We start from the raw sequence: 108,265 nt of genomic DNA, 5'->3' as shown, positions 1-108,265 counted from the left end.
TATAGGGTATGCCTTCATTCAATCATAATCACCCATACAGGTGTAGATGAAATCAAGTGGCTCAGAAAAGAGATAGATGATTTGATAGCTGGGGAGGGTGAAGATAGGAAGAAGAAGGATGTGTTGAGAGATTTTTACAACGTTCTTTTGTTTTCGGAAGAGGATTATATAGAGGACTTATTTTGCATATTGAAAAGAGATGACAAGGAATACGATGACCTCATAACTTTTCAGAATATAGATAAGGGTGATATCGGAGTTGCTCTCTTTCTATTGGAGAAGAAATTACGGGAAGCGGATGAAGAGCTGTATAACAGACTGAACGGCTTAGTGGAAACTGTGCTGGCGGAATTAAGAGTGGAAAAGGATGATGAGGTTTACGAGAGGTTAAAGTTTGTTTTGATGAGAGATGTGTATGAAGAGAAAGAACAAAGTAAGGAAGAATTGACATCTGATAGAAAAACAAAGGAAAGGTTAAAAACCAAAGGAAAAGAACTCTTAAAAAAAGGAAGAAGCTTAATATTTGAAGAGGCTGTAAGGCAAAGCGTTGGGTTCACGTTGGGAACGCTTTTTGGGAAAATGTTTTAACTCCTGCCACCTCAAAAAACTTCCTGATATACCTCTCATCCGCCTTGTCGTTTCCCCTGCAAAGAGAAAGAAGATAGGGGCTTGGCTCAAAGAGGTATCCGTAATCCCTGGCAAAACCGCAGGCGAGCCTTATCTGGTCTTCGGGAAATTTCCTTAGCTCTTCAAGGGTAAGCTCTTTATTGAAGAGATACCTTCAACCGCCGTGCACCTTTTTGAAGAGTATATTAATCTTCTATCAGAGGTAATGGAGCATGAAGGTTAAGGGCGATGTGGTCAAAGAGATATTGGAGGAGTTAAAATCCCTGCCGTTTGTGGAAGAGGTATATATAACCTCTCCGAGAGAAGGAGCTGATGTGGGACTTTTGATAAAAGGGAGGGGCAAGGCAAGTGAGCGTATTCACGATATAAACACAGCCGTAAACAGCGTAGCCACGTCAAGCGATAACCCCGAAGAGTGGGTTTTCGTATCGTGGGAGTGGGAAGAGGTTGAAGGACGATAATTAAGATATACCGTATCACTCTCACTATCTCCTTGAAAACCAATAAAGGTAATTCATATTAATTGATACGATGGCATATCAAAGAGAGCCTGTTGTCCTTGCCGAGGAGTTCCTCCCTTATCTGCTTGAAGAGGAGACCGAATGCTCCCTTGCCATAGAACAGGTGAGGGTGCAGATGGAGGAGCTCGGAGAGGAAGTGCCCAAAGACCCGGCACTCAGACAAGCGTGGAACTACTATCGGACAGCCAAAGAGGTCTATTCCCTCGCCCTGAAGGGGGCGGGGAAGGAGGAGGTGGTAACAGAGCCCCTCGTCCTCTGGGTTTACGAAAAGCTCTGGGAAGGCTTCAGCGTCCCGAAGGGATACAGGGATACGGACATGGTTATCTCCGGAGCGAGGTTTGAGCCTCCGAGACCGGAAGTCGTCCCGAAGGTAATGGAGAGAGTCCTTGAGTGGCTAAGGAACTCGGAGCTTGAGCCCGTAAGGAAGTCCGCAGTCTTCCACCTTCTCTTTGAGGTAATCCATCCCTTCACAGACGGCAACGGCAGGGTCGGGAGGATTTTGATGAATGCGGTCCTTATAGAAGGAGGGCTTATCAACGTCGCTTTTAGGGATAGGAAAAGATACATAGAGGCTCTCAGGGAAGCGGAGGAGGGGGCTGTCGTTGTGGTGGACAAGCTCTCAAGGGGAAGGAAGCTCACAGATGAGCAGATAACGGATACGGTCCTTGAATACGGAGAGGTTGAGGTCTTTGAGGGGCTGATAAGGGATGAGCTACTCCACAGCCTGAAGGTTTACGGAAGGGAAAAGGACGTGCTCCTGGCTCCCTCTCAGGTGGCGGAACTCCTTGGTTTCAAAAACAAGGACTATGTGAGGGTCTTGATAAACAGGGGAGTTCTGATTGGGAGGAAGATAGGCGGTATATGGATGGTTCCCCTGTCGGAGGTTATCAGCTACGTGGAGAGGAAGGGGAGTGCGTAGGCAACTCTTGTAAATAAAATTTCTTGACATAAATTTTCTTTATTATGAATAAAGAATTTTTCTTGAAAGTGGGAGTAATAGACGAGGAGTTTATAAACAGGAGGAGGGAGCTTGAAGAGGTTTCCGCTCTCGTGAGGATGGGACAGAGCTGTGTGTTTATAGCTCCGAGGAGGTATGGGAAGACCTCTCTCATGCTGAAGGTGGCGGAGAGGGTAAAGGAGGACTTCTTCGTAGCTTACGTGGATGTGAATGTATGCACGAGCGTGAGGGATTTGGGAGAACACATACTCAACGCAGTTTACTCTGCGGTCGGTATAAAGGGGTTCGTCCAGAAAGCTAAAGACAGGATAGGGGAGCTTCTGAGGTCTATAAGGGAGTTGAAGGTAAAGGTGGGGGAGCTTGAGCTTGAGGTCGGACTTGAGCTTTTGCAGGAGAAGGAGGATATTGCGTTTCTCAGAAAGGTTATAGACCTGCCCCAGGAGCTTGCCCAGAAGTCAGGAAAGAGGTTCCTCGTCATATACGATGAGTTCTCTGAGGTTTACACGCTGAACAAGAAGATACCGGACATCGTGCGGAGCTCCGTGCAGATGCATAAGGATTGCGTCTATATGTTTGCAGGTTCTCAGGAGAGCATGATGAGGAGGTTCTTCACATCTCCAAAGGGACCCTTCTACAGGTTTGCAAGGGTGTTTGTCCTTGACTTCCTTGATGAGGAAGACGTGAGGGAATATATAAGGGATAAGGTCAGGTCTGGGGGCATGAGTCCGGATAAAGACGCTGAGGGGGAAGTCCTGAAAATAACGAGAGGACATCCCTACTACCTCAAGAAGCTTCTTCAGGTAATCTTCCTGACCTGCGAGAAGTTTACTCCAGAATGCGTGCGGGAGAGTCTTGAAAGACTGCTTGAAGAGGAAAAGCACTACTTTGAGACACTCCTTTACCACATCAAGGAGAAGAAATACAGGGGTGAGGTGGTAAGGATAATAGCTATGGGCGAAAACCCTTATGAGGTTCTGAAGGGGACTCTCTCAAGTCAGCAGGTTCTTCAGGTTCTTAAAGACCTTGAGCTGGAGGGTATAGTCAGGAGGAGGAAGAGGGGGGTTTACGAACTCACCGACCCTCTCCTGGGTATATACCTTGGGAGGTGAATTGCATACACACTCACTCATGCGTATATTCAGACACATGAAGGTGAGGAAGAATATCACCCTCTCCGAGGAAGCAGATAAGTTTTTAAAAGAGCTCGCCAGGGAGATGGGAAAGTCCCAGAGTAAGGTCATAGAGGAGCTTATACTCAGAGAAGCTAAGGATAGAGAGAAAGAAAAGAGGCTCAGGGCTTTTGAAGAGTTTATGGCTGATATTGAGACATACAAGGGAAAGACAAAGCTTGTTTTTGGCGAGGATATAACCTTCCAGAAAGCAAAGGAGATGATGGGGGTTGAGAAGTATCTGTGACTTCCTTTCGTGAGGATATGGACGAGCAACAGTCCTCTTTTACACTACACTTGCCGAATGTGTGTTTGTAGTGGAAATTTTCCGGAGACTGTATAAAATAGGGAGCATGAGGTATGAAGCGGTTTACGATATGCTTAAAGAAGAGTATGAGAGACTCAGGAGCTACAAGTTTGAGCTTGAGAAAGAGATAAAGGATGTGGATGGGTTTGTCAGGAAGAAGAAGGTGAACGGGAAGGAATACTACTACCTTTGCAAGAGCAAGAGGGTGGGGGATAAGGTTGTGCAGGTTCACCTGCGACCTCTCAGCAAAGAGGAAGCTCGGGAGATAATGAAGGTCAAACAGCTGAAGAGACAGCTCAGGGAGGTTAATATAAGGTTGAAGTATATGGAAAGATTGCTCAGATATGCTTGAGAGGGTTCTTGAGCAGGATGGACATTTCACAAGATTTGGAGTATCGTGTAAATCAAGAGGAGGGTAAGGTATGCAAACCTTGACCGAGAAAGAGACATTTATCATCTCCCTGGCGTTGAAGCTGGTCAAGGTTGTGAAGGAAGAGGAAGAAAAGCTCAGGAGAGAGTTTCCAGGGGTGCAGATAGAGCTTGACACGGACTCCTTCCCCTTCAGGGTTGTGGTGGTTTACGACTTCCTGAAGCTTGACAAGGAAGATAGATACAGGTTTTTTGACTTTGAAAGGAGACTTCTGGACAGGATGGAAGAGGTGCTTTCTGGATTCTTTGGCGAAAAGGTCTCTCTTCCGGTTGAGGTTGAGTTCTTGAGGAAATCACCGGAGCATGGAAAGTGAAGAGTTCCATATAAGAGAAGATATAGGTGCAAGATGACCAAGGAAAAGGTCATAGTCATAACCGACCTCAAGAGCTCTTTTATTATGAGGAGATAGTGATAAGGTTTTGAAAATCGTAAATTATATCTATGCCCAAAGTGCACCCTGCAACCGCTACGGCTAATCAGAGCTATAAGGTGAAGATGACGGACGAGGTAGTGGTTAATGCCATAAAGAGCATGACCATGCTCCAGGAGTGGAAATTCCACATACACGATTTCTTTGCCGACAACCCTCCCCAGATAATCCTTGAGTTCTGCGAGGAATACGGTATCTCCCTTGAGGAGTTGAGGGGGTTCTATGAGAAGTATGTGAAGCCCTATGCGAGGAACGTGTATCTTGAAGAGGTGTGGAAGGTTTGAAGTGGGAGAGCGTTCTGAAGATAGCCCTGAAGGTTCTTGAGAGGCAGAGGGAGCACGTTCCTTTTACCGAGTGGACATGGGGAGGAGGAAGCGCTCTTGCCTACAGATATGGACACAGGGACAGCGAAGATGTGGACATATTCTTCTGGAACGCCCAGCTTCTTCCCTTCTTTTCTCCGAGAGTGAATAGCGACCTTGAAGAGATAGCCCTCAGATACAACGAGATGTCCCACTTTATCAAGGTCTGGATAGGAGAGGACTCCCAGATAGACTTTATCCTCGCCCCTTCTCTGACGAAAGAGCCTTTTACCATTGAAGAGGTCATGGGATACAGAATTCAGGTGGAGACTCCTTGGGAGATAGCAACGAAGAAGCTCCTCTACAGGTCTTATGACCTGAAGGTGAGAGATGTTGTGGACGTGGTGGCGGTTCTGAGACACAGGGAAGACAGGGAGAGGTTGTTGAAAAGCTCTGATGTTTTTGCCGGGAAGGTTGAGGAGATAGGCAAGAGGCTAACTTACCTTGAGAAGGAGTGGGACAGGGCTGTGGAGAGACTTACCATCTTTGACGAGTCCCTGAAGGGCGTCTCAATCTTGGGGGAGCTGAGGGACTTTCTGTTTGAAGTCGCAGGCAGGAGAAAGAGGCTTGACAGGAGAAAGAGGAGAGGTCCTTATCTGTAGGGTTTTCTGATTAGTTGGGAATAATTATTCCCAACCGACCGGGGATATGAACGATTTTTTTACCCCATCGTTATAATCCACAAAAAATGGAGAGGTGAGTGGTTGATATGGACAGGAGAGAGGCGTTTATTAGATGGGTTGCTGAAACTTTTAATGCAAATGCTTACTACACCGCCGGAGAAGAAACTCTGAAGCTTATAGAGAGGGACTTTGAAAGCTGGGAAGAGGCGCTATTTCAATGGGGTATATTAACCGGAGACGAAAGTGGAGAAGAACTGTATGAAAAACTCAAGTCCTTATCGCCCGATGAGGCACATCATATCGGAGACTCCTTGAAGGAAACCTATACGGAGGGTATAACTATGGAGAGCATAAGAGAGTTCAACGAAGTGAAGTGGATAGAAGCGGGCTGGGATATAGAGGAAGCCCAGGAATGGTATAAAGCAGGATGGGAAGACCCTAAAGAGGCTCGGAGGTGGTATAAAACTGGATGGCATTGGGATGGTCCTGATAGAGCCTATGAGTGGTATGTAGCAGGATGGGGAGACCCCGAGGGGGCTCACGACTGGATGGAGGACGGTTGGGATAACCCTGAAGAAGCCCTGCGGTGGTATGAAGTAGGTTGGGACACAGAAGAAGCCCTACGGTGCTATGAAGCTGGCTGGAGGGACCCAGAGGAAGCCAAGAGGTGGTATGATGCGGGGTGGGACAAGCCCTGGAGAGCTTATGAGTGGTATGAAAACGAGTGGGATGACCCGAAAGAAGCCTTAAGGTGGTATAAGGGAGGATGGCAATACCTTGACCCTTATGAGGCTCTCAAATGGCGTGAAGCAGGGTGGGAAAGTCCAGAAGAAGCCTTGAAGTGGAAGGAAGTGGGGTTCTCTCCTGAAATAGCCCTGGAATGGCATAAGACAGGCTTGTGGGAAGACGCCGAGAAAAATGCTCATATAGGGGGAATGGTTATAGTGGGTAAGATTCACCGTGAACTTGGTGTGGACGACCCATACAAAGCCAGGAAGATTTTGGATATTGTCTCCGACCAACAAGATGACCAACAGAAAAAGAAAGCACCGGGCAGACAAGCCCGAATGCCCGGGAGGTAAACACAGGGGGCTCCCGTGCCCCCTTTTTCTTTTTTTCTTCCTTTGGTTTGACCATGGCTTGTTCATATCACTTGACATTAACAAGACCACAGACGCATTATGTAAACTGAAATGGACATCAAAGCATACCACGGGGGCTCTTTGATAGGGACTCTATTTGAAAACTCGGAGAGGGAGTATGCCTTTGAGTATTCCGATAAAGCGGACACGCACCTGTGTCTTTCCATGCCTAATACCCGGCGTGTTTATATAAGCAGGTTCCGCCTCCATCCCTTCTTTGATACCTTCATTCCCGAAGGTTATCTCTTTGAGCTTCTCAGGAACTTGATAAACAAGGGGGAAGGCAGGGCTGACGACTTTACCATGCTCTACTACCTTGCGGGCGGGGTGGAGGGAAGGATAAGGCTGGAGGGCAAAGAGAGACCGGAAGAGGAGAAAGCTATATCCCTTGAGGAGGTTCTTGAGAACGACACGTGGGATACCTTCAGAGCTTTGCTAAACACCTTCCTTTACAAGAACGCTATAGGAGGGGTTCAACCGAAGACTTTGGCTCCTGTTGAGGGCAGAGAATACATAATCAAGACCTTCGGGGAGGAATACCCAGAGCTTGCAAGGAACGAATACTTTTGCATGAGGGCTGTGGAGAGGGTGGGGATAAGGATACCGAATATATACCTCTCTCGGAACGGCAGGTTTATTGTGGTGGAGAAGTTCACCAGGGGAGAATACCCCGGGTTTGAGGAGATGGGTTCTTTGCTCGGCAAGACAAGGGAGACCAAGTATGAGGGGAGCTATGAGCAGATAGCGAAGGTTGTAGAGCGGTTTTCTACCTGTCCGGAAGAGGATATGAAGACCTACTACAAGCTGACGGTGATGAACTTCCTTTTGCGGAACGGGGACGCTCACGTCAAGAACTTTGGTCTCATATACACGGACGACTTTTCGGAGATAAGGCTATCGCCTGCCTACGATGTGGTATGTACTACGGTTTACATTCCTGACGATAAGCCTGCCCTGTTCATGCACGGGACGAAGAGGTGGCACGGCAGGGACGGGCTGATGGAGTTCGGCATGAAACATTGCGGGCTTTCTAAGGAAGAGGCTAAGGAGTTATACGAGAAGTGCGAAAACGCTGTGAGAGAGGAGATGGAAGAGGTGAAGGAATACATGAAGGAAGAGATGGGCTTCAGAGGGGTTGGAGAGAGGATGGTAAGGGAGTGGGAGAAGGCAATCCTAAAGTGGTTGAAGCACGGGACAATATGCAGTTCTTGAGGGATATGGCTGACCTCCTGTTTGGATACGGACTGAAGCACAAAGCTAAGCTTGTTTCCATATCAAGATATATTTCTTAACCTTTCAGCTAAATCCACATATCTTATGAAGTCCGCATGCTCCTGAAGCTCGGGGCTTGCCTGCCGAAGCCCCTTGTAGGTTGGTATTATTACCTGGAGACCGTTTACTCGTGCAATTTTCAGAGCGGGAATAAGGTCCTTGTCTAAGGAAAACACCATAACTCTATCTACGAGTCTCAGGTAACTTAGATGTGCCATATCCAAACCTATTAGCATATCTACTTGTTTCTGTGTGAACAGAGGCTTGTTCTGACTATTGTATCCTCTGAATTCAAGTTTTCCTTTCCTTATAGACACTAAATCCTTGGTTTTTAAGCTTTCTAAAAAGGTTACAGCATTTTCGTAGATTTTTCTATACTTTTCATCCATGTCTATTGAATAAGTTGCGGAGCGCCAGCGGGCTTCTTTCGGTGGTTCGGAGACGTAAAAGAATATCCTGTACACTTCCTCATCCTCTTCTAACAGAGACATAATAAATAGAAGAAGCTTGTCCACGTCGTTATAAGAAAATTTGTCTGGCGAAATTCTAAACTTTTTGAAAGCTCTTTCTAAAGTTTTTCTGAGGTTTTCCCAGTCTACAAGAATAGCTACTTTCTTCATCCACTTTATTTTTGGCAACGGGGAGGGGCTTCGGATTGAGGGGTTACCCCTCCCCTTCGGATTTCCACTCCAAAGAGTGTGTATATTATTATAGCAAATATCTTGAAAGTTTCAAGTGTAGAGGTGAGAAGAACATAGACATATTGAGGGCTCTGGGCTACGACCTGTGTCTTACGCCCTTCAATCCTTTCAGGAAAGAGGAGCCGTTTGTGTGTGAGGGGGATTAGGAGCGGAGTCCGGGGGTCAGTCCTTTCCGGGGTGGTGAGCTTCTCAGTTCCTCTGCTACTTCTTCTTCTGTTAACTCTCCTTTGGCTACCTTCACCGCAAGAACGTATAACCTGTCGTTGGAAAGCGTGAGCTGGGCTCCGTTCTGTTCAAGGAACATCTCGGTAGCGACTACGGCTGTCCTTTTGTTCCCCTCTATGAAGGGGCGGTCTTTGATTATACGGAAGAAGAGGATGCCGGCTAAGGCATATATATATCTCCTTCTTTGTTTTGCATTTCCTTTACGAAAAAATACCAGAATGCACCCGTTTTAAAACGGGTGATGAATGGCAGAGGGTTTCGTTAGAAACTCTCAAAAATCCTTTAAATCGTTAATCTGCTATAATACTATAGAGGTTTTCAAGATGACTATAATAGCTTTAGATAAAAAACGGAAAATAAAAGAAAGTCTAAAAAAGACCAAAGAAAAACGCAAAAACCAAATCCCAAAAGTTTATAAACTTAAAATTTCATGTTCCAACCTAAACAAAGAGCAGAAGCATTGGTTAGAAAGAGTGTTCTTAGAAGCAAAATGGCTTTATAACTACACAGTAGCAGACATAGAAAACAGGCTAAATCCACAAACGGAAAAAATAAAACAAGTAGAAGTGAAAACACCACAAGGAATTGAAACAAGGGAATTAACCTGTCTATCGTCCCAAATGAAACAGGGAATAATGGATAGGATAAAGAAAAACCTAACAGACCTATCAAGAGCAAAACGAAAAGGGATAAAAGTAGGAAGGTTAAAATTCAAATCAGATTACAGAAACATTCCTCTAAAACAAAACGGAATAACATTCAAGGTTTTAAAAGATAAGAATAGAATAAAGCTACAAGGACTAAAAAAGCCTTTAAGAGTGTTAGGACTTCACCAACTACCAGAAAACTGCGACATAGCAAAAGCAGAGTTAATAAAGAGACCAGATGGATACTACATACACCTAACCTGCTATATAGACAAAGACCGGATAAAACACGAAAAAATAAACAAACCGATAGGAATAGATTTTGGGATAAAACATCAATTAACTCTATCAAACGGAGTAAAGATAAACTACCGTATAGGAGAGACACAAAGATTAAAGAGATTACAAAAGAAATTATCAAGGCAACAGAAGGGAAGCAAAAACTATCAAAAGACAAAACACAAGATACAAAGGGAGCATCAAAAAATCTACAACAGAAGGAAAGACATCAAGAACAAGATACTATCCCTGCTAAAGAGGTACGAATATGTATTAATCCAAGAAGAACAGATAAAGAACTGGCACAGTGGATTATTTGGAAAGCAGGTACAAAACACAGGTATAGGGGGAATAATTTCTATGTTAAAGCAAAACATAGAGACCCTTATACCTGTGGATAGATACAAAGCGACAACAAAGATGTGTAGCAGATGTGGAAGCAGGAAAGAAGATATAACCTTGTCAGACAGAACCTACAAATGTGAGAGCTGTGGATTAGTGATTGATAGGGACTTCAACAGTGCAGTGAACATACTGAAGATAGGATTATCAAAAGTGGAGACAACCACTGTAAAAAACCTACCTACGGACTGTGGGGAAGTAACGCCTGTGGAGAGGGAAGCCACTGCACGGATATTTAAGGGAAATCCCTATATCCGTGTAAGCTATACCTCTGTGAAGCAGGAAGCTCGGCTTCTTTAAAGCCGAGAGGATGTCACAGCCAAGAACAAAGGCTCATAGCCTCTGACGCCAAACTCTCCTTTGTGTTCCTGAAGGATGGCGTTGTTCACTTCCACAATCTCGTCAACGGTAGGCAAGATGACCTCTTTCTCGGAGAGTTTGAGGAGAAGCTCTTTTCTTCTCTCAAGTATCCTCTCAAGCCGTGAGTGGAAGATAGGGTCCATGTGAGAAATTTACGACCTATAGGGGGAGAACGCAACTTCGGAGAGAGTTGGGAATAATTATTCCCAAACCTTAAAAAGATTGATTTGTATATACAAAGGACTACATTAAAATATAAGGAGTGGGTATAGACTGGGATGAGGATAAGAACTTCAAGCTCAAGCTGGAGCGTGGCATTGGTTTTGAAGATGTGGTTATCGCAATCAACGAAGGCAAGATACTTGACATACTTGAGCACCCAAACAGAGATAGGTATCCCAGCCAGAAGTTGCTCATAGTAGAGATAGGCGGATATGCATACGTAGTTCCCTTTGAAGAGAGGGAAGGCGTTATAAGGTTTATCACCATCTTCCCCAGCAGGAAGATGACCAAGCAGTATTTAGGAGGTGATAGAAATGGCGAAACTTGACAAGTTTGAAAAGCAGATAGAGGAGGAACTTGAAAGGGGTGAGTGGAATAGGGCTAAAGACTACGACAGTCTGGAGGAAGCCCTGAAGGAAGGAGCGAAGTCTGTTTTGAAGAAAAGACCGATAAGCATACGCCTGAGCGAAAGGGACATAATGCTTCTCAAGAGAAAGAGCCTTGAGACGGGAATACCTTATCAGACCCTTATAGCTACTCTCGTAAGGCAGTATGTAGAGGGACGAATTAAATTGGAGCTGTGAGAGATGAACCTTTACGAGGTATTGGGCTCTTTAGGATTGCTCGTGGTTACGGCTCTTTTTATCTATATGGCATGGACTATGAAGAAGATGGCTGACGAGGCGGACGAGTGAACACGTCTCAATTTATTGAGGAGAAGAAGTCAAATGAATGAGTATGCCCCTGCCCTTATGGCTCTGGCTGTGGCTCTTGTGTTGTTCGCCATGCTTGCATACCAGATGTGGACGGAAAGGAAGGAGGCGTGAGCGAAGAGAACAGGTTTTCTCTTGAAGACAAGCTGAGGTTTTCAGAGCTATACCTGAAGAAGGCTGAGAGCATACTGCGTGAGTTTGATGACCTATACGAAAAGGGGTTTTTTCTTAACCTCTGCAACAGGGCTTACTATGTGGTTTTCAATATGAGCAAAAGCCTCTTGATACTCTCCGGCAGGGACCCGCAGACTGAGAGAGAAGTTAAATATCTACTGTATGTAGCCCTGCCCCATGAAAAAGAAATGCACAGGCTCCTCAGAGACCTTGAACACTACAGGTCAATTGCCGACTACGACCTTGTAATGGACGACGATATTTCGCCGGAAGAGGCTCTTGAGGTGAAGGAGAAAGCCAAAATGTATGTAGAGATAGCAAAGGGGATACGTGAGAGCCTGGTGCGGTCTCTTGCCGGGGAAGAGATAAACAAAAAGCCTCACCGTAGAAGCAATTACCCAAGACCGCCGGAGAGATAGCACTTTCCCATTACGGTAATTCCCCTCGGTGTTCTTTTTGTGTGGAATTCACAGCGTAGGGCGGTTGCCTCGCCGTTGTCTCTTCTTTCTACGGACATTCACGAGCCCCTTGAAAAACTCTTTGACCTCCTCCCAGCGTTCGTCTATGCCAGGGTAGCTTTCCTTCTCGGCGTTTTCAAAATAGGTCAGGCTACGCAGGAATATACCGAAGCTCCATGATGGAACTTTTCTTTTTAGAGCATTCTCAAGGTCGTTCAGAGTCCATCCGTGCTTCTGCATCAGATACCAGAGGTCGTAGAAGTCCTTTTTACTACCCCTCTGAGCTATCGCTATTGCCTTCATGCAGGTTGTGTCAATATCAGAAGCAATAAAGATTCTTAGCTCTTCATGGAACCCAGGCTTTTCCAAGAGTGGGTAGGGATATACGAAAAAAGAAGTCTTGACGTTCTCGGGAAGGTGAATAAAGATTGCAGTTTCTTCATCGGCAGTTATCCATCTGGCTTCGTTCCCCAATAGGGCGGTTATTTTATTGAGATTAATCTGTCTGTCGGGGAAAGCAAAGAAATCAAAATCTTCGGACCGCCTGTGCCCATACTTTATAGCCACAGCAGTTCCGCCTGCAAGGTAAAAGCCTTCAGTAATCCCAGACCTTGTTAGCTTCTCTAAAGTTCTCTCTAATCGCCCTATCATATTCCTCATCGCTCACTCCCAAGACGAGCTTCCAGAAGGACTTGTTCTTCTTGTCAAACCTGTGTATGTAGGTAAGGAATATCTCCTTCAGTTCCTCCTCTTCATGCTTTGCCAGGACGTCTCTCGGGTCGTCGTAGAGCATCTCCCTTATAGTGATTTCCGTGTCGCTTTTTACTCCGTCCCAGTTGAACTTGAGCATAACTTAAATATAAGCCAAGCCAGCTGATTGTCCCAGACCGCCGGGATGTGAACGAAATTTTTACCCTATCACTATAATCCCCAAAAAACGGAGAGGTAGGTGATATGGGGTTTAACGAGAGTGAATGGATAGAAGCAGGTTGGGAAGAGGACGAGATGGAGGAAGCCAAGAAATGGCATGAAAATGGGATAGACGATGCTTACGAAGCTCTGAGATGGTATAAGGAGGGCTGGGAGCCTGAAGAGGCTTATGAATGGTATGGAGCGGGTTGGGATGACCCTTATCATGCTCTCAAGTGGCGTGATGCCGGTTGGAGAGAAGCAACCCTGGCTCTTGAGTGGTATCAAGCAGGCTGGGATGACCCGGATGAGGCGTATAGGTGGTATCAAGCAGGATGGCATGGTTGGCTCTTCAATGAAGCTCGTGCATGGAAAGAAGCAGGTTGGGAAGACTCTTACGAAGCTATGGAATGGAGTAAGGCAGGATGGTCAAACCCGGTAGGGGCTATGGAATGGTATGATTACGGATATGCCTGGGACGACCCCGAGGAAGCTCTGGAGTGGTATCTGGCAGGTTGGAGAGACCCAAAGGAAGCTTACGAATGGTATGTAGCAGGGTGGAACGACCCTGTGAAAGCCTATGAGTTATATAGAAGTGGATTTGCAAGCCCTGAAGATTGGGAAGAGTGGAGGGACAAAGTAGAAGAGTGGCAAGAGCTTGGCTGGAAATGGAGCCCCGAAATGATTGATGAGGTGGAAGACCTTTTGATGACTGCTATCAACAGGGGAAAGATAAACGATACGGTTATCCGCAAGGCGGTTGAGGTTGTGGACAAGCTCTCAAAGGAGCTTTCACCACAGATGAGAGCAAGCAAAAAGCAACAGAGAGACAGAGGCTTAAAACCCTGAGCGGTCATTTTCCCTTTCCAATTTTTGAGACTTTTGAGACCCGCCGTTATATTGATACTAACATATCTTTACTCCTTATTCTCAGAAAGTAGGCGGGTATTACTCTCCGTCAAGCCTGTCGTCCATCTTGCCCACTCAAGTTTGTATGAAATCATACAAGCCACCACGGGTCATTTTCCCTTAACAAAATCCGAGGGGTCTCTTTATATTAGATAGGGAGAACGTTTATAAGGAGGGTGTTAGACATGGGTATAGGACTAACCGAGGTAAGACAAGCCATTGAGGGTGCCTTGGATAGGTTGTCTCGGAGATACTCCATACTTGAGGACCCTGTTAAGAGGGAGGAGTTTGCTAACGAGATACACACAGCGGTCGCTCAGGCTCTAAAGAGTGAGATGTCCAAGAAAGAGGTTGACCTTGCTGTGGTAGAGGAAGTCCTTGCTTCTATGCTGGAGAAGTTGCATGGGGAATTACACAATGAACATTCAGGGCTGGCTGAGGGAATTGGCTATGCTTCAGGGACTATAAAGAAAGAGATTAGGGAGCACGTGACAAGGATATTAGATGAAATTCTTGGTGTTAAGGTAGCAGTAAGAGATGTAGGTGACAAGGTGGAAGATGCCAAGAGGTCGGCTCAAGATATAGCCTACCTAAAGCAAAGGTTTGGGTATTAAGGAGGCTTTGGAGATGGAGGCTTTAGGCTATATAGCTTTTATGGTTGCGGTTGTATCTGTCCTGTATCTTGTTTTTTACATAGTTAAAACGGTTGATGAGGACACTAAGAGAATAACAGGAGAAAAGAGCTGAGAGAGTTTTGGCTATGGATATGGAAGGGATAAAAGAACGAGTTGGGTATTACAAAGAACTGCTAAGATTGTTTTGGCTAACCGTAGTTACTATTGGTGGAGGGTTGGCAGGAATAATAGCGAGCCCTTCCGCTCTTGACAAGGGTAATATTTTGTTCTTGGCTGTCGTTGGCGTTGTATTGATAATCACTTTTATAGTGGGAATTTCCAAATTGCACAGAGATATAACCGCCCTTATTAAAAAGTTAGAACAGGAGGGGTAAGAAATGGCTAAGAATAATAACTCTATGATGGAAAAAGTAGCTAAAACCGACCAATCCATCGCCCGCCCCACACCCTTACCATCGGAGGAGCTTGAGCCTGTTCAGGATAGTCCGGACAACATAATGAACCTTCTCGTCCAGAGCATAGGTAGTGCGGTCACCAACAGGTGGGGAGAGGTATCAATTCCCATGGACGACAAGGAATTTCAGGAGTTTGTAGATAACTTCCACAATCAGCCCTTTCTGGTTGATTTTCCCAGAATGCACAAGGGGGCGTATTCTACGGCGTCGTTGGAGGATTTGATATCGGAAAGTTTACATTAAGAAATAAAGGAAGGTGAGGTCTGCCGAAATATGGCAAGGGGTAGCATACAGAAGAAGGGCAGACGATACTACGTAGTCATCCCCATAGGACACAAGAGGAAGTGGTTTCCGGCAGGTACCACCAAGAGGGAAGCCGAGAAGGTCTTAGCCGAGAAGCTCGCCGAGCTGAACGCCGGAAGCTCCGTCCTGCCTCCGGAAGTGAGATTCTCCTTCTTCTGTGAAGAGTGGCTCAGCAAATACGCTAAGGGCAGCGTTAAGCCCTCAACCTTCCGGAGGTACGAGGGAATAATCAGGAACCACTTCATGCCGAGATTTGGAGATAAAAAACTCTCGAGGATAACAACAGGTATGCTCCAAGGATACGTTGCCGAGAGACTATCTCAGGTAAGCCCCACAACAGTCCTCCAAGAGGTGGTACTTCTCAAGGAGATGTTCAAGCACGCCCAGAGCTGGGGGTACATAAAGCACAACCCGGCACAGAACCTTCAGAGACCGAGGAGAGAGAAGAAAGAGATAGACATACTTACCCCCGAAGAGGTAGAGTTCCTTCTGGAGAATACCCACGAGCACTACAGAGTGGCCTTCCTAACAGCTGTGATGACAGGTCTCAGAGCGGGGGAGCTCTGGGGGCTCAAGTGGGACGATATAGACTGGCACTCTAAGCAGATATACGTAAGGAGAACCCTCTGGAACGGTGAGTTTCACACACCAAAGAGCCGGCACTCCATAGGGAAGGTGGATATGCCCGATGTCCTTGTGGAGGAGCTGAAGCTTTGGGAAATACGTTGTCCTCCTAACAAATACAACCTCGTCTTCCCCTCCCCTAAGGGGGAGCCCTCCGAGCATCAGAACGTGGTAAACCGGTACTTCAAGCCGGCGCTGAGGAGAGCTGGGCTGAGGGTTGTGTCCTTCCACAGCCTCAGGCACACGAATGCCAGCATAAGGATAAGGGCCGGGCAAAACATAAAATACATCCAGAGACAGCTCGGGCACGCCAGCATAAACACGACCCTTGACATATACGGCCATCTATTCGAGGACATGGACTTCAACAGGTCTCAAGCTCAACTACTTGACGGTGTTCTGAGAAATTCCGTTAGAAATTCGTTAGAAATCAGGAAATCTGGGGAAGTCTCATAATCGCTAAAACCTATGAAAATCAATGGCGGGCCCGGCAGGACTCGAACCTGCGACCTGGGGATTAGAAATCCCCTGCTCTATCCGGCTGAGCTACGGGCCCTCACGTGTACATCGGGGTGGCAGGACTTGAACCTGCGACCTTCGGCTCCCAAAGCCGACGCTCTGCCACCTGAGCTACACCCCGTTTAGGGCAGTATATTATTATCTACCCTATTCCTCTGGTTTTCAAGGATGATAGAGCTTCTAGTTATAGGAGGTGCGACCGCATCCGGTAAATCCGAGCTTGCCTGCAGGTTAGCCCAACAGCTCGGGGGTGAGATCGTAAGCGCAGACTCCATGTCTGTCTACAGGGGCATGGACATAGGTACGGCAAAGCCCTTAGACTGCATGGAAAAAGTTAAACACCACCTCGTAGATGTAGTTGAACCGGGGGAGTATTTTGACGCTAAACTCTTTGAAAAGCTCGCCCTTGAGGCTATAAGAGAGATAAGTTCCCGGGGGAGAGTCCCCATAGTTGCAGGGGGAACATACCTTTACCTGCAGGCTCTCCTCTACGGGATAGAGGAGACTCCCGAACCCAACTGGAAACTCAGAGAAAAGCTCTACGGCATAGCCAGCTTAAAGGGGAAGGAACGCCTGTATGAGCTCCTGAGAGTTATAGACCCCTCCTACGCAAAAAAAGTTCACCCAAACGATCTCAGGAGGATAGTCCGCGCCCTTGAGGTGTTCGTAGAAACGGGGAGACCCTTCTCCTCATTCCACAGGTGGGACAGCCCTCGCTTCAGGTTCCTGGGCGTTCACGTGAGTAGGAGTTGGAGCACCCTCTCCCTGAGAATAGAGGAGAGGGTTAGGAAGATGGTGGAAAGGGGGCTCCTTGAGGAGGTAAAGGAGTTACTCGGCAGAGGTTTTGAGAACTTTCTCACCTCCTCCCAGGCTATAGGTTACAAGGAGTTGATCCCCTACTTTAGGGGAGATGTAAGCCTTGAGGAAGCTATTGAGAACATAGTCAAAAACACGAAGAGCTACGCGAGGAGGCAGCTGAGGTGGTTCAGGAGGCAGCACTGGCTTGAGGTCAACCTTGACGAGGTAACGGAGGAAGAAGACTCAAGGCTCATACTTGAGAAACTCTCAGCTCTTTAGCCCCCTTCAAACTCCTTTATCTTTATCTCAACGCCCTGCTCTCCCCTTACAACTCTCTTCACCGTCCTTACCTCGTATATAAGGTTGTCGTTCTTCAGAACGCCAGCTTTCTCAAGGACGTCCCATAAACTCTTGAGCATATTGTCTATGTCCCTCTTCCTGTGATTCGGCAGGGTAAGGGTTATGTCAACGGAGACCCTGAAGTCTATAGGCTCTCCCGAATACTGCTGCCTGAGCTCCCAGAGGGCTTTAACCTCCCAGTTCTTAACCCGTGGAGGCTTAAAAACCTTGCCGCCCTTACGCCTTATGTAACGGTTTGTTTTGGGAACCGGAACCTGAGAGAGCCTAAGAACCAGCATCCTTAGTTCTTACTATCAGATAAACTATAGCTCCGAAGGTAAGGAACAGGGAAACGGTGCTCATTATAACTGAGATCAGGTGCAACTTCGTAAACTCGGGGGATGCGGCACCCTTAAGGGCATGAGCCTGTGGGAGAACGTAGAAATTAAGGGCAAGGAGTATGACCAAGTTCGCGAGCAGCAAAAAGAGCAGGAATCTGCTCATCTTAGAGGTAAAGCCTATGAGCAGGGAAATACCGACAGCCCCCAGCCCTATACCGAAGTAAAGGGGAAATATCTTACCCACTATACCTCCAGCGGTAGCTCTCTCCAGAGACTTGAAGAGTTGGGGAGCCACTATGTAGCTGAAAAAGGCACCGAGCCCGAAGTAAAAGGAGAGGAGGAATATCATTACCCTATTCACAGCTTACCTCCCGGGTCTTTCTCTTCTCCGCTATGAAGACGAGGAGCGTCAGGAACAGAAAGAGTCCTACAAGATAGAACCTCGTAACCCACACAGTCCAGTGAGTCTCTGAAAGCACCTTCGGTATGTACTCCTTGCCCCATGCCCCCAGCAGAACGAGCAGGAAAACAGGGGTTATATACCTCATGACGTAGTAGTAAAACCTCGGCACCCGTATTATACCTCCCCTGTTTATCTCCTCCCAGGCTCTGTTACCCCCAAATATCCACATAAATATCACCATCTCAAGGAGACCGAAAAAGACCACGCCTATCGTCCCAGCCCAGAAGTCCATCTCATCAAGGGAGCGGTTCAGGAATATGACGAGGTGAGCGCTGAAGAAGACTATGCCAGCAGTCATGTAAACCGCATTCTTCCTTGAAAGACCGAACTCGTCCTCAAAGAAGGCTATAAGCGGTTGCATCAAGGCAAGGGAAGAGGTCAGACCTGCAAAAAATAGTAGAAAGAACCATAGAAAGCCGAGAAAGGTTCCCGCAGGCATATTGGCGAATATCGCCGGCAGGCTTATAAAACCGAGGCTGAAGGCTCCAGACTGGGCTATGGCAACGGCGTTAGCCACGCCAAAGAAGGCAACGGCGGCAGGTATGGCGAGCGAACCTCCTAGAACCACCTCGGCGGTTTCGTTCAGCGAGGAGGCTGTCAGACCGCTGAGGGTTATGTCCTGGTCTTTCTTTATATAAGAAGCGTAAGTTATTATCGCTCCAAAACCGAGGCTCAGGGTAAAGAATATCTGTCCCGAGGCTGCTATCCACACACCGGGGTCTGTCAACTTAGAAAGGTCTGGTTTCCAAAGGAAATTCAACCCTTCCAGAGCACTTCCCGTGCCCGTATCAATAAGGAAAACCCTGACGACGAGAACCACGGCGAGCAGGAAGAGGGTGGGCATCGCCACCTTTGCAAAAGCTTCTATACCCCTGGACACGCCCCTGCTGAGTATGAACACATTGATGAGGACGGTAATTGTGAACACCACGTAGGCGAAGGGAGAAGGCGTAATAAGCTCATCACCCTTACCCACATAGCTTGTCAGGAACTCCTTGAAAGGTTGAAGGTAGGTGTTGGGGTCGGAGCCGTCCGCGGGTGTACCTGGAACTAATCCCAGCAGGAACTTCACGGCAAAGCCGAGAGTCCAGGACTCTATGTATATATAGTAGATTATCACCACGAGGGGTATCCATAGACCGAACACCCCTACTACCTTGGAGAGTCTGTTTCTCCACAGGAGGTTAAATATCGCTGGCGTTGTCCCGTGCCCGTGGGCTCCCCCGTATCTACCTATAGCCCACTCTATCCACATGAGGGGTATCCCAATTATCAGGAAGGCTATTATGTAAGGGATCATGAAGGCTCCGCCGCCGTTCTCCGCAGCCTGAACGGGGAATCGGAGGAAGTTACCCAAACCGACAGCATTACCCGCCATAGCGAGTATTAAACCTATGCGGGTCGCCCACCTCTCCCTTTCCATCCGGTTCACCATTTTGGGAAATATTATACTTTCATGCCTACGGCGAGCCCCACAGCAAAACTCCCCCCGAAGGAGACAGTCCTGACCGCCGTCCGGGCAAAGCTCTCAAAGGAGGAGAAGAAACTGCTCGCAAACTTACCGAGGGAGTCCCAGTTCACGGTTATGACCCCGTTATCGGCGAGCCACACGAGGCTGAGGATGTAAAGACCCACCACGAAGGCTAAGAGCTTGAACACCCTCTTCAGTGTAAACCCTACAAGGAAACCCATGGCTCCCCCGAAGCCGAGCTCCTTAACCACCTCTTGATTGAAAAGCTCTTCCACTATACCTCCGCTCCTTCAAGGACTCTATCGCAACCGCAGGTTTTCTCCGCCGGGAGTCTCCTTATGACCTCTCTGAGAACCTCCTTCACGTCCCTCTCCCGCTGGGACATAAGCTCCATGACCTCGTCGCTCGTTAGTCTGTGGGCTGATATGCCCGCCGCGGGGTTAGCCACTACGCACAGAGAAGCGTAACACATCGTTAGCTCCCTCGCCAGGACGACCTCCGGGTATCCCGTCATACCTACCACATCCGCCCCCAGCTTCTCAAGCATGCCTATCTCGGCGGCGGTCTCAAAACGAGGACCTTCGGTGCAGGCGTAAGTCCCAGCCGGATGGTATTTTAGACGCCTCTCTTCAAGGATGTCCATCAGGAGAGTCCTCATCTGAGGGCAGTAGGGTTCCGTCACGTCTATGTGAACCACCTTCTTCTCTCTCAAGAGCCTCGCGACTTCATCATTTCCCTCAACGTCCACGGAAAAGACTCCCTCGTAGTATGTGGACTCCCTCCCCTTGGTGAAGTCAAGGAAGTTGTCTATAATGACGAAGTCTCCAGCCCGGAAGAGCTTGTTGATACCGCCTACGGCCGATACAGCGAGAACTCTGTCCACACCGACCTCCCTCAGAGCCCACAGGTTCGCCCTGTAAGGAACCCTGTGAGGAGGATAGAGGTGTCCCTTTCCGTGTCTTGAGAGGAAGGCTACTCTCTTACCCTCAAGCTCACCTACGATGATGGGTGAAGAGGCACCCCCGAAGGGGGTCTTTACAGAGACCTCTTCAACGACCTTTAACTCCTCAAACTCGTACAGCCCGCTCCCGCCGATTATGCCGAGCATGGGTTCTCTATACGGTGGCGAGCTCTTCCGCCCTGACCACCTCTTCGGGATGGGCTATCCTTCCAAGGACGGCGCTTGCAGCCACCACGGCGGGGTTAGCGAGGTAGGACTCGGACTTGGGATGACCCATCCTGCCGGGGAAGTTCCTGTTGGAGGTGGATATGCACCTCTCTCCCTCCGCCAGGACACCCATGTGTCCGCCGAGACAGGGTCCACAGGTAGAGGTGGACACCGCACAGCCAGCCTCCATGAATATGTCTATCAAGCCTTCCTTCATGGCTTGCATGTAGACATTCTTTGAGGCGGGTATAACTATGCACCTCACGTAAGGATGGACTTTCTTACCCTGCTTGAGGGCAGACTCAAAGACCTTGGCAGCTATCCTCAGGTCTTCTATCCTCCCGTTGGTACAGGAGCCTATGAAAGCCTGGTCAACGTTTATGTGGGTGGACTCACTGACAGGGTGGACGTTGGAGGGAAGGTAAGGCCACGCCACAAGAGGTTCTATCTTGCTCGCGTCCCACTCGTAGACGGAGTGATACTCAGCGTCAGGGTCGCTCTCGTAAACCTTCCACTCCTTCTGAGCACGTTCCTTTACGTACTCAATAGTCTTGTCGTCGGGGGCTATTATCCCGCTCTTGCCTCCAGCCTCTATAGCCATGTTGGTTATAGTTAGCCTCTGCTCAACGGAGAGCTCCCTTATAGCCTCTCCCTCAAACTCCATAGCCCTGTAAAGGGCTCCATCCACGCCTATCTCACCTATGGTATGCAGTATCAAGTCCTTGCCCATCACGAAGGCACCGGGCTTCCCGTAGAAGATGAACTTCATGGACTCGGGAACTCTGAGCCATATCTCACCGGTAGCCATGGCGTAGGCTATGTCCGTTGAACCCACGCCCGTTGCAAAGGCTCCTATGCCTCCGTAGGTGCAGGTGTGGGAGTCAGCACCCACCACGAGGTCTCCAGGCACCACTATGCCCCTCTCGGGCAGTATCGTGTGTTCTATCCCTTCTCCCTCTTCAAAGAAGTACTTTATGCCGTGTTTTCTGACGAACTCCCTTACCAGCTTTGCCTGCTCTGCGGACTTTATGTCCTTAGCCGGGACGAAGTGGGAGAGCACGAGGGCTATCTTATTGGGGTCAAAGACCCTATCAATACCGTGCTTCTCCAGAATCTTGATGGCAAGAGGGGCGGTAACGTCGTTAGCCATCGCAAGGTCAATCTTCGCCGTTATAAGGTCTCCGGGCTTGACCTCCTTCCTGCCCGCATGGTCGGCGAGGATCTTCTCCGTAATGGTCATTCCCATCAGACAACCTCCTTCTCTTCCTCTTTGGTTTCCTTTTCAGTGCTGGTTTCAAAGGTTTTCTCTTCTTTCTTACATCCCGTCTTAACTTCAACGCCATAGAGCTTTAGAACCTCAACGAACTCCTCACAGGTTATTGACTCCTTCTCAAGGAGCTTCTTAACGACCGCTTTCAGCGGTTCTTTATGAGTCTCTATGGTAGACTTAGCGATCTCATAGGCCTCGGTCAGTATCTTCTTGACCTCCTCGTCTATCTCCCTGAGGAGCTCTGGGCTCGTGTCTATGCTGTTGGAGACACCACCCAGGAATGGGTTGCTAACCTTCTTTATGGCTATGGGACCGACCTTCTCACTCATACCCCACATGGAAACCATCTTGTAGGCGAGTTCGGTTGCCCTCTGGAGGTCGTTCTCCGCACCGGTTGTTATGCCGTCCTTGCCGTAGAATACCTCCTCCGCAGCCCTTCCGCCCATCATAACCAGTATCCTGTTGAAGAGGTTCTTCTTATCGTATATATGCTTATCGTCTATGGGAAGCTGCTGTGTAACTCCCAGAGCCATTCCTCTGGGTATGATGGAGACCTTGTGGACGGGATCGGAGTCCTCTGTCATAAAACCCATCAGGGCGTGTCCTGCCTCGTGATAAGCTATCTTCTCCTTTTCCTTAGGAGATATAACCATACCTTTTCTCTCAAGACCCATCGTTATCCTGTCTATAGCCTCTTCCACCTCTTCCATGGATATAAGATCCTTACCCTTCCTCGCAGCGAGCAGCGCCGCCTCGTTCAGGAGGTTTTCAAGGTCTGCTCCCGTGAAACCGGGTGTAGCTCTCGCCACGAGCTCAAGGTCAACGTCGGGTGCGAGCTTCTTGTTCTTGGCGTGAACCTTCAGTATCTCGTACCTTCCCTTTACGTCGGGCTTTGGTATGAATATCTGCCTGTCAAACCTGCCGGGTCTGAGCAGTGCAGGGTCAAGTATGTCCGGTCTGTTGGTAGCGGCTATCACGATTATTCCTTCAGAGGTATCAAAGCCGTCCATCTCAACGAGAAGCTGGTTGAGGGTCTGCTCCCTCTCATCGTGACCTCCGCCGAGGTTGAGGGCTCCTCTCGTCCTGCCAACCGCATCTATCTCGTCTATGAAGATTATGCAGGGTGCGTGCTTCTTGGCTGTTTCAAAGAGGTCTCTCACCCTCGCTGCACCGACACCCACAAACATCTCCACGAAGTCTGAACCCGATATGGATATGAAGGGAACGTGGGCTTCTCCGGCTATCGCTTTTGCAAGCAGCGTCTTACCGACACCGGGGTCTCCGTAGAGGAGGACTCCCTTTGGGGGTCTTCCACCGAGCTTCTGGAACTTTATAGGGTCTTTGAGGTACTCAATGATCTCCTTTACCTCGTCCTTCACCTCATCTATTCCCGCCACATCACCGAAGGTAACTTTGGGTTTCTCCTCTATGTATACCTTTGCCCTGCTCTTTCCGAAGGAGAAGGCTCTGCCGGGACCGTTGGCGCCACCTCCACCGCTCATCTGCCTCATCAGGGCTATCCAGATACCTATGAAGAGGAGTATTGGGAGCCAAGATATGAAGAGGTTTATGAGCCATCCGGAGCCAGCGTCTCCAGCGTCAACCTCAACTCTGACACCCTTCTTAACGAGCTCATCCACCACGGTTGAGCCCGGAGGGATCACAGTCTCTATCCTCTGTCCCTCCTTTGTGGTAGCCACTATAGTCCTTCCCTTCACCTGAACGTTCTCTATCTTGCCTTCATCAACGAGCTGAACAAAGCTGTTGAGGGGAACCTTAGTGGCGAGGTCGTGCCTCTGCTCAAAGATGTTGAAGGCTACTATGGTAGCTCCTATTATCAACACCCATACGAAAAAGCTCTTGAACATCTGCACTACTATTCCTCCTTACGTGCGTCCGTAGAAATAGAAGATAGGCTTTCAACCCTTCTTTTTCAAGCAAAGGAGTTTGCCCTTCCTGACCGCTCTAAGACCTTCCCCGAGGTCAACCTCTCCACCCCTCTTCAGGAGGTTTCTTAGCTGCTCTATCTTTGAAAAATTTCTAACACCGGTGAAAAGCCTGAGCACACGCCTCTGAACTGCCACATGAGAACCCTGAAGCTCTTTAACCCTGAGACAGTTCCCTTCTTTAGCGCCCTTAAGGGCATTCATGGAAAGTTCTTCAAGCAGCTCGTTTTCATCCTTGAGTATCCTCCTCGTCCTTAAAAAGGTCTCCTCAAGGTTCGGGTTCATAGACTTTAGAACGGGTATAACTTCCATTCTGACTCTGTTTCTGAAGAACCTCGGGTCTGTGTTACTCGTGTCCTCAACCCACCTAAGACCTCTTGCTTCAGCGTAGGAGAGTATCTCCTCTCTCTTCACCCCATAGAGGGGTCTGACCACATCTCCCTCTCTCGGCTCAAAGGCGAGGAACCCTTCAAGCCCCGCACCCCTGGACAGCCATATAAGTGCTGTCTCCACGAGATCGTTAAGGTGGTGGGCTGTAGCTATAAGGTCGTAGCCCCGCTCGTTCTTTACCTTTCGCAGGAAAGCGTACCTCAGCTCTCTCGCCACCTCCTCAAGATTTCTCCCCTCCCTGCGAGCTACTTCTCCAACATCTTCCGCACCAACGAATATATCAAGCTCTCTGCTCCGTGCAAACTCCCTGCAGAACTCTTCCTCCTCGTCAGCCTCCTTCCTGAGACGGTGGTTGAAGTGAGCGAGGGAGAGCTTTTTAAGATTAAGAAAGTCTCTGAGTTCAAGGAGGGCATCCACGAGAGACACGGAGTCTACCCCACCTGAGAAGGCCACGAGCAATGAGCTGCCGGGAGGTATGAGTTTTTCCTCCCTCTGGAGTCTAACAACCTTTCTTATAAGGACGCTAACCTCTTTCATCGGTGAGCTTTTCCGTAAGTCTTTTCTTCACTTCTTCGTAATAGGGATAGGTGATCCCTTCACTCCTTATCCTTTCCACAAGCTCAAGAGCCTCCTTAACCTTTCCTTCTCTCTCCAGAAGGTAAACGTAAACCTCAAAGGCGTTTATCTGAGGGAGTTGACCCCCGGAGCGCTTTTTTAACTCTTCCCTGTACTGGGGATAGAGCTCAATGTCCTCCTCGCAGTATTTCTTCATCCTTTCAAAGTCTTTCAACTTCTGGGAAAGGAGCACCAGGTCGTTCAGTATGAGGTGAGCCTCGTAAGGAGTCCCATCCATCTTTAGAGCCTCGTTGTATAGCCACTCGGCGGTTTCGTAGTCTCCTTCAAGCAGAGCGGTCTGGGCTATGGTGGCGAGAAAAGTCCTCTTTGTGTACAAAGGGTTCTCCACATTTCCGCTGTCAAAGTGTTTAGCCTTGTAAGGGAAACTCAGGTTCTTTATCACCTTTACGGAGTAGTACTTCTTTATCTTCTTCTGCTCTCTCGCATCAAGGTTCTCATACCATTCCCAGAGGTCAAGGGCTTTCAAAAGCCCGCCCTTCTCCCTGAATATCTGAAAGACCTTGCCTATCATAGGCGCTTAGTATAAGCCCATCGTGGGGATTTTCAATAATTCTTTATCAGGAGCTCTATCTTTCTCCTCCTTCTGCCGTCACCTTTGCAATTTATGGCTCTGCTCGCCTCAAGCTCCTGTATGTAATAACCCCTGTAGAGACTCTTTATAAATTCAGTGTTGGAGTTAGAGAGCATCACGTAACACCCTTTTCTGTCAAGCTCTCTGAACACCTCCGCGAGCCTCTCCTGATCTTCTTCACTGAAATCGTTCCTGCTGTACTTTGTGAAGGAGGCAGTCCTTGAAAGAGGGTGGTAGGGAGGGTCTAAGTAAACGAAGTCCCCTTCACCGGCAAGCTTGCAGGTCTCCCTGTAGTCCTGACAGAGTATCAGCACGTTAGAGGAGTTAAGGAACTCCGATACAGCCCTGAGGTTGTCCCTGTCAAGTATCTTAGGGTTCTTGTACCTTCCGAAGGGCACGTTGAACATACCTTTGGAGTTTTCCCTGTAGAGCCCGTTGTAGCAGGTCTTGTTCAGATATATGAACCTGCTCGCCCTCTCAACGGGAGAAAGGGTTGAGGGGTCTAAATTCCTGATTTCGTAGTAGTAGTCCTCATCGTTCCTATGCCTCTCAAGGCTGGTTATGAGCTCCTCTACGTTGTCCTTTATCACGCTGTAAGCGTTTATGAGCTCACAGTTCGCATCACCTATGATGGCTCTATCAGGTAAAAGCGCAAACAGGAGCGCTCCTCCCCCAACAAAGGGCTCTATGTAGGTGTTAAATCTGGCTGGGACGTTCTTGAGGAGCACCTCCAACAGCTGTCTCTTCCCGCCAGCCCACTTCACAAAGGGCTTCGGCTTTTGGGCTGCACCGGGCAAGCTCGTCACCCTCTAAAGCTATAACCGGCGGAGTGGAGACTCTCACCCCCGGTCTCATCCCTCTTACAATCCTTCAAGGACATAGCCTCAACCGTCCTCCAGCTCACCCCTGAGATACTTATCGTAGGCTGATAGGTCAAAGTAGCCGTGCCCGGAAAGGTTGAAGAGTATCACCTTCTCCTCTCCCGTCTCCTTACATTTGAGAGCCTCGTCTATCGCAGCCTTTATGGCGTGAGAGGACTCGGGGGCTGGAACTATACCCTCAGTCCTTGCGAAGGTGAGTGCGGCTTCAAAGACCTCCGTCTGCTTGTAGGCAACCGCCTCTATATATCCAAGGTCGTAGAGTTTACAGACGAGCGGAGCATCTCCGTGATACCTGAGACCTCCGGCGTGTATCGGTGGGGGAACGAAGTCGTGTCCAAGGGTGTGCATCTTTATCAGAGGTGTAAGACCCACCGTATCACCGAAGTCGTACCTGTACTCGCCCTTCGTCAGCGTGGGACAGGCTTCAGGTTCAACCGCTATCACCCTGAGGTTCTCCCTGTCTCCCCTTAACCTATCCGCTATGAAGGGGAAGGACAGCCCTGCAAAGTTGGAACCTCCTCCCACCGCGCCGATCACTATGTCCGGATAGACTCCAGCCTCCTCCATCTGCCTTTTGGTCTCCAGACCTATAACCGTCTGGTGCAGGAGTACGTGGTTCAGGACGCTTCCCAGAGAGTACTTGGTGTCCTCTCTCGTCGCCGCCTCCTCTATAGCCTCGCTTATGGCTATACCGAGACTCCCGGGGTGCTCGGGGTCTTTTTCGTTGAACTGCCTCCCGGCGTTGGTGTAGGGACTGGGTGAGGGTATAACCTCTCCCTTCCAAGTCTCCATGAGTATTCTCCTGTAAGGCTTCTGGTTGTAGCTAACCCTGACCATATAGACCCTGCACTCTATACCGAAGAACTGGGTTGCAAAGGACAGGGCACTACCCCATTGACCTGCTCCCGTCTCCGTTGTCAGCCTTTTAACACCAGAGATCTTGTTGTAGTAAGCCTGCGCGACAGCCGTGTTGGGCTTGTGAGAACCGGGAGGTGAAACGCTCTCGTTCTTGTAGAATATCTTGGCAGGCGTCCCGAGGAACTCCTCAAGGCTCTTTGCCCTGTGCAGTGGAGAAGGTCTCCAGAGAGCATAGATGTCCATAACCTCGTCGGGTATCTCTATCCACTCCTTGTCGGAAACCTCCTGCTCTATAAGAGGTTCCGGGAAAATAACCGATAACTTCTCAGGGCTCATGGGCTCCTTGGTCTCCGGGTCAAGGGGTGGCTCAAGGGGTTCCGGCAGAAGAGGTATGATGTTCAGCCAACGCTTCGGTATCTCTGCTTCTGGAAGCACATACTTTCTCACGCTCAGCCCTCCTTAACTTCGCTGTTATTAAAGGGAATTTTAACTTGAAAAAGACGCTTCGCGTGTTAATTTTCTTTCTCCATGAAGCTCTGGAACCTTTATAAAGGCAGAGACTACAAGATAGAGCCCACCCTTGAAAGGATAAGAGAGGCGTCGGATTACGTGGGAAACCCCCAGAGAAATTACCCAGCCCTTCTCGTGGGTGGCACTAACGGAAAGGGCTCTTCCTGCGCCTTCTTAGAGAGGATACTGAGGGAGCACGGTCTGAAGACGGGGTGGTTTGTATCACCACACCTCGTGGACGAACGGGAGAGATGGAGGATAAAGGGAAGGTGGATAGAAGAGGAGACCCTTGAGTGGTACGTCAAGGAGCTGAAGGGCATATTTGAGAGGTTTAACCTAACCTACTTTGAAGCGGCCACGCTGATAGCCCTACTGTACTTCAGAGATGAAGGGGTTGACGTTGCCGTCATGGAGGTAGGTATGGGGGGCAGGTGGGACGCCACCAAGGTCAGCTCCGCTCAGGTGGTTGGCATAACGAACGTAGAGAGGGATCATACGAAATGGCTCGGAAACAACGTGGAGGAGATAGCCGAAGACAAACTGCATCTCTACAGAGAAGGCACACCCCTCGTGCTGGGAAATGCCCGCTATCCCCTCTACCCGAAGGCTCTTGAGATGGGTCTTGGAAACCTGGTGGTTGCAGGTGAGGACTACACCTACAGGGGATACGTAAGGAAAGGCAGAACCTTTTTAGAGGAGTACAGCTTTATGGATACGAACCTCAGAGAAGCTCAGCTGGGACTCCTCGGCAAGTGGCAGATTGATAACGCCGCCTTCGCTCTCACCATGGCAGGTCTCTTCATGGGCATAAAGGAGGATAAGACCAGAGAAGCCCTCAGACTTACGAGGTGGGAGGGAAGGATGGAGGTGGTCAGAGAAGACCCCCTGCTTATACTTGACGGCTCCCACAACCCCTATGCGGTAAACAAGGTTGTCAAAGAGGTGCGGAGGCTATTTCCAGAGGTCAGGTTCCTCTTTACAGGGCTCCGCGAGAAGGAGTGGGAGCTCTCCATGAGCCTGATAAGGAAATACACCGACTCAATATTCTTAGTTCAGGTTAGCCACCACAGGGGCGAGCCAGTAACTAACCTTTACAGGAAAGCGGTTGACATGGGATTCAAGGAGATCGTAGTCTTTGAGACCCCTGCGGACGCATGGAAGTGCCCAGAAAACTTATGTGCCGTGGGTTCTCTGTATCTCATAGGTGAAATTAAAGAAGCTTTTGCAGATACCGTTATATAAAATAGGGTTTAGCATGTATGTACTTTTTAAGCAGCCCATCTTTGACAAGGAGGGGAACGTAGCCTTCTACGAGGTTATGCTCAAGGACATAAAGACCAAAGAGTTCCCAAAGAACCTTGACCCTCTTAAAGCCACCTCAATAACGATAAACATCGTCACCGATGTGGGTCCGGAGAAGATAGGCAACGGCAAGCCCGTCTTCATAAACGTTCCCTCTCTATTTCTTGAAGCTACGATGTTTGAGCTCCTGCCACCGGAGTTCGTCGGCATAGAGCTGGTGGACAACAAGGACATAACCAACGAGCTCCTTAAAGCGGTCAATGAGCTAGTGGACAGGGGGTTCGTTTTCTGTATTGACGACTTCGGCTTTGAGAAGGTGAACTACCTCCCTCTCCTGAATAAGTGTCACATGGTCAAGATAAACTGGAAGGAGCTCGTTTACAGCAAGGAAGAGCTAACGGAAGTTATGGGTATACTGAAGGAGCTGAAGAAGGGGATAATAGCGAAGCACATAGAAACGGAGGAGGAGTACGACAGGGCAAAGAATGCAGGCGTTGACTACTTCCAGGGATACTACCTCTCAAAACCCATACCCATAAGGGACATAAGGAGCCTCTACTTTATGAAAGGAACGGTAGTGAAGCTCTACGAGGCTCTAAAGAACAGAGACCTGAAGAAGGTCGCAGAGGTAATAGAGCAGGATGTTGGGGCAACATACAGACTTCTGAGGTTCGTAAAGTCCCTCTACAGGGAAAGGGCGCACGACATAAACTCCGTTGAAGATGCCATTTCCTTCCTCAGCCTGAACAACGTTGCCAACTTTACCCTCGCCCTCGCCATAACAGAGCTCTTCGCCGTTCACGAAGAGGAAGAGCTTATAAAGAGGTCTCTCCTAAGGGCGAGTCTCTCGGAGGAGCTCGCCAAACTTTACGCACCCGGACTTGAAGAGAAAGCCTACATAACGGGGTTGTTCTCCCTGACGGATGAGCTCATGGGTGAGCACCCTCAGGAGATAGCGAGGGAGCTTGAGCTTGACGAGGACATAGTGGAGGCTTACGAGAGCAGATACAACGAGCTCGGGTTGATACTCTCGCTCGTGGAACTCTTAGAGGAGGACATGAGCAACGACGAGATAGTGGAGAAGGTCGCCAACATACTTAAAGCTCCAAAGACAAAGGTTAAGAAGGCTATACAGAACGCAAAGAAGATAACGAAAGAGATAACCTCAACGGGAAAGTCCCCCAGAAAGAGGAAGAAGAAGACTACTCGGTAGCGTAGCTGTGCAGTCCCGGGAAGTATAGGTTTATCGCGAAGAAGCATATAAGCACGGTTATAAAGCCGAAGACCACCATCCAAGCGACACGCTTACCCTTCCAACCCATCAGTTGCCTCGCGTGCAGGTAAGCTCCGAAGAAGAGCCAGACTATCAGAGACCAGACCTCCTTTGGATCCCAGCTCCAGTATCCTCCCCACGCCTCGTTAGCCCAGGCGGCACCGAGTATTATGGAGGCAGTCCAAACGGGAAACACTATGGCTATGGACTTGTAGGTGATCTCGTCCAGAACCTCCTTAGAGGGAAGGAACTTCTGGGCGAACTTTCTGTCCTTGAACTGTTCCTTAAGTAGGTATGCGACGGCACCTCCGAAGGCAACAGTGAAACCTGCATAGCCTATGAAAGCCGTAACCACGTGTATGTAAAGCCAGTAACTTCTAAGGGCGGGCATCAGGGGTTGTATGTCGGAAGAAGCCTTGAATATGGCGTAAGCTGAGGTGAAGAATATGAGCGGTGTTACGAAGGCTCCTATAAGCTTAAAGCCGTACTTCCTCTCTATGACCAGGTATATGCTACCGGCGACGAAGCTCCAGAAGGTAAGGGCTTCAAAGAGGTTACTCCAGGGCGGGTGAAAGAGTCCCATCTGGTAGCTCTCTATGCCACGGCGTATCATGCCCGTAAGCGTAAGCACGAGACCGAGGAAAAGGGTTCCGCTGGCGATCCTTCCGAGTATGCTCTCCCTAACGAGAAGGTAGGCTATGTAAACTAGGGAAGCGAGCCCGTAAGCGAGCATAGCAGACTTGTACCAGAAGGTATTTTCGTAGGGAAGCAGGGAGAGAAAACCGGAGGTGAGAACACCCCCGACAACGAAGAGTATATCCAAGGGAAGGCTTAAACGCTTCTTCTCTACAGCAACCTCTTTCATGGTCTCAATAATTTATTCCTTTTCCTCGGGTTTGACATCAAGCTTTATCTCTACGGATACGTCCCTGTGGGGTCGTATTGTTATGGTGTAAAGACCCACCTGCTTTATGGCGTGGGGGAATACAACGCTCTTCCTGTCTATCTCTATACCCTGCTCCTTCAAGGCGCTTACCACGTCGGAAGCGGTAACGGAACCGAAGAGCTTTCCAGCCTCACCAACGGGCTTGGTGACCCGAACTACAACACCCTCCAGCTTCTTGGCGAGCTCTTCAGCCTTCTTCTTTTCCCTCTCTATCTTCCTTCTCTTCTGCCTGAGCACTTCTTGAACATGTTTCACATTACCTTCCGTGGCTGGAACGGCATAACCTCTGGGAATTAGGTAGTTATTGGCAAATCCCTTCTTGACCTCAATAACGTCTCCAAAGAAGCCGTAACCCTCAAGGTCTCTGGTCAGCACAACCTTCATCCTGAACCTCCTGAACTTTAGACTACAACGTAGGGCAGTAACGCCAACTGGCGAGCCCTCTTTATCTGAAGAGCGAGCCTCTTCTGATGCTTGTTGCAGAGCCCCGTCTGTCTCCTTGACTTTATCCTCGCCCTGTCGGTCATGAACTGCCTTAACTCTTCGTAATTCTTGTAATCGGGCTCTTTCTTGTTCTCGCAGTAATAACAGACCCTTCTCCTGGCAGGTCTCTTAATTGCCATTTCAAACCTCCTCAATAAGTTTGGTCAGGTAATCAAGGGATTCAACAGGATACCACCTGCTTATCCTGAGCTGTTCCATTATTTTAGCACCTTCCTCATCCTCAGGCATCTTCTCTAAAGCCCAAAGTATGGATTGCCTGTACTGTCCGAACTCGGGAGCAAGCATTATAAGGTGAGAGCTCAGCTTCTCGTCGCTCTCGTATATCGGAACAACGCCTCCTTTAGACACGTTAGAAACCTGCTCCCAGAAATCTTTGTATAGAAAGCCGTAAGGGGCGATCCCTCTCGCCACATCGCTGAGGACGTTCTGCCACGAGTCCCTGTATTCAAGCTCGTAGTTAACCCCTTCTCTCTTGAGGATCCTCATACCGAGATAGCTGGCGAACTGGTTTTCAACGCAGAGAACCTTCTTTCCCTTTATAGCTCCAAGGGAAGGTTCCGCATCCTTGTTCGCTATTATGACGACCTCGTCGTAGTTGTCGTTCCCCGCAACTGGGATAAAGTCCCTCTCCACATGTAGCCTGAGGGCATCAAGGGGGTTGGAGTAGCTCATATCTATGTAGGAAAAGCTGTCGTGGTAACACTTGAACTCAAAGCACTGCTCCATAGTGAGATCAAGCCCTATCTGTTTTGATAGATAGGTTATGAAGTAGAGCCAGTTGACCTTGTTCTTGGTAGAGTCATGGGGGCACACGGCGACCTTCAGATGCATAGAACTCCCTCCCTAAAAAGGTATCTCGTCGTCCTCGTCAAAGGGCTCTTCTCTGGTGGTCTCTTCAAGCTTCTTTAGCTCTTCCTCTATGCGCTCGGCGCTCTGGTCGGAGGAGGTTATATCCTCTTCCTCAACTTCCTCTATTTTAGGTTTTCTTATTATCCTCACGGACTCAGCCACTATCCTGACCCTGCTGTAGCTCTTGCCGTCCTGACCAGTCCACCTGTCCTGGGTGAGCCTGCCCTCCAGAACCACTTGGTAACCCTTGGAAAGTCTCTCGGCGAGGTCTTCAGCCAGCTTACCGAACGCTTTCACGTCAAAGAAGTGGCTTTCCTCTTTCCACTCCTCGCCCTGCTTGTATCTCCTGTTCCACACGAGCCCGAACTCGGTAACCGCCGTGCCCGAAGGGAGAAACTTTATGACAGGGTCTCCAGAAAGCCTACCTATGAGCAGAACCTTATTTAGCACCCTTAACTACCTCGCTCTCCTTGATCTGGAAGTTCAGCCACCTTATTATGTCCTCGTTTATCTTGAACTGGAAGTCAAGCTCGTTGGGCAGCTCGGGGTTTTCTGTCTTGTACTGAACGAGGAAGTACCTGCCGTGGTTGAAGTTCTCAATCCTGTAGGCGAGGGTTTTGGTACCCCAGTCCTGGAAGTGGAGTATCTCTCCTCCCTTGGACTCAATGAACTTCTTGATCTCCTCCGCCTTCTGCTTCACCTCCTCTTCTGTGAAGGTGGGCTTGAGAACGAAGACGGTCTCATAGAACCTTACGGTCTTGTAGTGCCTGTGTCTTGGCATCTCTTACCTCCTGGTCTTTTTGGTCCCCTCTCCATAAGGGAGGGAACGAGGCATACCCAAATATTATAATACACGAGCACATGGATATAAGGGGAGAAACTCTAAAGGAGACGGGAAAACTTTTCTACGACCTTGCCAAAATATCCTTCGGACTTGGGCTGCTTTTGCCTGTCTTTAGAGGTAAGGTTAGCTTATATGGAGCATTGTTCGCCCTCAGCTCGGCTCTTGTGTTCTTTGTTATAGGGCTCATATTGATCAATAGGGGTGTAGGAGATGGATAATGTACTGATTTACTATCTGATACTTGTGGGGGGCATGGCTGCGGCAGGTTTGTTCGTATACTTCCTCGCCGTCAAAGGAGAGAAGTCCGCACACACGTAGTATCTAATACCTAAACCCACCCTCCAAGATGCTCTTGTAAAAGCTCTCGGGCAGGAAGGCGTACCTATGCATGTCTGCAGAATATATCTTGGTTTGAACCTTTACCTCTCTGGAGGGTTCCCTTACGGGATGTTTCTTTGAGGCTATGGAATAAGTCCACCAGTAGCCTGCGTATATGGGCACCACGGAGGTGTACAGGTCAACTATCGGGAAGACCCTCTGGAGGTTCTTCTGGACTTTCACCACCATGTCAAGGTGGTAGTGTATGGACTCGGTCTGCCCGACGAATATTCCGTCATCTTTCAGCGCCCTGTGGACGAATCTGAAGAAGTCTTCCGTGGTGAGGACGTGGGCGAAACCCACCGGGTCTGTGGAGTCCACTATGACCACATCAAACTCACCTTCGTAGTCTTGAATGTACTTGTAGCCGTCCTCGTTAACCACTATAGATCTGGGATCATCAAAGCCCGATGATAGGGTGGGGAAGAACTTCTTTGATACTTCTATGACCTCTTTGTCTATATCAACCAAGACAGCACGTTTTACGCTCTCGTGCTTGAGAACCTCCCTTAGAGTTCCTCCGTCTCCACCGCCTATTATGAGGACGTCCTCGGGATTAGGGTGTGCGTGTAGAGGAACGTGGGCGAGGTATTCGTGATACATAAATTCATACTTCTCGTCCAACTGAACAACGCCGTCCAGAACCAGCAGTTTCCCGAACTCAGGAGACTCTAATACAAGGATCTCCTGATAATCGCTCTTGGACTCGTAGAGAACCTTGTTCACCGCATAGCAGTGCCTTATGGGAGCGTAGGGGTCTCTCTCTATGAAAAAGACATCTTTCATCATATCTCTTCCTCATACACATTATACAGTCTCAGAAAGTCCTCCACCGATAGCTCCTCTACCCTCGCCTTGGGGGATATGCCCGCCTTTGAGAGTGTATCCTCCGGTAGTTTTTTCCTGAGCATCTTCCTCCTGTCCGCAAAGAGTTTGGTGAGAAATCCCTTGTATCTCTTCATATCAAGCTCCGGAGGAGCTTCCTTCCTAACACACCTTATTACTCCTGAATCAACCTTCGGTGGGGGAACGAAGAACCTCGGGGGGACGCTCATCACGTACTCAGTTTCGTAAAAGGTATTTAGGAAAACGCTGAGCCAACTTGCGGAACCCTTACCGCTCAGCTTGAGGGCAACCTCCTTCTGGAGCATGAGAACCGCAACAGATACGCATCTGTGATGGAAGACCACGTTCTCCACTATCAGAGATCCCACATTGTAGGGCAGATTGCCTACCACCTTTAGGTCTTCTCCGAGCGAGCAGAAGTCAAATTTGCTTGCGTCCGCCCTTATTACCTCAAGGCGGGAGTCTTCTATGTGGCTGAGTTTTTCCACCATGTCGGGATCAAGCTCAAGGACGTAGAGCCTTTTAAGGGGATGCTCAAGCAAGACTCTCGTCAGGTTTCCCGTCCCGCCTCCTATCTCTACCACTATATCTTTGCCCTCTATCTCAAGGGCGGAGGCTATTCTCTCAAGGACTCCTTTGGATACCAAGAGATGTTGCCCGTAGGACTTTTTAAGCCTTCCCATCCCGTAACAAGATAGGCGTATAATTACTCAGATGTTCAAGAAGGTTCTGATAGCCAACAGAGGAGAGGTAGCCCTCAGGATAATCAGGGCTTGTAAGGAGCTGGGGATAAAGACGGTTGCTATATACTCGGAGGCGGACGTCCGATCCCTTTACGTTAAAAAGGCGGACGAGGCTTACCTTATACCCGGAGATCCGATAAGGGCGTACTTAGACTACGTGAGGATAGTTGATCTTGCCCGTCAGGTTGGTGCGGACGCAATACATCCCGGATACGGCTTCCTTGCAGAGAACGCAGACTTTGCGAGGTACTGTCAGAGGAGGGGTATAACCTTCATAGGTCCCACACCGGATCAGATAGAGACCTTCGGTGATAAGGTAAAGGCTAAGAAGGTCATGTCCGAGGCGGGTCTTCCCGTCGTCCCGGGTGTGCCCGAGCCCATAACCGATGTGGAAGAGGCTCTAAAGTTTGCGAGAGAGATAGGCTTTCCCGTGATCTTGAAGGCTGCCTACGGAGGCGGCGGTAGGGGTATGCGGGTGGTGTACTCGGAGGAAGACCTCAAGACAGCCTTTGAGTCCGCTTACAGGGAGGCGGAGACCTTCTTCGGTAAGGGAGACATATTCGTAGAGAAGTTCATAGACAATCCCAAGCATATAGAGGTTCAAGTCCTCGGAGATAAGTACGGAAACATAATACATCTCGGAGAAAGGGACTGCTCTATCCAGAGAAGGCACCAGAAACTCATAGAGATAGCACCGTCTCCAGCTCTCCCTCAAGACCTTAGGATGAAGATCCTCGGCAACGCCGTGAGATCCCTCATGAAGGTAGGCTACGAGAACGCCGGGACTCTGGAGTTCCTCGTGGATACCAGAACGGGTGAGTACTACTTCATAGAGATGAATACGCGCCTTCAGGTGGAGCACACCATAACCGAGACCATAACGGGTATAGACATTGTGGAGGCGATGATAAAGATAGCTGCTGGAGATCCTCTGCCCATACTCCAGAGCGATGTAACCTTCAGAGGGTACGCCATAGAGTTCAGGATAAACGCAGAAGACCCGAAGAAGAACTTCGCACCCTCGCCGGGAAAGATAACCGCTTACTACTCTCCCGGCGGACCCGGTGTCAGGATAGACGCAGGCGTTTACAAGGACTACATAATCCCTCCCTATTACGACTCCATGATAGCCAAGATGACCGTCTGGGCTCTGACGTGGGAGAAGACCGTGTCCCGTTCAAGAAGGGCTATTGATGAGTTCATAGTTAGGGGCGTTCCCACAAACATACCTCTATATAGGGAGATAATCAGGGATCCCGACTTCCTCAGAGGTGACTTCGGGGTTAAGTTCCTTGAGGAGAAGATACAGAACGGTGAATATGACTTTGAGATAGAGGGAGAGGTGGACAAGGAGGACATCGTCCTCGCTATCTCTGCGGCTATCGCAGCCCACTACGGCCTGTAAATTATCCGTGCTGGTTCGCTTTCAACACCGAACTCGTTAACCGAACGAACTTCGTAAACAGCCTCACCCTCCGGCACTCTGTCAACGAACACGTTATTCCTTAAAGGTCTCCGTGTAAGGAGTTTCCCGTTTCTGAAAACCAGGAAGCCAACCTTTTCCTCCTCCGTCCACCAGTAGAGGTAGAGTTTGTCGCCCTTGACAACGAGTCTAAGGTGTTCCGGTTTCGGAGGTTTAGGGGGCTTCCTTGGGGGAACTTCCACCACGACAGGCTCGCTCTCCACACCGCCAACCACCATGGTTATTGCAACTCTATAGGGGTTCAACCTCCTCTCAAGGGAAAGGCTGTCACCCTTGACCTCCTTGACGGGCTCGGGGAGGAGCTCTTCTTCATAGGGATAAACCCTGTAAGTTCCCCCCTCCTCAAAGAGGACTCGGACATACTCCTCACGGACTTCAAGCTTGAGCCTGGGTCTCTTATGAGGAGAACCTCCAACGCAGGCGAGCTCCTCCTTACCCTCCAGGTGTTTTACAGAGAAGCAGAAGCGTCCGGGTTCTTCCCTCACATAAAAACCTTTCCTTTTCAAAAATCCTTCGGGAACAATTTTCTCGTTCTTAGGAATCAGATAAACTTTATTTCCTATTCTTGACAGCTTATACTCGGGTTCTGGCAGAGGTTTGACGTCCCCTTTTATGCCACAGGATAGGAAGAAAAGTAAGTTTAAAAGGAGAAAACTTCTCTTAAAAATTACCCAATTCATGTTTAATTTAAATTATAAATCCCGATAAAGGGCAAGTAAAAACCAAAACTCCCGAGGACTTGACAAGAGACGAAAATTATCTAAAATAAACCCTGCTAAATTCAGGGCTGAAGGTTAGCCGTTTTTCGCTCTGTAACGTAAAGGAGGTGGGTAAGATGCAAAAAAAGGTTAAATATATCATCAAGTTGGACTTAATCCCCCAGTTAAAGGATAGAGAGAAGGAAGAGCTCAAGCAGGTGACGGATAAATTCGCCTTCAGAACCAACGATTACTACAACTCCCTTATAAACTGGGACGACCCCGAAGACCCGATAAGAAGGATAGTCATACCTACCACGGAAGAGCTGGACGTCTGGGGCAAGCTGCACGCCTCAAACGAGAGCAAGTACATGAAAGTCCACGGGCTTGAGCATAAATACCCGGACACAGCCCTGCTACTCGTGACGGACGTTTGCGGGATATACTGTAGGTTCTGTTTCAGGAAGAGACTCTTCATGAACGACAACGACGAGGTGGCAAGGGACGTCTCGGAGGGACTTGAGTACATAAGGAACCACCCCGAGATAAACAACGTCCTCCTCACGGGCGGAGACCCGTTGGTGCTCGCCACTTTCAAGTTAGAGAAGACCCTCAAGGCTCTTGCGGAGATACCCCACGTTAGGATCGTGAGGATAGGTTCAAAGATGCTGGCGGTGAACCCCTTCAGGGTGATTGACGACCCCTCCCTCCTTGAGCTCTTTGAGTGGTTCAACACCGAGACGGGCAAGAAGCTATACCTTATGAACCACTTCAACCACCCCAGGGAGCTGACCAAGGAAGCCCGCAAAGCTGTAGAGCTCGTCCAGAAGACGGGAACCACCCTAACCAACCAGACCCCCATACTCAAGGGAATAAACGACAACGAGGAGACCCTCAGGGAGCTACTTGAAGAGCTTTCCTTCATGGGAGTGCCACCCTACTACGTCTTCCAGTGCAGACCCACCGCAGGCAACAAGACCTACTCCACCAAGATAGAAGAGACCATAGACCTCGTTGAGTCCGTCAGATCAAAAGTTTCGGGACTCGCCGCAAGGGTCAGGTATGTGATGTCCCACGAAACGGGCAAGATAGAGATACTCGGAAAGGGCAGCGACCTTATATTCTTCAGATACCACAGAGCAGCTGATCCGGAGAACGCAGGCAAGTTCATGATCTACAAGAGAAACCCCGACGCCCACTGGTTTGACGATTACAAGGAACTGGTGGAGGAGTACAAGGTTGAAACCCAGGAGCAGTTCGTATAACTTTTCCTGATATGGAGGTATCCCCCTTTTACATACTTCTTGCCAAGCTGGAAGACGAGATATCCTTCCAGCGTAAGGTTATAAACACCTTCATGTTTGCCCAGCAGAAGTCCTCACCGGAGATAACCCTAAAGACCATAGACATACTGCGGAGGCTCACCCAGAGCTTCCGCCTCATCGCCCTCGTCATTGAAGAAGTGGAGTCCATGGCGGACAAGTACATGAAGGAGCAGGCTCTACTACTGAGCTCGGAATGTCTCTCCCTGTCCTCTCTGCTGCTGCCCGCCCTTGAGGGTATGTCCCCCATATTCCTTGACAGCCTGAGGGTTTACGAAGAGCCTATCCTTGAGAGGATAGAGTCCGTCGCCGAGTTCATAGAGAACTCCCTTCAAGACCAGGAGGAGCTTGCCACCGACGAGCTCGCCCAGACCATAGAGGACATAATGAGAACCCTTGAGTACCACATAAAACTTGGGGAGAGGGCTGTGGCAAAGATAATCTAATATACTCCTGATGGAACTCTTCATAGTTGAGTCCCCCACCAAAGCTAAGACAATACAGAGGTTTTTGGGTAAGGATTTCGTGGTGAGGGCTACCTTCGGACACGTTAAAGACCTCCCTCCCAAGGAGCTCGGTGTTGATGAAGAGACCCTTGAGGCTAAGTACGTATACCTTAAGGGCAAGAAGAAGGTGATGGACACCCTCAAGAAACTCGCCAAGACAGCCCATTCCGTTTACATAGGCACAGACCCGGACAGAGAGGGAGAAGCCATAGCTTACTTCGTCAAGGAAGAGGTAGTCAAAGTAAACGGGAACGTAAGGAGAGTTGTCTTCTACGAGATAACCCCCTCTGCCATAAAGGAGAGTCTCCAGAACGCTGGCGATGTGAACATGAACATGGTTCAATCCCAGTTTGCCCGGAGGATACTTGACAGACTTATAGGCTACAGGGTCTCTCCTCACCTGTGGAAAGCGCTGAGGAACTACAAATTATCCGCAGGCAGGGTTCAGTCCCCCGCACTGCGTCTGGTAGTTGAGAGGGAGAGGGAGATAGAGAACTTCAAGGTCAAGAAGTACTACTATGTGAAGGCTGTCCTTGAAAAGGACGGTAGAACCTTTGAGGCGGTTTACGACTACAGGTATGAAAACCCCTCCGATGCCAAGTTGATAGCTGAGCGCATAAAGGACGGCATTTATGCCGTAGTTAAAGTTGAGGATAAAGAGGAGAAGGTCGCCCCTCCGAAGCCCTTTATAACATCGTCCCTCCAGAGCGATGCCAACGCAAAGCTTGGGCTGCCGACGGAGAAGACCCAGAGTTTAGCCCAGAAGCTCTACGAGTGGGGTGTTATAACCTACCCGAGGACGGACAGCTACCGTATGAACCCAAAAAAGGCAAAGGAGTTTATGGCTTACATAGCGAATACCTTCGGTGAAAAGTATGTGGGGAGGCTCAGAAAGTTTAGAGAGAAGCCTACCTCTCAGGGAGCCCACGAGTGCATAAGACCAACGGGTTTAAAGGACAGAAAGTTAAGCGGATATATGGGAGCTCTCTTCAGGCTGATAGTGTCCAGGACTCTCGCCAGCTTGATGGCAGACATGCTACTCCTGAGACGCAGGGTTGATATTGAGGTCAGCTCCCCCCACCTGAAAACCCCGCTCACTCTCAAGGCTAAGGGTCTTGAGGTTAAGTTTGACGGCTGGAGCAGGGCTTATCCCGCTGAGATCAAGGAGGAGAAGCTACCTCAGCTGAAGGAAGGCGACATACTGAGGCTCGTTCGGGTTTACGTGGAGGAAAAGCAGACCCAACCCCCACCGAGGTACACCGAAGGTAGTTTGATAAAGACCCTTGAAAAGCTCGGCATAGGAAGACCCTCCACCTACGCCACGATAGTAAAGACCCTTAAACAGAGGGGTTACGTTAAGTCCTATCGGAGGAGCCTGAAGCCTACCGACATAGCTTTTTCCGTGGTGGACTACCTGATGGAACATTTCCCGGTTCTTATGGATTACGGCTTCACAGCCCACATGGAAAAAGCCCTTGACGAGGTTGAAGAGGGTAAAAGGTTCTGGAAGGACGTGGTCAGGGAGTTCTTCGGTAAGGTTATGGAGGCTGTTGTTTAAAGTGGCCCAGGGCGGAATCGAACCGCCGACACCCCGGTTTTCAGCCGGGTGCTCTACCAACTGAGCTACCGGGCCTCAAAGTTAGATATTATAGCCCTATAATAGTGCCATGGCAATAAGGATAACCCCCTGTGGCGCCGCCAGAACGGTTACGGGGAGCTGTCACCTCGTTGAGGTGGAAGGAACTAAGCTCCTGATTGACTGCGGCATGTTTCAGGGGGAGGAGGAGGAGAAGAACTACGAACCCTTTCCCTTTGAACCGGGAGAGATAGACTTTCTGATACTGACCCACGCCCACATAGACCACTGCGGGAGGATACCCCTTCTGGTCAAGGAGGGCTTCAAGGGAAAGATACTCTGCACGAGACCCACAGCCCAGATAGCGAAGATAATGCTCTTGGACGCCGCAAAGGTCATGCACGAAACTTACAGGAGCAGGCTAAAGAAGGCGGAGAGGCTGGGAGAGGTCGTCAATCCGCCCCTATACGAGGAGCTTGACGTCCTGGACAGCTTTGAGTTCTTCTCAACCCCCTACCTTGAGTACGAAAGGGAGTACCAGCTCGGAAAGGAGCTCAGAGTTACACTGTGGGACGCCGGACACATTCTCGGCTCATCCTTCGTTGAGCTTAAGGTAAAGGACAAGGTGTTCACCTTCTCGGGGGATCTCGGCAACAGGGGAAAGCCCATCGTAAGAGACCCTTCACAGCCACCACCATCGGATTACGTGTTCATAGAAACCACCTACGGTGACAGGAACCACAGGAGCTTTAAAGAGTCAAAGGAAGAGTTTGAAGACGCCGTCCTCAAAACGCTCTACAGGGGGGGTAACGTCCTCATACCCTCCTACGCCCTTGAGAGGGCTCAGGACGTACTCTTCGTCCTGAGGGAAATGTATGAAAGGGACATACTCCCCGAGTGTCAGGTCTTTCTTGATAGCCCCCTTGCCATAAACGCCACCAAGATATTTCTTCAGAACCCTGAGTTCTTTGACAGAGAGACTTACAGGATATTTAAGGAGAGAGACCCCTTTAGCTTCCCCTACCTGAAGTTTACGAGAGACGTGGAGGAGTCCAAAAAGATAAACGACATAAAGAGCGGGGCGGTGATAATAGCGGGGAGCGGTATGCTCACGGGAGGCAGGATACTCCACCACCTCAAGCACAACCTCTGGAGAGAAGAGTGCAGTTTAATATTTGTGGGCTACCAGCCCAAGGGAACGCTCGGCAGGAAGATAGTGGACGGAGCAGATAGGGTCAAGATACTCGGAGAGGAGATAGCCGTGAAGGCTGAGGTTTACACCATAAACGGCTTTTCCTCCCACGCCGACCAGAGAGAACTTACCCAGTGGTTGTCCCACGCAAAACCCCAGAAAGCCTTCCTGGTGCACGGGGAAGAGGACAAGATGGCTGTTTTCTCCGAACATATAAAGAAAGTTATCGGTCTGGACTCTCACGCTCCTGAATTTGGAGAAAGTCTGGAATTTTAGTGGCGTCCCCGGGAGGACTCGAACCTCCGACCTCGAGATTAGGAATCTCGCGCTCTATCCGCCTGAGCTACGGGGACAGCCAAGAGAAAAGTATAAGCCCTCAGGGGGTCTTTTTCAAGAAGAACTCCACGCTGCTGAGGTTACAAGTCCTTGACGCGACTTAGAAATAAGTTAAATTTAAGACTTGGCTCAGTTGAAGGGGGCGACTGGTTTCGACGGGGTCTGATGGTCCCCGGGGAGCAGGCAGGGTGGCAACCTTAACAGCCGTTAACAACACTTCCCGAAGCTGAAGTCGCTCTCGCTGCCTAATTAAAAGGCAGCGCGCCTCAGGGAGGTTCGCCTCTGGCTGACCTGAAGGCGTCAGAGAACAGAGGCTCTGGAGACCCCGACGCACGGTGAGGGGTTTCCGAGAAAGGCATCCGTGCTCCCCTCGGAGAGCCTGCCCGTGGGCAACCCGAGGGCAGAACTAAACACGGGCTAAGCCTGTAGAGCCCCGGACAGGACCATCGTCCTCGGACGCGGGTTCGATTCCCGCCGCCTCCACCAAACCTATGGCAAAATACCTCGTAGATGCACTTTTCAGACTTTTCCACACACAGGGATAGGTTTATCTACACGTTCACTTTTGTTGGAGTAAGTTCAACCTTGGTTTTCGGCGTGATGCAACATCTCAAAGTAGGAAATTATGCCTCAGCCCTGTTTGAGTTATTCCTATCCCTAATAGGGTTACTCAACGCTGTTTATTACAGCCGTAAAAGAAACTACGACTTAGCTTCTACAACGATCCTTGTCCTGATGGTCACAATGCTCTCTTTCCTGTCAATAACTGGAGGACTGAGAGGAACAGGGCTTTACTGGATATATACCTTCCCGCTGCTCGCCTTCTTTATGAAACCCATTAGGCAGGCTTTCGTGTGGAACGGAGTTCTTATCCTGTCCATACTTACCCTGTACTGGCTGGGACAGCAGGGAGTAATTAACTTCTTTTACAACTGGTTAGAGTTAAGGCAGGCTCTTGGAGCTTACATGGCGGTTCTCCTGCTCTCCCTATTCTATAGCCTGATACTTAACGGTCTTTTAAGAGACCTTAAAACCCGTGCGACAGTTGACATGCTGACAGGTCTTCACAACAGGGCATTTGTGTTTGATACCCTTGCAAAGCTCATAGATGTGGTGAAGAGAAAGAAGGATATTACCTACTGCCTTGCTTACCTTGACCTTGACAATTTCAAAAGGGTGAACGACTTATACGGGCACGGTGAGGGAGATAGCGTCTTGAGAGAGGTAGCTCAGATAATCCAGGAAAGTTTCAGGAGTGGAGATGTGGTGGGCAGGATAGGAGGGGACGAGTTTATAGTTATCGTCTACGACTGCAGAAAGGAAGCCCTATTAAAGAGACTTGACAGCATAAGAAAAAGGATAGAAGGCACTTTCAGCAAGTATGGACTCTCCATAAGTTACGGAGTTGTAACTGTGCCGGCGGAGGGCACGGACATAAACATGGTTCTCAAGCTCGCGGACAAGCGAATGTATGATATGAAACGGAGAAAAAAGGAACTAAATTATCCCCAGGAGGAAAAGGAATGAAACTGAGAAGCGACGTTGTAAAGAAAGGTATAGAAAGGGCACCTCACAGGGCGCTGTTGAGAGCTTGCGGGCTTTCGGAGGAGGACTTTGACAAGCCTCTGATAGGTATAGCCAACTCATACATAGACATAATTCCCGGGCATGTCCACCTGAGAGAGTTCGTGGAACCCATAAAGGAAGAGGTCAGAAAGGCGGGAGGAGTTCCCATAGAGTTCAACGTGATAGGCGTGGACGACGGGATAGCGATGGGACACTACGGGATGCACTACTCCCTGCCCTCAAGGGAGCTGATAGCGGACTCCATAGAGACGGTGGTAAACGCCCACCAGCTTGACGCCCTTATATGCATACCCAACTGCGACAAGATAGTTCCCGGAATGTTGATGGGAGCTATGAGAGTGAACGTCCCGACCATATTCATCAGCGGGGGACCTATGCTTGCAGGGGAGCACGAGGGTAAGAAGATAGACCTTATCTCCGTCTTTGAAGGTATAGGGCAATTGAAGAGCGGACAGATAACGGAGAAGGAACTTCAGGTCATAGAACAGAACGCCTGTCCCACCTGCGGAAGCTGTGCTGGTATGTTCACAGCCAACTCTATGAACTGCTTAACGGAGGTCTTGGGACTTGCCCTACCGGGTAATGGAACCATACTCGCCATAGACCCGAGGAGGGAGATTCTCGCAAGGACTGCTGCGAGGAAGATAATGGAACTCCTTGAGAAGGACATAAAGGCAAAGGATATACTCACCGAAGAGGCTATAGACGACGCCTTCACCGTGGACATAGCCATGGGCGGTTCCTCCAATACGATTCTTCACCTCCTTGCAATAGCCAGAGAGGCGGGTATTGAGTACGACCTCGCCAAGATAAACGAGATATCCAAGAGAACGCCTACTATATGCAAGATAGCGCCTGCTTCTCATTACCACATAGAGGACTTGGACAGGGTAGGAGGCATACCCACAATAATTAGGGAGCTATCTAAGAAAGAGGGACTACTGCATCTGGACAGACCCACCGTGAGCGGAAAGACCCTCGGTGAGATAGCTCAAGAGGCGAACGATGCGGACGGGGAGGTGGTAAAGAGTGTGGATAGCCCTTACTCGGAGGACGGAGGAATAGCCATACTCTTCGGAAACCTCGCACCCGAAGGCTCGGTGGTCAAGACCGCCGGTGTGGTGGAAAGCATGCTCAAGTTTAAGGGCAGGGCTATATGCTTTGACTCTGAGGAGGAGGCGATAGACGGGATATTGGGAGGCAAGGTGAAACCCGGACACGTGGTAGTGATAAGGTACGAGGGTCCCAAGGGGGGTCCCGGCATGAGGGAGATGCTCTCTCCCACCTCCGCCATAGTGGGTATGGGACTCGGAGACAAGGTCGCTCTTATAACGGACGGAAGATTCTCCGGAGGAACGAGGGGAGCCTGCATAGGTCACGTATCACCCGAAGCTGCGGCAGGGGGCGTAATAGGAGTCGTTCAGGACGGGGACGAGATACTCATAGATATACCCGAGAGAAGGCTGGAACTTCTGGTATCCGAGGAAGAGCTTCAGAAAAGGCTTGAGAACTTCAAACCCAAGCAGAAGGATATACCCAGCTCTTGGCTCAGGAGGTACTCCAAGCTCGTCACCGACGCCTCTAAGGGTGCCATACTGGAGGCTTGATGAGCCTCTTCGTCCCTCTCTTCCTTACCTTTTACTCCCTCGTTCATTACTACCTCTACCGGAAGGTCTCTCAGGCTTTTTCGCTCTCCGGGAAATGGAGGTTGGTTTTAGCTCTCTTCCTTTCCTCGGCGGTCATATCGCCCGTCCTCTGGAGGGTGCTTGATAGGAACGGCTTTGTGGAAATATCAAGACCTCTCGCCCTCGTGAGTCTCCTCTGGATGGGTTTTGTCATTTACTTCCTGCTGGTTGGTCTGATAATTGACCTCTACCGAAGGTTTCACTCTCCCACGCCCGAAAGGGCGTTCTTTATAACCCTCTTCCTCGCCTTAATCCTCAGTGCTTACAGCCATGCGGAGACCTACTACCTGCAGGTCTACAGGTTCACCATAGAGACTCCCAAGCTACCGGAGGGCAGGGAGATAAAGATATTGCATATATCCGATATGCACTTGGGTCCCGTGATGGGGGAGGAAAGGATAGCCATGGTGGATAGGGTTTACAGGGAGGAGAAGCCGGACATCATAGTTGCCACGGGGGACATGGTGGACGGGAACATGAGGGGGCTTGACCACCTCGCACGAAAGCTGGCGAATATAAACCCTCCCTTGGGTAAGTTTGCGGTCTTGGGAAATCACGAGTTCTACGTGGGGCATGATCAGGCTATTGACTTCTTGCAGAGGGCTGGGTTCAGGGTTTTGAGGGGTGAAATCACCGCCGTAGGCGGTCTTTTAAACATAGCAGGAGTTGACGACCCTGACGGCAAAAGGCTCGGATACGAGGCGTTCACCGACGAACTGGCGGTCTTGAGGAATGCGGATACCTCCAAATACACCCTTCTCATAAAGCACAGACCTGAGGTGAGGAGGGAGGCGCTACCTTACATTGACCTCGTCCTTGCGGGGCACACCCACGGGGGTGTTCTCTTCTTCGTGGGCTATACCGCTCTTAGGCTCCTCTTTGAAACGGACAGGGGCATAAAGGAACTCGCTCCAGGCAAGTTCATAGCGGTGAGCAAGGGCTTGGGAACCGGGGGACCTCCCATGAGGCTCTTCTCTCCTCCCGATGTGATGATAATAACCATCAGAGGTCAATCTCCACGACCTTCTCCCTTGAGGTCTCCCCTCTAAGTATCCTCACCGCACCCTTCCTTACACCGTAATGTTTGGCGAGGAGCTCTATGAGTCTCTCGTTAGCCTTTCCCCTCTCGGGCGGGGCGCTTACCCTGACCTCAAGCTCCCCCGGAGATACCTCCCTCACACCTTCCCTCTTTGAGGAGGGTTTTACCTTCACCTTCAGCTTCATGAGAGCGTCTTCATCCAAACGAGGAGTTCCTGGAGACGCATGGGTTTGGCGATATAGTAGCCCTGACAGTAATCTATACCCATTGAGCGGACTACCGTAAGCTCTTCCTGGCTCTCTATAAACTCGGCGACCGTCCTGGTCTCAAGTCGCTTGCTCAAGACCGATATTATGTCCACCACCTTCCATATGGCGTGGGAACTGAGCACCTCCCTCACAAGGGAGCCGTCTATTTTAAGTATCTTCAGGAGACCCCTGTCAACGAGGTCTGCGACCAGCTTCAGGGAGGAGTACCCCGTGCCGAAGTCGTCAACCGCAAGGGTAACGTGCCCGTTCTGGGCTACCCTGACAACGGCATCGGTGTTCTCAAGGAGTTGCTGTTCCGTCAGTTCAACCACTATGTTCATATCGCTCATGTCCCTTATGAAATTACAGAGCCTCTCAAGGTACCTGTCGGAGTTGAGGGAACGGGAGCTCACGTTTATGTAAAGAGTTCCAAGAACATCCAACTCCTCCCTCTGGTCAAGGAGTCTTTCAAGTATGAGGGTGTCAAGTTTCTCCACGAGCTCAAGCTCGTATATGAGGTCTATGAAGACGCCCGCGGGTATAAGCTTCTCCCCGTTCCTGAGCCTTGCGAGAACCTCCGCACCGACCACCCTGCTCGTGTTATTGACCTCAACTATGGGGTGGTACACGAGCTCAATCTCTCCCCTCTCAATCTTGTCCTTGACCTTCTCAACGTTCCTGTACTTCTCGTTTATCCAAGCTATTATCTCCTGGCGTCTCTCTTTACCCACGGACATGCTGGAGTGCTTCTCCTGCTTCTTTGCCTCGTCCTTCAGGAAGGAAAGTATGTCCCTGAGCTCACTCTCCACGAGCTCCACGAAGGGCTCAAGCTCAAGGGTGGCTATGGAAACAGAAACGGGTATCTTCTTGCCCTCTATCTCAAGCTCCGATGTGAGTTCCTCCCTCATTCGCTCAACCAGTTTTACTATCTCATCCTCCGAGTAGTCCTTGTTGAACATGAAGAAGTTGGAGGTGACCCCCTTTATGAGTAGAGTCCTGCCCGTGTCTCCCGAGGTGAGTTCCCTGAGCCTGTTGCCTATCTCCTTAAGGATTGCATCCCCCACCTTCTCGCCGTGGGTTCTGTTTATCTTCTTAAGTCCTATGACGTCTATTGCCGACACGTACTTGTAGCCCTCCTCCCTTGAGAGACCGTGGGCGAGCTTGAAAAAGTTACCCTCCGGGTCTGAGTAGGCGAGGAAGTAAAGTTCAGATATGGTCTTCAGCAGCTTGGCGACCAACTCCGTGAGGTCTTTAAAGACCCTGTAAGCCTGGTAGTAGGCGCCCTTGGTATAGAAGGCGTAAAAGCTGTTTGCTGTATCGTGGATGAGGGCGTGGAGGTTGTGGATGTAGGTGCACATGTTGGCGTCAAGGCACACGAACAGAGCTTCGGGAAAATCAAGAACCTCCGTAAACTCACACTCCTGGGCGGAGATCAGAGGGAAGTCCGTGAAGTCGTCCTTCTCAATACAGTCCGCTATCCTGAGAAACCAGCTCTTGTGCACGCTGTAGAGCAGTCTGTCCGCAAAGAGGGAGTTCTTGAAGTTCCTCAGAACCTTTACGTCCTTCCTGAGGTATATCTTGGCTATCTGATTTACGAGATCTTCCAGATACCTCTTGAACCTGAGGACGAACTCCTGAGAGTAGTCCTCCTCTATCAGCTTCTCCATGAGCTTGCTCTTCATCCTGTCTATGTTCCAGGCTACTACCGTGTAGGGGACGTCAATTGAGGTGTAGAGTTCTTCAAACCTTCTGGAGAAGTCGGCAGCCTCACCTTCCCAGTTCTCTATATACTCTGAGAGGAGCTCCCTCTGGCGGTCTATCAGCTGGGTCAGGTTCTCCTCCGAACCAACGAGGTTCCTTATGAACTCGTTATCGCCGAGTTCAGTTTTGATCTCCTCAAATATCTCCTTCAGGTAGTTCTGCACGCTCCTTATCTCCTCCAAGGGGAAACCTCCGGCAGTGGTGTTTTATGTTCATGGGTTTATTTACTCCTCCGGTATCTCTCTCTCACTCCTGTAAAGGACTGTGTAAACCACGGTGAAGCCGTCTATCCCGTGCTCCCTCGCGTGGGTGACCTTGACATCTATTACCTCTCCCCCCTCGTCATATATGGCGTCCAGAACTTCGTTGAGCTTGTCGGTTATCTCAGAGGTCGTTCCCTCAATGTCAACAACTATGGCGTTCACCCTCATCACTTTTACCTATTATAGTTAGTTGAGGTAGCCCATGCCCAGGTTCAGGATAAAGAGGAAGCTCAAGAGGAGGCTTAGGAGGAAGAGGGAACCCAAGCTCATAGAGATATACCAGAAGAGGTTTATAGAAGCCCTGAGGGAGCTGAGGATACCTCTATTCATGCTTCATACCGCCCTGTCCGTCGGCACGATAGGCTACATGCTCCTGTCGGGAGGGGACTTCATAAACTCCTTCTACATGACCGTGATAACGATAGGCACCATAGGTTACGGTGAGGTGGTAGCGGGAAGCGAGACGGTCTACGGTAGGGTCTTCACCTCCATATTAGCTTTAATGGGAATAGGCGTCTTCACCACATCGGTGACCGTGATCGTGAGGCTCTTCTTCAAGGAGGATATAATTAAGCTCTACAGGGCTATAAAGATGCTGAGGGACATAGAGGAGCTTGAGGGGCACTACATAATCTGTGGTTACGACAAAACCTCCGCCTGGCTCGCCCGAACCCTCAAGAAGAGGAAGATAGAGTTCGTGGTCATAGACAGCAGGGAAGAGGCTATGAAGTACCTGCAGGAGCACAACATAAAGCACTTCATAATAGAAGAGCCCTACAAGAGGTCTGTTCTGTTATCCGCAGGCATAAAGAGGGCGAGGGGGATGATAGTGAACCTCGGGGACGACGCTAAGAACATAGCGGTGATAGTCACAGCGAGGCTCATAAGACCTTCCAAGGAGGAGTTCTATATATACTCCTTCGCCTCAACGGACGGAACTTCGGAAAAGCTGGAGGAGCTCGGGGCAAATAGGGCTGTCGTTCCCAACAAGCTCCTCGCAACGAGGCTTGCCGCCTACATATTCCATTCGGGTTCAGCCTTCATTTCCGACCTCTTTGACAGGATAGCCTTCGGTGAAGAGACGGACATAGACATTCTTGAGCTCAAGGTAGAACCGGGCTCGCCTCTGATAGGGAGGAAACTGAAGGAGATAGACCTCAGGAGAGCTTTAAAGGTTACCGTTATAGCCATAAGGAAGCCGGATGGCTACCTGGACGTCACCGTGACCGGAGAGACGGAGGTGGAGGAGGGAGACACCCTGATACTCTTCGGACAGCCCAAGAACCTGAGAAAAGCCCAGAAGGTTCTCATGGAGGAAGCCTCAAGGGTTCTGGAGGGAGAGATATGAGGTACAAGAAGATAATCACAGACTTCTTCATCCTGATGGCGCTTACCACGAACATAAGCTTCATAACGAGCCCCAACTCCTACGAGCTCGTGGTGACCGTGGCGACCAACCTGGCGGCTACCATACTGAAGATAGGGGAGGGGAGAGTCCTCTCCACAGAGATGCTCGCCTCAAGCCTCGTGGCAGACCTGCACCTGATCCCAGCCCTCTTCCTCTACCACATGGGTGATCCCCAGGAGGCTATGGGTTTAGCCCAGGGGGCTCTCGCAGCCAACGTAATATCGGTGATAATCTCAATAATAGAGACCATACTGAGCGCCTTCACAGAGGAAGAGGAGTAGTTATATGTATCTAAGTATGGTCATATCCCTTGACTCAGTGACTATCCTCATCAGAGCCTCGTAAGCTGTCCTGTATCTCGTGTACTCCATTATGCTCTCGGAGAGCTCAACCTCCTCGGTGTCAGACTTCTGCTTCCTGAGAACGTCCATCCTGTTCTCCTGAACGGGCTGCTGGTCTTTAACCTGCGATAGTATGCTTCCGAACCTTGAACGCTCTGAAACTACCTTGTCGTAAGCCCTCTGGATGGCAAGGAGGTCGGAGTCGTCGGGGGCGAGTCCCCCAGAGAGTTTGTCCTTGACCTCGTTTATGAGCTGGAATATGTTAGGCGTTGAGAAGTTGCCGAGGGCTGTCCCGCTGAAGCTCACACTCAGAGTGGTTGATACATCCTCCGGCGCGAGCCTCAGGGTGTACTGACCGTTGGGAACCTGGTGGACAAAGGCGTTCACGTCACCCGGTGAAATCCCGTTGAATATCTTTACGAAGTTCTGGAGGTTGTTGCTCTCAAGAACGTTGCCGGAGGTATCCTCTATGAAGTTGTTAGCTGGTGAATCCCCATCGCTCACGCGGAGCGTGTAGGTGCCGTCCGGGTTTGTTACGATAGAGGCTGTTATGTTCTCACCGCCGAAGGCGGTATTTATCTGAGTCACGAGGTCGTTGAGGGAATACTGCCCGTAATTGGTTATCCTCGCCACCTCGTTCATGGAGTTGTCGTAGAGGACGAGGTCGCCGTCAAAGCCGTAGCTGGAAAGGGGGACATTCTGGTCGGAGACCTTGCCAGCCAGATACCAGATACCCCTCCCGTAGTCAAGGCTCACCGTTGTGGAGTTATAGTTCACGTTCATAATCCCCGAGACCGTAAAGGCAGTGTCCGGGGAGGAAAAGAGCGTATCCATCTGGTAAACGTTCGCGGAGAAAACGCTACTTCCCGCAGAGAACACCTCAACGAAGTTGGTCTCGTCTATCTGGACGTTGAAAGTCTCCTGAGAACCCTGATATACAAAGCTATTCGTAAAGGGCTTGGTGGTCAGGGCTGAGCCGGAGAATATGTAGTTTTCCCCCACCTTTTCGTTAGCCCTGTCAAGAAGGAAGCTGAGAGCCTCCCCGAACTCAACGCCGACAGCCCTCAGGGCATCGGTTGTGTTTAGCTCGTTCTTTGCCTGGACGGCTTTGGTGTACAGGTACTTTATCTTGGTGGACATCTTGTCCAGGGTGAAGTCTATGTAGGACAGGTTCACGTCGGAGAAGAGCCTGTTCTTTGAGAACTGGGATAGCTGGGCTATATCCTTCTTCAGGCTCAGGACGTTGAAGGTGGCAACCGGGTCGTCAGAGAGGTTGTGTATCCTCTTGCCGGTAGCTATCTCTATGGTCTTCCGTGCTATTTCCTTCCTTATCCTCTCGTCCTGCTGCTGAAATATCGTGAAGAGCAGGTTATCGGGCACCTTCATAGCTCACACCTCACATGTTAAGGGTAGTCTGCAGTAGCTCGTCTATCGTGGTCACCACCTTGGCGACAGCCTCGTAGGTTCTCTTAACCTTCATTATCTCCATAAACTCCCTGTCTATTGAAACGCTCTGCATCTCCTTTAGCTTCCTGTCCAGGGACTCAAGGAGGGCGGACTCTATCCTCAGCTTGTCCTTAACGTCCGCCTGAGTCGTGGATATATCGCCGATGAATGTGTTGACTTTACCCTTGCTGTTATCCCACCACAGGTTTGCGAAGTCGCTGAAGGTATCCGTGAGGGAGAATTCAACGTCGTCTATGTCGGAACGGAGTGTGCTCACAGGAGATATGTCGGAGGCGTCGTTGCCTGTAAAGACGGGGGAGCTTTCGTACACGTTGCCTCCGGTATCGTTTACCGAGTAGTTGGGGTTCGTGTTGTCTATCCTCAGAGTGTAGGTTCCGTCAGGATTGTTTACCACCGTAGCCGAGAAACCTGCACCGGTGAGGGTAGCGTCCGAGTTTATGGCAGTTGCAAGGGAGTTCAGGGACTGGGTACCGTAGTTGGGTATAGTCGCGAGGAGCGTGGGAGGTGTGGTGGAGTTGTCGTAGAAGCTGAGATTCCCGTCTATGCCGTAGGTAGAGAGGGGCTGGGTTGGATCACTCACGTTCCTGACCAGATACCAGGTTCCGCTGTTCGCCCTGGGAAGTTTCACCTCGGATATGAGCTGAGAGGCTATGCTGTTCAGCTCGTTTTTAAACCTTGCAAGGTCTGCCCTCGCATCAAGGAGAGCTTTCACCTTGCCGGACTCTATAACACCCGTTATGTCCACATCGTTCCCGTCCTTTGACTTCCAGTAAAGTTTTCCGCCGGTGTACTCAAGCTGCCAGTAGTTGTCCTGAAAGTCAACGAGGGCGAAACCCTTTGACGTTGTGACCTTCACCCTGCCTATCTCGTCCTGTTGAACGTCTATGTTTATAAGCTCGGAGAGCTCTCTCAGGTACTTATCCCTTATATCAAGGAAGTTCTTGTAATCCTTACCCCGTGCGTAGTTCTGGGCGTACATGACGGTTATCTCTCTGTTAACGTTAAAGAGCTTCCTGCTGAGCTCGTTTATTCTGGACACCACATCTCTCAGGTTGTAATCTATGCTGTTGTCAAGGGCGTCTATGTCGCTTGACTTGTTCCTCAGAAAGTCTGCGAGGCTCTTAGCGGAGTTGTAGAGCTCGTTCTTGGCGCCCTCGTTGGTGGGATCCTTCATGACGTCCAGGTAGGCTTCGTAGAAGCGGTTCGTGTAGTCATTTATCCCCGTCCCCTCAAAGAGCTCCTGAAAGATACCCTCAACGTTGGACAGGACGCCGCTCCTCTCCTCAAGGTATCTGACCAGTGAGAGCTTGGAGTTTCTCAGGTTCAGGTAGTATATGTTCTGGTCTCTCCTGACGTCCTGAAAGTTTATCCCTACGGGAGCGAAGCTCTCAACCACGGGGTCTTCCTGAACATAGTCGGGGTTGTTGGCGTTTATAACGTTCCTGTTGTGTATGTCCAGGGACTTCCTGTATATCTCAAGAGCCTGTGAGATTATCCCAAAGGAAGCACCGAACATCACACCCTCCGTGAGAAGAGACCACCCTTACCCCTCTCAAGCAGGGGCTTCAAGCCGCCGGATATTATCTCCAGATTCCTGAACAGTAGCTCTCTTATCTCTTCAAAGTCGTCCTTTATCTCTCTGATCTCGGAGGGATCTGAGCGCCTCATGAGTTCAAGAAGTTCCTCAAACTCCCTCTCAAGCTCGTTAACGTTGAAGGGGTCAAGCAACCTCTCCTTTAGGGAAGAGATCTTACTTTTAAGGTCGGACAAGCCACACCTCCTATAATATTTCTTCGTTACTTTCCGATTATTTTTAAAGTGAGGAGGACTGAGACATGACCATAAGAGGCAAGCTCCTTGCGGTAAACGCACTCCTGATAGTCGTGGGCATAGCGATAACTGCAGTCCTGTACACCATGCAGGCAAAGGTAGCAAGGTCTATAAATGACGTTCAGGACGCTCTGGAAGAGCTGGACATATACAAGGATATGAAGATCAGTATGCTCTTTACCGCGATAGCGGTGAGGAACCTGATATTCAACCCCCAGGACGAAGAGGCGAGAAAAGCCATAAAGGAGAACATAAAGAAGTTCATGGACGGGCTTGCCGTGCTCAATGAGAGAAAACACGAGCTTAGCAAGGAGGAGGCAGAGCTTACAACTAACCTCGGTTTCTTCACTTACCAGGGGGATATAGAGAACGTTATACAGCTACTTGAGCTTGAAGCCTACGATGAGGCTAAGGAAGCCCTAATTGAAGCCGAAAAGAAGGGATTTACGGACACGATAGACACGCTGAACGCGCTCATAGAGCTCAGGTTGAAGCAAATAAAGAGGGAGCAGGAAGAGCTCAAGGCTGACATAGCCTTCGCGAACAACGTCGTCGTGGGCATAACGATACCCTCCGTACTCGTGGTCTCAATAGCCCTCTGGTTCGTCTCAAGGGGTGTCCTTGGGAACATAAAGTCGCTCTCATCAAGGGTTGAAGAGCTCGCCAACAACATGAGGTTCAAAGACATACAGTTCAGCAAGTTCCGCAACGAGCTTGACAGGCTCGTGGACTCTCTGGAGCAGATGGTAAAGGATATAGGGAGCGCCGTAGTGTCCATAAAGGACGTGATGATGAGGGTGTCAAAGGGAAACCTAAAGGTCAGGGTTCAGGGAGAGTACAAGGGGGATATAAAAGAGCTTACAAACTACGTGAACTCCTCCCTATCAGACCTGCAGAACGCCCTCAGAGAAGCCAAGGAAGGGTTGGACAGCATAGCTAAGAGCATAAAAGTCCTTGACAAGAACTCGGAGAGGATAGAGAGGGAGAACGAGAACCTCAACAGCAGCATAGCGAGCATAATGACATCGGTGGACGAAACCTCAGAGGCTCTCAGGCAGGTGTCCGAGGAGACCCTCAGGGCGAGGAACGTATCCATGGACATGGAGGAGAGCATAAGGACGGGTAAGGACAAGGTTGACGTGATGCACTCAGCTATGGGAAGGATAGTTGACGTCAGCAAGGAGATAAGCTCTATAACGGAGACGATAATAACCATCGCTGAGCAGACGAACCTCCTCGCTCTGAACGCCGCCATAGAGGCTGCAAGGGCGGGAGAGATGGGAAGAGGTTTTGCGGTCGTCGCCGACGAGGTGAGGAGGCTCGCAGAGATCTCAGGTAACGCCGCAAAGGAGATAGCAGAACTCGTGGAAAAGGCTCTGAACACCGTTGAAGAGGGCAGGACAGCCTCTGAGGACGTGGTTGACAGTTACAGGAAGATAGAGGAGGTTACCAAAGAGATAGCGAGCGTGATAGACACGATAGCCACCGCTATGGAGGAGCAGAGCAGGGCTATAGACATAATAAGGGACAACATGACCGAGATTACGAGCATATCCGAGAAAAACACCTCAAGCGTGAAAGAGATAGTTAAGGAGATCAAGAACATCAGTCAGACCGCAGACCAGGTTGAGGAGAAGATGGGGAGGTTTGACGTCTGACCTCCCTCCTGAAGGCGAAGTAGAAGAGAAGAGCCCTGATGAACATCTCCACCGTCATGAAGACCCAGGGGACGAGGGGGGAATGCACAATTTTGAGCAGAAGGTAGGAGGGTATTATCCTGAAGAGCCAGAAGGAGGCAACGTTCACAACCATAGGCACGGTAGTCCTTCCCATACCCTTTAGAGCACCGGAGAATATCACCGCGTAGGCCATGGGAACCTGAGATATGCCCACTATCACGAGGTAGTAAACAGCCCAGCCTATCACCTCGGGGTCTCTGCTGAAGGGAAGGGTCAGGTACCTGGGAAAGAGTATGAGAACGAGACCCAGAACACCCATCAGGAAGGCGGTGAGGTTTGCGGTGAACTTGACCCCGTAAACGAGTCCCGGAAGGTTCTTCGCACCGTAGTTCTGACCCGCTATTACCGTGCTCGCCACCATGAAGCCGAAGCCTATCATGAAGGATACGCTCTCAACCCTCAGACCTATCTGGTGCGCCGCGAGAACTTTATCCCCAAAGTGGGCGAGGAAGCCAACGAAAACGTTGAAAGAGAGGCTCGTTATCGCCCTCTCTATGGCGGTAGGAGTCCCTATCCTGAGGAACTTCAGAAGGAGCTCCCTGTCCATGATAAACTCAAGCCTGAAGGGCTTAGCTTTAAAGCGTGTAAGGTAGAGATAAACGAAGAAGGCGAACAGTTCTGAGAGAACTATACCCCACCCGGCACCCTGGACCCCGAGCCTGGGAAGTCCAAGCTTTCCGTATATCAGGAGGTAGGCTGTGGATATGTTTATCACGTTCATGAAGATGGCTACCTTCATGGGAGTTCTCGTGTCCCCTGCACCGTTGAAGGCTCCGTAGAAGGTGTTCGTCATGAAACCTATCGTGATGAACCAGAAGATTGGAGTGAGGTAGTCGCTCGCCAGGGAAACTACCCTCTCAGAAGCTCCCAGGGTGGACATGAGGAAGAGAACGAGGTCTTTGCCGAGGAATGTCAGGGGCAGGGCTATGAGGAAGGATATAAGGAGCCCTGTAAAGAGGACTGGGGAGGGGTTCTCCCCGGCACCCACCCTCTGGGCGACTAAAACGCTCGTTCCGGTGTAGGAGAGAGCCATGAGGGAGTAGATGAACCACAGGAGTGATAGGCTAAAGCCCACGGCGGCGACCGCCGAAGCGGATATGCCAGAGACGAGGACGAGGGAGAACATGCTCTCAACCGTGTAGAGGAGGTTCACAACTATAATGGGGAGGGCGAGCTTTATTATCTTCCTGGCGTTTGTCAGCTTTGGCTCCGATGGGTCTATGAGGATGCGTTCCATGGAATTCCCTATTATACTTGCACCGCGAAGCGGTCCTTCCTATTATTAATGAATAGGCATTCACTATGAGGGTGCTATTCTACTGCTACCGCTTCAACTCCCTCTCCCAGAGGCTTTACTGCGAACTCACAGAGAGAGGGCACGAGGTCTCTGTGGAGCTGGACGTCCACCCCGAGCTCATGATAGAGGCGGCGGAGCTCTACAGACCCGACCTCATAATCGCTCCGTTCCTCAAGAGAAAGATTCCCTCCGAGGTCTGGAGACGCTACAAAACACTGATAGTCCATCCGGGGGTGAGGGAAGACAGGGGACCCTCTGCCCTTGACTGGGCGATAGTGAGGGGAGAAAGGGTGTGGGGGGTTAGCCTGATAGAAGCGGACGAGGAGTACGATGCGGGGGACATCTGGGCGTGGCGTGAGTTCCCCATGAGGTTCGCAAGGAAGTCCAGCATCTACAGGAACGAGGTAACTGAGGCTGCTGTTGAGTGTGTCCTTGAGGCTGTTGAGAAGTTTGAGAGTGGGAACTTCAAACCAGAACCCCAGAGGGAGGGTAGATGGAATCCGAGGATGGAGCAGTCCGTGAGGAGGATAGAGTGGGAAAAGGACTCAACGGAGGACGTTCTCAGAAAGATCTATGCGAGCGACAGCCAGCCGGGAGTTCTTGACGACAGAGTGTTCGGGGAGGAGGTCTTCCTCTACAACGCTTACCCCGAGGAGGAGCTGAAGGGAAGTCCCGGGGAGGTTCTGGCGAGGAGGGATGAGGCGGTTTGCGTGGGAACGAGGGACGGAGCTGTGTGGATAACCCACGTGAGGAGGAGAGGTAAGGAGTCCATAAAGCTTCCCGTTCTGAGGGTCTTTCCGGAGCTCGCGGAGAGCGTCCCAGAGGTTGAGATAAAACCTTGGGAAAGGGTTGATTTCAAAACCTACAGGGAGATTGAGTACGAGGAGAAGGGGGATGTGGGATACATACACTTTAGGTTCTACAACGGGGCGATGTCAACCGAGCAGTGTGAGAGGCTGAGGGATGTTGTGAGATACACAAAAAAGAGACCTGTCAAGGCGATAGTCCTGCTCGGTCAGGAGGACTTCTTCTCAAACGGGATGAACTTAAACACTATAGAGAACGCCGAGAGCCCGCCCGACGAGTCCTGGAGGAACATAAACGCCATGGACGACCTCTGCGAGGAGATACTGAGGACTCCCGACAAGCTAACGGTGGCCGGGATGCAGGGCAACGCTGGCGCCGGAGGAGTCTTCCTTGCCCTCACATGCGACCTTGTCTTTGCGAGGAGGGGAGTCGTCCTCAACCCCCACTACAAGAACATAGGGAACCTCTACGGCTCAGAGTTTTGGACCTACACGCTTCCCAAAAGGGTCGGCTGGGAGAGGGGAAGGGAGGTAATGGAGAGGAGGATGCCGATAAGCTCTGAAGAAGCCAAGAGGATAGGTCTCATAGAGGGTGTGTTCGGAAGGACTCCTTCGGAGTTCAGGAGGGAGTTAAAGAGGAGGGTTGAGGAGTTCGTGAGATCAAGAGATTTTATGAAGTTCATAAAGGAAAAGAGAAGGGAAAGAACTAGCCCCGAGTGGCTTGAGCTGATAGAGAGATGTAGGAAAGAAGAACTGGAACACATGAAGCTGAACTTCTACGGCTTTGATACGAGCTACCACATAGCGAGGTACTACTTCGTCCACAGGGTTCCCCACTTCAGGACGCCTCCATATTTAGCAATACACAGGAGGCTCGGCTTCACACAACCCTGACCTCTGTCTCCCCATCGCCGAAGAGGTGGACCGCACAGGCGAGGCACGGGTCAAAGGAGTGTATCGTTCTCAGTATCTCAAGGGGTTCCTTTGGGTTATTTAGCTCGTGTCCGACGAGGGAAGCCTCGTATGCGGAGGGCTGTCCCTTTGCGTCCCTGGGAGAGGCGTTCCAGGTGGTGGGAACGACAGCCTGGTAGTTCTCTATCTTTCCATCTTTGATGTGAACCCAGTGGGAGAGGGAGCCCCTCGGCGCCTCCATAAGACCCAGACCCTTAGCCTTACTCTCCCAGGTGGAGGGCTCCCACTTCTCGGGGTTGAAGACTTCGTAGTCTCCCTTCTTTACGTTCTCAAGGAGCTTCGCATACCATTCCCTCATCGCATTCGCATAGACCTTGGTCTCAAGCCCTCTCGCGAGGGTCCTTCCGAGGGTGGAAAAGAGCGCCTTTAAAGGAAGGTCAAGACCTTTTAGGACTATGCCTACCTCTTCCCTCACTCCGTAGATGTCTCTCGCGTACATGGCGAGAACCCTTGAGAGGGGTCCAACCTCCACGGGAAGTCCCTTGTATCTGGGAGCCTTGAGCCAGGAGTACTTCTCATCAACGTTGAGGTAATCGTAGGGAGGCTCTGGTCCGGTGTAGCTGAGCTCCGTCTCCCCTTCCCAGGGGTGGAGGGGCTTGTCGTCTCCGACGGAGTACTTATACCAGCTGTGGGTAACGTACTCCTTGACCTCCTTGTAATCAACGTCCTGAGGCTCTGCGATATTCCTTCCCTCAATGAAGGTGGGCGGTACGAACCACTTCCCTTCCTTGTAAGAGTCTCTCTCGGGCTCTCCGAGGACGAGGAAGTTCCCGAGCCCCTCTCCCCTGAAGAACCAATCACTGTAAAACTGCCCGAGGGCTATCAGATCTGGCAGATAGACCTTCTCTACGAAGTGGTTCATCTCCTCTATGAGCGTCCTCACCCTTCCAAGCCTCTCCATGTTTATAGCGGTATCGCTTGCGGGATTTATCGGGGAGGGCATCCCTCCGACAGCGAAGTTGGGGTGGGGGTTCTTCCCTCCGAAGATCGTGTGAACCTGAACTATCCTCGTCTGCCAGTCAAGGGCATCAAGGTAGTGGGCGAGGAGTATGAGGTTTAGCTCCGGAGGAAGTCTGTACTCGGGATGATCCCAGTAGCCCCTGTTGAATATACCGAGCTGTTTCCTCTCAACCTGCTGGAGAACCTTCCTCTGAACGTCCCTGAAGTAGCCGGGAGTTGACTTCTCGTAGTCGGAGTACCTCCTCGCGAGCTCGGAGGTCTTCTCGGGGTCTGCTTTGAGAGCCTGAACGGGGTTAACCCAGTCAAGGGCGTGGAGGTGGTAGAAGTGAACAACGTGGTCGTGGACGAAGAGGGTTCCTATCATCAGCTTCCTTATAAGGGATGCGTTCTCGGGAACGTTTATCCCGAGGGCATCCTCAACTGCCCTTATGGAGGCGAAGGCGTGAACGGTGGTGCAGACCCCGCATATCCTCTGGGCTAAAGCCCAGGCTTCCCTCGGATCTCTGCCCCTGAGGATTATCTCTATACCCCTTACCATGGTTCCAGAGCTGTAAGCTTTCTGGATCACTCCGTCTTTGACCTCAGCCTCTATCCTCAGATGCCCCTCTATCCTCGTTACGGGGTCAACGACAACCCTCTTCATCCTCCTTCCTCCTCTATGGCTTCGGCGACCAGGTCCACGAGGCTCAGAAACTTGTAATCCCTGTTCAGTTCCTGAGAGCTCTTACTCAAAGCGAGCATGCAGTTCGCACAGTAGCAGGCGACGTTTTTAACGCCAACCTTATCAAAGAGTTCAGCCTTTGCAAGGAACGCCTTCTGCCTGTGGTAGTCCGCCTCGTGCTCCACCACCACGCCGCCACCTCCACCGCAGCAGATGTTCTTCTCGGGAAACTCCACAGAGTCTTTGAACTCCTTAGCTATAAGCTTCAAGACCTCCCGAGGTTCCTTAAGGACGCCTCCCCTCCTTCCTATCTGGCACGAGTCGTGGAGGGTTATCTGGTCTATCACCTTTTTGCTCAGCTTGAGCCTCCCCTCCTCCAGCATCCCGTAGAGGAACTCAACCACGTTAAGGACTTCAAAGTCCCACTCCTTGGGAAAGACGTTGGGAGCGACGAACCTCATGGACTGGTAGGCGTGCCCGCACTCGGGAGCTATTATCGTCTTTATCCCGAGTTCCTTGGCTCCCTCCAGTATCCTTCTGAGGAGCTCCCTCGTTACCTCCTTGCTCTGGGTGAAGAGTCCGAAGTTGGTAGCCTCGTGGGCTTTGGTTGAGAGAGTCCAGCTCACACCAAGGCGGTTGAGAACCTTTGCGGTTGAGGCGACGGAGGAGGGATACTTCATGAGCTCTATGGAAGAAGGGATGTACAGGTATTCCGCCTTCTGGTCAACCGGGATCTCAACCTCCCACTCGTCGGAGATGAAGTCTATCCTGCTCAGAAACGTCGGGATGTCAACGCCGAGGGGACTTCCCTTCTCAACAGCCGTGTTCGTAGCCTCCGCGAGATCCTCTGGAACGAGTCCCGCAGAGGTTAGGGCGCTCCTGACTATCGCAACGAGGCGCGGGGTGTCTATCCCCATGGGGCACACCTTGGTGCACCTGTCGCACATGGTACAGGTGTAGAAGGCGAGTCTGACCTGTTCTTTCAGGTCTTCTGGTTCTATCTTAACCCCTAAACCGAGGGCTTTCTTCAGTCTTCCCCAGAGGGTGTAGTTCTCCTTGTATATCTCCCTGAGTAGGTCCGCCTTGTAGGCCGGAGTGAGTGTGGGGTCTATCTTCCCGGAAATGTTCTCTCCCATGTAGAAGAGGCAGGCTTCAGCGCAGAGACCGCAGCGCACGCACGCTTCTAAATATGATGCGACTTCCGCGTTTATAGAACTCCTGCAGACCTCGTAGAAGGTCTCTATCTCCTTCTCTGTAATCTGTTCTTTGTGCTCCACGCGAAGCGTCATCTCAGAACCTCCTCAATCATCATACTCCCTCTCATCTTCGTAGGGTGTTTTCTGGAGCTGTACCCCGTCCCTTATCTCGCTGTGCCTTATCTTCCCGCCGTAGTTCGCGGTCAGCACCATCACGCCTGAGGTTAGAAAAGCCAAGAGCAAAGCTATGCCGGTGAAAGCCCTTCGGAGAGGGCTATTTTTTAGAGACAGAAAGAGGGCTATCAGGGAAACGAGGGATGTAACAAGAGCCACAGCGACAGCCACGCTTGCAATCTCCTCATGCTTTTCTATGTACACCTCAGAGACACCTCTGAGCTTCTCCACTATGTCCTCCGCGGACTCACCGCTCAGGTAGGTCTGAACGGACACTATTCCCACAAATAGCAGGAAGAGGAGTCCTGCCCTCTCTAGGGAGGTGTTCTTCCTGAAGAACCCGTAAGCCAAGAGCGGAATTGCAAATATGGCACCGAGTATGGGAAAGTGGTTAAGGACGAGGTGAAGATGAGCTTCGTTCGCTATCATCTCGGAACCTCCATCAGAAGCTCACCCCTCTCCTTCCCACGTTCCAGCCGTAGAAGAAGACAGACAAGAAGTAATAGACGAAGTGGGAGAGCCTGCTGAGGGGTATGTAGATTATCAGGATAGCTCCCGAGAGCATGTGGAGGGTCACCATCCAGACGTAGAGCCCTCCTCCAGACCACCTTGAGGCTAGGAGCCCTGTGAAGATGATCGTTCCTATGAGAAAGTTTGCGAAGTACTCGTCCTTTCCGGTCAGGAGCTTGAGGACAGGGTTGAAGACCCTGTGGACGGTGAGGGCGAATAAGGATAGCAGGGCGGAGTAGGCGAGGATGTCCGCAATCAGCTGTGGCATGTAGGGGAGCTCAAAGCCGATTATCTCCTTCCATAGAAAGGAGTGCTGTGGGACGAAGAAGGTAAGCCCCAGAAAACCTAAATGAAAAAGGAAGCCCCCAACGTACTGGATGCCCCTGTGGGCGAATACCTCTATGAAGAATCTCCAGCCCTGTGTAGGCTTCAGGGCTATCTTCTCAAGAGCCTTCGCGAGAGGATTTCCCTTGGGCTTGGCGTAGTCCTTCGGAAGCCCGAGGAGGAGAACCCTGATGAACCTGTAGGCTATCCCCGCGAAGAAGAAATAGAGGGCGAACTCCAAGAGCGGACCCCTGACGAAGTCGTAGACCTTAACGTCTATCATCTCACTCCCCCGCAAAGAGGTTGTAAAGGAGGGCGAGCAGGAAGCCTCCTATGAAGCCGTCTATGAAGCCCCACACCCCTCCTATAATGGCTCCCACAATCCCCGGTGAATATCCCCAGTAGAAGTCTCCCATAACCTTGACGAACTCGTCTCCCCATCCGAAGATGGAAGTTATCCCTGCAAAGAGGCAACCGCCTCCCCAGAGGACTCCGACCGCAAGACCGAGGGGTTTGGGTTTAAGCATTACTTGCCTCCCCTCAGTTTTCTGTTCATCCAGGCTATACCCGCTCCGGCGGCGGCACCTATGGCAACCCCCGTGGCTATCTTCTTCAGTCCGAAGCCCATCTCCACAACGGATAGGGGCTGGTATATGAAGCCCCTGTCCCAGAAGTCGGGCTCCGCACAGCCGAAGCAGGGGTGCCCGGACTGTATAGGGAAGCTGAGTCCACCGTTCCACCTTATCGTGGCGCAGGCGTTCCTCGTTATAGGTCCCTTACAGCCGAGCTTGTAGAGACAGTATCCGTTCCTCGCCTTATCGTCGTCAAAGCTCCCTGCGAACTTCCCAGCGTTGTAGAAAGCTCTCCTGTAACACCTGTCGTGTATGGTCTGTCCGTAGAAGGTCTTGGGTCTTCCGAGGCTGTCTAGGGGAGGGAGCTTGCCGAGAGCTAAAAAGTGGACGAGGGTCGCTACCATGACGTCCCCTATGGGTGGACAGCCGGGGATGTTCACAACGGTCTTTCCCCTGAGGGCTTCGTATAGGGGAACCGCTCCCGTCGGGTTAGGCTCAGCCTTTGGCACCCCTCCCCAGCAGGCACAGCTTCCCACAGCCATAACAGCGGCAGCGTTCTCGGCTGACTCTTTCAATAGCTCGTAGCTGGAACGCCCTCCCACGGTGCAGTAAACCCCGTTGGGCGTAACCGAGCCTTCCACAACGAGGATGTACTTCCCCTTGTATCTCTCCATAGCCTCCCTCTTGGACTCCTCCGCGTACTCCCCCGCCGGAGCCATCAGGGTCTCATGGTACTCCAGAGAGATGAAGTCTAAGAGAACCTCCGTGGGCATTATGGTGGTTGACCTTATGAAGGACTCTGAACATCCCGCGCAGTCCTGAAATTCCAGCCATATAACGACCGGCTTGGGTTTCGTCTCAAGGGCGTGGACTACCTTTGGTAGCATGGAGGGAGGAAGTCCGAGGATCGCTGTCGTTAGGGTTGCGAACTTGAGGAAGTCCCTACGGGAGTAACCTTTGGCTTTAAAGACCTCCGGTAAAGTTTGCATTTACTTACCCCCCTCATCTTGAAATATATGATATGAATCACCCATGTAAAGGGCTTCACCGTGTTCACCTGTCATAGAATATTTTGATGAGGTTCAACTTAGCGACAATACAGCTTTCGCTTACTGACCACGTTGAGCTGAATTACAACAAGCTCGCCCGATTTCTTGATGAGCTTGAGGAGGGTTCTCTCGTTCTACTACCCGAGATGTTCTTCTGCGGTTTTGACTACGACAGGCTTGAAGAGTTCGCACTGCTCAGTGAGTACATAATAGAGAAACTCAAACTCACCTCAAGGCAGAAGAACCTCCTGATATGCGGGACAGTCCCCGAACACACGGAGGAGGGCATAAAGAACACCGCCTTCTTGATAGAGGACGGAAAGGTCATAGGCAGGAGGAGCAAGGTGAAGCTTTTCTACCCCTTTGAGGAGGACAGATACTTCGTGCCGGGAGAGGAAAACCCTGTCTTTAAAACAAAATTCGGAAGGGTAGGCATCCTCATTTGTTTTGAGCTCAGGTTCACAGACATGGTTCTTGACCTAAAGAAGAAGGGCATAGACATATTGCTCGTTCCCGCTCAATGGGGTTATGCGAGGAGGGAGCACCTGAGGGTTTTGTCCCAAGCGAGGGCGATAGAGCTTCAGAGCTACGTGGTTGTCTCGGACACATGGGGAGAGTTCAAGGGAACGAAGTTCGCAGGACAGAGCGGTATATATTCCCCCTGGGGAGAGGTTCTTGAGTTCTCAGAGACGGGAGACATATATCTTGAAGCCGAGGCAGACCTTTCCTACGTTGAGGAGGTGAGGAGTGCCATACCCGTGGACATAAAGTAAGATATTGAGCTATGTATCTGATAGAGAACTACACAAGACTACCCGTGAGCTTCGTAAGGGGTGAAGGTGTTTACCTTTACGACGAGTCCGGCAAGGAGTACCTTGACTTCCTCTCGGGTATAGCTGTCTGCTCTCTGGGACACTCCCACCCTAAGCTCTCTCGAGCCATCTGCGATCAGGTAAACAAACTTATACACGTGTCCAACTTATTTATTAACCCTTGGCAGGAGGAGTTAGCCGGTGAGCTGATGAAAGAGTTCTGGACTGAGGGGAAGGTCTTCTTCTGTAACTCCGGGGCGGAGGCGAACGAGGCAGGCATAAAGCTGGTCAGGAAGTTCTTCAGGGATAGGGGAGAGAACAGATACAGACTCATCACCTTCAGGAAGGGTTTTCACGGAAGGACTTACGGGAGTTTGTCCGCAACAGCACAGGGGAACCTGCACAAAGGATTTGAGCCTATGCTTGAGGGCTTTGATTATGCGGAACTGAACGATATAAACTCGGTCAAAGGTCTGATCAGCAAGGAAACCGCAGGTGTGATGCTTGAGGTCATTCAGGGAGAGGGAGGGGTGAACGAGTGCGATCCGGAATTTTTGAGGGAGGTTCAGGAGCTATGCAGGGGAGAGGGTCTCCTTCTCATAGTGGACGAGGTGCAGACGGGGATAGGCAGGACGGGAATGTTCTACGGATACCAGCACTACGGGATAGAGCCGGACATAATAACCCTCGCCAAGGGATTGGGTGGTGGTGTTCCCATAGGGGCTGTGATCGCAAGGGAGGAGGTGGCAGAGCATCTCACACCGGGGAGCCACGGGTCAACCTTCGGAGGGAACGCCTTAGCCTGCAGGTCTGGGCTGGTGGTGGTTGAAGAGGTCAAGAGACTCCTCCCTCATATTCAAGAGGTCGGTGAGTATTTCAAAGGCAGGCTGGAAGACCTAAAGGTGGGAATGGTAAAGGGTAAGGGGTTGATGCTGGGATTGGACATCGGAAGAGAGTGTAAAGAGATAGTTCTGAAGGCGTTAGAGAGAGGATTGGTTATAAACTGCACCGGTGGTAGCGTCCTCAGATTCCTGCCACCTTTGATAGTGGGAAAAGAACACATAGACGAGGCTATAGAAATATTGAGAGAGGTTATTCAATAACCTCCACCCTGTCCTTGCCCTTCCTCTTTGCCTGGTACATAGCCTTGTCCGCAAGCTCTATGGTTTTTAAAAGAGAACCCCTGTAAGGGGCTATACCGATGCTCACGGAAACCCTAACCTCAGGGTGCTCTTTGAACTTTATAGAGCGGACGTGATCCCTTATCCTATTGGCTATCTCCACAGCCTCCCTCTCATCAACCCTGTGGAGAACTACCACTATCTCCTCACCACCATACCTTATAACGTTGTCATAGGTTCTAACAGAGCTGAGAATCGCCTCCGCCACTTTTTTAAGCACCTTATCCCCGAAGACATGCCCATAGGTGTCGTTGATCTTCTTGAAATCGTCAATGTCTATGAAGAGAACAAATAGGTCTTTAGCCTTCTGACGACTCAGCTTCTGGTTCAGGTAGTCAAGGACACGCCTGTTCTCAAGCCCGGTGAGTGGGTCTATCAGTGCAAACCTTGGGAGGCCCTTGAGTATGTCGGTGCCGGTTATTATCCCTACGAGGATACCCTCTTTGTTGACCACCGGCAGGTGTTCTATTCCCTTCTCCTCAAATATCCTTATTGCTTCTATGACGGGCGCGTCTTCTCTTATGGTTATGAGCTCCATCTTCTCAAGGAGTTCTATCAGCTCACTCACGGGGCTGTCTAACTTGCTATGGTATATGGCTGAGATTATGTCCTTGTGGGTGATTATGTTTACGGGCTTGCGGGAGAAGTTGTCCACCACTATCACACTGCCTATGTGGTGGTTCTCCATTATGTCTATCGCCTCACGAACCTTGGTCTCGGGACTGCAGATTATCGGGTTGCAGACCATCAATTCTTTAACCAACGGCGAGGAGGTCAATTCAAAACTCCCTTGAGAGAATCAACGAGGTCGTCCATCTCCTTCTTGGTTCTCTTTTCAGTAACCGCTATCAGGAGTGTGTCCTTGAGATCGGGGTAAAAACGTGATACCGGAACACCTAACATGTAACCTCTATTCAATATATCCCTGTAGAGCTTCTCTGCACCCTCTACCTTTAGGGGAAACTCCCAGAGGTGACTGCCCTTGAATACCTCTTCAAAACCCAGCTTGAGGAGTTCTCCTTTAAGGTATAGAGCCTTTGATAGGCTCTGTCTTGCCACCTCTTTGAGACCTTCCTTACCCAGCAGGGGGACGTATATGAGGTTGGCGAGGGCTATCAGGTTCTGGTTGGTGCAGATGTTGGAGGTCGCCCGCTCTCTCCTTATGTGCTGTTCTCTGGTCTGGAGGACGAGGGTGAACGCCCTCTTCCCTTCTATGTCCTCCGCAAGACCCACGAGTCTGCCGGGCATCTTTCTCACATACCTCTCCCGGGTGGCGAAGAATCCTGCGTAGGGTCCTCCGAAGTTCATGGGTACTCCCAGCTGTTGTCCCTCTCCCACCACTATGTCCGCTCCGAAGTCTCCGGGGGGTTTGAGAAGGGAGAGGGCTATGGGGTCTGCCACCACTATGAAGGGCACTTCATACCTCTGGGCAAGTTCTCCCAGCTCCTTTAGAGGTTCTATGTATCCGAAGAAGTTGGGATACTGTACGGCGAAGGCGTGAGCCGAGCCGTCCTTCAAACTATCTTCCAGAAGGTCTAAGTCCGTGGTTCCCTCCTGCGTGTAGCTGACCTCCCTTATCTCGTCTCCGTAGCCCTGAAGGTAGGTCTTGACTACCTGCCTGTAGAAAGGGTTTATTCCTGCGGACAGAACGACACGGGTTCCTTTACCCTTTATAGCCCGTGCCATCAGAACCGCTTCCGCGAGGGCTGAGGCTCCGTCGTACATGGAGGCGTTGGCAACCTCCATGCCTGTGAGATCAGCGATTATGGTCTGGTATTCAAAAAGCGCCTGAAGGGTTCCCTGAGAGGCTTCCGCTTGGTAGGGAGTGTAGGCGGTTAAGAACTCACCTCTCTCCAGCAGAAACCATATAGCTGAGGGGATTATCCTGTCGTAGCTTCCCGCTCCAGCAAAGCAGACGAGGTTTTTATTTCTACCGGCAAGGTCTTTGAAGTAGCTTCTGAGTTCCTCCTCGGACTTGGGGTCGGGCAGGTCTTGGGGTGGGCTTAGGAGTGATGTGTCTATGTGGGAGAAGAGGTCTTCAAGGGTTTTTAGCCCGAGACGGGAAAGTATCTCCTTGGTCTCCTCCTCCGAGTGGGGTATGTACATTACCTTTCCTCTTCGTAGCCGAGTTCCTCCTCGGGGAGGCTGTCAAGGGACTCTTCAAGACCTTCAACGGGTATCTCTTCGGTGGCTTCTTCTCCCTGCTCCTCCTTTATTATCTCCCTGAGGAGCTCCGCGTAGTCCTCAGCGGGCATGAGGTCTTCCACCTCCGTGGGGTCTTTCATCTCAAGTATGGCTATCCAGCCCGCATCGTAAGGGTCTTCGTTAACTATAGACGGGTCATCCATGAGGTCTTCGTTCGCTTCAATCACAGTGCCCGTTATTGGGCTGTATATGGGCGCCACGTTCTTTACGGACTCTATGTTGGCGAGGGTCTCTCCTGCTTCAACCTCCTGCTCCTTGTCGGGCAGGTCAACGTAAACTATGTCTCCCAGCATCTTCTGGGCGTAGTCGGTTATGCCCACCTGTGCCTTGCCGTTCTTTATGAAAGCCCACTCGTGGTCTTTGGTGTAGTACCTGTCTCCCTTTACGAGGTATCCACCCACAACTATGTCGTCCATCTTCTCTCCTCCAAAGTATTTATTTTATAAGCCCTTGCTCTGAAATAAAACCTTGAACCTATCTCCCATGCTTATAAGCATGGTCTTTAGTCTTGAGAGCCTCTCTATGTTCTCGGGTGTCTCTTCAAAGCTGAGGAGTTCTAACTGGGATACGAAATGGGGTATGCTTGCCAAGAAGTTACGCTGGGAGTCGTAAAGTATGGTCTCAAGTCCGAAGTCCTTTCCGTACTCCATCAGTGCGGAGAAGTTAACCTGTGCACTTATGTCCATATCCTCCTTCTGGTATATATCGCCCTCAAGGGTGTGCTTTTTATATCCCACCACGGTGCCCTCGGGAAACTTCTGGATCTCCTGAGAGACGTAGCCGTAGTCTATGGCAAGGTGGTAACCCTTTAAAAGGGCGTTGGCAACTCTCTCAAGCATATCTATGCAGTCAAGACAGACCTCTACCCTCTGGTTCAAGTCCTCGTAGCCCATGCGCTTTAGGAACTCCTTTACCCTCCCGTTCTCAAGGCTGAGCCACACCTCCTCGCCCTCATCGTTTATGTAAAGTTCCTTTCCCTCCTTTACCACGTGGACGGGTAGGGCATCGTAGAACTCGTTGGAGAGGACGACTCCCTCCATCTGGGGCAGGTCTTCCACCCAAGAGACATTATCAAATTCCGAGAGTATCTTCTTCTGGGTCTCAATGAGCGGTGGACTCATCTCGTATATGAGGTAGTTGAGGCGCTGGTAAAGGTCTGGGTCTTTCTCTTTGTAGTAGCTTAGAATGTCTTTCGCCAGAAGTCCTCTGCCCGCACCAAGCTCTAAGATGGTGGGAGATTCAAACTCCCGTAGGCGGTGGTATAGGAAGTCCGCTATCGCCTCACCGAAGGTTCTGTCCAGCTCTGGGGCGGTGAAGAAGTCTCCCTGAGAGGAGAATTTCTCCTTGGGAGAGGTGTAATACTCCTTAACTTTCTCTTCCATAAAGTCTCTGAAGCTCTTCATGTAAGCCTCCCGTCTTTCATGTGGAGTATCCTCTGAGATCTCTCTGCCAAGTAGTCCTCGTGGGTTACCATCACTATTGTAGTTCCCTCGGCGTTGAGCCTCTGGAATATCTCCATGACCACCTCCGTGTTCTTGGAATCAAGGTTGCCCGTGGGTTCGTCCGCAAGTATGAGGAGTGGATCGTTGGCAAGGGCACGGGCTATGGCTACCCTCTGCTGTTCGCCTCCCGAGAGCTGGTGGGGTTTTCTGTTCTCCTTGCCAGCAAGTCCCACGCCACGCAAGAGCTCGTATGATCTATCCTTGGCTTCACTCTTATTGAGACCAGCCTTGACCATGGGAACCATCACGTTCTCAAGGGCGGTGAACTCGGGAAGGAGGTAGTGAAACTGGAACACGAATCCCAGCTTTCTATTCCTTATACTTGAGATCCTCTCCTCGTCGGTGAAGACCACCTCCTCACCCTCAAAGAAGACCTTGCCCTCGGTGGGGCTGTCTATGAGACCTAAGATGTATAAGAGGGAGCTCTTGCCAGAGCCAGAGGCACCCACCACGCTCACGAACTCACCTTTGAAGATATCAAGGGATATGTCCTTCAGTATCTCTTCACCCTCTATGGACTTTGAGACCTTCTTCAAGGAGACGAGGGGTGTTACCATCAAGCTCAAGTATAACCGCTATCTCGTCGCAGTTGGGGAACTTGACGCAGTTTATACAGTCGCTCCAGACCTTGTGGGGAAGAACGCTCTTATCAACGACCTTAAAGCCGAACCTCTCAAAGTAATCCTTGGCGTAGGTTAGGGAAAAGACCCTTGAGATGCCGAGTTCCTTAGCCTCCTTGAGGCAGGCGGATATTAGAGCCTGTCCTATTCCCTCTCCCTTCCTATCCTTTTTAACCGCAAAGCTCCTTACCTCCGCAAGGTCTTCCCAGACTATCTGGAGGGCACAGCAACCGAGTATCTCACCTTCCTCTTCATAGACCCAGAAGTCCCTTATGTGTTCGTATATGGAGTTCAGACTTCTGGGTAGGAGTATTCCCTCCTCCGCATAATCCCTTATAAGGGAGTGTATAAAGGGTGCGTCCTTGAGCCTTGCTTTTCTGATCATGGCGTTTTAATATATTTCAACTAATATGCGTAGCAAGTTGCTTCCCTTACTCTTGGCTCTGAGCGTGCTCCTGACCTTTTCCTCTAAAGGGTTTGCTCAGGACGTTCTCTGCGTTCACTTCCACGAGAAGGTAGTCCACGTAGAGAGCGAGGGCGACGACCTGCCCATGGCTAAGGACGAGCTACACGTAAAGCTGGTCTCGGATCTGACGGGTAAGTTCTTCAAGATCTCTTTAGACTCTGTGCCGAGCCTTGAGGAGAGGCTTCTACCTATCGTTACAACTCAAAGAAGTTACACAGAAATTACCTCCCACCGCCGACAGGCGGTCTTTTTAAACCCTATAAAGACGGTTCGTCTCCTTATCTGATCCGACCTCCCTCTGTTTGATGAGAGAAAAATCGGAGGTGAAAGTATGTTCATTCTGCTACTGCTTTTTGCGAGCTTGAGCTTTGGAATAGGGATAGAGGAAGCGATAAGGACAGCCCTTGAGAAGAGTCCGCAGATAAAGGCACTTGAGGAGGAGGTCAAGGTCTTTGAGGGAATGGAGAGGTCTGCCACAGCCTTCCCGAACCCTGAGACCCGTTTGGAAAGCGGTTTCGTGACCAACGATAAGGACGGCAAGCCCAGGGGCAGGGCGTTTTACCTCCTTGAGTTCAACCAGCCTTTGCCTCTGTGGGGCGTGCGTGGAAAGAGCAGAGATATGGTGCTAAAGGAGAAGGAAGCCTTTGAGAGTGCGGTGGAGTCCCGCAAGCGGGAGATACTGGGTGAGGTTTACAGGAGCTTTTACAGGTCGCTCACCTTCAAGGAGCTGGCGAGGATATGGAAGGAGAACTACGAGACCGCCAAGGAGGTGGAGGCGTTCGTCAAAAAGGCTTACGATCTGGGTGAGGTGACACCTCTTGAGCTGATGAGGGCTCAGAGGGAGAAAGACCTCGCAGAGGTGCGCTACAAGGTTGCCCTTGCCCGTTACAAGGCGAGCCTCAAGGAACTCTCCAGACTGGTGGGCGTTCAGATAGATGAGGTTGAGGGAGACCTGAGGGACTCCTCCCAGACTTGGGAGCTGGACGTGGAAAACCTGCCTGCGGTGGTCTCGGTTAAGAAGAGGATAGAGAGCATTGAGAGACAGATAGATCTTGAGAGGGCGTTGGCAAAGCCTCGTGTGAGTGCGGGTTTTGTGGTTGAGGATGCGGACGGAGAGTATTACGGGCTGAGAGGTGCTCTTACCCTTGAGGTGCCTGTTTTTTACAGAAGGCAGGGTGAGATACTCCAGAACATAGCCCTGAAGAAGGCGCTCAAGAAGAGACTGGAAGGAGAGCTTTTGAGGGTAAAGAGCAGGCTTGAATCGGTGAGCATACGCCTTGAGACTTTGAAGGAAGAGTTTGAGAGACTTGAGAAAGATGTGATCCCGAGGGCACAGGAGGAGCTTGCCCTTGCTATAAAGAGCTACAGGCTCAGGACAATAACCCTCCTTGAGCTTTCGGACGTGAGGAGGAGGTATTACGAGCTCTTAGTTAGCAGAGCCGAGCTTCTTTTGAGCATGCATGAGACCTATTCGGAGTTCATAGAGATAGGAGGTTGGAAGAGATGAGGAAGTTAGCTCTCTTGCTTGCCTTGGCAGGCTTCGTATATGCGGGAGAAGGTCATAAACACGAGGAGGAGGGTCACGGACACGAGGAAGGACACAAGGAAGAGATACACATGACCCAAGACCACATGAGAGAACTGGGCATAAAGCTTTACACGGTCAAAAAAGAACCCTCCGGAAAGGCTTTGAAGATACCTGCGGAGGTGGTGGAAAACCCTCTGCTCAACTACTCCATCTACAGTCCTGTTGAGGGCATCGTGAGAAAGCTCTACGTGAAGGAAGGAGACTACGTGAAGGGTGGAACTCCTCTGGCTGAGGTCTATTCTCCCGATCTGGCGAACCTGATAGGCGAAGTCCAGATGGCTAAGGTGAGAATGGAGAGCGCCAAGAAGGTCTTTGAGAGGGACAAGGAGCTTTACTCCCAGAAAGTCATTCAGTACACACGCTTCTACAACTCCATGGTGGAGTACGAGAGAGCGAAGGGCGAGTATGAGGCTCTCCTTGGAAAGCTCAAAAGCTACGGAGAGGTGAAGGGATACAACTTGCTCATAAGGTCTCCCGGGAGCGGTTACATAGTCTCTCAGCGTGTAGCCCTCGGAGACAGCGTGGGTCTTGACAGCCTGCTCTTTAAGGTTCACTCCCACGATGTCCTCTGGGTTTACGGCTGGGCTGAGGAGGGATCCGCAAGGGAGATAAAGCACGGAGTTAGAGGTAGTGTCATCACCGCCGAAGGCGGTCTTCCATGCTCAATAGATTACGTAGGTCATGAGGTTGATAGAAAGACCCGAAGGGTGAAGGTCAGGTGCGTGGCAAAGAACAGGGATCACATACTCAAACCGGGAATGTTCGTGAGCCTGCACGTGAGGACTAAGGGCAAGCCGGCGATACTCGTTCCCAAGAGTGCGGTTCAGGAGATAGAGGAGGAGAAGGTGGTCTTCGTGAGAACAGACGATGGCTTTGAGCCGAGAGAGATAAAGGTCTTGAGAGAGCTGGATGGATACTACGTGGTCTTGGAAGGTTTAAAGGAAGGCGAGAAGGTAGCGGTCAGCGGAACGGTGTTTCTGAAAACCAAGCTAACGGGAGTTGAAGAGGGCGGACATGCTCACTGATTGGAAGGCTTGGTTTCCTTCTTATCAAGGTAGTAGGCAACTGCACCGAGTATCAGGTAGGCAACGAAGAGGATTACTCCACCCGACAGCACCATCCAGACGAGGAAATCCCAGCTTTCTCTACTCTCCATATAGATATAGTATAGAGCCGATAACCACGAACGCCACTCCCAAGAAGAAAAGATACATAAGCGTATTCCTCGGAATGCTGGAGGATATGCTCAGTATAAGAGAACCCACCATAACACCAACGCCGAGATTACGAAAGGTCTCCCCAAAGAATTTGCTCAGCTTCTTTAGCTTTTTCACACTTTCATTTTATCGGAGGTAAGAGATGTTCAGGGCGATACTGAAGTTTAGAATCTTAGTTTTGATAGCCCTCGTGGGCACCATAATATACGGAGCCTACAGCTTTAAGAAGCTCCAGATAGACGCATTCCCAGACCCGACACCCGTTCAGGTGAACATATACACCGAAGCTCCCGGACTCTCCGCTGAGGAGGTAGAGACCCTTATAACCATACCCGTTGAGTCGGTGATGAACGGGCTCAAGGACGTCATACTCGTGCGTAGCGTCTCTCTGCCGGCTCTCTCTTACGTCTCCGTCTATTTCAAGGACGGGACGGACATCTACTTCGCCAGAAGGCTGGTTATGGAAAAGCTCCCCGACGCGAGGGAGAGGGTTCCTGAGGGCTTTAACCCCGTCATGGGTCCCAACGCCACGGGTCTTGGAAATGCTCTTCTTTATGTGATACACGATGAGAAGGGCAGATATACCAACGCGGAGCTAAAGTCCATATTCCAGCAGTGGGTCGCCCGTCCCCTGATAATGAGCGTGGGCGGTGTGGAGGAGATAGTCCAGTTCGGTCCCGAGCTTGCCTATGTGATAGTCCCCGACCCGGACAAGTTCTTAGCTTACGGAATAACCCTTGAAGAACTCTTAGAAGCCCTTGAGAGGAACAACCTGCTTGTGGGAGGTGGCTTTTTCCAGTCTGCGGAGGGAGACCTCGTAGTCAGAGGCTTGGGAAGGGTGTATTCGGAGGAAGACCTGCTGAGAATCCCCATAAAGGTGGACGAGGAGAAGGGTGTAAGCGTATATCTCAGAGACGTGGCGAGGGTGGTAAAGGGTGAGGTGCCCAACAGAAGAGGCGCTTTCACCATGAACGGGAAAGAGGTTCAAGGAAACATAGTGGTAAAGAGGATATACGAGAACACCAAAGAGGTGGTGGACAAGGTAAAGAACAAACTAAAAGAGATACAGAAAATACTCCCCGAGGGTGTGAAGATAGAACACCTTTACGACCAAGCTTACCTGACCGAGAAGGCGGTATCCACCATACAGAAGGCACTCTTCAGCGGTATGCTCCTGGTCGCCTTCGTGACCGCCTTTTTGATGGGCAACTTCAGAGCGTCGCTGATAGTCATATCTTCCCTGCCCCTCACACTCCTTATAGCCTTCATAGTTATGAAAGAAACGGGCATGAGCGGGAACCTCATGACCTTGGGAGGTCTCGCCATAGGTATAGGGATGTTCGTGGACTCCTCGGTGGTCATAGTGGAGAACATCTACAGACACCTGACGGAGAAGAAGGACGGACTCAAGTTCTCAGTAGTTCTGGACTCGGTCAAGGAGGTCTGGAGACCCGTTCTCTTTGCAGTTCTCATAATCGTGATAGTCTTCTCCCCCATATTCGTCTTTGAGTCTATAGAAGGCAAATACTTCAAACCTCTCGCATTGACGCTGATAATAGCGCTTTTGGGTTCGCTTCTGATAGCCTTCACCTTCATACCGGTTCTGAGCTACTACTTCCTCAGCCCCGGCAAAGAGACCTACAGCAAGCTAATGAGCAAGATACACGCCGTTTACGACAGGGTTCTTGATGCCACCTTCAAGGTCAGGATTCCCCTCTTCCTGGGTGTTTTCGTCTCCTTTATACTCAGTCTCTTTCTGCTCACACGCATAGGAACGGAGTTCGCCCCCGAGCTGGAGGAGGGTGCGGTGATAGTTAAGGCTTTCATGGATCCCAACGTCTCTCTGGAAGAAGGCAAGAGGGTCGCCATGGCGATGGAAAAGGAGGCTCTCAAGTTCCCCGAGGTCATAAGGACTTACTCCACCATAGGAAGGGCGGAGAAAGGCGAAGCTGCGGACGTTAACTACATAGAGACCTGGATAATCCTAAAGCCCCAGAGCGAGTGGGAGAGCTTCAAGACCAGAGAGGAGTTCAACAGCATACTTAGAGAGCGCCTTGAGTGGCTGCCGGCTTCCATCGGCTTCACCCAGCCTATAAAGATGAGGATAGACGAGCTTCTCTCTGGTGTCAGGGCGGACATAGCCATAAAGATATTCGGTCAAGACCCCGAGCTTCTTAACCAGCTGGCGGATCAGGTCAAGGAGATAGCCGAGGGCGTTCCCGGAGCGGTGGACGTCCAGAAGGAGATACAGGCGGGAAGGCTTCAGCTGAGGGTCTATCCTAAGTGGGAAACCTTGGAGAGATACGGGATAACCGTTGAAGAAGTTCTCAATGTCATTAAATACGCCCTCGGCGGAGCCGAGATGGGCGTCCTACAACAAGATACATTTCTATTCCCCATAGTTATGACCCTGCCCGATGAATTCAGAGGAGAGATAAGCAGGCTGCGGAGTATTCCCCTATTTGAAAGGGACGGCAAACTACTGACCTTCGGTGATGTGGCGGAGATAAAGGTGGAACCCGGACTCTTTGTGATAAGGCGGGAGAACAACATAAGGTTTGCCCTTGTGATGCTGAACGTGGAGGGAAGGGATATAGGCGGTTTTGTGGAGGAGCTAAGGAGCAAGGTGGATAGCGAGGTCAAGATGCCCAAGGGCTACTTCATAACCTACGGAGGTCAGTTTGAGAACCAGCAAAGGGCTATGAAGAGGCTCTCGGTGGCGGTTCCCGTGTCCATATTCCTTATATTCATAATGCTATATCTTAACTTCAACTCCATAAGGGACGCCCTCGTGGTTATGCTGAACGTTCCCTTTGCGGTGATAGGCGGAATTATCGCCCTCTACATCTCGGGTTTTAACCTCTCCGTGCCTTCAGCCATAGGCTTCATAGCTATATTTGGTATAGCTACTCTAAACGGCGTGGTGCTGGTGACCTACATAAGACAGCTCCTTGAAGAGGGACTTGACATAAGGGAAGCGGTTAAAAGGGCTTCAATCCTCAGGATAAGACCCATTCTAATAACCGCCATAACCACCTTCATGGGACTAATACCTCTGCTGGTGATAAGCGACATAGGTTCCGAAGTCCAGAAACCCCTCGCCACCGTCGTCATAGGCGGAATCTTCACCTCAACCCTGCTGACTTTGATAATCCTGCCTGCGGTTTACGAGAGTGTGTACAGGAGGTTTAGGAGTGGGTGAACTTTGAATTTCATTCACTCAGTATTAAACTGGAACTATGGCTAACTATTGGCATATGCAATTACACCCTGGAGATGAAGGTAGTTCATACACTCCAGAGAAAATAAAAGCTATTTTAAATGCACACAAAGTTATAGGATTTGATATATGGGATGAGCCTTTGAAAGGTTCTGAACTTGAAGACTTTATAGATAAGCCTTTTACAGAATGGAAAGATGAGGATGTAGCACAAGCAATAGAATTGGCTAAATCTGCTGGTTCTGAAGGCACTTTTGGCATCATAAAAGACTTTAGAGATAGGATGCGGATGGGAGATATAGTGCTTATTAGAAAAGGCAGAATACCAATAGCTTTAGTTAAGGTTATAAGTGATTACTTTTTCAATAGCTTTAAAGACGAAGATGGTGAACCTTGGTTTAGACATCGTAGAAGAGTAGAAGTGTTGAGTTATTTTGATGAGGACAAAGAAAAACTTGGCTTATCATTTAATAGCGTTAGGATAGGTGGGCAGACTAAAACTTTACAAATATTAGTAAATCCTGGAGCCATTAAAGGCATAATAGAGGAGTGGTTAAGAAAGATGGAGTTACGTAACCTTAAAAAGAAAATTAGGGAGGCCTTAGAGCACCAAAAGCAGATAATCCTATATGGTCCCCCTGGAACAGGGAAAACGTTTACGGCAAAACAGGTAACAAAAGATCTAATCCTTAATGGAACAAATGTTAGAAGCATTATAGATAAACACTGGGACAATTTTGTTGATTACCTACATGGGAAAACCCTAACAACCAAACAAGGAGAATACTTTAGCTGTGAGAAAACAAGAGAAAACAGCATAAAGGCTGTTAATAAAAGTATAAATGTCACTAAAGATAGCTTTACCGATTTTATAAGCAAATGTTGGCCTGATATTGAGAATTACAGTCTCCAAAGAGGTGAATCATATCATTGGAGTGTTGCTTTGAAGTTTAGGGAATGCTATTTAAATCAATATATAAAACTCATCCAATTCCATCCATCCTACACGTACGAAGACTTTGTAAGAGGCATACAGGTGGAAATACAAAATGGCATTCCTGTATATCGGACAGTTAATAGGATTTTTGCTGAAATGTGTGAAAGAGCTTTAAATGAGCCCAACAAGAATTTTGTTCTAATAATAGACGAAATAAACAGAGCTAACCTGCCTGCAGTTTTAGGAGAACTTATATATGCTCTTGAGTACAGAGGTGAACCTGTAGAAACTCCTTATGAAGTTAATGGTAGTAGAACCCTGATAGTACCAGATAATCTATACATAATAGGGACAATGAACACGGCTGATAGAAGCATAGGACATATAGATTATGCACTAAGGAGACGTTTTTACTTTTTGCCTGTAATAGCTAATAAAGATGAGATAGAAAACCCAAAAGCAAGAGAGCTATACCAAAATACAATAGAGAAAATATTCACTGAAGAAAATATGTCGCCTGAATTCAGAGACAAAGTTGAGGACGTGAAAATTGGACACACTTACTTTCTCGGAACCAACAACGAAATAGCCCATAAATTAGTTTATCAGGTTATACCACTACTGATAGAGTACATACAGGATGGTATCTTGAAAGATGAAGAAGTTGTTAAAAATGTAATGGATGAGTATTTTAAGGGAGTAGCAAATTGGAGGCAGTTGACAACAGAAGCAGTAATGAACAAACTACAGTTTCAAACATAGAAGAGTTACTGAGTGAATTACAAGATTTTAGAGAGCATGAATATATTCTAATTTCTCAGAAACTTTTCAATGAATTATTAGACAAATATAATATAAGCTTGCAAGAACCTGCATCAGACAATATTAGTGAGATAAAAAATTTGGGTCTATATGTAAAGTTGGGAAATGATGGATATAAACTTTGCACTTACTACTTCATAGGCGCGTGGTGGCTTGAAAAAAGAAAAACATATATAAAAGTTGCTCCAAAAGAACGTGAAGGTAAGTTTGCAGATCCTATAGCTATGTTAAACGAGATTGTGCAGGATACAGAAATAGCTAACCACAAAGAATTCAAAAACCTATTTTACATCGATACAGAAAGCCCATCTATAGAACTTGAGTGGGAAGACGACACATTCATGTTATTTCTTGTCATACACTACTTGAACTTATTAGCAAAGTTAGTTAAAAAGGGTCTCAAAAAGGGATTCGTATTTGTTGAACAAGATCTAAACGGACGTGTCAAAGGAAAGATAAACATAAAGAAAACATATCAAAGACATATGTCAAAAGGAATACATACAAAAACCACTTGTAGATTCCAAATATTGACTCATGACTTTTTAGATAATCAAATACTCAAAGCTGCCCTTATTCAAGCAATTAAGTTTGTCAGACTGATGAAATTTGAAATCAGCGGATTGAACGAAATTATGAATTATCTAAGCTATTTGTTTGAGAGCGTTTCTTTAAAAAGGGTTTTAGATACAGATTTTTCAAAAGTTAGACACTCTCCATTTTTCCCAGAGTATAAGGAGGCATTAGAGCTTGCAAGGATGATATTAAAAAATCTTGGGAATGATCCATTTAGCAATGTGTCTAAATACACAACTATTCAGCCTTATATAATAAACATGCCTAAACTATTCGAACTATATGTATGGTTAAAACTAAAAGGGAAATTCAGTAGAGGTAAAGTTATTTATCAATACAACGCTAATGGAGACATACCAGATTTCATAGTTGAGGGTAAAAATTTGATAGTTGACGCCAAATATAAATACATAGATGAAAGTAAACCCAGCACCGAAGATATAGGTCAGTTATCAAGATATGGGCGTAATAAGGAAGTCAGGAAACTTGCTCTAGGCAAGCATATAAAAAATAGGGAGCCAAGGCTTGTTATAGCCTATCCAACATTTGATTGCTTCAATACAAAATGTTTAAAAGTTGAAGGCTACAATAAAATTTACAAAGTGGCTGTTCCCATACCTTATCACGATGAGGATAGATAAGCACATGGCTGAAGAAAAAGACAGACGTGAAGAACACGAAGAAGAAGAGTTCGGAGAGCTTATAAAGTACACCTTTGCGGGTTTTGCGGGTGGGCTGGGGCTGGGATGGTTTCTGGATAAGCTGGGCTTTCAGCAGAACCCTATCGGTGAGTGGTTGGTTAGAACCCTTGCGGGTGAGGGAGAGAGCATACTTGAGGGATTTTTTGCTGTAAAGAAACGGCTTTCGGGAGCCACATCTTCCCTCGCACAGGCTTACGGCTGGGGGAAGCTCATAGGCATGACCGTTCCTTGGTGGATAGACCTCTTTAGCAGACTCTTGGGAGTGAACGTCTATGGCTGGGAGGGCTTTTACATACCCTACTTCTACGCCATGAGCGACCAGCTGGGTGCTAATGTCTCTGGTTTTGTTTACATGTATAGGCAGGAAAAGAGCTTTGGCAGGGCGGTGAAGAGGTACCTAAAAAATCCCGTCATGCTCACCAGCCTGTTGGTTATACTCATAGTTCCCTTAGGTCTGCTCATCGCAAGGTTGTTGGGTTTTTCTCCGACCACGAACTTCTTTGTAGCCCTTGAGACAATAGCCGCTAACCTCTGCTGGCTACCGCCTTTGGTGGGTATGTGGGTAGAAAAGAAGAGACATAGGAGAACTTCAGATTGAGAAAGTTATAATAAAAAGTAAAGGAGGTGGAGGACATGCCTGTATTTGTGATGTTAACAACTTTAACCGATGAAGGAGCCAAGACCCTCAAGAACAAGCCTGCCAGGATCAAGGAGGTTGACAGGGAGGTAATGGACAAGTTCGGCGTGAAGATAATCGCCCAGTATGCGGTCATGGGTCCCTACGACTTCGTGAACATACTTGAAGCGCTGGACAACGACACCATAGTTAAGATGGCGATAGAGCTGAACTCCAGAGGAACGATAAGAACCCTCACTATGCCCGCCATAGAGATAGACAGGCTCATAAAAGACCTGGAGGAGCTTTCCAAATAAGAGGCTGAGTATTATCTTATCCTCTATGGTTGAGAGGAGAAAAACCCGCCAGATAAGTGTGGGTGATGTCAAGATAGGCGGAGACGCCCCTGTCGTAGTCCAATCCATGACTTCCACAAAAACCCACGAGATTGAGGAAACCCTTGGGCAGATAGATAGGCTCTACAGGGCTGGATGCGAGATAGTGAGGGTCGCAGTCCCCCATCAAGAGGACGTGGAAGCCCTGGAGGAGATAGTCAGCAAGAGCCCCGTGCCCATAATAGCGGACATACATTTCGCTCCCTCTTACGCCTTTCTCTCTATGGAAAAGGGAGTCCAGGGCATAAGGATAAACCCCGGGAACATAGGTAAGGAGGAGATAGTAAGAGAGATAGTGGAGGAGGCAAGAGAAAGAGGAGTCGCCATAAGGATAGGTGTGAACTCAGGTTCTCTTGAAAAAGACCTCCTTGAGAAGTACGGCTATCCCTGTGCAGAAGCCCTCGCCGAGAGCGCCCTCAGGTGGTCGGAGAAGTTTGAGAGGTGGGGCTTCACCAACTACAAGGTGTCAATAAAGGGTTCGGACGTCCTTGAGAACGTGAAGGCTAACATGCTCTTTGCTGAGAGAACAGACGTACCACTTCACATAGGGATAACGGAAGCAGGTATGGGAACGAAGGGGATAATAAAGTCCTCAGTTGGGGTTGGGATACTCCTCCACATGGGTATAGGGGACACAGTCAGGATATCCCTAACAGACGACCCTGTGGTTGAGGTTGAAACCGCCTACGAAATTCTCAAGTCCTTAGGATTGAGAAAGAGAGGTGTTGATATAGTCGCCTGTCCAACCTGCGGGAGGATTGAGGTTGACCTTCCCAAGGTGGTAAGAGAGGTTGAGGAAAAGCTCAGTAGCATAGATAAGCCCCTGAAGGTCGCCATAATGGGCTGTGTGGTGAATGCGATAGGCGAAGCGAGGGAGGCGGACATAGGGCTCGCCTGCGGAAGGGGTTTTGCCTGGGTGTTCAAGAACGGAAAGCCGATAAAGAAGGTAAGTGAAGAAGAGATGGCAGAAGAACTCCTGCGGGAGATAGAGAGGTTGGGTTAAATTAAGGAAAGGGGTTAAATATGGCGGACGAGGAGAAGAAGGAAGAAGGTCAGGAGGAGGAGCTCTCTCAGGAAGAACTTGCCAAGCAGTGGGAGGAAGCCTTAGCCCAGCAACAGCCTCAGGAGGGTGAAGCCCAGGAGGCTCAGGAAGAAAGCCAGGAAGAAGTCCAGCCTGCGGAGGCACCTCCTCAGGAACAGGTGGCAGAGAAAAAGGTAACAGAGAGGGACATAACCAAGCTGCTGGACAGGTTGATGGACATACCCCTCAACGTTGAGGTGGTTGTGGGGGAGACGGTCATACAGATAAGGGAGCTCATAAACCTCGGTCCCGGCTCAGTCCTTGAGTTAGACAGGGAGACCACCGAACCCGTTGACATAAAGGTCAACGGGAAGCTCATAGCAAAGGGAGAGCTCGTGGTCGTCGGAGAGAAGTTCGGAGTCAGGATAACGGAGATATACAGCGAGGAGAGGAAGAGCGTCTTCAGGGATACCCTTCAGGAAAGCCTAAGAAAGTAGTTATAATACTTAGCTCTTATGAGAGAACAGTTAGAGAAGAAGATACAGGATGCCATAAGGAGACTCTTTTCTGTAGAACCTCCCCAGTTCAAGGTTGAGAAGCCAAGGGACGAGAAGCACGGAGACCTCGCGACAAACGTCGCCTTCCTGCTCTCACGAGAGCTCAAAAGAGCCCCCAACGATATAGCCTCCCAGCTCGCCGAAGAGCTCTCAAGGGACGCCGACCTTGAAGGGGCTGAGGCGGTCAGGGGCTTCGTCAACGTGAGGTTCTCCAGAGAGTTCTTTACGGAGGAGTTCTCAAAGCTCCTCAGGGAGGGTGAGGAGTACTACCGCGAGAACCTCGGTGGTGGCATGAAGATACAGCTTGAGTTCGTGAGCGCAAACCCCACTGGACCCCTTCACCTCGGACACGGCAGGGGTGCGGTGGTGGGGGATACCCTCGCAAGGCTGTTCAGGTTTTACGGCTACAACGTTACCCGGGAATACTACATAAACGATGCCGGTAGGCAGGTCTATCTCCTCGGGGTGTCCGTGCTGTTCAGATACTTAGAGCTATTCGGTAGGGAGAAGGATAGACCTGAGATAAAGGAGCTCTTTGAGAAGGAGGGCTACAAAGGGCAGTATGTAGTGGAGCTTGCAAGGTTATTGAGAGAAGCGGTTGGAGAGCTGCTCCTTAAGGGAGAAGTGGAAGAGGCGAGAAAGAAAATACTGTCTCACGGATACAGCTTTGAACTCGGCTACATCAAAAAGTACAGACCCAACAGAGAGCCCGACGTGGAGCTGTGCGCCGCCTTTGGGCTTGATGCCATGATGGACGAGATAAGGAGAGATCTCTCGGAGATGGATATAGAGTTTGACGTCTGGTACAGCGAGAGGAGCCTATACGAGAGGGGGCTGGTGGACGAGCTGATAGAGGAGTTCTCCAGCAGGGGTCTGGTTTACGAGGAGGAAGGCGCCCTCTGGCTGAAAACCTCTGAGTTCGGAGACGACAAGGACAGGGTGCTCAGGAAGTCGGACGGTTCTTACACCTACTTTGCCTCCGACATAGCCTACCACTGGGACAAGTTCAAAAGGGGATTTGAGAAGGTGCTTGACCTGTGGGGTGCTGACCACCACGGCTACATACCCCGTGTAAAGGCTTCCCTTAAGATGCTCGGTATACCTGAGGACTGGCTGGAGGTTTACTTGATACAGATGGTCAAGCTCTTCAAGGAGGGGAAAGAGGTAAAGATGTCAAAGAGGGCAGGGAACTTCGTGACACTCAGGGAGCTCGTGGACGAGGTCGGTGCGGACGCGGTCAGGCTCGTATTCCTGACGAAGAGAAGCGACACACCCCTGGACTTTGATGTGGACAGGGTGAAGGAGAAGAGCTCTGAAAACCCCGTCTTTTATGTCCAGTACGCCCACGCGAGGATATCGGGGGTCTTCAGGGAATTCAGAGAGCGGACAGGTAAAGACCCTGAGAAAGAAGACTTTTCGGAATTTTTAAAAGAATTGAAGGAAGATGCCGAACTTAAATTAATGAGGAAGGTCTTAATGATGAAGGATGAGCTCATGGACGTCACCCTCAAAAGAGACCCTCACCTCATTACCTACGCCCTGATAGATTTAGCAGGCACATTCCACAACTACTACAACCATCACAGAATCATAGGAAGCGACCACAACCTGATGTTCGGACGTATAGCCCTTCTAAAAGGCATAAGAAGTGCGATACGTATTAGTTTAAAATTAATAGGTGTGTCGGCTCCTGAAAAAATGTAAGGGGGAGTAAGATGAAAAAGCTTCAGGGTATTCAGAAACACAGGCTGGTTCTCCTTCTGGGGATACTGGTTGCCCTTGTCTTCTTCTACTTCGGTGTAAACACGTGGATGGAATCCCAGCAGAAGAGGGTGGCACCACCTCCGGTGGTAAGGTCAAAACCTCCCGTTGAGATAAAGCGTCAGACAAAGCCCATAAAACCCATTCAGCCCAAACCTGCCCAGCAGCAGGTTCAGAAGGTAGCAAAACCTGCACCGAAGCCTCAACCTGCAAAACCTCAGCCAAAACCCACTGCACAGAAGCCTGCACCCAAACCCCAGAAACCGGTGGCTAAGGCTCAACCTAAGCCCGCCAAACCCCAACCTGAGAAAAAACCTGCAAAGGTCGTGAAGGAGCAACCCAAACCCCAACCCAAGAGGGAAGCCGTGGAAAAACCTCCTCAGAAGGTAGCCAAGGCTTCAAAGCCCAAAGCTGAGAGCAAGAAGGTAGCAAAGCTCAGGGACTACGTAGTCCAGATAGGCGCCTTCAAGGTGAAGGCGAACGCAGAGAAGAGGCTCAAGCTTGCCAAACAGAAGGGATACGAAGCCTTCATAATAGAGGAGGACGGGCTCCACAAGGTTAGGGTGAGGGTAAAGGCTGAGAGCCTCATATCAGCCCTCAAAAAGGTTAGAACTTCCTTCCAGAACGCCTTCGTAGTTCTAAGATGAAGATACTCTTACTCTTGCTTACGGCGGGGCTCTTCCTCTCCTGCTCCGCCAAGCAGGAACAGACAAAGGAGTCCGAGTGGAGGCATCTTTACGACCTCGGCATGTCCGCCTACTACGCCCGCAATTACTCCGAAGCCATAGCCCGCCTGTACAGGGCTGCAAAGATAGCCCCAAAGGAACCCCTCATATGGAACGCACTCGGTATGACATACATGGAGGTTGAGGAATATAAAAAGGCTGAGGAAGCCTTCAAGAGGGCTCTCGCATCAAACCCGAACCACGCCGAGTCCAAGATGAACCTCGGGATACTCTACCTGAGGATGAAGGACTACAGGAGGGCTATAAAGTTCCTTCAGGAAGCCCTCTCCGACGAGACCTTTGATAAGAAGCACATAGCTTTCTACTACCTCGCGAGGGTTTACAGAGAGCTCGGGGACAGAAAGAAGTACCTTGAGTACCTGAAGAAGGCTACAGCGTACAATCCCATGTTCCTTGACGCCCAGCTGGAGCTCGGCAGCGCTTACATGGACGACAAGAGATACGAAGAGGCAGAGAGACTCTACAAATCCCTCATAGCCAACAACTTCAAGACACCAGATATATACCTGAGCCTCGCGAAGGTCTATTACGAAACCGGAGACTACGAGAAAGCGAAGGAGACGGTAAAGCTCGTCTTAGAGAACAAGCAGGCGAACAACTTACAGAGAACCCAAGCCTACGAGCTGCTCAGCAAGATACTCGTTGAGGAACAGAGGAGGACGTTCAGAAAGAGCTTCGTGAAGATAAAGAAGAAACAGGAGGGCAGGTACGGGATACAGATAGCAGCCTTTTCAACGCGCCAGCGTGCTGAAACCCTCGTAGAAAAGCTCAAGTCTAAGGGGCTGCGCAAGCTTGAGATAATTGAGTCCTCCGGCATATACAAGGTCATACACGGCAGATACAGGAGCAGGGAATTAGCCCAGAGAGAGCTTGAAAGGCTCAAGAAGCTCCAGATTTACGGGTTCATAGTTGAGGTGGAGTGAACCTTCATCCTCTTCCTGTAAGACTTCACCGTGTTCATGAGGAGCCCCGTAACGGTCATTGGTCCCACCCCACCTGGAACGGGGGTTATAGCTCCAGCCTTTCGGCTGACACCCTCAAAGTCAACATCGCCAACTATCTTCCCCTCCACCTTGGATATACCGACGTCCACGACCACCGCACCTTTCTTAACCATGTCCTCCTTTATGAGCCCGGGCACGCCTGTGGCTGAAATCAGGACGTCAGCGGAGAGGGTGTGCTTCTTTAAGTCTCTTGTATGTATGTGGCAGACAGTAACGGTGGCGTTCCTCCAGAGCATAAGCAGGCTAAGCGGTCTTCCCACTATAAAACCAGCGCCAACTATAACGACGTCCTTACCCTCAAGCTCTATACCGTAATGGCTTAGGAGGATGTCTATACCCAGAGGCGTGCAGGGTATGAAGCCGTCCTCAGCGTGGGCTACGAGCTTTCCCATGTTCTCCGGATGGAAGCCGTCCACGTCTTTCTCAGGGTGTATGGCAAGTATGACCCCCCTCTGGTCTATCTGGGACGGCAGGGGAAGCTGCACGAGTATGCCGTCAACGTCCTCCCTTGAGTTAAGCTCCGCTATAACCTCAAGCAGTTCCTCCGTAACGGTGTTCTCATCAAGCTGATAAAATAAGGACTCAATCCCAACCTTCCTGCAGGCGTTAACCTTGTTCCTGACGTAGACCTGGCTGGCAGGGTCGTTTCCCACGAGGACTACAGCGAGACCGGGTCTTCTGAGCCCCGAGGACACGTAGCCCTCTATCTCACCCCTGAGCTCTTTCCTGAGTTTCTCCGAGAGCGCTCTGCCGTCAAGAATGAGAGGTTCGCTCATCTCTTCTTCCATCTCGTTCCCGCAGGTGTATCCTCAAGCTCTATACCGAGCTCCTTAAGCCTATCCCTTATAAGGTCGGCTATCCTGAACTGCTTTTCCTGCCTTGCGAGAGTCCTGACCTCTATAAGGAGGTCAACGAGCTTAGTGTCCAGAACCTCACCCGCCTCAAGCTCCCTCTCAACGACCCTTCTAACCTCACATTCGGGGTAAAGGTCTTCCAGCAGACCGAATATCTTCTTCAGGGTGTTTAATAAAAACCTGGAGGCGTACTCGTAAGCCCCCAGCTCGCTCTCATCTATCTTACCCTCTGAGTAAGTCCTGTTCTTAACCTTGCCGAGCTCGCTCACCAAGGAAAAGATGTGGGATAACGCCTCCGGCGTGTTGAAGTCGTCGCTGAGAGACTCAAAGAAGGACTCTTCAACCTCCTTCACCTTATCGTAAAGAGGGTGGGCTCCCCCCTTGCCGGGGATCACCTCCAGCTCCTTGAGAACCTCGTAGTCCTCTATAGCCCCCTTGAGCCTGTCGTAAGCCCTCTGGGTCTCCTCCATCTTCTCCCAGGAGAAGTCAAGAGGGCTCCTGTAGTGGGTGAATAGGACGAGCAGCCTCAGTATATCGGGGTGGTACTTAGTGTATATCTCCTTCAAGGTAACGTAGTTTCCGAGGGACTTGGACATCTTTTGACCGCCGACTGTAACGAGCCCGTTGTGCATCCAGTACCTCGCGAAGGGCTTACCGGTCACAGCCTCCGCCTGAGCTATCTCGTTCTCGTGGTGGGGGAATACAAGGTCAAGACCGCCGCCGTGTATGTCTATAGTCTCACCAAGATGCTTGAATATCATGGCGACACACTCGGTATGCCACCCCGGTCTGCCCTTTCCCCACGGAGAGTCCCAGGAAGGCTCACCCGCCTTGGCGGATTTCCAGAGGGCGAAGTCCAGAGGGTCTCTCTTCTTCTCTGAAGGCTCAACCCTCGCCCCAGCCTCCATCTCCTCAGGACTCCTCTTAGAGAGTTTCCCGTAATCCTTGAAAGACCTCACCGAGAAGTAAACGTCCCCGTCGGATTCGTAGGCGTAGCCTTTCTCTATGAGGGATTGAATCACGTCTACTATCTCTTTCATGTGCTCAGTAACACGGGGCTCAACGTCAGCAGGCTTAACCCTTATCGCCTCCATGTCCCTGTAGTAGCTCGCTATGTATCTGTTGGCTATGGTCATGAAGTCGGTGCACTCCTCCTTCGCTCTGTTTATTATCTTGTCGTCCACGTCGGTGAAGTTTCTGACAAAGGTGACATCGTAGCCCAGATGCTCAAGGAACCTCCTGAAGGTGTCAAAGACTATGAGGCTCCTTCCGTGTCCCACGTGGGAGTCGTCATAAACGGTCACTCCGCAGGTGTATATGAGAACCTTGGGTGGGTTTACAGGCACGAACTCTTCAACTTTACCCGTGAGTGTATTGTGTATCTTCAAACTCATGGATTTATTATATGATAATTTAACAGATGAGAAGAATGGTGAAGGAGGTCTTTCTGGGGGTTAGATTCCTTGTCTCCCTTTACTTTGTGCTCGTTTCTCTCTCTCTGGACATACCCCAGAAGAGCACTTTAATAGTATTAACAGCCCTGTACTTCTCCTTTGGGCTACTCTCTTACTTAAAGTATGAAAAAATCAGGTTTATTAATAAGTTAGTTGATGTAGTTTTCGTCCCACCTATGGTCTTCATGACGGGAGAACCCAGGGCGATCTACGTTCTCATACCCCTCATAGCCCTGCACACGAACAGGAGCATACTGGCAACGGGGTTGCTCTTCGCATCGGGGGTCTTTCTCAGTGCATACATGCTTCCCAACGAACCTCTCTGGCTTTTCTCCACCCTGATACTTCTTACCGCGTCGGTAGTGTCCGCCTTGATCCCTGACTTCTTAAACGTGATAAAGAAGGAGAGGGACTCGGTAAAGAACCTCAGGAGCTCTTACAGGAAGCTCCTTCAAGACTTCGCGAGATGGGAAAGGGACAGGAGGGAACTTGAATCCCTGAAGTTTCTCGTTGAAGGCTCTACGAAAAGTCAAAACGTTGAGGACTTCCTTAAAAGTGTGAAGGAGAGGTTCAAAGTGAAACAGATACACCTCATCCCTAAGAAGGACGTGGAGAGCTACGCGCCTCTCAAAGATAAGGAGAAGGGTCTCCTATCCGTGCCCGTCAAGCTTGAGGAGGGCAACGCGGTGATCATATTTGAGATGGAGAGCCCCTTTCAGCTCAACGATGACATAGTCGTGAGCTCCCTGGAGCGTGCTGGCAGAATGGTGAGCCTTTACATAGCGGGCTTTGAGGATGACTCCTCCCTCGGAAGGGCTATAAATATTAGTTGAGGCTATGGAAGCTCTGAAGGAAGACATAAAGTTTGATAGAGAGCTGAACCTTGAAGGGCTATCCTGTCCCGTCCCAATAGTGATGACCTCCGAGACCGTTAAGAAGATGAATGAGGGGGAGGTCTTAAAGGTCGTGGCCACAGACCCAGGCTTTGAGAGGGACGTATGGAACTGGAGCAAACAGACAAAAAACGAGCTCATAAGGGTCAGCAAAGAGGACGGCAAGACCGTAGCCTACATAAAGAAGACCTCGGAGGGGAAGGAGCCCTCCCTTGGATACTGGATAAGGTTCCACGCCCTCGGCGTGAAGCTACACCTCAGGCTTTTCCTGTTAAAGCTGAACCCCTTTGTAAAGAAGCCAGACCACTTCATAACCTTCACTGCCATATCCGAGGGAACGAGGGCTGAGAAGTTCTTAAAGGGAAAACACGGAGCCGTCCTAATTCCGATACCCGACGAGATAGACCCGAGGTGCGGTGTAGTCCTGGCCGTGAGAGGAGAGGATAAGGCTAAGGAGATTTACGAGCTCCTAAGAAAGGAAGGCTTTGGGGTTGAGACCATATACAGGAAGAAGAACAAGCACTACGAGAGGGTTTATCCAAAACCAACCGATGACTGATTTCCATGAGAAGAGGTGCTGTAGTTCTATCCGTAGTATCCTTATTTTCAACTTCCGTAGCAGGAGAGCTCGGTTTGGGGCTTGGAGTCACCTATCTGGAAGAGGAAGAGAGATTAGCTCCGAGTTTACACTTACACTACAAGGAGCACTTTAAAAATTACCTTGGGTTCGGAATAGGGTTAGAACACGTTTTGGGCGACCATGGTCACAGCATCGCCTCCCTTATATTGAGTTACGAAGCCTACGAACATGTCAGCCTTAACTACATGCCCGGACTTGATATAGAGGAAAAAGAAATCGTCCACCATTTTGAACTTAGCTTTGGGTTTGAAAGCAACGGACTCCACCTTGGACCATTTTTAGGCGTAAGCCTTGGAAACGAGAGCCACTTTTCTGCAGGCGTTCACTTTGCCTTCTAAACTATATTTTCAACCTTCAACTTCTTCTGTTCTCCCGTCCTCATATCTTTAAGGGATACGACGCCCTCCCTCAGTTCGTCCTCACCTACGATAACCGCGTAGTCCGCCCCGAGCCTGTTGGCAAACTCCAGCTGTTTCTTCAGGTTCCCCTTTCTGTAGGAGAACTCAACCACCTTGCCCCTGTCCCTGAGGGCATCTGCCACCTTTAACGCGTAAGCGTGAACGTTCCCGAAGGGAATCACAAAGTAGAGCTCGTAGTCCTTTTCGGGCTCCTCTATCAGTAGCATCAGCCTCTCAACACCCACCGCAAAGCCGAGGGCAGGCGTTGGAGGTCCACCGAACTCCTCCACGAGATAGTCGTACCTTCCGCCCGCCACGACCGCCGCACCGAGCTCGTCGGATACAGCCTCAAAGACAGTCCTCGTGTAGTAGTCAAGCCCTCTGACGAGGTTGTAGTTCTCCCTGTATTTTACTCCCAGCTCAGCAAGATAGGTCTTGAGCCTCGTGTAGTGCTCCCTGCACTCATCGCAGAGGAAGTCCACCATCTTTGGAGCCTCTCTAACGGCGAGCTGGCATGACTGAACCTTGCAGTCAAGAACTCTGAGAGGGTTTCTATCCTTACGGTCTATACAGTCCTTACAGAGCTCCTCCCCAACGCCGTGCAGGTACTCAACGAGAGCCTCCCTGTAGGCTGGTCTGCAAACTTTACAGCCGAGAGAGTTCAGCTCTATGGTGGCGGGTATGTTGAGCTCGGAAAGTATATCGCTGACAAGTTTGAGAAGTTCAGCATCCGCATGGGGCTCCGCCACACCGAAGACCTCAGCCCCTATCTGGTGAAACTGCCTGTACCTGCCAGCCTGGGGTCTTTCGTAGCGGAACATGGGTCCCTCGTAGAAGAGCTTGTGGTAAGGTCTCAGGGCGTAGAGCTTGTTCTCTATATACGCGCGAACCACACCGGCGGTGCCCTCCGGTCTGAGGGCTAAGAGTCTTCCCTTCCTGTCCTCAAAGACGAACATCTCCTTCTGGACTATGTCGGTAGCTTCCCCTATGCTCCTCTCAAAGACCTTAGCGTACTCAACCACAGGCGTTATTATCTCCTCGTAGTTGTACCTGCGCAGGATAGCTCTTACGGTGGTGGTTACCTTCCTGAACTTGAGTAGTTCACTGCCCAGTATGTCGTGGAAACCCCGTGGAGCCTGAAAACCTTCAGCCATCAGAATCCTTTTTCGGCCATGAATAGGACGAGGTCTCTGAGCCTGCAGGAGTATCCCCACTCGTTGTCGTACCAGGACGCAACGTGAACCATGTTGTCTATCACATGGGTAAGGGGTGCATCAAATATGGCAGAGTGAGGGTTGCCCACTATGTCCGAAGACACTATAGGGTCTTCACAGTACTGAAGGATCTCTTTAAGGTATATCTTTCCGCTCTGGATGTACCGCTCCGCGGTCTCTCTGAACCTCTCGTTAACTTCCTCGGCAGATGAGGGAGACTTCTCAACCGCCACCGTTAAGTCAACCAGAGAGCCATCGGGCACGGGAACCCTACGGGCTGAGCCGTCAAGCTTGCCCTTGAGCTCGGGTATGACCTCTCCTATAGCCTTCGCCGCACCGGTGGTTGTGGGAATTATGTTAACCGCTGCAGCCCTTGCCCTTCTCAGGTCTTTGTGGGGCAGGTCAAGGAGCCTCTGGTCGTTGGTGTAGGCGTGAACCGTAACCATGTATCCCCTCTGCACTCCGAAGGCTTCCTGCAGGACTTTGACTGTTGGAGCGAGGCAGTTCGTCGTACATGAGGCGTTGGATATAACCGCATGCTGTGATGGGTCGTATTTATCCTCGTTCACACCTAAGACTATCGTTATATCGGGTCCCTTGGCAGGTGCGCTTATAACAACCTTCTTGGCACCTCCCTTCAGGTGAAGAGCCGCCTTGTCCCTCTCTCTAAATACGCCTGTGGACTCTATAACCACGTCAACCCCGAGCTCTCCCCAGGGTATCTGGGAGGGGTCTTTCTGGGCAAAAACTTTAACCTCTTTGCCTTCCACGTACAAGGTGTCGTCCTTAGCCCTTACCTCTCCGGGATATACGCCGTGGACTGAGTCGTACTTGAGGAGGTGGGCGAGGTGTTCGCTGTCCGTAAGGTCGTTCACGGCGACTATCTCTATGTCGCCGTTCTCTCTACAGGCTCTAAAGAAGCTCCTTCCTATCCTTCCAAACCCGTTTATGCCTACCCTTATAGCCATAGCTATTAAATTATAATGCAAGGGTTAAGGCTGGGAGGCTCGCTTAGTCATTCTTCTTCTCAGCCTGCCACTTGAGGAAACCCTCTATGAACTGGTCTATATCGCCGTCCATAACGGCGTCCACGTTACCTGTTTCGTACCCAGTCCTGAGGTCTTTCACGAGCCTGTAAGGGTGGAAAACGTAAGAGCGTATCTGGTGCCCCCATCCTATATCGGTCTTCTCCCCTTCGTACTGTTTTCTCTTCTCCATCAACTTCTGCTGTTCAAGCTGGTACAGCTTAGCTTTGAGAAGCTCAAGGGCTTTCCTCCTGTTCTGGAACTGAGAGCGCTCCTGCTGACATGAGACCACTATGCCCGTAGGAATGTGGGTCAGCCTGACCGCAGTGTCAGTCTTGTTTACGTACTGTCCGCCCGCTCCGGACGCCCTGAAGGTCTCTATCTTGAGGTCCTCGTCCCTGACCTCTATGTTTATATCCTCATCTATCTGGGGCATGACTGAGACAGCAGCAAAGGAGGTATGCCTACGGGCGTTGGAGTCAAAGGGGGATATCCTGACGAGCCTGTGAACCCCCTGCTCCCCTCTGAGATAGCCGTAAGCGTAAGGTCCCTTCACGAGAAGGGTGACGCTCTTTATGCCTGCAACGTCGTCGGGCGTTATATCAACCACCTCCACGTCGTAACCTTTCCTCTCAGCCCACCTGCGGTACATCCTGTAAAGCATATCAGCCCAGTCGCAAGCCTCTGTACCGCCCGCGCCAGCCTGTATGGTTAGGTAGGCGTTCTTGGAGTCCATCTCTCCCGAGAGGTAAGTCTTAAGCTCAAGCTCCTTCAGCTTGTCTTCCAAGCTCTCCATCTCTTCCTCAAGGATAGCCCAGGTGTCGGTGTCTTCCTCCGGGGTAGTCTGGGAGAGCTCTTCCACGTCCCTAAGGGACTTTTCAAGGGTTTCAATGGAGTTTACAGTTTCCTCAAGCCACTTTCTCTTCTGTATGACCTTTTTAGCCTTCTCCTGATCGTCCCAGAAGCCCTGGGCTGACATAGTCTCGTCCATCTTTCTGAGCTCTTCCTTGAGCCTGTCAATGTCCAGAACCTTTCTTATGCCCTCAAACCTTTCCTTAAGCTCCTCTATCTTGCTCTTGAGTTCCAGCATGTTTTTAAATTTATCTCTCGGGATTCAAGATGTTATGACTCAGTCCACAACCCTGTAGCCCCACTCCTCTATGGACTTCTTTATGTCTTCAAGGGGGATGTCTTTCTCCATCTGTATCCTCACGGTGCCGCTCTCAAGGGATACGTCTACCCTGGACACTCCCTCAAGAGAAGCCACCGCGTTGTGGACGGTTCTAACGCAGTGCTGGCAAGTCATACCCTGAACCTTTACCTCTACCTCTCTCATGGGGATATTATTTTAACACCTTTGGCAGGGAGTCTATCAGGCTTCTCCCAAGTCCTCCCTCTCTATCTCTATATCCTCCGTCAGCATAGGCTCAAAGCCGTATGAGGGCATGAAGGTTCCTGACTCCCTCTCTATCTCCTCAGCACACTGGGCGCAGTATCTCGTCCATGGTATAGCGCAGAGCCTCTCAAAGGCTATCTCCACACCACAGTTCTCACATATACCGTAAGAACCGTTCTCTATCTTTTTCAAGGAGTAATCAATCTCTTTAAGATTGTTGATCTCAATTTGAGATAGGTTGTCAAGGAGTTCTTCGGTGTAGGTCATCTGACCTATGTCCTCCCAGTCCCTCGGCTCCTTGGACTCCTCTTCAAGACGCTGTTGGGTTTCCTCCTTGGCAAGATACCTCTCCAGTATCTTTGATTTTTCCTCAAGGAGCCTCTTCCTACACTCTTCAAGTTGTTTTTTTTCCATATCCTCCTCCTTGTCTCAGCCTTGAAAGTATAATATTATAGTGAACCGTTAAGGTTTGTCATGTTAAAAAAGATATTAATATACCTGTCAATTTTTGTCGGTGTCCTCTTAGGAGGACTGATTGTCTTTCTCGTAGCCCTTTACACGAGTCTGCCCGACGTCAAACTCCTTGAAGGCTGGACGCCCCCCCAATCCTCCATAGTCTTTGATTACAGGGACAGACATTACGGAGACATTGGCGTCCAGAAGAGATACTACGTGAAGATAGACGAAGTTCCCGAAAGGGTCATACAGGCTTTCATAGCCGCCGAGGACAGGAACTTTTTTGAACACTCAGGTGTGGACATAGGGGCGATACTCCGCGCTATGATAGCCAACCTCAAAGCTGGAAGGGTAGTCCAGGGTGGGAGCACTATAACCCAGCAGCTCGCAAAAAACCTCTTCCTTACGAGGGAGAGAACCCTTAAGAGGAAGCTGAAGGAAACCCTGCTTGCCATAAAGATAGAGAGAACCTTTGACAAGAGGAAGATACTGGAGCTCTATCTGAACCAGATATACCTTGGCAACGGAGCTTACGGGGTAGAGGCTGCCTCAAGGGTTTACTTCGGAAAGCACGTAAAGGAGCTCAACCTTGAGGAGGCTGCCCTGCTCGCCGGACTCCCAAAGGCTCCCTCCCGTTTCAATCCCTTCGTTAACCCAGACCTCGCAAAGACAAGAAGGAACTACGTGCTCAAGAGGATGCTGGAGGAGGGCTACATAACGCCCGAGGAGTACGAGACCGCAGCCGGAAAACCGGTAGTAGTCAAGAGGGATAACAAGTACAGGGTCTCCGACTACATCCTTGACATGGTCAAGGAGTACCTTATGGAGAGGTACGGGGATATAGCCCTGCAGGGTGGTCTGAAGATATACACAACTATAGACAGAGACCTACAGGCTCTCGCGTCCCGCTCCCTAAAAAAGGGACTGAAGAGGCTTGCCAGGATAACCGGGATACCCCTGCTACCCGAAACCGAAGAGGACATGGAAGAGTTCTACGCAGCCCAAAAGAAAACACCTGAAGACGGTAAGGTTTACGTGGCAAAGATCCTACGCATAGAAAGGGGGTTCGCTGAGGTTGAGCTCGGAGATAAGAGGTTCAGAGTGAACCTGAAGGGTCTGAACCTTGACGGCAGGGAATACACCTTCATCAGGCTCAGGGAAGACTTTGAGGGTTGGAGGGCGGAGATAGTTCCAGACCTTCAGGGTGCTCTGATAAGCATGGACATACACACCGGTGCCATAAGGGCTATAGTCGGGGGCTACTCTTATTCATACAGTCCCTACAACAGAGCCGTCAAGGCTAAGCGTCAGCCGGGCTCAGCGATAAAGCCCGTGATATACCTGTCTGCACTGCTGAAAGGGGAAACCCAGATATCGTCCATAGACGCAAGACCGAGAACCTTCTACGACCCTGCCACCGGAGAGGAGTGGATGCCCAAAAATTATGGAGACGAAGAGTACACCGTTGTCACTCTCAGGCAGGCGCTCGCAAAGAGCATAAACACGGCAACCGTCAACCTGCTGGACAAGCTCGGCTTTGAGATAGTCCTCAGCGTGGGGGACAAGGTGGGACTTGCTAACTTAAAGCCCTACTACTCTCTCGCACTGGGAACCGTTGAGGTTACACCTCTACAGCTGACAGCCGCCTATCAGGTCTTCGCAAACCTTGGAAAGAAGTGCGAGCCCTTCTTCATAAGGAAGATAGTTGACAAGAGTGGACACGTTCTTGAAGAGAACAGCCCCCAGTGTGAAGAGGTCTTACCACCGCAGGAAACGAGGGTGCTCGTGGACATGCTCAGGGCTGTGATCCTTGAGGGAACCGGCAGGGCTGCGAGACACCTCCCGAGGGTGGTGGCGGGCAAAACCGGAACTACCGACGAATACATGGACGCCTGGTTCATAGGGTTCTCCCCATACATATCGGCCGGCGTGTGGGTGGGCTACGACGCCAAGGTATCCCTCGGAGACAGGATGTCGGGTGCGAGGGCTGCCCTTCCCATATGGAAGGACTTTATGGCTGTCGCCGCATCAAAGTACCCCAACGACGACTTCCCCCTGCCGGAGGGAACGGTGGTCGTCCCGATAAATCCGAAGGACTATGTAATAGCCGATGAGACGTGCCCGGGGGTGAACATGGTGTTCGTTGAGGGAACCCAGCCGAGGCTCACCTGTTCAGACCTGAGGAATATAATCAGCCCTTAGGAACCTTGGTGAGGAACATCGGCACGTCAAGGTGGTGTATCACGAAGGATGTGACGCTTCCGAGGAAAAGCTCCTTAAACCTTCCCTTGCCGTAAGCCCCCAGGAAGAGGAGATCTATATTCTCTCCCTTCACGTAGCTCACTATCCTCTCCTCGGGTAAGCCCGTGGTTGCCACGAAACGGTGCTCCTCCGATAGGAGATCTTCTACCTCCTCCTTCACCTGAGAAGCCTGCCCTTCCTCCTCCTCCACGAACAGCACCTCTATCGCGTACCCAAATAGGGGCTTAAGAGAGCTACAGAGCTTTAAAGCCAGCTTTGCGTTCTCACTGCCGTCGTAGGCGACGAGAGCCCTCTTAAACTCCCTCTCCTCCTCTGGCAGCAAGAATACAGGACACTCCGCATGGCGTGCCACCTTCTCCGAATTAGAGCCGATGAGCACACCCTTAAAGGGTTTTCTGCCAGCCTTCCCGAGAACTATGAGATCCTCCGGATCTGCCTGAGAGGCTATCTCCTTGTAGGGCACTCCAACGGTCTGAACCACAGAGACCTTAGCGCCGAACTCTCTTCCCAGGGCTGAGAACTCGGTAAGTATGGCGTCCCCCTGCTTCTCAAGAAACTCCTTAACCTTGGCGGATATGCCTTCGTAATAGGTAAAGCCCAGAACCCCGGCGAGGTCTGCGAGGAAGCTCTCTTCTAGGAGCCTCACGTCTATAACGTATATGCCTACGACGGGTATGCCGTAGAAGTTCCCTATCCTGAGAGCCTGGCGGGCAGCCGTAACGGAAGCGGGGGAACCGTCAATACCGACTATAACCCTTTTAAACATCTAAGTTCTTCACCTCTTTGGCGTAAGTTTCTATGAACTCCCTTCTCGGTTCAACCTGCTCACCCATGAGTATGGTGAATATCCTGTCAGCCTCAACAGCGTCCTCAACTGTAACCCTCATCAACCTGCGTGTCTTGGGATCCATGGTGGTCTCCCAGAGCTGCTGTGGGTTCATCTCCCCGAGTCCCTTGTACCTCTGTATCTCTATACCGCTCTTAACGAGCTCCATTACGGTATCGTAAACTTCCTTGAGATTCTTCACCTTCCTTGTTTTGGAATCGTAACCCACAACGACAGGCAGGTGCAGGTGTATGCCCTCAAGAACCTGCTTGTAGGATAGGGAGGAGAGGAAGTCTGCGTCCACTATGACCTTTGTACCAAGCCTGTCGTCGTACAGGATTATGTCGTAGGCTCCCTCAAACTCGTCGTACCTCGTGTCCACCCTGTAGTCGGTTAGCTCCTCTCCCATTATCCTGACTATCTCTTTCACCCTGTTGGCGCTCCTGAGGTCTTCCTCCACGACCCTGTGGGCGAGTAGGAAGTTAACTATGTCCTCTCCCTTGTTTTTAATGAGCGCCCTGTAGCTTTCCTCATACTCTCTCAAATTTCTCAGTAGTTTACCGAGCTCTTCGCCCCTGAACTCTCTGCCCACGGAATCCTTTATGTAGGAGTGCTCCTTGACGAGCTCCTGGAGGAAGTGCTCAAGTTCCCTGTCGTCTTTGACGTACATCTCCTTTCTACCCTTCTTAAGCTTGTAGAGGGGCGGTAGGGCTATGTACACGTAGCCGTTCTCTATAAGCTGGGGCATGAACCTGTAGAAGAAGGTGAGGAGTAGCGTCCTTATGTGGGAGCCGTCTATGTCCGCATCGGTCATCAGGATTATTTTGTGATACCTGAGCTTTGAGAGGTCAAGCTCTTCTCCTATCCCGCATCCAAGCGCACTCACGATAGCCTTGACCTCCTCATTGGCAAGAACCTTGTCTATACGTGCCTTCTCAACGTTTATTATCTTACCCCGAAGGGGTAGTATAGCCTGAAAACGCCTGTCCCTCGCCTGCTTTGCAGAGCCTCCCGCAGAGTCCCCCTCAACTATAAATATCTCACACTTCTCGGGGTCTTTCTCCGAGCAGTCCGCCAGCTTACCAGGAAGTATGCCGTCCTCTAAGGGTGATTTCCTCCGGACGAGCTCCTTAGCCTTCTTGGCAGCTTCTCTCGCAAGGGCAGCCTCTATAGCCTTCTCAACTATGAGTTTGAGAACATCCTTGTTCTCGTTAAAGTACTCGGTCAGGTAATCGTAAACGATGGAATCAACTATCGTCTTGACGTTCTGGTTTCCGAGCTTGGTCTTGGTCTGACCCTCAAACTGGGGCTCAGGCACCTTACAGGATATAACCGCCACGAGCCCTTCCCTGACGTCCTCTCCCGAGAACATGGTTTTCAGCTCTTTGGACAGCTTAAGTCCCTCTGCGAGCCTGACGACTGCCTTTGTGAGACCGCTCCTGAACCCGGTTACGTGCGTTCCGCCCTCTACGGTCTTAACGTTGTTCACGAAGCTGTCTATGAGCTCCTTGTAGTCCCTTACGTAACGGAAGGCTATGTCAACTATGACACCGTCCTTATCGCCCTGTATCCTGACTATGTCCTTGAAGAGGGGCTCCTTAGCCTGAGAGAGGTACTCAACGAGCTCCTCTATACCTCTGTCAAACTTATAAACTATCTCCTTGTCAGACCTTTCGTCCTTAAGGTAAAACCTGACCTCGGGGTTGAGATAGGCAAGCTCCCTCAAACGCTTCTCAACTATGTCAAACTTTATGCGCGTGGTTTCAAAGATGTCAGGGTCGGGCTTGAAGGTCACCCTCGTCCCTCTCTTGGTCGTGTTTCCAACAACCTTCAGCTCGTAAACGGGCTCTCCCCTCCTGTACTCCTGCCTGTATATCTTCCCGTCCCTGTAAACCTCTACCAAGAGCCATTCGGACAGGGCGTTCACCACAGAGGCGCCAACGCCGTGGAGTCCTCCCGAGTATGCGTAAGCCTTTTTCTCAAACTTACCCCCAGCACCGAGCATGGTGAAAACCATCTCCACGGCGGGTTTACCCGTCTCTGGGTGTATGTCAACGGGGATACCCCTACCGTCATCCTCCACCGTTATGGAACCGTCGTCGTGGATTATCACGGATACGTTCTTTGCATAGCCCGCCATGGCTTCGTCCACGGCGTTATCAAGTATCTCCCATATAAGGTGGTGGAGACCCCTCTCTCCCACATCACCTATGTACATGGCGGGTCTCAGGCGGACGTGTTCAAGCCCGGTTACAGCCTTTATATCCTGAGCGCCGTAATCAACGTCCTGAACTTCCTGCGGGTTCTTAAGGTCTTCTGGGTTAGTCATGTTTATATTATAACCTGTAGTATATATACCTGCCACAGTTCGGGCATCTTTCTATTGAATCCTCCTTTAATATCTTTGAAAAGAGGACATCCGGCACCTTCATTCCACAGCCCGTACAGACCCCTTCCTCAACCGGCACGACCACATAGCTATGGTAATGTTCTTTAGCCTCGTTATAAAACCTGAGCAGCGCCTCGTCTATCTCGTTCTCCTTAGACTTTTTAAGTTTTTTTAGTTCATTTATCTTATTTTCTGCGGATTTTTTCTCCAACATAAGGTCTTCTATTTCCTCTTTAATTTCTTTTATCCTCCTGCGCAGCTTTGGTATTCTCTCTTCAAGTAACTTTTTAATCTCCTCAAGCTTACTTTCAACGTCGTCAAGTTCGTAAGAAAGTTTGAGTATGTTGTCCTCGTGCCTTGACTTCTCCTTGAGAAGCGTTTTGTACTCAACATCCTTCCTGACCATCAACATCTTCTCTTCCGTGCGCTTGAGCAGCTCCTCCTCCCTTTCAATGTTTTCTCTAAGCTCCTTCCTCGTCCGCAGTAAGGTTTTTTCTTCCTCTTCAAGTTTGTTTATTTCCTTCTCTAAGGAGGACAGCTCGGAGGATAGATCTCCTATTTCTTCCTCTATCTTCCTTATCCGCCGATCAACCCGCTCTATCTCTTGGTCTATCTCCTGAAGTTCAAGGACGGGTTTTACATCTTCCTTTCTCATAGCTTCTATTTTAAGTCCGAGTACTCAAGGAGCTTTATCTCATAGAGGTTTCCTTCCTCACTCTTCTTGTACACGTAAGTAGGCAAAGACGTATAGGGTGATAGACAGAGCCTGAAGACTACCTCCTTGCCCTTGAGTATCTCTATCATCCTGCCCGAGAGTCCACCCACCTTACACTTTCTTACAACCCTCAGTGTATCCTCGTCCAGCTTCTTTACCCCCGGAGAAAGGTCAAGGTTCTTAGCCCTTAGCACCTTAACGAGTGCTTTGGAAAAGAGCGTTCTGGTGAGGGGAATAAGCCAGTGGTGGTTGAAGTAGCTCTTCATGAGGACGAACCCAGCCACCTCTGATGCATCGGTGAACCGCTCGGAGACCACACCCTCCCATTCCCTATACCTCCCACCTATGGTAACCTCGTACTCCTTTCCCTTCTTCCTTATAACTATCTCAAAACGACCTGTATTCCTAACTCCCCTGAAAACCTCTCTGTAATCGTATATGTATCTTTCATAGCTCTTGAAAAGGTAGGGCTTCAGTTCAAATTTATCCGATGCCGGAGATAGGGACAGGGCAGTAAGCGTTAGGACGACTAAGGCTTTCATCTTATGGGCGCGGGAGGACTCGAACCCCCAACCGGGCGGTTATGAGCCGCCCGCTCTGCCAATTGAGCTACGCGCCCTGCAAGTGTAATATTATAGACCTCCTGAAGTTGGGAAGCAAGATTTATTATTACCTTTCTCAAGAGGGCTTGCCTTAGATGAACAGGCGTATTATCATCTTGATAAAGATGGGGAGGAAGAAATACATCCTCCTTACAGGAGTAGTGCTTTTAGCGGGTTGCGGTGGAGGTGGAGGAGATACTTCTACCAGTACAGGAGGAAATACCAACAATCCTACTTATGGAGATAACTACATAACCTCTACTTATGGAACTGCTAAATTGGAGTTTCCTAATGGTTTAGTGGTGGTTAATCAACCGACTTCAGGATTAAGTGCTCAAGGATCTCTAGGAAATGTTATTGTTTATTTACCTCACACAGGCGGGCAAGCAAACCTAACTGTTAATAATGATTCTACTGCAACATACATTTACATCACTTCTAATGGAATCAATATCTATAACAATGCTGATTTTTCTCTAGGATCTACTAATCTGTCTTGGGAGCAGGTTAGTTGTAGTGCAACATATGGAAACACATATAGTAATGAATTTATGGTTAAACTTACTCATTCTTCTCCTCAGGAAACAGGCACATTTAACCTCAATTTGCAGGAAGGAGAGAGTATAAATTTTGATAATTTCAGGTTATATGATTTGATTCAACAGAATTCTTCAAATGTATGTGATTTGGGAGATTATTTTGATTCATTTACGGTTAAAGCAAATGTAATGCCTCAAGTAAATCCCGTAAGCACATCTTCATGTCCTTCCATTGATCTGGGAAATGGAAACTATTCAGTTCCTTACAATGCGACTTGTGTTGAGTTTAATATTAAAGACAATGATGGTGTAGGAAGTAATCATCAATATTCTTTGGATGGAACCAATTGGGTACCTGTTACTTTACCTGCAAGTGTTCAGGTTGATGTTTCCTCTCTACCTGCAGGTTCATCTACACCAATCAATTTGTATGTTGGGGAAACTGTGAGTAATGGAAATAAGAGTTTTGATGGTGTTAGATTATATAGTTTTAATATTTTGAAGGATGTTCAAGCAGGTTTGAATATTTATTGTAATGATGGTAAAACAGGTAATGTATGGCAGGTTAATAATGGTGAGACATGTGTATTCACAGATCCAACACAAGGAAGTAATGCACCTTATACTCATAGTATTAACTTCACCTTTAATGATGGGACAAGTAGTAATTGTAGATTAGAGGTTTATAAAAATGGCAGTTTGGTTGATCAAGGAACATATCCTTGTAATGGTGTGAATCACTCCTATGTATTGGACAATGCAGATACGGGTAATGGACAACAACAAGTGGATGTTAAATTGTATAAGGATTATGGAGGTAATAATGTTTTGATTGATGCTAAAACGTTTTATTCCAGGATTAATAAAGCCCCCACTCTATCTTTAAATACACCTTCTTCTTGGCCTAAAGAAGGACGGAATTTTCAATTTGATTTGGCTTCATGTAGTGATAATGAAGGAGATGCTGTTAGTTTAAGTGTGAGCAATTTACCTTATGGATTTTCTTATACAGATAATGGAAATGGTATTTTAAGTGTTTCTGCAAATCCTGTTCCCTTTGAATTACCCGATGGAACAAGTTTAGTACATCACGGAGATCCTGATGGAGATGGCAGATGGGATACATTAACTCAGCAAATCTATGTCTCTTGTAGTGATGGTGTAGATACTGTAACTCAAAGCATGAATTTCGTTGTTTTGGACACTAACAGGGCTCTTTATGTTACTCAATATCCTGCGGGAGGTACTTATAGTATAGGATATACAATTCAAGATCAAATTCAGTGTTCAGATCCTGATAAAGAAGATGTTATGTGGTATAATATATTGTGGATTTATGCAGATGCATGTACTGATAATAACTCTTCTACACTTTGTGTTATAGATCACTCTACGGGCAGATATGCTATTGATATATTATCTGGAGATGTGTCAAGAGGATATGTAGAGGTTGAAGCGAGATGTAGGGATCTTCCAGGAGGATTATTAGCAGGTGTAATTGTTATATATATAATCCGATAATGGGTTATATACAAAGTATTATAAGTATTATGCTTTTATATATGTTTTTTTAATGTTATCACTTTTTTGTAATTGTGTATTCTTCTTTCATTTATGTGAGGGATACTTATTTAAATGCAAATCTTTCCTATATGCAATATTATAAGAATAAATCTATAAGTTTTATTGCAAATTTTAGTGTTTATGATGTCAATACATGCGATCCTGATATATATGATGAATCACAAGGAGGAAACAATTATTCTTATACATGTAGACTAAAGATCGTTCTTTATAATTATTATGTGTCTTCTTTTACTTATAGAAATTGTTCTTTATCTTTAGGTAATGTAGTTTACCTGCCTTCTACACCACCAAATATAGGAGATATCGAAGTTTTGTGTTTATTTGACATCCCAATAAACTATCCTGTCTTTTCTATTTGTGAATCTTTATTTTCCTCTTTAGGAAATAACATGATATTTAATCTAACAGGATACATAACATATTCTCCTTCATATAAAGACGAAAATAAAAATCATAGTGTTGAATTATTTACTACAAAATGTCCAGGTACAAATGAAACTTGTACTATTGGAGATGTGAATTTTAACAATCTCTGCATTTCCTCAATAAACCCAACAGCGCCTATTTACATACAGAACTACACCTCAACTTTGCTAGCACCTCTCCCTTCCCTAACACCATCATATATTCCTTTAAACGGAACTAGAACTTATGATTCTTCAGGCGGCATTATCTATGCTTACATAGATGATTACTTCATTGTTTTAACCAACACATCAAACATAAAAGATGCTCAACATTCTGGTATGTTGAGGAATGCATGGGTTCGCTCAAATCCTTTTTATACCCGAGAAAATTATCCTGTCAGGTGATGGAACATCTTCGGAAAGCACAGGCTTCAAGTGAGATAATGACATGAGTATGGAGGTAGAGTTTACCAGACATTTCTGGTTAAGATGGTACAAGAGGAAAGAAGAGATGCTAAAGAACGGAATAACTCCAGAGCTAATACAAGAATTTGCCCTAAACCCGGATATGATTATGGAAGACCCCAGGCATAAAGGCAGGGAGTGGAGAGTAAAGAAGGTCGGAGGCAGGTGTTTGAGGATTGTCGTTCAAGTTCAAAGGGATAGATTAGAGATAATAACAGCGTTCTTTGACAGGACGCTTAAGAGGAAAGGGCTATGCGGATAAGGTATGTCCCGGAAACAGATACGCTTCTGATAGACTTCAAGGACGAACCCGTCGCAGACAGCGAGTTTATTGAAGAACTCGGCGTTGTAATTGACTACAACAAGCGGGGGGAAGTCGTAGGTCTTGAGATACTTGACTGGAAGGAATTTCAAAAAGAAGGTAAAGAGCTAAACATAGCCTTGCCCTCTGGTATTTCTTGAAAACCGAAGCCTGATTAGAAATCACCCCGCCACCTGTTCCCCAACCCCAAATATCTCCCTGTAAAGCTCCGAGTCTATCCTCCTTACCCTGTGCCTCTCTTTGGGTATCTCCTCTACCTCAACGAAGTAAAGGCAGTTAGTAACGCACTTAGAAACGCAGGAGGGAAGGAGACCCTTTTCAACCCTCTTGTAGCAGTAATCGCACTTCTCAACCTTCATGGTAACGGGATTGAAGGTTATAGCTCCATAGGGACAGGCTATTATGCACGCCTTACAGCCTATGCAGAGGAGTTCTTCAACATAAACGATCCCGTCCTTTTCCCTCTTCCTCATCGCCGAGGTGGGGCAGGCCATAACACAGGGGGCGGGGTCACAGTGAAAGCAGTTCATAGGAAGGAAGAAGCCGTCCGGGTTCTCGGACAAGCCCTCTACACGAAAGACCTTCATGGGTCTTACGCCGAACTTCTCAAGACCCTTCTCCTGGACACAGGCTACCTCGCATGAGAGACAGCCTATACATCTGTCAAGGTCTATGAGCATTATGGGTCTCTTCATCTGCCTATCAACCTGTCAATTATCAGCAGTATGAATATAAGTATCATGGGAGATATATCTATCCCACCCATGTAGGGAAGAACCTGCCTTATGGGTCTGAGCATTGGCTCAACTATGCGGTCAATCAGGTGATAGAACCTGCTCTCCCTTATCTGGGGAAACCAGGAGCCGAGGGCGTGGATAAACACGAGTATTATGAGGAGCTGTATGAGGAGATGGACGAGCTTGATGAGCATCACTCAACCCATTCAAGGATGGCGAGCTCAGCCCCGTCTCCCCTCCTCCTATCAGGGAGCTTGAGTATGCGCGTGTAACCTCCGCTCCTGTCCTCAAACCTTGGAGCTATATCCTCAAAGAGCTTTCTTACCGCTTCCTTATCCGGAAGGAGCTCAAGTGCCTTCCTTCTGGAGGCAAGGTCTCCCTTCTTCCCGAGAGTGACCAGCTTCTCAACGAAGCTCCTTACAGCCTTGGCTCTCTCAACGGTGGTCTCTATGCTCTCCTCAAGTATAAGAGCCCTCGCAAGGCTCCTGTAGAGGGCAAGCCTCTGCTCTTTAGTCCTGTCAAACTTCTTCTTCTTTACCTTGTGCCTCATGTCCGCTCACCTCTTGCTCTCTATATTTATACCCAGCTGAAGACCCATCTGCTTGAGGGCTTCCTTTATCTCGGCAAGAGCCTTCCTACCGATGTTCTTGGTGCTCTTGAGCTCCTCTTCGGTCATCTGAACGAGGTCACCTATGGTTGTTATACCCATCCTCTTCAGGGAGTTGAGAGCCCTCTGGGATATGTCAAGCTCCTCTATGGAGAGTGTAAGCTTTTCGGAGAGCTCATCAACGGGAATGGGCTCCTCAAGGGTGGGAACCTCGTAGGATATGTGCTCAAGTAGGGAGAGATGTCTCTGGAGTATGTCCACCGCCTCTTTGACGACCGCTTCCGGGCTCTTCGTGCCGTCGGTAAGAACTTCAACGGTAAGCTTCTCGTAGTCAGTCTTCTCTCCTACCCTCGTCTGCTCTATCCTGTAGCTCACGAGCTTGACTGGGGAGAAGTCCGCGTCCAGGAGTATCCAGCCCGTCTCACCTATAGTCTCCATCTCCTCAGCGAGGACGTAGCCTTTTCCCCTCTCTATCCTTATCTCGGCGTTGAACTCAACCTCTGGGTCTGTTATGGTGGCTATGACCTTGTCGGGGTTAGCCACCTCCACGTTGGGCGGAAGGCTTATATCGCCAGCCTTAACCTCTCCCTCTCCTTTCTTCTTGAGGTAGAGAACCTCCACGTCGGAGTCCTTCAGAGTGAACCTCACTCCCTTTATGTTGGCTATTATCTCAACGACGTCCTCCGCGACCCCTTCAAGGGATGAGAACTCGTGATAGACACCGTATATCTTCACAGCGGTAACAGCGGTTCCAGATATTGAGGAGAGAAGCACCCTCCTGAGGGCATTTCCGAGCGTAGTTCCAAAACCCCTCTCAAGGGGTTCCACCACGAACACGCCCTTGTTGTCCTCCTTCTGCTCCCAGTAAATCTTATTGGGGAACACAAACTCGTTCAGCATACAACAACCTCCACTTTATACCTTTGAGTAGAACTCAATTATGTACTGGACGTTTATGGGGATCTCCAGGTACTCGGCTACCCCTTCGGGGTTCTTGAGAACCTTTCCCCTGAAGTTGTCCTTGTCCAGCTCAAGCCATTCTGGCACGCTCCTGGGGTCTATGTTCTCAAGGTTCTCCTTGAGGAAGGGTATATCCCTTGAGGAGCTCTTCACCTCTATTATGTCTCCAGGCTCAACCTCGTAGTGGGGTATGTCCACCTTCCTTCCGTTTACGAGTATGTGTCCGTGGGCAACGAGCTGGCGCGCCTGTCTCCTCGTGGTGGCAAAGCCGAGCCTGTAAACCACGTTATCAAGTCTCCTCTCAAGAAGCTGGAGGAGGACGTCCGCCGTGTTCTCCTTGGATTTGGCGGCGAGGTCAAAGTACCTCTTAAACTGCTTCTCCCTGAGTCCTCCGTAGAGGTACTTGAGTTTTTGTTTCTCCATAAGACGTATTCCGTACTCGCTGAGCTTCCTTCTTCTCCCCTTTGTTCTTCCGTGCTGTCCGGGAGGGAAGTTTCTTCTCTGCATTATCCGCGGAGCGGATTTCTTTCCGGACACGACAACGCCGAACTTCCTGTCAAGCTTGACCCAAGGTCCTATGTACCTACCCATCAGACTCTCCTCCTTGCGGGCGGTCTGCATCCGTTGTGGGGAACCGGTGTAACATCCCTTATGGCGGTGACCTTTATGCCAGAGGCGAACACAGCTCTGAGGGCTGACTCCCTTCCAGCACCGGGTCCCTTTACCCAGACCTCAGCCTCCTGAAGACCGAACTCGTTGACAGCCCTTCTCATAGCCTTCTGGGCTGCAAGCTGAGCCGCGTAGGGTGTGCTCTTCCTCGTTCCTTTGAAGCCAACGGTTCCGCCGCTCTCCCAGGCTATCGTGT

122 protein-coding genes, 5 tRNA genes and 1 other RNA gene are annotated in these 108,265 nt (G+C 49.8%); 60 read left to right on the top strand and 68 right to left on the bottom strand.

Annotated elements, in window-relative coordinates; all coding sequences use genetic code 11:
* From HG1285_RS19685 to HG1285_RS09180, 11 genes are all read left to right on the top strand, one after another.
* Positions 1–588: hypothetical protein (locus tag HG1285_RS19685; protein ID WP_008287525.1), on the top strand; the 588-nt coding region annotated here is incomplete at its 5' end.
* Positions 589–839: 251 nt separating this feature from the next.
* Complete coding sequence (locus tag HG1285_RS09135; protein ID WP_008287524.1) at positions 840–1,088, top strand: hypothetical protein; 249 nt, start codon at positions 840–842, stop codon at positions 1,086–1,088.
* 70 nt (positions 1,089–1,158) lie between these two features.
* A complete protein-coding gene (locus tag HG1285_RS09140) occupies positions 1,159–2,067 on the top strand; it encodes a Fic family protein (protein WP_008287523.1) in 909 nt (302 codons plus the stop codon).
* A gap of 68 nt (positions 2,068–2,135) precedes the next feature.
* Positions 2,136–3,215 (top strand): ATP-binding protein, encoded by a 1,080-nt coding sequence (locus HG1285_RS09145; protein WP_232219480.1) that lies wholly within the window; start codon positions 2,136–2,138, stop codon positions 3,213–3,215.
* A gap of 1 nt (position 3,216) precedes the next feature.
* Positions 3,217–3,522, top strand: coding sequence for a ribbon-helix-helix protein, CopG family (locus tag HG1285_RS09150; protein WP_232219478.1), 306 nt, complete (start codon positions 3,217–3,219; stop codon positions 3,520–3,522).
* 106 nt (positions 3,523–3,628) lie between these two features.
* Positions 3,629–3,934: a hypothetical protein gene (locus HG1285_RS09155; protein ID WP_008287520.1), complete on the top strand. Its 306-nt coding sequence runs from the start codon at positions 3,629–3,631 to the stop codon at positions 3,932–3,934.
* 70 nt (positions 3,935–4,004) lie between these two features.
* Complete coding sequence (locus HG1285_RS09160; protein WP_008287519.1) at positions 4,005–4,325, top strand: hypothetical protein; 321 nt, start codon at positions 4,005–4,007, stop codon at positions 4,323–4,325.
* Between the two features lie 128 nt (positions 4,326–4,453).
* Positions 4,454–4,726, top strand: a complete 273-nt coding sequence (locus HG1285_RS09165; RefSeq protein WP_008287517.1) for a hypothetical protein — start codon at positions 4,454–4,456, stop codon at positions 4,724–4,726.
* Positions 4,714–5,406 carry a nucleotidyl transferase AbiEii/AbiGii toxin family protein gene (locus tag HG1285_RS09170; protein ID WP_157560586.1) on the top strand — a complete coding sequence of 231 codons (693 nt, stop codon included), beginning with the start codon at positions 4,714–4,716 and terminating at the stop codon, positions 5,404–5,406. The genes HG1285_RS09165 and HG1285_RS09170 overlap by 13 nt, the downstream gene beginning before the upstream one ends.
* A 107-nt stretch (positions 5,407–5,513) precedes the next feature.
* Positions 5,514–6,509, top strand: coding sequence for a hypothetical protein (locus HG1285_RS09175; protein ID WP_008287515.1), 996 nt, complete (start codon positions 5,514–5,516; stop codon positions 6,507–6,509).
* A gap of 111 nt (positions 6,510–6,620) precedes the next feature.
* A complete protein-coding gene (locus HG1285_RS09180) occupies positions 6,621–7,781 on the top strand; it encodes a type II toxin-antitoxin system HipA family toxin (protein WP_008287514.1) in 1,161 nt (386 codons plus the stop codon).
* Positions 7,782–7,843: 62 nt separating this feature from the next.
* Here the strand turns inward: HG1285_RS09180 and HG1285_RS09185 are convergent, their stop codons facing one another.
* Positions 7,844–8,461 (bottom strand): NYN domain-containing protein, encoded by a 618-nt coding sequence (locus HG1285_RS09185; protein ID WP_008287513.1) that lies wholly within the window; start codon positions 8,459–8,461, stop codon positions 7,844–7,846.
* Between the two features lie 223 nt (positions 8,462–8,684).
* Positions 8,685–8,939: a type II toxin-antitoxin system death-on-curing family toxin gene (locus HG1285_RS19065; RefSeq protein ID WP_343122631.1), complete on the bottom strand. Its 255-nt coding sequence runs from the start codon at positions 8,937–8,939 to the stop codon at positions 8,685–8,687.
* 151 nt (positions 8,940–9,090) lie between these two features.
* Between HG1285_RS19065 and HG1285_RS09195 the strand changes: the two genes are divergently transcribed.
* The gene (locus HG1285_RS09195) at positions 9,091–10,395 is read left to right on the top strand and encodes an RNA-guided endonuclease TnpB family protein (RefSeq protein WP_008287510.1); all 1,305 of its coding nucleotides are present in this window, start codon (positions 9,091–9,093) and stop codon (positions 10,393–10,395) included.
* Here the strand turns inward: HG1285_RS09195 and HG1285_RS09200 are convergent.
* Positions 10,392–10,598, bottom strand: coding sequence for a hypothetical protein (locus tag HG1285_RS09200; protein WP_008287509.1), 207 nt, complete (start codon positions 10,596–10,598; stop codon positions 10,392–10,394). The genes HG1285_RS09195 and HG1285_RS09200 overlap by 4 nt on opposite strands.
* Positions 10,599–10,717: 119 nt before the next feature.
* Between HG1285_RS09200 and HG1285_RS09205 the strand changes: the two genes are divergently transcribed.
* From HG1285_RS09205 to HG1285_RS09215, 3 genes are all read left to right on the top strand, one after another.
* Entirely contained in the window at positions 10,718–11,005 is a 288-nt protein-coding gene (locus HG1285_RS09205; protein ID WP_008287508.1) for a BrnT family toxin, read from the top strand.
* The gene (locus HG1285_RS09210; RefSeq protein ID WP_008287507.1) at positions 10,992–11,261 is read left to right on the top strand and encodes a hypothetical protein; all 270 of its coding nucleotides are present in this window, start codon (positions 10,992–10,994) and stop codon (positions 11,259–11,261) included. Before HG1285_RS09205 ends, HG1285_RS09210 begins: the two co-directional genes overlap by 14 nt.
* Positions 11,262–11,500: 239 nt before the next feature.
* Positions 11,501–11,983: a HEPN domain-containing protein gene (locus tag HG1285_RS09215; RefSeq protein ID WP_008287504.1), complete on the top strand. Its 483-nt coding sequence runs from the start codon at positions 11,501–11,503 to the stop codon at positions 11,981–11,983.
* A gap of 48 nt (positions 11,984–12,031) precedes the next feature.
* Here the strand turns inward: HG1285_RS09215 and HG1285_RS17415 are convergent, their stop codons facing one another.
* Together HG1285_RS17415 and HG1285_RS09220 are read right to left on the bottom strand one after the other, a co-directional pair.
* Entirely contained in the window at positions 12,032–12,673 is a 642-nt protein-coding gene (locus HG1285_RS17415) for a nucleotidyl transferase AbiEii/AbiGii toxin family protein (protein WP_232219477.1), read from the bottom strand.
* Positions 12,618–12,872 carry a hypothetical protein gene (locus HG1285_RS09220; protein WP_008287502.1) on the bottom strand — a complete coding sequence of 85 codons (255 nt, stop codon included), beginning with the start codon at positions 12,870–12,872 and terminating at the stop codon, positions 12,618–12,620. The genes HG1285_RS17415 and HG1285_RS09220 overlap by 56 nt, the downstream gene beginning before the upstream one ends.
* A 104-nt stretch (positions 12,873–12,976) precedes the next feature.
* Between HG1285_RS09220 and HG1285_RS17410 the strand changes: the two genes are divergently transcribed.
* The 5 genes from HG1285_RS17410 (at position 12,977) to HG1285_RS09240 (ending at position 16,313) form a co-directional block, all read left to right on the top strand.
* Entirely contained in the window at positions 12,977–13,780 is an 804-nt protein-coding gene (locus HG1285_RS17410; protein ID WP_032496654.1) for a hypothetical protein, read from the top strand.
* A 245-nt stretch (positions 13,781–14,025) separates the two neighbouring features.
* Positions 14,026–14,454, top strand: coding sequence for a hypothetical protein (locus tag HG1285_RS09225; RefSeq protein ID WP_008287501.1), 429 nt, complete (start codon positions 14,026–14,028; stop codon positions 14,452–14,454).
* Positions 14,455–14,600: 146 nt separating this feature from the next.
* On the top strand, positions 14,601–14,849 hold the full coding sequence (locus HG1285_RS09230) for a hypothetical protein (protein ID WP_008287499.1): 249 nt from the start codon (positions 14,601–14,603) through the stop codon (positions 14,847–14,849).
* A gap of 3 nt (positions 14,850–14,852) precedes the next feature.
* The gene (locus HG1285_RS09235) at positions 14,853–15,173 is read left to right on the top strand and encodes a hypothetical protein (RefSeq protein ID WP_008287498.1); all 321 of its coding nucleotides are present in this window, start codon (positions 14,853–14,855) and stop codon (positions 15,171–15,173) included.
* Between the two features lie 30 nt (positions 15,174–15,203).
* On the top strand, positions 15,204–16,313 hold the full coding sequence (locus HG1285_RS09240; RefSeq protein WP_008287497.1) for a site-specific integrase: 1,110 nt from the start codon (positions 15,204–15,206) through the stop codon (positions 16,311–16,313).
* A 23-nt stretch (positions 16,314–16,336) separates the two neighbouring features.
* Here the strand turns inward: HG1285_RS09240 and HG1285_RS09245 are convergent.
* Both HG1285_RS09245 and HG1285_RS09250 read right to left on the bottom strand, forming a co-directional pair.
* Positions 16,337–16,413 (bottom strand) — tRNA-Arg (locus HG1285_RS09245).
* Positions 16,414–16,424: 11 nt separating this feature from the next.
* A tRNA-Pro gene (locus HG1285_RS09250) sits at positions 16,425–16,497 on the bottom strand.
* A gap of 47 nt (positions 16,498–16,544) precedes the next feature.
* Here HG1285_RS09250 and miaA point away from each other — a divergent pair.
* Entirely contained in the window at positions 16,545–17,453 is a 909-nt protein-coding gene (gene miaA / locus HG1285_RS09255) for a tRNA (adenosine(37)-N6)-dimethylallyltransferase MiaA (RefSeq protein ID WP_008287496.1), read from the top strand.
* Here the strand turns inward: miaA and HG1285_RS09260 are convergent.
* The 11 genes from HG1285_RS09260 to HG1285_RS09310 all read right to left on the bottom strand — a co-directional run bounded on the left by HG1285_RS09260 (position 17,450) and on the right by HG1285_RS09310 (position 27,955).
* Complete coding sequence (locus tag HG1285_RS09260) at positions 17,450–17,812, bottom strand: RusA family crossover junction endodeoxyribonuclease (protein ID WP_008287495.1); 363 nt, start codon at positions 17,810–17,812, stop codon at positions 17,450–17,452. The two genes, miaA and HG1285_RS09260, sit on opposite strands and share 4 nt — an antisense overlap.
* Complete coding sequence (locus tag HG1285_RS09265; RefSeq protein WP_032496652.1) at positions 17,799–18,215, bottom strand: DUF4149 domain-containing protein; 417 nt, start codon at positions 18,213–18,215, stop codon at positions 17,799–17,801. Before HG1285_RS09265 ends, HG1285_RS09260 begins: the two co-directional genes overlap by 14 nt.
* Entirely contained in the window at positions 18,208–19,740 is a 1,533-nt protein-coding gene (locus HG1285_RS09270; protein WP_198005435.1) for a sodium-dependent transporter, read from the bottom strand. The genes HG1285_RS09265 and HG1285_RS09270 overlap by 8 nt, the downstream gene beginning before the upstream one ends.
* 23 nt (positions 19,741–19,763) lie before the next feature.
* Entirely contained in the window at positions 19,764–20,063 is a 300-nt protein-coding gene (locus HG1285_RS09275; RefSeq protein WP_008287492.1) for an FUN14 domain-containing protein, read from the bottom strand.
* On the bottom strand, positions 20,063–20,896 hold the full coding sequence (gene mtnP, locus HG1285_RS09280; protein ID WP_008287491.1) for an S-methyl-5'-thioadenosine phosphorylase: 834 nt from the start codon (positions 20,894–20,896) through the stop codon (positions 20,063–20,065). Before mtnP ends, HG1285_RS09275 begins: the two co-directional genes overlap by 1 nt.
* 7 nt (positions 20,897–20,903) lie before the next feature.
* The gene (gene leuC / locus HG1285_RS09285; protein WP_008287490.1) at positions 20,904–22,202 is read right to left on the bottom strand and encodes a 3-isopropylmalate dehydratase large subunit; all 1,299 of its coding nucleotides are present in this window, start codon (positions 22,200–22,202) and stop codon (positions 20,904–20,906) included.
* Positions 22,202–24,100: an ATP-dependent zinc metalloprotease FtsH gene (gene ftsH, locus HG1285_RS09290; RefSeq protein WP_032496651.1), complete on the bottom strand. Its 1,899-nt coding sequence runs from the start codon at positions 24,098–24,100 to the stop codon at positions 22,202–22,204. Before ftsH ends, leuC begins: the two co-directional genes overlap by 1 nt.
* 45 nt (positions 24,101–24,145) lie before the next feature.
* Positions 24,146–25,099, bottom strand: a complete 954-nt coding sequence (gene tilS / locus HG1285_RS09295; protein WP_008287488.1) for a tRNA lysidine(34) synthetase TilS — start codon at positions 25,097–25,099, stop codon at positions 24,146–24,148.
* Positions 25,086–25,709, bottom strand: coding sequence for a hypothetical protein (locus HG1285_RS09300; RefSeq protein ID WP_008287487.1), 624 nt, complete (start codon positions 25,707–25,709; stop codon positions 25,086–25,088). The genes tilS and HG1285_RS09300 overlap by 14 nt, the downstream gene beginning before the upstream one ends.
* A gap of 32 nt (positions 25,710–25,741) precedes the next feature.
* Entirely contained in the window at positions 25,742–26,566 is an 825-nt protein-coding gene (locus HG1285_RS09305; protein ID WP_008287486.1) for a DNA adenine methylase, read from the bottom strand.
* A gap of 87 nt (positions 26,567–26,653) precedes the next feature.
* On the bottom strand, positions 26,654–27,955 hold the full coding sequence (locus HG1285_RS09310; protein WP_008287485.1) for a TrpB-like pyridoxal phosphate-dependent enzyme: 1,302 nt from the start codon (positions 27,953–27,955) through the stop codon (positions 26,654–26,656).
* A gap of 81 nt (positions 27,956–28,036) precedes the next feature.
* Here HG1285_RS09310 and HG1285_RS09315 point away from each other — a divergent pair, with 81 nt between their 5' ends.
* Positions 28,037–29,260, top strand: coding sequence for a folylpolyglutamate synthase/dihydrofolate synthase family protein (locus HG1285_RS09315; protein ID WP_008287484.1), 1,224 nt, complete (start codon positions 28,037–28,039; stop codon positions 29,258–29,260).
* 13 nt (positions 29,261–29,273) lie between these two features.
* A complete protein-coding gene (locus HG1285_RS09320; RefSeq protein ID WP_008287483.1) occupies positions 29,274–30,533 on the top strand; it encodes an HDOD domain-containing protein in 1,260 nt (419 codons plus the stop codon).
* Here the strand turns inward: HG1285_RS09320 and ccsB are convergent.
* From ccsB to rpsF, 6 genes are read right to left on the bottom strand one after another with little or no spacing between them, the layout of a single operon-like run.
* Positions 30,523–31,458, bottom strand: a complete 936-nt coding sequence (ccsB, locus tag HG1285_RS09325) for a c-type cytochrome biogenesis protein CcsB (RefSeq protein WP_008287482.1) — start codon at positions 31,456–31,458, stop codon at positions 30,523–30,525. The two genes, HG1285_RS09320 and ccsB, sit on opposite strands and share 11 nt — an antisense overlap.
* 12 nt (positions 31,459–31,470) lie before the next feature.
* Entirely contained in the window at positions 31,471–31,923 is a 453-nt protein-coding gene (gene rplI / locus HG1285_RS09330; RefSeq protein ID WP_008287481.1) for a 50S ribosomal protein L9, read from the bottom strand.
* A 17-nt stretch (positions 31,924–31,940) separates the two neighbouring features.
* A complete protein-coding gene (gene rpsR, locus HG1285_RS09335) occupies positions 31,941–32,162 on the bottom strand; it encodes a 30S ribosomal protein S18 (RefSeq protein ID WP_008287480.1) in 222 nt (73 codons plus the stop codon).
* Position 32,163: 1 nt separating this feature from the next.
* Entirely contained in the window at positions 32,164–32,874 is a 711-nt protein-coding gene (locus tag HG1285_RS09340; protein WP_008287479.1) for a PhnD/SsuA/transferrin family substrate-binding protein, read from the bottom strand.
* 12 nt (positions 32,875–32,886) lie between these two features.
* Positions 32,887–33,342, bottom strand: a complete 456-nt coding sequence (ssb, locus tag HG1285_RS09345) for a single-stranded DNA-binding protein (RefSeq protein ID WP_008287478.1) — start codon at positions 33,340–33,342, stop codon at positions 32,887–32,889.
* Positions 33,332–33,673 carry a 30S ribosomal protein S6 gene (gene rpsF, locus HG1285_RS09350; protein ID WP_008287477.1) on the bottom strand — a complete coding sequence of 114 codons (342 nt, stop codon included), beginning with the start codon at positions 33,671–33,673 and terminating at the stop codon, positions 33,332–33,334. The genes ssb and rpsF overlap by 11 nt, the downstream gene beginning before the upstream one ends.
* An 80-nt stretch (positions 33,674–33,753) precedes the next feature.
* Between rpsF and HG1285_RS09355 the strand changes: the two genes are divergently transcribed.
* On the top strand, positions 33,754–33,954 hold the full coding sequence (locus HG1285_RS09355; RefSeq protein ID WP_008287476.1) for a DUF6722 family protein: 201 nt from the start codon (positions 33,754–33,756) through the stop codon (positions 33,952–33,954).
* Positions 33,955–34,057: 103 nt separating this feature from the next.
* Here HG1285_RS09355 and speE read toward each other — a convergent pair whose 3' ends face one another.
* Positions 34,058–34,900 (bottom strand): polyamine aminopropyltransferase, encoded by an 843-nt coding sequence (gene speE / locus HG1285_RS09360; protein WP_032496670.1) that lies wholly within the window; start codon positions 34,898–34,900, stop codon positions 34,058–34,060.
* Positions 34,900–35,643 carry a 16S rRNA (adenine(1518)-N(6)/adenine(1519)-N(6))-dimethyltransferase RsmA gene (gene rsmA, locus HG1285_RS09365; RefSeq protein ID WP_008287472.1) on the bottom strand — a complete coding sequence of 248 codons (744 nt, stop codon included), beginning with the start codon at positions 35,641–35,643 and terminating at the stop codon, positions 34,900–34,902. Before rsmA ends, speE begins: the two co-directional genes overlap by 1 nt.
* Before the next feature lie 31 nt (positions 35,644–35,674).
* Between rsmA and HG1285_RS09370 the strand changes: the two genes are divergently transcribed.
* On the top strand, positions 35,675–37,108 hold the full coding sequence (locus HG1285_RS09370) for an acetyl-CoA carboxylase biotin carboxylase subunit (RefSeq protein ID WP_008287471.1): 1,434 nt from the start codon (positions 35,675–35,677) through the stop codon (positions 37,106–37,108).
* Here HG1285_RS09370 and HG1285_RS09375 read toward each other — a convergent pair.
* Positions 37,096–37,866: a hypothetical protein gene (locus HG1285_RS09375; protein ID WP_157560584.1), complete on the bottom strand. Its 771-nt coding sequence runs from the start codon at positions 37,864–37,866 to the stop codon at positions 37,096–37,098. The two genes, HG1285_RS09370 and HG1285_RS09375, sit on opposite strands and share 13 nt — an antisense overlap.
* A gap of 155 nt (positions 37,867–38,021) precedes the next feature.
* Here HG1285_RS09375 and HG1285_RS09380 point away from each other — a divergent pair, with 155 nt between their 5' ends.
* From HG1285_RS09380 to topA, 3 genes are read left to right on the top strand one after another with little or no spacing between them, the layout of a single operon-like run.
* Positions 38,022–39,149, top strand: coding sequence for a KamA family radical SAM protein (locus HG1285_RS09380; RefSeq protein WP_008287469.1), 1,128 nt, complete (start codon positions 38,022–38,024; stop codon positions 39,147–39,149).
* Between the two features lie 11 nt (positions 39,150–39,160).
* Entirely contained in the window at positions 39,161–39,652 is a 492-nt protein-coding gene (locus HG1285_RS09385) for a hypothetical protein (protein WP_008287468.1), read from the top strand.
* Between the two features lie 10 nt (positions 39,653–39,662).
* Entirely contained in the window at positions 39,663–41,270 is a 1,608-nt protein-coding gene (gene topA, locus HG1285_RS09390; RefSeq protein ID WP_008287467.1) for a type I DNA topoisomerase, read from the top strand.
* A gap of 2 nt (positions 41,271–41,272) precedes the next feature.
* Here topA and HG1285_RS09395 read toward each other — a convergent pair.
* Positions 41,273–41,345, bottom strand: a tRNA-Phe gene (locus tag HG1285_RS09395).
* A 34-nt stretch (positions 41,346–41,379) separates the two neighbouring features.
* Here HG1285_RS09395 and HG1285_RS09400 point away from each other — a divergent pair.
* On the top strand, positions 41,380–42,756 hold the full coding sequence (locus HG1285_RS09400; protein WP_008287466.1) for an MBL fold metallo-hydrolase: 1,377 nt from the start codon (positions 41,380–41,382) through the stop codon (positions 42,754–42,756).
* On the opposite strand, the gene HG1285_RS09405 is transcribed toward HG1285_RS09400, so the two are convergent.
* Positions 42,757–42,833, bottom strand: a tRNA-Arg gene (locus HG1285_RS09405).
* Between the two features lie 121 nt (positions 42,834–42,954).
* Between HG1285_RS09405 and ssrA the strand changes: the two genes are divergently transcribed.
* The 4 genes from ssrA (at position 42,955) to HG1285_RS09420 (ending at position 47,137) form a co-directional block, all read left to right on the top strand.
* Positions 42,955–43,302: a transfer-messenger RNA gene (gene ssrA / locus HG1285_RS19060) on the top strand.
* A 114-nt stretch (positions 43,303–43,416) separates the two neighbouring features.
* Positions 43,417–44,343 carry a GGDEF domain-containing protein gene (locus tag HG1285_RS09410; RefSeq protein ID WP_198005434.1) on the top strand — a complete coding sequence of 309 codons (927 nt, stop codon included), beginning with the start codon at positions 43,417–43,419 and terminating at the stop codon, positions 44,341–44,343.
* Positions 44,344–44,345: 2 nt separating this feature from the next.
* Positions 44,346–46,010: a dihydroxy-acid dehydratase gene (ilvD, locus tag HG1285_RS09415; protein ID WP_032496668.1), complete on the top strand. Its 1,665-nt coding sequence runs from the start codon at positions 44,346–44,348 to the stop codon at positions 46,008–46,010.
* Positions 46,010–47,137 carry a metallophosphoesterase gene (locus HG1285_RS09420; protein ID WP_008287461.1) on the top strand — a complete coding sequence of 376 codons (1,128 nt, stop codon included), beginning with the start codon at positions 46,010–46,012 and terminating at the stop codon, positions 47,135–47,137. The genes ilvD and HG1285_RS09420 overlap by 1 nt, the downstream gene beginning before the upstream one ends.
* Here HG1285_RS09420 and HG1285_RS09425 read toward each other — a convergent pair.
* The 3 genes from HG1285_RS09425 to HG1285_RS09435 are packed head-to-tail and all read right to left on the bottom strand — an operon-like array spanning position 47,091 to position 49,567.
* Complete coding sequence (locus tag HG1285_RS09425) at positions 47,091–47,330, bottom strand: DUF167 domain-containing protein (protein ID WP_232219476.1); 240 nt, start codon at positions 47,328–47,330, stop codon at positions 47,091–47,093. The two genes, HG1285_RS09420 and HG1285_RS09425, sit on opposite strands and share 47 nt — an antisense overlap.
* Positions 47,309–49,318, bottom strand: a complete 2,010-nt coding sequence (locus HG1285_RS09430; RefSeq protein WP_008287459.1) for a GGDEF domain-containing phosphodiesterase — start codon at positions 49,316–49,318, stop codon at positions 47,309–47,311. Before HG1285_RS09430 ends, HG1285_RS09425 begins: the two co-directional genes overlap by 22 nt.
* Positions 49,319–49,360: 42 nt before the next feature.
* Complete coding sequence (locus HG1285_RS09435) at positions 49,361–49,567, bottom strand: hypothetical protein (protein ID WP_008287458.1); 207 nt, start codon at positions 49,565–49,567, stop codon at positions 49,361–49,363.
* A 34-nt stretch (positions 49,568–49,601) separates the two neighbouring features.
* Between HG1285_RS09435 and HG1285_RS09440 the strand changes: the two genes are divergently transcribed.
* Together HG1285_RS09440 and HG1285_RS09445 are read left to right on the top strand one after the other, a co-directional pair.
* Entirely contained in the window at positions 49,602–50,747 is a 1,146-nt protein-coding gene (locus HG1285_RS09440; protein ID WP_008287457.1) for a potassium channel protein, read from the top strand.
* Positions 50,744–51,088: a DUF6394 family protein gene (locus HG1285_RS09445; RefSeq protein ID WP_008287456.1), complete on the top strand. Its 345-nt coding sequence runs from the start codon at positions 50,744–50,746 to the stop codon at positions 51,086–51,088. The genes HG1285_RS09440 and HG1285_RS09445 overlap by 4 nt, the downstream gene beginning before the upstream one ends.
* Here the strand turns inward: HG1285_RS09445 and flgL are convergent, their stop codons facing one another.
* From flgL to HG1285_RS09460, 3 genes are read right to left on the bottom strand one after another with little or no spacing between them, the layout of a single operon-like run.
* Positions 51,089–52,534, bottom strand: a complete 1,446-nt coding sequence (gene flgL / locus HG1285_RS09450; RefSeq protein ID WP_008287455.1) for a flagellar hook-associated protein FlgL — start codon at positions 52,532–52,534, stop codon at positions 51,089–51,091.
* 10 nt (positions 52,535–52,544) lie between these two features.
* A complete protein-coding gene (gene flgK / locus HG1285_RS09455; protein WP_008287454.1) occupies positions 52,545–54,131 on the bottom strand; it encodes a flagellar hook-associated protein FlgK in 1,587 nt (528 codons plus the stop codon).
* Complete coding sequence (locus HG1285_RS09460; protein WP_008287453.1) at positions 54,131–54,385, bottom strand: hypothetical protein; 255 nt, start codon at positions 54,383–54,385, stop codon at positions 54,131–54,133. The genes flgK and HG1285_RS09460 overlap by 1 nt, the downstream gene beginning before the upstream one ends.
* A gap of 65 nt (positions 54,386–54,450) precedes the next feature.
* On the opposite strand from HG1285_RS09460, the gene HG1285_RS09465 reads away from it, so the two are divergent.
* A complete protein-coding gene (locus HG1285_RS09465) occupies positions 54,451–56,103 on the top strand; it encodes a methyl-accepting chemotaxis protein (RefSeq protein WP_008287452.1) in 1,653 nt (550 codons plus the stop codon).
* On the opposite strand, the gene HG1285_RS09470 is transcribed toward HG1285_RS09465, so the two are convergent.
* Positions 56,051–57,421: an MATE family efflux transporter gene (locus tag HG1285_RS09470; protein ID WP_008287450.1), complete on the bottom strand. Its 1,371-nt coding sequence runs from the start codon at positions 57,419–57,421 to the stop codon at positions 56,051–56,053. The two genes, HG1285_RS09465 and HG1285_RS09470, sit on opposite strands and share 53 nt — an antisense overlap.
* A 65-nt stretch (positions 57,422–57,486) precedes the next feature.
* Between HG1285_RS09470 and HG1285_RS09475 the strand changes: the two genes are divergently transcribed.
* Entirely contained in the window at positions 57,487–59,181 is a 1,695-nt protein-coding gene (locus tag HG1285_RS09475; RefSeq protein WP_008287449.1) for a hydrogenase maturation protein, read from the top strand.
* Here the strand turns inward: HG1285_RS09475 and HG1285_RS09480 are convergent.
* The 6 genes from HG1285_RS09480 to HG1285_RS09505 are packed head-to-tail and all read right to left on the bottom strand — an operon-like array spanning position 59,168 to position 64,645.
* A complete protein-coding gene (locus tag HG1285_RS09480) occupies positions 59,168–60,862 on the bottom strand; it encodes a nickel-dependent hydrogenase large subunit (RefSeq protein WP_008287448.1) in 1,695 nt (564 codons plus the stop codon). The genes HG1285_RS09475 and HG1285_RS09480 overlap by 14 nt on opposite strands.
* Complete coding sequence (locus HG1285_RS09485; RefSeq protein WP_008287447.1) at positions 60,859–62,169, bottom strand: (Fe-S)-binding protein; 1,311 nt, start codon at positions 62,167–62,169, stop codon at positions 60,859–60,861. The genes HG1285_RS09480 and HG1285_RS09485 overlap by 4 nt, the downstream gene beginning before the upstream one ends.
* Before the next feature lie 12 nt (positions 62,170–62,181).
* Complete coding sequence (locus HG1285_RS09490; RefSeq protein ID WP_008287446.1) at positions 62,182–62,679, bottom strand: hypothetical protein; 498 nt, start codon at positions 62,677–62,679, stop codon at positions 62,182–62,184.
* 13 nt (positions 62,680–62,692) lie between these two features.
* Entirely contained in the window at positions 62,693–63,367 is a 675-nt protein-coding gene (locus tag HG1285_RS09495) for a hypothetical protein (protein WP_008287445.1), read from the bottom strand.
* Between the two features lies 1 nt (position 63,368).
* On the bottom strand, positions 63,369–63,611 hold the full coding sequence (locus HG1285_RS09500) for a bacteriophage holin (protein WP_008287444.1): 243 nt from the start codon (positions 63,609–63,611) through the stop codon (positions 63,369–63,371).
* On the bottom strand, positions 63,611–64,645 hold the full coding sequence (locus tag HG1285_RS09505) for a hydrogenase small subunit (protein ID WP_008287443.1): 1,035 nt from the start codon (positions 64,643–64,645) through the stop codon (positions 63,611–63,613). Before HG1285_RS09505 ends, HG1285_RS09500 begins: the two co-directional genes overlap by 1 nt.
* A gap of 86 nt (positions 64,646–64,731) precedes the next feature.
* On the opposite strand from HG1285_RS09505, the gene HG1285_RS09510 reads away from it, so the two are divergent.
* Both HG1285_RS09510 and HG1285_RS09515 read left to right on the top strand, forming a co-directional pair.
* Entirely contained in the window at positions 64,732–65,478 is a 747-nt protein-coding gene (locus HG1285_RS09510) for a carbon-nitrogen hydrolase family protein (RefSeq protein WP_008287442.1), read from the top strand.
* 11 nt (positions 65,479–65,489) lie between these two features.
* On the top strand, positions 65,490–66,620 hold the full coding sequence (locus HG1285_RS09515; RefSeq protein WP_008287441.1) for an aspartate aminotransferase family protein: 1,131 nt from the start codon (positions 65,490–65,492) through the stop codon (positions 66,618–66,620).
* Here HG1285_RS09515 and HG1285_RS18790 read toward each other — a convergent pair.
* Genes HG1285_RS18790 through HG1285_RS09540 form a run of 6 tightly spaced genes read right to left on the bottom strand, consistent with a single transcriptional unit; the run spans position 66,610 to position 71,410 of the window.
* Positions 66,610–67,476 carry a GGDEF domain-containing protein gene (locus HG1285_RS18790; RefSeq protein ID WP_157560582.1) on the bottom strand — a complete coding sequence of 289 codons (867 nt, stop codon included), beginning with the start codon at positions 67,474–67,476 and terminating at the stop codon, positions 66,610–66,612. The two genes, HG1285_RS09515 and HG1285_RS18790, sit on opposite strands and share 11 nt — an antisense overlap.
* On the bottom strand, positions 67,473–68,804 hold the full coding sequence (gene gcvPA, locus HG1285_RS09520; RefSeq protein WP_008287439.1) for an aminomethyl-transferring glycine dehydrogenase subunit GcvPA: 1,332 nt from the start codon (positions 68,802–68,804) through the stop codon (positions 67,473–67,475). The genes HG1285_RS18790 and gcvPA overlap by 4 nt, the downstream gene beginning before the upstream one ends.
* Complete coding sequence (gene gcvH, locus HG1285_RS09525) at positions 68,804–69,319, bottom strand: glycine cleavage system protein GcvH (protein ID WP_008287438.1); 516 nt, start codon at positions 69,317–69,319, stop codon at positions 68,804–68,806. Before gcvH ends, gcvPA begins: the two co-directional genes overlap by 1 nt.
* Before the next feature lie 24 nt (positions 69,320–69,343).
* Positions 69,344–70,306, bottom strand: a complete 963-nt coding sequence (locus HG1285_RS09530; RefSeq protein ID WP_008287437.1) for an SAM-dependent methyltransferase — start codon at positions 70,304–70,306, stop codon at positions 69,344–69,346.
* Positions 70,303–70,962 carry an ABC transporter ATP-binding protein gene (locus HG1285_RS09535; RefSeq protein ID WP_008287436.1) on the bottom strand — a complete coding sequence of 220 codons (660 nt, stop codon included), beginning with the start codon at positions 70,960–70,962 and terminating at the stop codon, positions 70,303–70,305. Before HG1285_RS09535 ends, HG1285_RS09530 begins: the two co-directional genes overlap by 4 nt.
* A complete protein-coding gene (locus HG1285_RS09540) occupies positions 70,910–71,410 on the bottom strand; it encodes an N-acetyltransferase (protein WP_008287435.1) in 501 nt (166 codons plus the stop codon). Before HG1285_RS09540 ends, HG1285_RS09535 begins: the two co-directional genes overlap by 53 nt.
* Before the next feature lie 37 nt (positions 71,411–71,447).
* On the opposite strand from HG1285_RS09540, the gene HG1285_RS09545 reads away from it, so the two are divergent.
* From HG1285_RS09545 to HG1285_RS09555, 3 genes are read left to right on the top strand one after another with little or no spacing between them, the layout of a single operon-like run.
* Positions 71,448–71,777: a hypothetical protein gene (locus tag HG1285_RS09545; RefSeq protein WP_157560580.1), complete on the top strand. Its 330-nt coding sequence runs from the start codon at positions 71,448–71,450 to the stop codon at positions 71,775–71,777.
* 45 nt (positions 71,778–71,822) lie between these two features.
* A complete protein-coding gene (locus HG1285_RS09550) occupies positions 71,823–72,998 on the top strand; it encodes a TolC family protein (RefSeq protein WP_008287433.1) in 1,176 nt (391 codons plus the stop codon).
* On the top strand, positions 72,995–74,104 hold the full coding sequence (locus HG1285_RS09555; RefSeq protein ID WP_008287432.1) for an efflux RND transporter periplasmic adaptor subunit: 1,110 nt from the start codon (positions 72,995–72,997) through the stop codon (positions 74,102–74,104). Before HG1285_RS09550 ends, HG1285_RS09555 begins: the two co-directional genes overlap by 4 nt.
* Here the strand turns inward: HG1285_RS09555 and HG1285_RS19465 are convergent.
* Entirely contained in the window at positions 74,098–74,235 is a 138-nt protein-coding gene (locus HG1285_RS19465) for a hypothetical protein (RefSeq protein ID WP_008287431.1), read from the bottom strand. The two genes, HG1285_RS09555 and HG1285_RS19465, sit on opposite strands and share 7 nt — an antisense overlap.
* A complete protein-coding gene (locus tag HG1285_RS19460) occupies positions 74,225–74,413 on the bottom strand; it encodes a hypothetical protein (RefSeq protein ID WP_157560578.1) in 189 nt (62 codons plus the stop codon). Before HG1285_RS19460 ends, HG1285_RS19465 begins: the two co-directional genes overlap by 11 nt.
* 25 nt (positions 74,414–74,438) lie before the next feature.
* Between HG1285_RS19460 and HG1285_RS09560 the strand changes: the two genes are divergently transcribed.
* Genes HG1285_RS09560 through HG1285_RS09595 form a run of 10 tightly spaced genes read left to right on the top strand, consistent with a single transcriptional unit; the run spans position 74,439 to position 86,571 of the window.
* The gene (locus HG1285_RS09560; RefSeq protein WP_008287430.1) at positions 74,439–77,498 is read left to right on the top strand and encodes a CusA/CzcA family heavy metal efflux RND transporter; all 3,060 of its coding nucleotides are present in this window, start codon (positions 74,439–74,441) and stop codon (positions 77,496–77,498) included.
* A 37-nt stretch (positions 77,499–77,535) separates the two neighbouring features.
* On the top strand, positions 77,536–79,215 hold the full coding sequence (locus HG1285_RS18785; protein ID WP_050777674.1) for an AAA family ATPase: 1,680 nt from the start codon (positions 77,536–77,538) through the stop codon (positions 79,213–79,215).
* Positions 79,161–80,492, top strand: coding sequence for a hypothetical protein (locus HG1285_RS09565; RefSeq protein WP_008287428.1), 1,332 nt, complete (start codon positions 79,161–79,163; stop codon positions 80,490–80,492). The genes HG1285_RS18785 and HG1285_RS09565 overlap by 55 nt, the downstream gene beginning before the upstream one ends.
* A complete protein-coding gene (locus HG1285_RS09570) occupies positions 80,428–81,150 on the top strand; it encodes a hypothetical protein (protein ID WP_232219475.1) in 723 nt (240 codons plus the stop codon). Before HG1285_RS09565 ends, HG1285_RS09570 begins: the two co-directional genes overlap by 65 nt.
* A 35-nt stretch (positions 81,151–81,185) precedes the next feature.
* Positions 81,186–81,485, top strand: coding sequence for a GYD domain-containing protein (locus tag HG1285_RS09575; protein ID WP_008287425.1), 300 nt, complete (start codon positions 81,186–81,188; stop codon positions 81,483–81,485).
* A gap of 25 nt (positions 81,486–81,510) precedes the next feature.
* On the top strand, positions 81,511–82,566 hold the full coding sequence (ispG, locus tag HG1285_RS09580) for a flavodoxin-dependent (E)-4-hydroxy-3-methylbut-2-enyl-diphosphate synthase (protein ID WP_008287424.1): 1,056 nt from the start codon (positions 81,511–81,513) through the stop codon (positions 82,564–82,566).
* A gap of 20 nt (positions 82,567–82,586) precedes the next feature.
* Positions 82,587–83,081 (top strand): flagellar motor switch protein FliN, encoded by a 495-nt coding sequence (gene fliN, locus HG1285_RS09585; protein WP_008287423.1) that lies wholly within the window; start codon positions 82,587–82,589, stop codon positions 83,079–83,081.
* 18 nt (positions 83,082–83,099) lie between these two features.
* Complete coding sequence (gene argS / locus HG1285_RS09590) at positions 83,100–84,845, top strand: arginine--tRNA ligase (RefSeq protein WP_008287422.1); 1,746 nt, start codon at positions 83,100–83,102, stop codon at positions 84,843–84,845.
* An 11-nt stretch (positions 84,846–84,856) separates the two neighbouring features.
* Entirely contained in the window at positions 84,857–85,549 is a 693-nt protein-coding gene (locus tag HG1285_RS18780) for an SPOR domain-containing protein (RefSeq protein WP_008287421.1), read from the top strand.
* The gene (locus tag HG1285_RS09595) at positions 85,546–86,571 is read left to right on the top strand and encodes a tetratricopeptide repeat protein (protein ID WP_008287420.1); all 1,026 of its coding nucleotides are present in this window, start codon (positions 85,546–85,548) and stop codon (positions 86,569–86,571) included. Before HG1285_RS18780 ends, HG1285_RS09595 begins: the two co-directional genes overlap by 4 nt.
* On the opposite strand, the gene folD is transcribed toward HG1285_RS09595, so the two are convergent.
* Positions 86,544–87,428 carry a bifunctional methylenetetrahydrofolate dehydrogenase/methenyltetrahydrofolate cyclohydrolase FolD gene (folD, locus tag HG1285_RS09600; RefSeq protein ID WP_032496659.1) on the bottom strand — a complete coding sequence of 295 codons (885 nt, stop codon included), beginning with the start codon at positions 87,426–87,428 and terminating at the stop codon, positions 86,544–86,546. The two genes, HG1285_RS09595 and folD, sit on opposite strands and share 28 nt — an antisense overlap.
* The gene (gene cysS / locus HG1285_RS09605) at positions 87,425–88,900 is read right to left on the bottom strand and encodes a cysteine--tRNA ligase (RefSeq protein ID WP_032496648.1); all 1,476 of its coding nucleotides are present in this window, start codon (positions 88,898–88,900) and stop codon (positions 87,425–87,427) included. The genes folD and cysS overlap by 4 nt, the downstream gene beginning before the upstream one ends.
* Before the next feature lie 26 nt (positions 88,901–88,926).
* Here cysS and HG1285_RS09610 point away from each other — a divergent pair, with 26 nt between their 5' ends.
* From HG1285_RS09610 to HG1285_RS09620, 3 genes are read left to right on the top strand one after another with little or no spacing between them, the layout of a single operon-like run.
* Positions 88,927–89,793, top strand: a complete 867-nt coding sequence (locus HG1285_RS09610; protein WP_008287417.1) for a hypothetical protein — start codon at positions 88,927–88,929, stop codon at positions 89,791–89,793.
* Between the two features lie 4 nt (positions 89,794–89,797).
* Positions 89,798–90,412 carry a sulfurtransferase TusA family protein gene (locus tag HG1285_RS09615; protein ID WP_008287416.1) on the top strand — a complete coding sequence of 205 codons (615 nt, stop codon included), beginning with the start codon at positions 89,798–89,800 and terminating at the stop codon, positions 90,410–90,412.
* 5 nt (positions 90,413–90,417) lie between these two features.
* Positions 90,418–90,831, top strand: a complete 414-nt coding sequence (locus HG1285_RS09620; RefSeq protein ID WP_032496646.1) for a hypothetical protein — start codon at positions 90,418–90,420, stop codon at positions 90,829–90,831.
* Here HG1285_RS09620 and hisS read toward each other — a convergent pair.
* From hisS to HG1285_RS09645, 5 genes are read right to left on the bottom strand one after another with little or no spacing between them, the layout of a single operon-like run.
* Positions 90,828–92,045 carry a histidine--tRNA ligase gene (gene hisS, locus HG1285_RS09625; protein WP_008287414.1) on the bottom strand — a complete coding sequence of 406 codons (1,218 nt, stop codon included), beginning with the start codon at positions 92,043–92,045 and terminating at the stop codon, positions 90,828–90,830. The genes HG1285_RS09620 and hisS overlap by 4 nt on opposite strands.
* On the bottom strand, positions 92,045–93,073 hold the full coding sequence (gene gap, locus HG1285_RS09630) for a type I glyceraldehyde-3-phosphate dehydrogenase (RefSeq protein WP_008287413.1): 1,029 nt from the start codon (positions 93,071–93,073) through the stop codon (positions 92,045–92,047). The genes hisS and gap overlap by 1 nt, the downstream gene beginning before the upstream one ends.
* Positions 93,074–93,116: 43 nt before the next feature.
* Entirely contained in the window at positions 93,117–94,220 is a 1,104-nt protein-coding gene (gene prfB, locus HG1285_RS09635) for a peptide chain release factor 2 (protein WP_008287412.1), read from the bottom strand.
* A gap of 39 nt (positions 94,221–94,259) precedes the next feature.
* Positions 94,260–94,466, bottom strand: a complete 207-nt coding sequence (locus tag HG1285_RS09640; protein ID WP_008287411.1) for a copper ion binding protein — start codon at positions 94,464–94,466, stop codon at positions 94,260–94,262.
* A gap of 36 nt (positions 94,467–94,502) precedes the next feature.
* On the bottom strand, positions 94,503–94,940 hold the full coding sequence (locus HG1285_RS09645) for a TraR/DksA family transcriptional regulator (RefSeq protein WP_008287410.1): 438 nt from the start codon (positions 94,938–94,940) through the stop codon (positions 94,503–94,505).
* Positions 94,941–95,000: 60 nt separating this feature from the next.
* Here HG1285_RS09645 and HG1285_RS09650 point away from each other — a divergent pair, with 60 nt between their 5' ends.
* Positions 95,001–97,184 carry a PBP1A family penicillin-binding protein gene (locus tag HG1285_RS09650; protein WP_008287409.1) on the top strand — a complete coding sequence of 728 codons (2,184 nt, stop codon included), beginning with the start codon at positions 95,001–95,003 and terminating at the stop codon, positions 97,182–97,184.
* Here HG1285_RS09650 and HG1285_RS09655 read toward each other — a convergent pair.
* The 5 genes from HG1285_RS09655 to HG1285_RS09675 form a co-directional block, all read right to left on the bottom strand.
* Positions 97,174–98,010 (bottom strand): universal stress protein, encoded by an 837-nt coding sequence (locus HG1285_RS09655; RefSeq protein ID WP_008287408.1) that lies wholly within the window; start codon positions 98,008–98,010, stop codon positions 97,174–97,176. The two genes, HG1285_RS09650 and HG1285_RS09655, sit on opposite strands and share 11 nt — an antisense overlap.
* Positions 98,003–100,399, bottom strand: a complete 2,397-nt coding sequence (gyrB, locus tag HG1285_RS09660; RefSeq protein ID WP_008287407.1) for a DNA topoisomerase (ATP-hydrolyzing) subunit B — start codon at positions 100,397–100,399, stop codon at positions 98,003–98,005. Before gyrB ends, HG1285_RS09655 begins: the two co-directional genes overlap by 8 nt.
* Before the next feature lie 7 nt (positions 100,400–100,406).
* Complete coding sequence (locus HG1285_RS09665; protein WP_008287406.1) at positions 100,407–101,114, bottom strand: C4-type zinc ribbon domain-containing protein; 708 nt, start codon at positions 101,112–101,114, stop codon at positions 100,407–100,409.
* A 5-nt stretch (positions 101,115–101,119) separates the two neighbouring features.
* The gene (locus tag HG1285_RS19055; RefSeq protein WP_008287405.1) at positions 101,120–101,716 is read right to left on the bottom strand and encodes a hypothetical protein; all 597 of its coding nucleotides are present in this window, start codon (positions 101,714–101,716) and stop codon (positions 101,120–101,122) included.
* Between the two features lie 4 nt (positions 101,717–101,720).
* A tRNA-Ile gene (locus tag HG1285_RS09675) sits at positions 101,721–101,793 on the bottom strand.
* 78 nt (positions 101,794–101,871) lie between these two features.
* Here HG1285_RS09675 and HG1285_RS09680 point away from each other — a divergent pair.
* The 4 genes from HG1285_RS09680 (at position 101,872) to HG1285_RS09690 (ending at position 105,236) form a co-directional block, all read left to right on the top strand.
* Entirely contained in the window at positions 101,872–103,836 is a 1,965-nt protein-coding gene (locus HG1285_RS09680; RefSeq protein ID WP_008287404.1) for a hypothetical protein, read from the top strand.
* A 74-nt stretch (positions 103,837–103,910) separates the two neighbouring features.
* Positions 103,911–104,714: a hypothetical protein gene (locus tag HG1285_RS19680; RefSeq protein WP_198005433.1), complete on the top strand. Its 804-nt coding sequence runs from the start codon at positions 103,911–103,913 to the stop codon at positions 104,712–104,714.
* Between the two features lie 49 nt (positions 104,715–104,763).
* Positions 104,764–105,036: a DUF4258 domain-containing protein gene (locus tag HG1285_RS09685; RefSeq protein ID WP_232219474.1), complete on the top strand. Its 273-nt coding sequence runs from the start codon at positions 104,764–104,766 to the stop codon at positions 105,034–105,036.
* Positions 105,027–105,236 carry a DUF2283 domain-containing protein gene (locus HG1285_RS09690; protein ID WP_008287402.1) on the top strand — a complete coding sequence of 70 codons (210 nt, stop codon included), beginning with the start codon at positions 105,027–105,029 and terminating at the stop codon, positions 105,234–105,236. The genes HG1285_RS09685 and HG1285_RS09690 overlap by 10 nt, the downstream gene beginning before the upstream one ends.
* A gap of 21 nt (positions 105,237–105,257) precedes the next feature.
* On the opposite strand, the gene HG1285_RS09695 is transcribed toward HG1285_RS09690, so the two are convergent.
* The 6 genes from HG1285_RS09695 to rpsK all read right to left on the bottom strand — a co-directional run.
* Entirely contained in the window at positions 105,258–105,791 is a 534-nt protein-coding gene (locus HG1285_RS09695; protein ID WP_008287401.1) for a 4Fe-4S dicluster domain-containing protein, read from the bottom strand.
* Positions 105,788–106,027, bottom strand: coding sequence for a YggT family protein (locus HG1285_RS09700; protein WP_008287400.1), 240 nt, complete (start codon positions 106,025–106,027; stop codon positions 105,788–105,790). The genes HG1285_RS09695 and HG1285_RS09700 overlap by 4 nt, the downstream gene beginning before the upstream one ends.
* On the bottom strand, positions 106,027–106,383 hold the full coding sequence (gene rplQ / locus HG1285_RS09705; protein ID WP_008287399.1) for a 50S ribosomal protein L17: 357 nt from the start codon (positions 106,381–106,383) through the stop codon (positions 106,027–106,029). Before rplQ ends, HG1285_RS09700 begins: the two co-directional genes overlap by 1 nt.
* Before the next feature lie 6 nt (positions 106,384–106,389).
* On the bottom strand, positions 106,390–107,340 hold the full coding sequence (locus HG1285_RS09710) for a DNA-directed RNA polymerase subunit alpha (protein WP_008287398.1): 951 nt from the start codon (positions 107,338–107,340) through the stop codon (positions 106,390–106,392).
* 15 nt (positions 107,341–107,355) lie between these two features.
* Complete coding sequence (rpsD, locus tag HG1285_RS09715; RefSeq protein WP_008287397.1) at positions 107,356–107,991, bottom strand: 30S ribosomal protein S4; 636 nt, start codon at positions 107,989–107,991, stop codon at positions 107,356–107,358.
* Positions 107,991–108,265 (bottom strand): 30S ribosomal protein S11 (gene rpsK / locus HG1285_RS09720; protein ID WP_008287396.1); only part of this gene is annotated, 275 nt, incomplete at its 5' end. The genes rpsD and rpsK, both read right to left, overlap by 1 nt.

The organism is Hydrogenivirga sp. 128-5-R1-1, assembly GCF_000171895.1.
This window is presented reverse-complemented; position numbering and strand designations above follow the sequence as displayed.

Coding starts and splice junctions, on each gene's coding strand:
- HG1285_RS09690 (WP_008287402.1), top strand. CDS start 105,027: ATGCGGATAAGGTATGTCCCGGAAACAGATACGCTTCTGATAGACTTC.
- HG1285_RS09510 (WP_008287442.1), top strand. CDS start 64,732: ATGAGGTTCAACTTAGCGACAATACAGCTTTCGCTTACTGACCACGTT.
- HG1285_RS09480 (WP_008287448.1), bottom strand. CDS start 60,862: ATGAAGAGGGTTGTCGTTGACCCCGTAACGAGGATAGAGGGGCATCTG.
- prfB (WP_008287412.1), bottom strand. CDS start 94,220: ATGCTGGAACTCAAGAGCAAGATAGAGGAGCTTAAGGAAAGGTTTGAG.
- HG1285_RS09435 (WP_008287458.1), bottom strand. CDS start 49,567: ATGAGGGTGAACGCCATAGTTGTTGACATTGAGGGAACGACCTCTGAG.
- HG1285_RS09165 (WP_008287517.1), top strand. CDS start 4,454: ATGCCCAAAGTGCACCCTGCAACCGCTACGGCTAATCAGAGCTATAAG.
- HG1285_RS09470 (WP_008287450.1), bottom strand. CDS start 57,421: ATGGAACGCATCCTCATAGACCCATCGGAGCCAAAGCTGACAAACGCC.
- HG1285_RS09665 (WP_008287406.1), bottom strand. CDS start 101,114: ATGAGAAAGGAAGATGTAAAACCCGTCCTTGAACTTCAGGAGATAGAC.
- HG1285_RS09225 (WP_008287501.1), top strand. CDS start 14,026: ATGGGTATAGGACTAACCGAGGTAAGACAAGCCATTGAGGGTGCCTTG.
- HG1285_RS09230 (WP_008287499.1), top strand. CDS start 14,601: ATGGATATGGAAGGGATAAAAGAACGAGTTGGGTATTACAAAGAACTG.
- HG1285_RS18785 (WP_050777674.1), top strand. CDS start 77,536: ATGGCTAACTATTGGCATATGCAATTACACCCTGGAGATGAAGGTAGT.
- speE (WP_032496670.1), bottom strand. CDS start 34,900: ATGAAAGATGTCTTTTTCATAGAGAGAGACCCCTACGCTCCCATAAGG.
- HG1285_RS09575 (WP_008287425.1), top strand. CDS start 81,186: ATGCCTGTATTTGTGATGTTAACAACTTTAACCGATGAAGGAGCCAAG.
- HG1285_RS09555 (WP_008287432.1), top strand. CDS start 72,995: ATGAGGAAGTTAGCTCTCTTGCTTGCCTTGGCAGGCTTCGTATATGCG.
- HG1285_RS09615 (WP_008287416.1), top strand. CDS start 89,798: ATGGAAGCTCTGAAGGAAGACATAAAGTTTGATAGAGAGCTGAACCTT.
- HG1285_RS09140 (WP_008287523.1), top strand. CDS start 1,159: ATGGCATATCAAAGAGAGCCTGTTGTCCTTGCCGAGGAGTTCCTCCCT.
- ispG (WP_008287424.1), top strand. CDS start 81,511: ATGGTTGAGAGGAGAAAAACCCGCCAGATAAGTGTGGGTGATGTCAAG.
- HG1285_RS09385 (WP_008287468.1), top strand. CDS start 39,161: ATGGAGGTATCCCCCTTTTACATACTTCTTGCCAAGCTGGAAGACGAG.
- HG1285_RS09210 (WP_008287507.1), top strand. CDS start 10,992: ATGGCGAAACTTGACAAGTTTGAAAAGCAGATAGAGGAGGAACTTGAA.
- HG1285_RS09485 (WP_008287447.1), bottom strand. CDS start 62,169: ATGACGCTTCGCGTGGAGCACAAAGAACAGATTACAGAGAAGGAGATA.
- HG1285_RS09200 (WP_008287509.1), bottom strand. CDS start 10,598: ATGGACCCTATCTTCCACTCACGGCTTGAGAGGATACTTGAGAGAAGA.
- HG1285_RS09465 (WP_008287452.1), top strand. CDS start 54,451: ATGACCATAAGAGGCAAGCTCCTTGCGGTAAACGCACTCCTGATAGTC.
- HG1285_RS09490 (WP_008287446.1), bottom strand. CDS start 62,679: ATGATAGCGAACGAAGCTCATCTTCACCTCGTCCTTAACCACTTTCCC.
- HG1285_RS09195 (WP_008287510.1), top strand. CDS start 9,091: ATGACTATAATAGCTTTAGATAAAAAACGGAAAATAAAAGAAAGTCTA.
- leuC (WP_008287490.1), bottom strand. CDS start 22,202: ATGGGAATGACCATTACGGAGAAGATCCTCGCCGACCATGCGGGCAGG.
- rpsD (WP_008287397.1), bottom strand. CDS start 107,991: ATGGGTAGGTACATAGGACCTTGGGTCAAGCTTGACAGGAAGTTCGGC.
- argS (WP_008287422.1), top strand. CDS start 83,100: ATGAGAGAACAGTTAGAGAAGAAGATACAGGATGCCATAAGGAGACTC.
- HG1285_RS09500 (WP_008287444.1), bottom strand. CDS start 63,611: ATGCTTAAACCCAAACCCCTCGGTCTTGCGGTCGGAGTCCTCTGGGGA.
- mtnP (WP_008287491.1), bottom strand. CDS start 20,896: ATGCTCGGCATAATCGGCGGGAGCGGGCTGTACGAGTTTGAGGAGTTA.
- HG1285_RS09515 (WP_008287441.1), top strand. CDS start 65,490: ATGTATCTGATAGAGAACTACACAAGACTACCCGTGAGCTTCGTAAGG.
- HG1285_RS09185 (WP_008287513.1), bottom strand. CDS start 8,461: ATGAAGAAAGTAGCTATTCTTGTAGACTGGGAAAACCTCAGAAAAACT.
- rplI (WP_008287481.1), bottom strand. CDS start 31,923: ATGAAGGTTGTGCTGACCAGAGACCTTGAGGGTTACGGCTTCTTTGGA.
- folD (WP_032496659.1), bottom strand. CDS start 87,428: ATGAGCGAACCTCTCATTCTTGACGGCAGAGCGCTCTCGGAGAAACTC.
- HG1285_RS09495 (WP_008287445.1), bottom strand. CDS start 63,367: ATGATAGACGTTAAGGTCTACGACTTCGTCAGGGGTCCGCTCTTGGAG.
- HG1285_RS09355 (WP_008287476.1), top strand. CDS start 33,754: ATGGATATAAGGGGAGAAACTCTAAAGGAGACGGGAAAACTTTTCTAC.
- HG1285_RS09160 (WP_008287519.1), top strand. CDS start 4,005: ATGCAAACCTTGACCGAGAAAGAGACATTTATCATCTCCCTGGCGTTG.
- rpsR (WP_008287480.1), bottom strand. CDS start 32,162: ATGGCAATTAAGAGACCTGCCAGGAGAAGGGTCTGTTATTACTGCGAG.
- HG1285_RS09180 (WP_008287514.1), top strand. CDS start 6,621: ATGGACATCAAAGCATACCACGGGGGCTCTTTGATAGGGACTCTATTT.
- HG1285_RS09410 (WP_198005434.1), top strand. CDS start 43,417: ATGCAACATCTCAAAGTAGGAAATTATGCCTCAGCCCTGTTTGAGTTA.
- HG1285_RS09475 (WP_008287449.1), top strand. CDS start 57,487: ATGAGGGTGCTATTCTACTGCTACCGCTTCAACTCCCTCTCCCAGAGG.
- gcvPA (WP_008287439.1), bottom strand. CDS start 68,804: ATGTACATACCCCACTCGGAGGAGGAGACCAAGGAGATACTTTCCCGT.
- HG1285_RS09440 (WP_008287457.1), top strand. CDS start 49,602: ATGCCCAGGTTCAGGATAAAGAGGAAGCTCAAGAGGAGGCTTAGGAGG.
- HG1285_RS09235 (WP_008287498.1), top strand. CDS start 14,853: ATGGCTAAGAATAATAACTCTATGATGGAAAAAGTAGCTAAAACCGAC.
- HG1285_RS09560 (WP_008287430.1), top strand. CDS start 74,439: ATGTTCAGGGCGATACTGAAGTTTAGAATCTTAGTTTTGATAGCCCTC.
- HG1285_RS09300 (WP_008287487.1), bottom strand. CDS start 25,709: ATGATAGGCAAGGTCTTTCAGATATTCAGGGAGAAGGGCGGGCTTTTG.
- HG1285_RS09155 (WP_008287520.1), top strand. CDS start 3,629: ATGAGGTATGAAGCGGTTTACGATATGCTTAAAGAAGAGTATGAGAGA.
- HG1285_RS09240 (WP_008287497.1), top strand. CDS start 15,204: ATGGCAAGGGGTAGCATACAGAAGAAGGGCAGACGATACTACGTAGTC.
- gap (WP_008287413.1), bottom strand. CDS start 93,073: ATGGCTATAAGGGTAGGCATAAACGGGTTTGGAAGGATAGGAAGGAGC.
- HG1285_RS09655 (WP_008287408.1), bottom strand. CDS start 98,010: ATGTTTAAAAGGGTTATAGTCGGTATTGACGGTTCCCCCGCTTCCGTT.
- flgK (WP_008287454.1), bottom strand. CDS start 54,131: ATGTTCGGTGCTTCCTTTGGGATAATCTCACAGGCTCTTGAGATATAC.
- HG1285_RS09135 (WP_008287524.1), top strand. CDS start 840: ATGAAGGTTAAGGGCGATGTGGTCAAAGAGATATTGGAGGAGTTAAAA.
- HG1285_RS09445 (WP_008287456.1), top strand. CDS start 50,744: ATGAGGTACAAGAAGATAATCACAGACTTCTTCATCCTGATGGCGCTT.
- HG1285_RS09260 (WP_008287495.1), bottom strand. CDS start 17,812: ATGCTGGTTCTTAGGCTCTCTCAGGTTCCGGTTCCCAAAACAAACCGT.
- HG1285_RS09175 (WP_008287515.1), top strand. CDS start 5,514: ATGGACAGGAGAGAGGCGTTTATTAGATGGGTTGCTGAAACTTTTAAT.
- HG1285_RS18780 (WP_008287421.1), top strand. CDS start 84,857: ATGAAAAAGCTTCAGGGTATTCAGAAACACAGGCTGGTTCTCCTTCTG.
- HG1285_RS19055 (WP_008287405.1), bottom strand. CDS start 101,716: ATGAAAGCCTTAGTCGTCCTAACGCTTACTGCCCTGTCCCTATCTCCG.
- topA (WP_008287467.1), top strand. CDS start 39,663: ATGGAACTCTTCATAGTTGAGTCCCCCACCAAAGCTAAGACAATACAG.
- HG1285_RS09370 (WP_008287471.1), top strand. CDS start 35,675: ATGTTCAAGAAGGTTCTGATAGCCAACAGAGGAGAGGTAGCCCTCAGG.
- HG1285_RS09650 (WP_008287409.1), top strand. CDS start 95,001: ATGTTAAAAAAGATATTAATATACCTGTCAATTTTTGTCGGTGTCCTC.
- HG1285_RS09340 (WP_008287479.1), bottom strand. CDS start 32,874: ATGCATCTGAAGGTCGCCGTGTGCCCCCATGACTCTACCAAGAACAAG.
- HG1285_RS09400 (WP_008287466.1), top strand. CDS start 41,380: ATGGCAATAAGGATAACCCCCTGTGGCGCCGCCAGAACGGTTACGGGG.
- HG1285_RS09710 (WP_008287398.1), bottom strand. CDS start 107,340: ATGCTGAACGAGTTTGTGTTCCCCAATAAGATTTACTGGGAGCAGAAG.
- hisS (WP_008287414.1), bottom strand. CDS start 92,045: ATGGCTGAAGGTTTTCAGGCTCCACGGGGTTTCCACGACATACTGGGC.
- HG1285_RS09550 (WP_008287433.1), top strand. CDS start 71,823: ATGTTCATTCTGCTACTGCTTTTTGCGAGCTTGAGCTTTGGAATAGGG.
- cysS (WP_032496648.1), bottom strand. CDS start 88,900: ATGAGTTTGAAGATACACAATACACTCACGGGTAAAGTTGAAGAGTTC.
- HG1285_RS17410 (WP_032496654.1), top strand. CDS start 12,977: ATGGGGTTTAACGAGAGTGAATGGATAGAAGCAGGTTGGGAAGAGGAC.
- HG1285_RS09595 (WP_008287420.1), top strand. CDS start 85,546: ATGAAGATACTCTTACTCTTGCTTACGGCGGGGCTCTTCCTCTCCTGC.
- tilS (WP_008287488.1), bottom strand. CDS start 25,099: ATGAAAGAGGTTAGCGTCCTTATAAGAAAGGTTGTTAGACTCCAGAGG.
- HG1285_RS09645 (WP_008287410.1), bottom strand. CDS start 94,940: ATGGAAAAAAAACAACTTGAAGAGTGTAGGAAGAGGCTCCTTGAGGAA.
- HG1285_RS09540 (WP_008287435.1), bottom strand. CDS start 71,410: ATGATCAGAAAAGCAAGGCTCAAGGACGCACCCTTTATACACTCCCTT.
- HG1285_RS09695 (WP_008287401.1), bottom strand. CDS start 105,791: ATGAAGAGACCCATAATGCTCATAGACCTTGACAGATGTATAGGCTGT.
- HG1285_RS09505 (WP_008287443.1), bottom strand. CDS start 64,645: ATGCAAACTTTACCGGAGGTCTTTAAAGCCAAAGGTTACTCCCGTAGG.
- HG1285_RS09610 (WP_008287417.1), top strand. CDS start 88,927: ATGAGAAGAATGGTGAAGGAGGTCTTTCTGGGGGTTAGATTCCTTGTC.
- HG1285_RS09270 (WP_198005435.1), bottom strand. CDS start 19,740: ATGGAAAGGGAGAGGTGGGCGACCCGCATAGGTTTAATACTCGCTATG.
- HG1285_RS09680 (WP_008287404.1), top strand. CDS start 101,872: ATGAACAGGCGTATTATCATCTTGATAAAGATGGGGAGGAAGAAATAC.
- HG1285_RS09640 (WP_008287411.1), bottom strand. CDS start 94,466: ATGAGAGAGGTAGAGGTAAAGGTTCAGGGTATGACTTGCCAGCACTGC.
- rplQ (WP_008287399.1), bottom strand. CDS start 106,383: ATGAGGCACAAGGTAAAGAAGAAGAAGTTTGACAGGACTAAAGAGCAG.
- gcvH (WP_008287438.1), bottom strand. CDS start 69,319: ATGGACGACATAGTTGTGGGTGGATACCTCGTAAAGGGAGACAGGTAC.
- HG1285_RS17415 (WP_232219477.1), bottom strand. CDS start 12,673: ATGATAGGGCGATTAGAGAGAACTTTAGAGAAGCTAACAAGGTCTGGG.
- miaA (WP_008287496.1), top strand. CDS start 16,545: ATGATAGAGCTTCTAGTTATAGGAGGTGCGACCGCATCCGGTAAATCC.
- HG1285_RS09380 (WP_008287469.1), top strand. CDS start 38,022: ATGCAAAAAAAGGTTAAATATATCATCAAGTTGGACTTAATCCCCCAG.
- fliN (WP_008287423.1), top strand. CDS start 82,587: ATGGCGGACGAGGAGAAGAAGGAAGAAGGTCAGGAGGAGGAGCTCTCT.
- HG1285_RS09420 (WP_008287461.1), top strand. CDS start 46,010: ATGAGCCTCTTCGTCCCTCTCTTCCTTACCTTTTACTCCCTCGTTCAT.
- HG1285_RS09535 (WP_008287436.1), bottom strand. CDS start 70,962: ATGGTAACACCCCTCGTCTCCTTGAAGAAGGTCTCAAAGTCCATAGAG.
- HG1285_RS09320 (WP_008287483.1), top strand. CDS start 29,274: ATGTATGTACTTTTTAAGCAGCCCATCTTTGACAAGGAGGGGAACGTA.
- gyrB (WP_008287407.1), bottom strand. CDS start 100,399: ATGACTAACCCAGAAGACCTTAAGAACCCGCAGGAAGTTCAGGACGTT.
- HG1285_RS09700 (WP_008287400.1), bottom strand. CDS start 106,027: ATGCTCATCAAGCTCGTCCATCTCCTCATACAGCTCCTCATAATACTC.
- HG1285_RS09530 (WP_008287437.1), bottom strand. CDS start 70,306: ATGAAGAGCTTCAGAGACTTTATGGAAGAGAAAGTTAAGGAGTATTAC.
- HG1285_RS09375 (WP_157560584.1), bottom strand. CDS start 37,866: ATGAATTGGGTAATTTTTAAGAGAAGTTTTCTCCTTTTAAACTTACTT.
- HG1285_RS09315 (WP_008287484.1), top strand. CDS start 28,037: ATGAAGCTCTGGAACCTTTATAAAGGCAGAGACTACAAGATAGAGCCC.
- HG1285_RS19465 (WP_008287431.1), bottom strand. CDS start 74,235: ATGGAGAGTAGAGAAAGCTGGGATTTCCTCGTCTGGATGGTGCTGTCG.
- HG1285_RS09620 (WP_032496646.1), top strand. CDS start 90,418: ATGAGAAGAGGTGCTGTAGTTCTATCCGTAGTATCCTTATTTTCAACT.
- rpsF (WP_008287477.1), bottom strand. CDS start 33,673: ATGCCAAGACACAGGCACTACAAGACCGTAAGGTTCTATGAGACCGTC.
- HG1285_RS09220 (WP_008287502.1), bottom strand. CDS start 12,872: ATGCTCAAGTTCAACTGGGACGGAGTAAAAAGCGACACGGAAATCACT.
- HG1285_RS09685 (WP_232219474.1), top strand. CDS start 104,764: ATGGAGGTAGAGTTTACCAGACATTTCTGGTTAAGATGGTACAAGAGG.
- rsmA (WP_008287472.1), bottom strand. CDS start 35,643: ATGGGAAGGCTTAAAAAGTCCTACGGGCAACATCTCTTGGTATCCAAA.
- flgL (WP_008287455.1), bottom strand. CDS start 52,534: ATGAAGGTGCCCGATAACCTGCTCTTCACGATATTTCAGCAGCAGGAC.
- ccsB (WP_008287482.1), bottom strand. CDS start 31,458: ATGAAAGAGGTTGCTGTAGAGAAGAAGCGTTTAAGCCTTCCCTTGGAT.